Annotated in this window: 104 protein-coding genes and 1 pseudogene (2 of these 105 running past the window's edge); 57 read left to right on the top strand and 48 right to left on the bottom strand. The window is 74.6% G+C overall.

Annotation, left to right across the window (positions count from 1 at the left end):
• The 3 genes in view from ACSUPR_RS18280 to ACSUPR_RS18270 are tightly spaced (each overlapping or abutting the next) and all read left to right on the top strand, a layout consistent with a single transcriptional unit that may run on beyond the window.
• Positions 1-1,727: the 3' portion of a hypothetical protein gene (locus tag ACSUPR_RS18280; RefSeq protein WP_436885859.1), read on the top strand. Its footprint begins 154 nt before the window's first position; the window shows 1,727 of its 1,881 coding nt (coding positions 155-1,881); the start codon falls outside the window, past its left edge; the stop codon is at positions 1,725-1,727.
• Entirely contained in the window at positions 1,724-2,074 is a 351-nt protein-coding gene (locus tag ACSUPR_RS18275) for a hypothetical protein (protein WP_436885857.1), read from the top strand. The genes ACSUPR_RS18280 and ACSUPR_RS18275 overlap by 4 nt, the downstream gene beginning before the upstream one ends.
• The gene (locus tag ACSUPR_RS18270) at positions 2,071-3,816 is read left to right on the top strand and encodes a hypothetical protein (protein ID WP_436885855.1); all 1,746 of its coding nucleotides are present in this window, start codon (positions 2,071-2,073) and stop codon (positions 3,814-3,816) included. The genes ACSUPR_RS18275 and ACSUPR_RS18270 overlap by 4 nt, the downstream gene beginning before the upstream one ends.
• 70 nt (positions 3,817-3,886) lie before the next feature.
• Here the strand turns inward: ACSUPR_RS18270 and ACSUPR_RS18265 are convergent, their stop codons facing one another.
• Positions 3,887-4,090 carry a hypothetical protein gene (locus ACSUPR_RS18265; protein ID WP_436885853.1) on the bottom strand — a complete coding sequence of 68 codons (204 nt, stop codon included), beginning with the start codon at positions 4,088-4,090 and terminating at the stop codon, positions 3,887-3,889.
• 382 nt (positions 4,091-4,472) lie between these two features.
• Between ACSUPR_RS18265 and ACSUPR_RS18260 the strand changes: the two genes are divergently transcribed.
• The 3 genes from ACSUPR_RS18260 (at position 4,473) to ACSUPR_RS18250 (ending at position 8,695) form a co-directional block, all read left to right on the top strand.
• A complete protein-coding gene (locus ACSUPR_RS18260; protein WP_436885851.1) occupies positions 4,473-6,173 on the top strand; it encodes an ankyrin repeat domain-containing protein in 1,701 nt (566 codons plus the stop codon).
• 103 nt (positions 6,174-6,276) lie between these two features.
• Positions 6,277-7,467: an AAA family ATPase gene (locus ACSUPR_RS18255; RefSeq protein WP_436885849.1), complete on the top strand. Its 1,191-nt coding sequence runs from the start codon at positions 6,277-6,279 to the stop codon at positions 7,465-7,467.
• A 4-nt stretch (positions 7,468-7,471) separates the two neighbouring features.
• Positions 7,472-8,695: a vWA domain-containing protein gene (locus ACSUPR_RS18250; protein WP_436885847.1), complete on the top strand. Its 1,224-nt coding sequence runs from the start codon at positions 7,472-7,474 to the stop codon at positions 8,693-8,695.
• A gap of 354 nt (positions 8,696-9,049) precedes the next feature.
• On the opposite strand, the gene ACSUPR_RS18245 is transcribed toward ACSUPR_RS18250, so the two are convergent.
• A complete protein-coding gene (locus ACSUPR_RS18245) occupies positions 9,050-11,824 on the bottom strand; it encodes a glycoside hydrolase family 3 C-terminal domain-containing protein (protein ID WP_436885845.1) in 2,775 nt (924 codons plus the stop codon).
• 195 nt (positions 11,825-12,019) lie between these two features.
• On the opposite strand from ACSUPR_RS18245, the gene ACSUPR_RS18240 reads away from it, so the two are divergent.
• The 3 genes from ACSUPR_RS18240 to ACSUPR_RS18230 are packed head-to-tail and all read left to right on the top strand — an operon-like array spanning position 12,020 to position 15,601.
• Positions 12,020-13,678 (top strand): extracellular solute-binding protein, encoded by a 1,659-nt coding sequence (locus ACSUPR_RS18240; protein ID WP_436885843.1) that lies wholly within the window; start codon positions 12,020-12,022, stop codon positions 13,676-13,678.
• Positions 13,671-14,693, top strand: a complete 1,023-nt coding sequence (locus tag ACSUPR_RS18235) for an ABC transporter permease (protein ID WP_436885841.1) — start codon at positions 13,671-13,673, stop codon at positions 14,691-14,693. Before ACSUPR_RS18240 ends, ACSUPR_RS18235 begins: the two co-directional genes overlap by 8 nt.
• Complete coding sequence (locus tag ACSUPR_RS18230; protein ID WP_436885839.1) at positions 14,690-15,601, top strand: carbohydrate ABC transporter permease; 912 nt, start codon at positions 14,690-14,692, stop codon at positions 15,599-15,601. The genes ACSUPR_RS18235 and ACSUPR_RS18230 overlap by 4 nt, the downstream gene beginning before the upstream one ends.
• A gap of 87 nt (positions 15,602-15,688) precedes the next feature.
• On the opposite strand, the gene ACSUPR_RS18225 is transcribed toward ACSUPR_RS18230, so the two are convergent.
• The 4 genes from ACSUPR_RS18225 to ACSUPR_RS18210 form a co-directional block, all read right to left on the bottom strand.
• Positions 15,689-15,943, bottom strand: a complete 255-nt coding sequence (locus ACSUPR_RS18225; protein ID WP_436885837.1) for a type II toxin-antitoxin system RelE family toxin — start codon at positions 15,941-15,943, stop codon at positions 15,689-15,691.
• A gap of 41 nt (positions 15,944-15,984) precedes the next feature.
• Positions 15,985-16,266, bottom strand: a complete 282-nt coding sequence (locus ACSUPR_RS18220) for a type II toxin-antitoxin system Phd/YefM family antitoxin (RefSeq protein ID WP_436885835.1) — start codon at positions 16,264-16,266, stop codon at positions 15,985-15,987.
• Between the two features lie 131 nt (positions 16,267-16,397).
• Entirely contained in the window at positions 16,398-19,127 is a 2,730-nt protein-coding gene (locus tag ACSUPR_RS18215; RefSeq protein ID WP_436885834.1) for a cellulose binding domain-containing protein, read from the bottom strand.
• A 109-nt stretch (positions 19,128-19,236) separates the two neighbouring features.
• Positions 19,237-21,633 (bottom strand): glycosyl hydrolase family 95 catalytic domain-containing protein, encoded by a 2,397-nt coding sequence (locus ACSUPR_RS18210; RefSeq protein ID WP_436885832.1) that lies wholly within the window; start codon positions 21,631-21,633, stop codon positions 19,237-19,239.
• Between the two features lie 85 nt (positions 21,634-21,718).
• On the opposite strand from ACSUPR_RS18210, the gene ACSUPR_RS18205 reads away from it, so the two are divergent.
• The 3 genes from ACSUPR_RS18205 (at position 21,719) to ACSUPR_RS18195 (ending at position 25,928) form a co-directional block, all read left to right on the top strand.
• The gene (locus ACSUPR_RS18205; protein ID WP_436885830.1) at positions 21,719-23,752 is read left to right on the top strand and encodes a beta-galactosidase; all 2,034 of its coding nucleotides are present in this window, start codon (positions 21,719-21,721) and stop codon (positions 23,750-23,752) included.
• A gap of 46 nt (positions 23,753-23,798) precedes the next feature.
• A complete protein-coding gene (gene xylA / locus ACSUPR_RS18200; RefSeq protein WP_436885828.1) occupies positions 23,799-24,956 on the top strand; it encodes a xylose isomerase in 1,158 nt (385 codons plus the stop codon).
• Positions 24,957-25,340: 384 nt separating this feature from the next.
• On the top strand, positions 25,341-25,928 hold the full coding sequence (locus tag ACSUPR_RS18195) for a hypothetical protein (protein ID WP_436885826.1): 588 nt from the start codon (positions 25,341-25,343) through the stop codon (positions 25,926-25,928).
• A 273-nt stretch (positions 25,929-26,201) separates the two neighbouring features.
• Here ACSUPR_RS18195 and ACSUPR_RS18190 read toward each other — a convergent pair whose 3' ends face one another.
• Together ACSUPR_RS18190 and ACSUPR_RS18185 are read right to left on the bottom strand one after the other, a co-directional pair.
• Positions 26,202-28,193: a glycoside hydrolase family 31 protein gene (locus ACSUPR_RS18190; RefSeq protein WP_436885824.1), complete on the bottom strand. Its 1,992-nt coding sequence runs from the start codon at positions 28,191-28,193 to the stop codon at positions 26,202-26,204.
• Positions 28,194-28,324: 131 nt separating this feature from the next.
• Positions 28,325-29,311: a LacI family DNA-binding transcriptional regulator gene (locus tag ACSUPR_RS18185; RefSeq protein WP_436892049.1), complete on the bottom strand. Its 987-nt coding sequence runs from the start codon at positions 29,309-29,311 to the stop codon at positions 28,325-28,327.
• Between the two features lie 209 nt (positions 29,312-29,520).
• Between ACSUPR_RS18185 and ACSUPR_RS18180 the strand changes: the two genes are divergently transcribed.
• From ACSUPR_RS18180 to ACSUPR_RS18165, 4 genes are read left to right on the top strand one after another with little or no spacing between them, the layout of a single operon-like run.
• A complete protein-coding gene (locus ACSUPR_RS18180) occupies positions 29,521-30,036 on the top strand; it encodes a hypothetical protein (RefSeq protein ID WP_436885822.1) in 516 nt (171 codons plus the stop codon).
• A gap of 29 nt (positions 30,037-30,065) precedes the next feature.
• Positions 30,066-30,476, top strand: a complete 411-nt coding sequence (locus ACSUPR_RS18175) for a hypothetical protein (protein ID WP_436885820.1) — start codon at positions 30,066-30,068, stop codon at positions 30,474-30,476.
• Positions 30,473-30,883 (top strand): hypothetical protein, encoded by a 411-nt coding sequence (locus ACSUPR_RS18170; RefSeq protein WP_436885818.1) that lies wholly within the window; start codon positions 30,473-30,475, stop codon positions 30,881-30,883. The genes ACSUPR_RS18175 and ACSUPR_RS18170 overlap by 4 nt, the downstream gene beginning before the upstream one ends.
• A gap of 9 nt (positions 30,884-30,892) precedes the next feature.
• A complete protein-coding gene (locus ACSUPR_RS18165) occupies positions 30,893-31,540 on the top strand; it encodes a hypothetical protein (RefSeq protein WP_436885816.1) in 648 nt (215 codons plus the stop codon).
• A 259-nt stretch (positions 31,541-31,799) separates the two neighbouring features.
• Here ACSUPR_RS18165 and ACSUPR_RS18160 read toward each other — a convergent pair.
• The 5 genes and pseudogenes from ACSUPR_RS18160 to ACSUPR_RS18140 form a co-directional block, all read right to left on the bottom strand.
• Positions 31,800-34,267 (bottom strand): annotated as a pseudogene (locus ACSUPR_RS18160) (PEP/pyruvate-binding domain-containing protein).
• Between the two features lie 280 nt (positions 34,268-34,547).
• Positions 34,548-34,916, bottom strand: a complete 369-nt coding sequence (locus ACSUPR_RS18155; protein WP_436885814.1) for an STAS domain-containing protein — start codon at positions 34,914-34,916, stop codon at positions 34,548-34,550.
• A 344-nt stretch (positions 34,917-35,260) separates the two neighbouring features.
• Positions 35,261-36,292: a methylmalonyl Co-A mutase-associated GTPase MeaB gene (meaB, locus tag ACSUPR_RS18150; protein WP_436892048.1), complete on the bottom strand. Its 1,032-nt coding sequence runs from the start codon at positions 36,290-36,292 to the stop codon at positions 35,261-35,263.
• A 196-nt stretch (positions 36,293-36,488) separates the two neighbouring features.
• On the bottom strand, positions 36,489-38,699 hold the full coding sequence (scpA, locus tag ACSUPR_RS18145; protein WP_436885812.1) for a methylmalonyl-CoA mutase: 2,211 nt from the start codon (positions 38,697-38,699) through the stop codon (positions 36,489-36,491).
• On the bottom strand, positions 38,696-40,564 hold the full coding sequence (locus ACSUPR_RS18140) for a methylmalonyl-CoA mutase family protein (protein ID WP_436885810.1): 1,869 nt from the start codon (positions 40,562-40,564) through the stop codon (positions 38,696-38,698). The genes scpA and ACSUPR_RS18140 overlap by 4 nt, the downstream gene beginning before the upstream one ends.
• Before the next feature lie 236 nt (positions 40,565-40,800).
• Here ACSUPR_RS18140 and ACSUPR_RS18135 point away from each other — a divergent pair, with 236 nt between their 5' ends.
• The 3 genes from ACSUPR_RS18135 to ACSUPR_RS18125 all read left to right on the top strand — a co-directional run bounded on the left by ACSUPR_RS18135 (position 40,801) and on the right by ACSUPR_RS18125 (position 42,847).
• Complete coding sequence (locus ACSUPR_RS18135) at positions 40,801-41,481, top strand: hypothetical protein (RefSeq protein ID WP_436885809.1); 681 nt, start codon at positions 40,801-40,803, stop codon at positions 41,479-41,481.
• A gap of 239 nt (positions 41,482-41,720) precedes the next feature.
• The gene (locus ACSUPR_RS18130) at positions 41,721-42,413 is read left to right on the top strand and encodes a DUF4184 family protein (RefSeq protein WP_436885808.1); all 693 of its coding nucleotides are present in this window, start codon (positions 41,721-41,723) and stop codon (positions 42,411-42,413) included.
• Entirely contained in the window at positions 42,410-42,847 is a 438-nt protein-coding gene (locus ACSUPR_RS18125; protein WP_436885807.1) for an NUDIX hydrolase, read from the top strand. Before ACSUPR_RS18130 ends, ACSUPR_RS18125 begins: the two co-directional genes overlap by 4 nt.
• Positions 42,848-42,954: 107 nt before the next feature.
• On the opposite strand, the gene ACSUPR_RS18120 is transcribed toward ACSUPR_RS18125, so the two are convergent.
• The gene (locus ACSUPR_RS18120; RefSeq protein ID WP_436885805.1) at positions 42,955-43,263 is read right to left on the bottom strand and encodes a hypothetical protein; all 309 of its coding nucleotides are present in this window, start codon (positions 43,261-43,263) and stop codon (positions 42,955-42,957) included.
• Positions 43,264-43,446: 183 nt separating this feature from the next.
• Positions 43,447-44,259: an alpha/beta fold hydrolase gene (locus ACSUPR_RS18115; RefSeq protein WP_436885804.1), complete on the bottom strand. Its 813-nt coding sequence runs from the start codon at positions 44,257-44,259 to the stop codon at positions 43,447-43,449.
• Between the two features lie 230 nt (positions 44,260-44,489).
• Here ACSUPR_RS18115 and ACSUPR_RS18110 point away from each other — a divergent pair, with 230 nt between their 5' ends.
• Positions 44,490-45,476: an L-threonylcarbamoyladenylate synthase gene (locus ACSUPR_RS18110; protein WP_436885802.1), complete on the top strand. Its 987-nt coding sequence runs from the start codon at positions 44,490-44,492 to the stop codon at positions 45,474-45,476.
• A gap of 279 nt (positions 45,477-45,755) precedes the next feature.
• Here ACSUPR_RS18110 and ACSUPR_RS18105 read toward each other — a convergent pair whose 3' ends face one another.
• The 5 genes from ACSUPR_RS18105 to ACSUPR_RS18085 all read right to left on the bottom strand — a co-directional run bounded on the left by ACSUPR_RS18105 (position 45,756) and on the right by ACSUPR_RS18085 (position 48,145).
• Positions 45,756-46,295, bottom strand: coding sequence for a hypothetical protein (locus ACSUPR_RS18105; RefSeq protein ID WP_436885801.1), 540 nt, complete (start codon positions 46,293-46,295; stop codon positions 45,756-45,758).
• A gap of 4 nt (positions 46,296-46,299) precedes the next feature.
• Positions 46,300-46,869, bottom strand: a complete 570-nt coding sequence (locus ACSUPR_RS18100; RefSeq protein WP_436885799.1) for an AAA family ATPase — start codon at positions 46,867-46,869, stop codon at positions 46,300-46,302.
• An 88-nt stretch (positions 46,870-46,957) separates the two neighbouring features.
• Entirely contained in the window at positions 46,958-47,377 is a 420-nt protein-coding gene (locus ACSUPR_RS18095; protein ID WP_436885798.1) for a hypothetical protein, read from the bottom strand.
• A gap of 193 nt (positions 47,378-47,570) precedes the next feature.
• Complete coding sequence (locus tag ACSUPR_RS18090; protein ID WP_436885797.1) at positions 47,571-47,807, bottom strand: hypothetical protein; 237 nt, start codon at positions 47,805-47,807, stop codon at positions 47,571-47,573.
• A gap of 149 nt (positions 47,808-47,956) precedes the next feature.
• Entirely contained in the window at positions 47,957-48,145 is a 189-nt protein-coding gene (locus tag ACSUPR_RS18085; RefSeq protein ID WP_436885796.1) for a hypothetical protein, read from the bottom strand.
• A gap of 200 nt (positions 48,146-48,345) precedes the next feature.
• Between ACSUPR_RS18085 and ACSUPR_RS18080 the strand changes: the two genes are divergently transcribed.
• On the top strand, positions 48,346-49,107 hold the full coding sequence (locus ACSUPR_RS18080; RefSeq protein WP_436885795.1) for a Scr1 family TA system antitoxin-like transcriptional regulator: 762 nt from the start codon (positions 48,346-48,348) through the stop codon (positions 49,105-49,107).
• Positions 49,104-49,268 carry a DUF397 domain-containing protein gene (locus tag ACSUPR_RS18075; RefSeq protein ID WP_436885793.1) on the top strand — a complete coding sequence of 55 codons (165 nt, stop codon included), beginning with the start codon at positions 49,104-49,106 and terminating at the stop codon, positions 49,266-49,268. The genes ACSUPR_RS18080 and ACSUPR_RS18075 overlap by 4 nt, the downstream gene beginning before the upstream one ends.
• A 131-nt stretch (positions 49,269-49,399) precedes the next feature.
• Here ACSUPR_RS18075 and ACSUPR_RS18070 read toward each other — a convergent pair whose 3' ends face one another.
• Positions 49,400-50,296, bottom strand: coding sequence for a macrolide 2'-phosphotransferase (locus ACSUPR_RS18070; protein WP_436885791.1), 897 nt, complete (start codon positions 50,294-50,296; stop codon positions 49,400-49,402).
• Positions 50,297-50,719: 423 nt separating this feature from the next.
• Here ACSUPR_RS18070 and ACSUPR_RS18065 point away from each other — a divergent pair, with 423 nt between their 5' ends.
• From ACSUPR_RS18065 to ACSUPR_RS18050, 4 genes are all read left to right on the top strand, one after another.
• Positions 50,720-51,253, top strand: a complete 534-nt coding sequence (locus tag ACSUPR_RS18065) for a hypothetical protein (RefSeq protein WP_436885790.1) — start codon at positions 50,720-50,722, stop codon at positions 51,251-51,253.
• Complete coding sequence (locus ACSUPR_RS18060) at positions 51,250-51,684, top strand: ATP-binding protein (protein WP_436885789.1); 435 nt, start codon at positions 51,250-51,252, stop codon at positions 51,682-51,684. Before ACSUPR_RS18065 ends, ACSUPR_RS18060 begins: the two co-directional genes overlap by 4 nt.
• A gap of 158 nt (positions 51,685-51,842) precedes the next feature.
• A complete protein-coding gene (locus tag ACSUPR_RS18055; RefSeq protein WP_436885787.1) occupies positions 51,843-52,409 on the top strand; it encodes a TetR/AcrR family transcriptional regulator in 567 nt (188 codons plus the stop codon).
• A gap of 116 nt (positions 52,410-52,525) precedes the next feature.
• Positions 52,526-53,356, top strand: a complete 831-nt coding sequence (locus tag ACSUPR_RS18050) for a peroxiredoxin family protein (protein ID WP_436885786.1) — start codon at positions 52,526-52,528, stop codon at positions 53,354-53,356.
• Between the two features lie 834 nt (positions 53,357-54,190).
• Here the strand turns inward: ACSUPR_RS18050 and ACSUPR_RS18045 are convergent.
• Positions 54,191-55,966, bottom strand: coding sequence for a serine/threonine protein kinase (locus ACSUPR_RS18045; RefSeq protein WP_436885785.1), 1,776 nt, complete (start codon positions 55,964-55,966; stop codon positions 54,191-54,193).
• A gap of 584 nt (positions 55,967-56,550) precedes the next feature.
• On the opposite strand from ACSUPR_RS18045, the gene ACSUPR_RS18040 reads away from it, so the two are divergent.
• Positions 56,551-57,780, top strand: coding sequence for a calcium/sodium antiporter (locus ACSUPR_RS18040; protein WP_436885783.1), 1,230 nt, complete (start codon positions 56,551-56,553; stop codon positions 57,778-57,780).
• A gap of 388 nt (positions 57,781-58,168) precedes the next feature.
• Positions 58,169-58,846 (top strand): hypothetical protein, encoded by a 678-nt coding sequence (locus ACSUPR_RS18035; RefSeq protein WP_436885781.1) that lies wholly within the window; start codon positions 58,169-58,171, stop codon positions 58,844-58,846.
• Between the two features lie 183 nt (positions 58,847-59,029).
• Here the strand turns inward: ACSUPR_RS18035 and ACSUPR_RS18030 are convergent, their stop codons facing one another.
• The 3 genes from ACSUPR_RS18030 to ACSUPR_RS18020 form a co-directional block, all read right to left on the bottom strand.
• A complete protein-coding gene (locus tag ACSUPR_RS18030; protein ID WP_436885780.1) occupies positions 59,030-59,428 on the bottom strand; it encodes a spore-associated protein A in 399 nt (132 codons plus the stop codon).
• A 41-nt stretch (positions 59,429-59,469) separates the two neighbouring features.
• Positions 59,470-61,137, bottom strand: a complete 1,668-nt coding sequence (locus ACSUPR_RS18025) for a serine/threonine-protein kinase (RefSeq protein ID WP_436885779.1) — start codon at positions 61,135-61,137, stop codon at positions 59,470-59,472.
• A gap of 230 nt (positions 61,138-61,367) precedes the next feature.
• The gene (locus ACSUPR_RS18020) at positions 61,368-61,610 is read right to left on the bottom strand and encodes a hypothetical protein (RefSeq protein ID WP_436885778.1); all 243 of its coding nucleotides are present in this window, start codon (positions 61,608-61,610) and stop codon (positions 61,368-61,370) included.
• 305 nt (positions 61,611-61,915) lie between these two features.
• On the opposite strand from ACSUPR_RS18020, the gene ACSUPR_RS18015 reads away from it, so the two are divergent.
• A complete protein-coding gene (locus tag ACSUPR_RS18015) occupies positions 61,916-62,113 on the top strand; it encodes a hypothetical protein (RefSeq protein WP_436885777.1) in 198 nt (65 codons plus the stop codon).
• A 314-nt stretch (positions 62,114-62,427) separates the two neighbouring features.
• Positions 62,428-64,731, top strand: a complete 2,304-nt coding sequence (locus tag ACSUPR_RS18010) for a protein kinase domain-containing protein (protein WP_436885776.1) — start codon at positions 62,428-62,430, stop codon at positions 64,729-64,731.
• A gap of 162 nt (positions 64,732-64,893) precedes the next feature.
• Here the strand turns inward: ACSUPR_RS18010 and ACSUPR_RS18005 are convergent, their stop codons facing one another.
• Together ACSUPR_RS18005 and ACSUPR_RS18000 are read right to left on the bottom strand one after the other, a co-directional pair.
• Complete coding sequence (locus ACSUPR_RS18005; RefSeq protein WP_436885775.1) at positions 64,894-65,244, bottom strand: type II toxin-antitoxin system HicA family toxin; 351 nt, start codon at positions 65,242-65,244, stop codon at positions 64,894-64,896.
• On the bottom strand, positions 65,237-65,464 hold the full coding sequence (locus ACSUPR_RS18000) for a type II toxin-antitoxin system HicB family antitoxin (protein ID WP_436885774.1): 228 nt from the start codon (positions 65,462-65,464) through the stop codon (positions 65,237-65,239). The genes ACSUPR_RS18005 and ACSUPR_RS18000 overlap by 8 nt, the downstream gene beginning before the upstream one ends.
• 906 nt (positions 65,465-66,370) lie before the next feature.
• Between ACSUPR_RS18000 and ACSUPR_RS17995 the strand changes: the two genes are divergently transcribed.
• From ACSUPR_RS17995 to ACSUPR_RS17980, 4 genes are read left to right on the top strand one after another with little or no spacing between them, the layout of a single operon-like run.
• Positions 66,371-66,805 carry a hypothetical protein gene (locus ACSUPR_RS17995; RefSeq protein ID WP_436885773.1) on the top strand — a complete coding sequence of 145 codons (435 nt, stop codon included), beginning with the start codon at positions 66,371-66,373 and terminating at the stop codon, positions 66,803-66,805.
• A 52-nt stretch (positions 66,806-66,857) separates the two neighbouring features.
• Complete coding sequence (locus tag ACSUPR_RS17990) at positions 66,858-67,208, top strand: hypothetical protein (protein WP_436885772.1); 351 nt, start codon at positions 66,858-66,860, stop codon at positions 67,206-67,208.
• Positions 67,209-67,226: 18 nt separating this feature from the next.
• Entirely contained in the window at positions 67,227-68,099 is an 873-nt protein-coding gene (locus ACSUPR_RS17985; protein ID WP_436885771.1) for a hypothetical protein, read from the top strand.
• 17 nt (positions 68,100-68,116) lie between these two features.
• Positions 68,117-68,524 (top strand): hypothetical protein, encoded by a 408-nt coding sequence (locus ACSUPR_RS17980; RefSeq protein WP_436885770.1) that lies wholly within the window; start codon positions 68,117-68,119, stop codon positions 68,522-68,524.
• A 70-nt stretch (positions 68,525-68,594) separates the two neighbouring features.
• Here ACSUPR_RS17980 and ACSUPR_RS17975 read toward each other — a convergent pair whose 3' ends face one another.
• The 12 genes from ACSUPR_RS17975 to ACSUPR_RS17920 all read right to left on the bottom strand — a co-directional run bounded on the left by ACSUPR_RS17975 (position 68,595) and on the right by ACSUPR_RS17920 (position 81,047).
• Complete coding sequence (locus tag ACSUPR_RS17975; RefSeq protein ID WP_436885769.1) at positions 68,595-69,080, bottom strand: DUF4913 domain-containing protein; 486 nt, start codon at positions 69,078-69,080, stop codon at positions 68,595-68,597.
• Positions 69,081-69,262: 182 nt separating this feature from the next.
• Positions 69,263-70,807, bottom strand: coding sequence for a hypothetical protein (locus ACSUPR_RS17970; protein ID WP_436885768.1), 1,545 nt, complete (start codon positions 70,805-70,807; stop codon positions 69,263-69,265).
• 40 nt (positions 70,808-70,847) lie between these two features.
• Complete coding sequence (locus ACSUPR_RS17965; RefSeq protein ID WP_436885767.1) at positions 70,848-71,807, bottom strand: hypothetical protein; 960 nt, start codon at positions 71,805-71,807, stop codon at positions 70,848-70,850.
• Between the two features lie 108 nt (positions 71,808-71,915).
• Entirely contained in the window at positions 71,916-73,118 is a 1,203-nt protein-coding gene (locus tag ACSUPR_RS17960) for a hypothetical protein (RefSeq protein ID WP_436885766.1), read from the bottom strand.
• Between the two features lie 3 nt (positions 73,119-73,121).
• A complete protein-coding gene (locus tag ACSUPR_RS17955) occupies positions 73,122-74,957 on the bottom strand; it encodes a type IV secretory system conjugative DNA transfer family protein (RefSeq protein ID WP_436885765.1) in 1,836 nt (611 codons plus the stop codon).
• A 3-nt stretch (positions 74,958-74,960) separates the two neighbouring features.
• Positions 74,961-76,508: a hypothetical protein gene (locus ACSUPR_RS17950; protein WP_436885764.1), complete on the bottom strand. Its 1,548-nt coding sequence runs from the start codon at positions 76,506-76,508 to the stop codon at positions 74,961-74,963.
• A gap of 10 nt (positions 76,509-76,518) precedes the next feature.
• Positions 76,519-77,988, bottom strand: coding sequence for an SCO6880 family protein (locus ACSUPR_RS17945; RefSeq protein WP_436885763.1), 1,470 nt, complete (start codon positions 77,986-77,988; stop codon positions 76,519-76,521).
• Positions 77,989-79,608, bottom strand: coding sequence for a hypothetical protein (locus ACSUPR_RS17940; protein WP_436885762.1), 1,620 nt, complete (start codon positions 79,606-79,608; stop codon positions 77,989-77,991).
• Positions 79,609-79,721: 113 nt separating this feature from the next.
• Positions 79,722-80,144 carry a hypothetical protein gene (locus ACSUPR_RS17935; protein WP_436885761.1) on the bottom strand — a complete coding sequence of 141 codons (423 nt, stop codon included), beginning with the start codon at positions 80,142-80,144 and terminating at the stop codon, positions 79,722-79,724.
• A complete protein-coding gene (locus ACSUPR_RS17930; RefSeq protein WP_436885760.1) occupies positions 80,141-80,482 on the bottom strand; it encodes a hypothetical protein in 342 nt (113 codons plus the stop codon). The genes ACSUPR_RS17935 and ACSUPR_RS17930 overlap by 4 nt, the downstream gene beginning before the upstream one ends.
• The gene (locus ACSUPR_RS17925; protein WP_255646975.1) at positions 80,482-80,820 is read right to left on the bottom strand and encodes a hypothetical protein; all 339 of its coding nucleotides are present in this window, start codon (positions 80,818-80,820) and stop codon (positions 80,482-80,484) included. Before ACSUPR_RS17925 ends, ACSUPR_RS17930 begins: the two co-directional genes overlap by 1 nt.
• The gene (locus tag ACSUPR_RS17920) at positions 80,817-81,047 is read right to left on the bottom strand and encodes a hypothetical protein (protein ID WP_436885759.1); all 231 of its coding nucleotides are present in this window, start codon (positions 81,045-81,047) and stop codon (positions 80,817-80,819) included. Before ACSUPR_RS17920 ends, ACSUPR_RS17925 begins: the two co-directional genes overlap by 4 nt.
• A 784-nt stretch (positions 81,048-81,831) precedes the next feature.
• On the opposite strand from ACSUPR_RS17920, the gene ACSUPR_RS17915 reads away from it, so the two are divergent.
• The 7 genes from ACSUPR_RS17915 (at position 81,832) to ACSUPR_RS17885 (ending at position 91,233) form a co-directional block, all read left to right on the top strand.
• Positions 81,832-82,485, top strand: coding sequence for a hypothetical protein (locus ACSUPR_RS17915; protein WP_436885758.1), 654 nt, complete (start codon positions 81,832-81,834; stop codon positions 82,483-82,485).
• Positions 82,485-83,999, top strand: a complete 1,515-nt coding sequence (locus ACSUPR_RS17910; RefSeq protein WP_436885757.1) for an NlpC/P60 family protein — start codon at positions 82,485-82,487, stop codon at positions 83,997-83,999. Before ACSUPR_RS17915 ends, ACSUPR_RS17910 begins: the two co-directional genes overlap by 1 nt.
• Positions 84,000-84,049: 50 nt before the next feature.
• On the top strand, positions 84,050-84,472 hold the full coding sequence (locus ACSUPR_RS17905; RefSeq protein WP_436885756.1) for a hypothetical protein: 423 nt from the start codon (positions 84,050-84,052) through the stop codon (positions 84,470-84,472).
• Between the two features lie 120 nt (positions 84,473-84,592).
• Positions 84,593-85,564 (top strand): AAA family ATPase, encoded by a 972-nt coding sequence (locus ACSUPR_RS17900; protein ID WP_436892047.1) that lies wholly within the window; start codon positions 84,593-84,595, stop codon positions 85,562-85,564.
• Complete coding sequence (locus ACSUPR_RS17895) at positions 85,564-86,691, top strand: DUF58 domain-containing protein (protein WP_436885755.1); 1,128 nt, start codon at positions 85,564-85,566, stop codon at positions 86,689-86,691. Before ACSUPR_RS17900 ends, ACSUPR_RS17895 begins: the two co-directional genes overlap by 1 nt.
• Positions 86,679-88,925 carry a DUF3488 and transglutaminase-like domain-containing protein gene (locus tag ACSUPR_RS17890; protein WP_436885754.1) on the top strand — a complete coding sequence of 749 codons (2,247 nt, stop codon included), beginning with the start codon at positions 86,679-86,681 and terminating at the stop codon, positions 88,923-88,925. The genes ACSUPR_RS17895 and ACSUPR_RS17890 overlap by 13 nt, the downstream gene beginning before the upstream one ends.
• 37 nt (positions 88,926-88,962) lie before the next feature.
• Positions 88,963-91,233, top strand: a complete 2,271-nt coding sequence (locus ACSUPR_RS17885) for a hypothetical protein (RefSeq protein WP_436885753.1) — start codon at positions 88,963-88,965, stop codon at positions 91,231-91,233.
• Between the two features lie 3 nt (positions 91,234-91,236).
• On the opposite strand, the gene ACSUPR_RS17880 is transcribed toward ACSUPR_RS17885, so the two are convergent.
• The 4 genes from ACSUPR_RS17880 to ACSUPR_RS17865 form a co-directional block, all read right to left on the bottom strand.
• The gene (locus ACSUPR_RS17880) at positions 91,237-91,659 is read right to left on the bottom strand and encodes a spore-associated protein (protein ID WP_436885752.1); all 423 of its coding nucleotides are present in this window, start codon (positions 91,657-91,659) and stop codon (positions 91,237-91,239) included.
• Positions 91,659-93,953, bottom strand: a complete 2,295-nt coding sequence (locus tag ACSUPR_RS17875; RefSeq protein ID WP_436885751.1) for a fibronectin type III domain-containing protein — start codon at positions 93,951-93,953, stop codon at positions 91,659-91,661. The genes ACSUPR_RS17880 and ACSUPR_RS17875 overlap by 1 nt, the downstream gene beginning before the upstream one ends.
• Positions 93,954-94,116: 163 nt before the next feature.
• Positions 94,117-95,592: a hypothetical protein gene (locus ACSUPR_RS17870; RefSeq protein WP_436885750.1), complete on the bottom strand. Its 1,476-nt coding sequence runs from the start codon at positions 95,590-95,592 to the stop codon at positions 94,117-94,119.
• 110 nt (positions 95,593-95,702) lie between these two features.
• The gene (locus ACSUPR_RS17865) at positions 95,703-96,323 is read right to left on the bottom strand and encodes a YigZ family protein (protein WP_436885749.1); all 621 of its coding nucleotides are present in this window, start codon (positions 96,321-96,323) and stop codon (positions 95,703-95,705) included.
• Between the two features lie 94 nt (positions 96,324-96,417).
• On the opposite strand from ACSUPR_RS17865, the gene ACSUPR_RS17860 reads away from it, so the two are divergent.
• The 3 genes from ACSUPR_RS17860 (at position 96,418) to ACSUPR_RS17850 (ending at position 98,286) form a co-directional block, all read left to right on the top strand.
• A complete protein-coding gene (locus tag ACSUPR_RS17860) occupies positions 96,418-97,083 on the top strand; it encodes a helix-turn-helix transcriptional regulator (protein ID WP_436885748.1) in 666 nt (221 codons plus the stop codon).
• 33 nt (positions 97,084-97,116) lie between these two features.
• Positions 97,117-97,584: a DUF3291 domain-containing protein gene (locus ACSUPR_RS17855; RefSeq protein ID WP_436885747.1), complete on the top strand. Its 468-nt coding sequence runs from the start codon at positions 97,117-97,119 to the stop codon at positions 97,582-97,584.
• A 78-nt stretch (positions 97,585-97,662) separates the two neighbouring features.
• On the top strand, positions 97,663-98,286 hold the full coding sequence (locus ACSUPR_RS17850; protein ID WP_436885746.1) for a superoxide dismutase family protein: 624 nt from the start codon (positions 97,663-97,665) through the stop codon (positions 98,284-98,286).
• A gap of 73 nt (positions 98,287-98,359) precedes the next feature.
• Here ACSUPR_RS17850 and ACSUPR_RS17845 read toward each other — a convergent pair whose 3' ends face one another.
• Entirely contained in the window at positions 98,360-99,100 is a 741-nt protein-coding gene (locus ACSUPR_RS17845; RefSeq protein WP_436885745.1) for a YidC/Oxa1 family membrane protein insertase, read from the bottom strand.
• Positions 99,101-99,202: 102 nt separating this feature from the next.
• Positions 99,203-99,481, bottom strand: coding sequence for a DUF6412 domain-containing protein (locus ACSUPR_RS17840; protein ID WP_436885744.1), 279 nt, complete (start codon positions 99,479-99,481; stop codon positions 99,203-99,205).
• A gap of 240 nt (positions 99,482-99,721) precedes the next feature.
• On the opposite strand from ACSUPR_RS17840, the gene ACSUPR_RS17835 reads away from it, so the two are divergent.
• The gene (locus tag ACSUPR_RS17835) at positions 99,722-100,039 is read left to right on the top strand and encodes a hypothetical protein (protein WP_436885743.1); all 318 of its coding nucleotides are present in this window, start codon (positions 99,722-99,724) and stop codon (positions 100,037-100,039) included.
• On the opposite strand, the gene ACSUPR_RS17830 is transcribed toward ACSUPR_RS17835, so the two are convergent.
• Positions 100,029-100,976 (bottom strand): sugar kinase, encoded by a 948-nt coding sequence (locus ACSUPR_RS17830; RefSeq protein ID WP_436885742.1) that lies wholly within the window; start codon positions 100,974-100,976, stop codon positions 100,029-100,031. The genes ACSUPR_RS17835 and ACSUPR_RS17830 overlap by 11 nt on opposite strands.
• The gene (locus ACSUPR_RS17825; protein ID WP_436885741.1) at positions 100,973-102,595 is read right to left on the bottom strand and encodes an N-acyl-D-amino-acid deacylase family protein; all 1,623 of its coding nucleotides are present in this window, start codon (positions 102,593-102,595) and stop codon (positions 100,973-100,975) included. The genes ACSUPR_RS17830 and ACSUPR_RS17825 overlap by 4 nt, the downstream gene beginning before the upstream one ends.
• A gap of 243 nt (positions 102,596-102,838) precedes the next feature.
• Between ACSUPR_RS17825 and ACSUPR_RS17820 the strand changes: the two genes are divergently transcribed.
• The 12 genes from ACSUPR_RS17820 (at position 102,839) to ACSUPR_RS17765 (ending at position 110,049) form a co-directional block, all read left to right on the top strand.
• A complete protein-coding gene (locus tag ACSUPR_RS17820; RefSeq protein WP_436885740.1) occupies positions 102,839-103,219 on the top strand; it encodes a RidA family protein in 381 nt (126 codons plus the stop codon).
• 570 nt (positions 103,220-103,789) lie between these two features.
• Entirely contained in the window at positions 103,790-104,095 is a 306-nt protein-coding gene (locus ACSUPR_RS17815) for a gas vesicle protein (RefSeq protein WP_436885739.1), read from the top strand.
• 63 nt (positions 104,096-104,158) lie between these two features.
• On the top strand, positions 104,159-104,578 hold the full coding sequence (locus ACSUPR_RS17810) for a gas vesicle structural protein GvpA (RefSeq protein ID WP_436885738.1): 420 nt from the start codon (positions 104,159-104,161) through the stop codon (positions 104,576-104,578).
• Positions 104,575-105,306: a GvpL/GvpF family gas vesicle protein gene (locus tag ACSUPR_RS17805; protein ID WP_436885737.1), complete on the top strand. Its 732-nt coding sequence runs from the start codon at positions 104,575-104,577 to the stop codon at positions 105,304-105,306. The genes ACSUPR_RS17810 and ACSUPR_RS17805 overlap by 4 nt, the downstream gene beginning before the upstream one ends.
• Before the next feature lie 37 nt (positions 105,307-105,343).
• A complete protein-coding gene (locus ACSUPR_RS17800) occupies positions 105,344-105,601 on the top strand; it encodes a gas vesicle protein GvpG (protein WP_436885736.1) in 258 nt (85 codons plus the stop codon).
• A gap of 11 nt (positions 105,602-105,612) precedes the next feature.
• The gene (locus tag ACSUPR_RS17795; RefSeq protein WP_436885735.1) at positions 105,613-106,215 is read left to right on the top strand and encodes a hypothetical protein; all 603 of its coding nucleotides are present in this window, start codon (positions 105,613-105,615) and stop codon (positions 106,213-106,215) included.
• Positions 106,202-107,494: an SRPBCC family protein gene (locus ACSUPR_RS17790; protein WP_436885734.1), complete on the top strand. Its 1,293-nt coding sequence runs from the start codon at positions 106,202-106,204 to the stop codon at positions 107,492-107,494. The genes ACSUPR_RS17795 and ACSUPR_RS17790 overlap by 14 nt, the downstream gene beginning before the upstream one ends.
• A gap of 97 nt (positions 107,495-107,591) precedes the next feature.
• Positions 107,592-108,014 carry a gas vesicle protein GvpJ gene (gene gvpJ, locus ACSUPR_RS17785; RefSeq protein ID WP_436885733.1) on the top strand — a complete coding sequence of 141 codons (423 nt, stop codon included), beginning with the start codon at positions 107,592-107,594 and terminating at the stop codon, positions 108,012-108,014.
• Positions 108,001-108,795 (top strand): GvpL/GvpF family gas vesicle protein, encoded by a 795-nt coding sequence (locus ACSUPR_RS17780; RefSeq protein ID WP_436885732.1) that lies wholly within the window; start codon positions 108,001-108,003, stop codon positions 108,793-108,795. The genes gvpJ and ACSUPR_RS17780 overlap by 14 nt, the downstream gene beginning before the upstream one ends.
• Before the next feature lie 74 nt (positions 108,796-108,869).
• On the top strand, positions 108,870-109,094 hold the full coding sequence (locus ACSUPR_RS17775) for a gas vesicle protein (RefSeq protein WP_436892046.1): 225 nt from the start codon (positions 108,870-108,872) through the stop codon (positions 109,092-109,094).
• Positions 109,095-109,123: 29 nt separating this feature from the next.
• Entirely contained in the window at positions 109,124-109,588 is a 465-nt protein-coding gene (locus tag ACSUPR_RS17770) for a gas vesicle protein K (RefSeq protein WP_436885731.1), read from the top strand.
• Between the two features lie 272 nt (positions 109,589-109,860).
• Positions 109,861-110,049 (top strand): CsbD family protein, encoded by a 189-nt coding sequence (locus tag ACSUPR_RS17765; RefSeq protein ID WP_436885730.1) that lies wholly within the window; start codon positions 109,861-109,863, stop codon positions 110,047-110,049.
• Positions 110,050-110,200: 151 nt separating this feature from the next.
• On the opposite strand, the gene ACSUPR_RS17760 is transcribed toward ACSUPR_RS17765, so the two are convergent.
• Positions 110,201-110,602, bottom strand: partial view of a class I SAM-dependent methyltransferase gene (locus ACSUPR_RS17760; protein ID WP_436885729.1) — the 3' portion only. Its footprint extends 285 nt past the window's final position; 402 of the gene's 687 nt are visible here — the last part of the coding sequence; its start codon lies off the right edge, out of view; the stop codon is at positions 110,201-110,203.

Genomic DNA, 110,602 nt, shown 5'->3' with positions numbered 1-110,602 from the left:
ACGTGGCGGTCGACCTGGACCTGCGGGCGCTGCGGCGCGCGCACGGCGCGGAGTTCACCGGCCGGCTGCTCGACGACCTCCAGAACCTGGTTCCCGACCTGGTGCGCTGGCACTTCCCCCGGCTCTGGCACGGTGACGGCCGCCTGCTGCCCGGTCAGCGGCTGCTGCTGTCCCGCCCCGGCGGGGCGGAGGGCCCCTGGCTGGCGGCCCGCCAGGCGGACCGGCTCATCCACGGCCACCGCCGCCTGGTCCTGTCTGTGGTGGAGCACTCCTGGGAGGGCCTGCTGCTGGAGCGCTGCGAGTCGGCCATGCGGGTGAACCACTGGGAGAACGTCCCGCACATATGGGAGACCTCCCGCTACCTGTGGGACGCCCGCCGCGTCCATGAGGCCCGCGAACGGTGGGGCGGGAGCGCCGACCGCGCCCCCTTCCTGAACCCGGACGGCACCCCGCGCACCACCGCCGGGCTCCCCACCGCCGACCCCGGTCCCACTCTCACCCCCGGCCCGGGCTCCGACCTCCTCCCCGCCGCCGACCCCGGCTCCAGCGCCCCCGCCCCTGGACACACCACCCCCGGCTCCGGACACACCGTCCCCGCCCCCGGCCCCGATCCGGCCACCCGCACCGAGCGGATCGACGGCCTGCACCGCGCCGGACGGGTGGCCGAGGCCTTCGCCGCCGCCGGGATCGCGCTGGACACGGCTCCCGTGGAGCGGGAGTGGGGCGCCCCCGTCGACCCGGTCGAGGCGCTCTCCTACACGCCCCTGTCGGTGGCGCGGCTGTCCGACGAGGTGGCGCGGCTGTCGGCGGCCGGGCACGGGGACGTGTACTGGTTCCCCTACGACGCGGACGGCCGCTTCGCGGTCGAGCGCGCCCCCGACGGCTCCCTGTCGTTCCGCCTGGAGGCGTGGACGTCCTGGGAGAAGGAGGGCGGCCTGCCGGTCCTCCCGGAGGTGTGCCGCATCCCCGCGATCGACGTGGACGTGGTCCGCGACGGGCTGTCCCCCGACGAGCTCCACCCGCTGGTCCGCGAGGCGCTGGCCCCGGCCCGGCCGCCCGCCGACGGACCCGTCGGACCGCCCCCGTGGACCCCGCCCGCCGACCCGGTGCGGGTGCGCTGCAACGGCGAGTGGCACACCCTCTCCCACGCCGACGGCCGGCTCACCATCCCGCACACCGCCGAGGAGCGGGGCCGCGAGGCCGCGCTGCGCGCCCTGGGCGGAACACCGGCCGGCTGCCACGCCGTCCTCGAGGCCTGGACGACAGGCCCGGGCCGCCTGCCCCGGGCGCTGGCCCGGTCGCGCGACGACCTGTTCCAGCGTGTGAGGCACGGCGACACCGACGCCCTGGCCGCCTACCTGGACGCGGGCGGCGACCCCCGCGTCCGGGACCGGGGCGGCCGTACCCTGCTCCACCACCTGCACCTGCTGGACCACGGGGCCGTGCTGCCGCGCCTGCTGGCGGGCGGGGCGGACCTGGAGGCCCGCGACGGCGAGGACCAGACCGCCCTGTTCCGGATCGCCCGGTTGGAGGGGCCGCCGGAGCTGGGCCGGGCGCTGCTGGAGGCGGGCGCGCGGACGGCGGACATCGGCGGCGACGGCAGGCACGGGAACGACCTGGCGGAAGCGGTCGAGGGGCTCGAGTACCGCGGCGGCCCGCACGAGGAGTGGTCCGCCCTGGTCGAGGAGTTCTGCGGCGGAGAAGAAGGAGAGGAAGAGGAGTCGTGAAGGAGTCCCCCCACCGCCCGCCCCCGGCGTCCCACCCCCCGGAACGGGCCGCGGCGCTGCGCGGGGCGTACCGCTACGCCGTGCCCCGGGCGATGATCGAGCGCGCCACCGAGCGCCGCCTCGCCGGGGAGCGGCGCGGCGCCCGCGCGTCCGCGAACGCCGGCGTCCGGCCGGATCCCGAAGGGGGCCGCGGCCTGATCGCCGTCGGCACCGCCCCGGAGGGCGTCACCCAGGGCTACGACCTGTCGGAGAAGGAGCACTTCGAGGAGGCGGTGCACGCGGCCTCCGGCTCCGGCGGCGGGTGGGACGGCCTGCTGGAGGAGCTGGAAGAACCGGAGGAGGATTGAGCGCCGCACCGGGGGACATCGTGTGGAGGGCGCGGATCCGGAGGCGGACCGAACGGCTGCGGCGCGTCCGCCGCTACGCCGTGCCCCGGGCGATGATCGAGCGCGCCACCGAGCGCCGCCTGGCCGGGGACTGGCACGGAGCCTGCGCCGCCGCCGGGGTCGACGTGGCGATCGACCTGTCCGAGCTCCGCCGCCGCCACGGCGCGGAAACGGCGGACGCGGTCCGGGAGGACCTGCTCCACCTCGTTCCCGACCTGCTGCGCTGGCACTTCCCGCGGAGCCCGCAGACGCCCTCCGTGCCGGCCCCGGAGACGACCTTCGAGCTCTCCCGGCCCGGCGGCGACCGGGGCCCCTGGCTCACGGCCCGGACCCTACGGGGCCGGGCCGACTCGCCGCAGCGCATCGTCCTGGACCTGCGCTTCGTCTTCAGGCCGGGCCGCAGGGACCACGCGGACTCCATGTGGTCGGCGTCGCGGTACCTGTGGGACGCCCGGCACGTCCACGAGACCCGGGAACGCTGGGGCGGGAGCGCCGACCGCGTGCCCTTCCTGGACCCGGACGGCACCCCGCGCTCCCCGGACCTCCTCCCCACCGAGGACCCCGGACACACCGACCCCGCCGCCCGCACCGAATGGATCGACGGCCTGTACCGGTCCGGGAGGGTGGCGCAGGCCCTGGCCGCCGCGGGGATCGTGTCCGATCCCGGTGACTTCCCCGAGGGGTCCGTGCCCGCCCACCCCTTCCTGTCACCGGTGCGCCTGGCCGCCGAGTTCCCCCGGCTGACCGCGGCGGGCGGCCCGAGGCGGACCGGCATCCGCCTGGGCGAGGAGTGGAGCGCGCCCTGGCTGGAGGTGCGCGGGGACGCGGGCCGCACCCGGCTCGGGCACCTGGAGCGGACGGCCGCACCACTGCCGCTGCCCGAGGCGCTGTGGGAGAGGCCCCCGGACATCGACCTGGTGCTGGCGGGGATGTCCCCCGACCACCTGCACCCCTTGGTCCGGGAGGCCCTCGCACCCGCCCGGCCGCCCGCCGACGGACCCGTCGGACCGCCTCCGGGCCCGCCGCCCGCCCCCGTGCGGGTGCGCTGCCGCGGCGAGTGGCACACCGTGGTGCCGACCGGCGGCCGCTTCGTCGTCCCGCACGAGGACGCGGAGGTGGCCCGGGAGGCCGCGATGCACGCCCTGGGCGGATCGGTGGCCGGATGCTTCCCGGTCGTCCGCGCGTGGACGACGGGGCGCGGGCGGCTGCCCAAGGCCCTGCGCCTGCTGCGCGCCGACCTGTTCGAGCGGATCCGCAACGGGGACACCGACGCCGTCCTGGCCTACCTCGACGCGGGCGGGGACCCCGGGATCCGCAGCGGCGAGGGGAACACCCTGCTGCACCGCCTGCACCTGCTGGACCACGAGGCCCTGGTGTCCCGGCCGCGCGACGCGGGTGACCGCGACGGCTCCGCCCCACCGGCCCCGGCCCCGGCCCCGGCCCCGCGCCCCGAAGGCGGGGTCCCGCTGCTGCGGGCGCTGCTGGACGCCGGGCTCGACCTCGACGCCGTCAACCGCAACGGGTTCACCCCGCTGGGCCTGGCCGCGCACTCCAGGGGAGGGGTCCCGCTGCTGCGGGCGCTGCTGGACGCAGGTGCCCGCACCGAGGGCATCGCCCCGGGGCGGGACGGGTCCGGGCGGCGGGACCTGGCCGACCTCGTCGGGGAGCCGACGCTGAAGAGGCTGCGGGAGGAAGCGCCGTGACCGCCCCGTACCGCGCGGGGTCGGAGTCGCACCCGCCGGAACGGGCCGCCCGCATCCGGCGGATCCGCCGCTACGCGGTGCCGCGGGCGATGATCGAGCGCGCCACCGAGCGCCGCCTGGCCGGGGACCGGCGCGGATCCGGGAGGACCTGTTCGAGCGGGCCCGGTACGGGGGCACCGACGGCGTCCTGCACCGCCTCGGCCGCGGCGGTGACCCGCGGGTGCGCGCCCGCACCGGCGCGACCCTGCTGCACCACCTCCCCCGCATCGACCACGGGGTGCTGCTCTTCCGCCCGCCGGCGGGCGGGCTCGACGTCAACGCGCGCGACGCGCAGGGGCGCACCGCGCTGTTCCCGGCCGCCCACCGGGGCGGCGGAATCCGCTTGAGGACGCTGTGCGCCGCCGGGGCCGGGCGGGAGGACATCGGCGGGTCCGGGTGGCGGAGCACCGGCGGGCCCGTGCATGCCCCGCCGCCCCCGGAGTCCCTGCACGCCCCCGCCCTGAGCAGGGCCGGATCCCGCGGCGGCGCCGCGTGGGAGGCACTCGGCACGGACCTGTTCGGCCCCGGCTGGAAGAATCGGCTGTGGCCGGACCGGGGCCCGGCCGGTGGTGCAGACCGGTCGTGGATCGACCCGCCCCCGGATCCCGAAAGGACCCATGAACACCCCGTACACCGCATACCCGCCTTCGGACACCCCCGCCCGCCGGAGTGCGCTCCGGCGGATCCGCCGCTACGCGGTGCCGCGGGCGATGATCGAGCGCGCCACCGAGCGCCGCCTGGCCGGGGACTGGCGCGGCGCCTGCGCCGCCGCGAACGTCGACGTCCGCCTCGACCCCGACGCGGCCCGCCGCGAGCACGGCACGGAGTTCGCCGACGCGCTCCTGGACGACCTCCGCCACCTGGTCCCCGACCTGGTCCGCTGGCACCATCCCCGGCAGGCCGCCGACCAGACCTGGATCGACGCACCCCGGTTCCCCGTCCTGTCCCGGCCCGGCGGCGACCGGGGCCCGTGGCTGACGGTGCGCTCCCCGCACCCGCGCACGAACCGGTACGACGGGAGCGGCTGGTCGCAGCGCCTGGTGCTGGAGCTGACACCGCACGAGGAACTGGGCCTCGACGCCCCCTTCCGCGACAGGGTGTACGAGCCGCAGCTCTGGACCTCGTCCCGGTACCTGTGGGACTCCCGGCACGTCCACGAGACCCGGGAACGCTGGGGCGGCGGCCCCGACCGCGCCCCCTTCCTGAACCCCGACGGCACCCCGCGCACCAGCGCCGCACTCCCCACCGCCGATCCCGGCCACGCCGACCCGGCCGCACGCACCGAATGGCTCGACCGGCTCCACGGGGCCGAAGGGACCTCCCAGGCCCTCGCCGCCGCCGGGATCGAGGCGGCCGACGCGGGAACCGTCCACGCCCTGGCCCGGTTCCCCCTGTCCGCGGGACGGTGGCGTACGGAGCTCGACGGCCTGGCGGCCCTCGGGCACGGAGGCCTCACCTGGTTCACCGCGGAGTTCTCGCGCACGTTCGCCGTCGAGTACGGCGGACACCGGATCCGGGTGGGCCTGGAGAACCACTACACCACGCCCCCGGGCCCGACCGTGCCCCTGCCCGAGGTCTGCTGGGCCCGGCCGGTGGACATCGGCATGGTGCTGGCGGGGATGTCCCCCGACCACCTGCACCCGGTCGTCCGCGACGCCCTGGCCCCCGCCCGGCCGCCCGCCGGCGGGCCCGTCGGACCGCCCCCTTGGGAACCCCTGGAACCGGTCCGCGTCCGCTGCGGCGGGGAGTGGCACACCCTCGTTCTGCGGGACGGGCGGCTGGTCGGCCCGCACACGGAGGAGGAGCGCGCCCGGGAGCGGGCGATACGCGCCCTGGGCGGTTCCAGTTCCCCCTGCTTCCGCGCCACCGAGACCTGGCGGTCCGGCCGGGGGTGGCTGCCCAAGGGGCTGAAGGCTCGGCGCAGCGAGCTCTTCGAGCGGATCCGCCACGGCGACACCGGCACCGTCCTGGCGTACCTGGACGGGGGCGGGGATCCGCACGTCCGCGACGGCGAGCGCAACACCCTGCTCCACGAGCTGCACCACCTCGACCACACGGTGCTGCTGCCGCGCCTGCTCGCGGCCGGGCTCGACGTGGACGCCGAGAACGAGGCGGGCTGGACCCCCGTCCACCGGGCGCTCCGCTTCGGCGGGAGCCCGGCCCTGGCCCGGGCGCTGGTCGCCGCCGGGGCCCGCGTGCACCGGACCGGTACCTCCGACTTCAGGAGTGTCGACCTCGCACCGGCTCTGGAGGGGCTGCTCCGCCAGGGCAAGCTCGCCGACCCGGCCGGGTGGGAGGAACTGCTGCGGGAGCTGTGACCGCGGAGCCCGTTCCGTCACCGGCTTTTGGGAGGATTCGGTCACGAGCGCGGAAGGAACCGCGGCGCGAACTCCGAGCCCCCGACGACCATCGGAAGAAGACGTGACCATCACCGACACCCCGGCACCGCTCTCGGCCGCCGACGACCTCACCCGGCAGCTCCTCGACCGGCGGACCGAGCCCGCCGAGAACCCCCAGCTGGAGGCGCTGGCCCTGGCGGTCACCGCCAACCTGCCCGTCCTGCTGTGGGGCGAGCCCGGCATCGGCAAGTCCGCCGGGCTGGAGCGCCTCGCCCTGGAGCTGGGGCTGCCGCTGGAGACCGTGATCGCCAGCGTCCACGAGCCCTCCGACTTCTCCGGCCTGCCCGTGGTCGGCGACGACCCGGCCCGCGACGGGGTGCCCATGGCGCCCCCGGCGTGGGCGGTGCGGCTGGCCGCGCAGGGCACCGGACTGCTGTTCTTCGACGAGCTGTCCTCCGCCCCGCCCGCCGTCCAGGCCGCGCTGCTGCGGGTGGTCCTGGAACGCCGGGTCGGCAGCCTGGAGCTGCCTCCGGCGGTGCGGATCGTGGCCGCCGCCAACCCTCCCTCCAGCGCCGCCGACGGCTGGCACCTGGCCCCGCCGCTGGCCAACCGGTTCGTGCACCTGCGCTGGACCCACGACCCGCGCACCGTCGCCCGCGGCATGACGGGGGTGTGGCCCGCGGCGTCGATGCCGCTGGTCGCCCCCGACCGGGTGGCCACGGCGATCGCGCAGGCGCGCGGTGTGGTGTCCGGCTTCCTCACCGCCCGCCCCGGCCTGGCGCACAGCCTCCCCGAGGACGCGGAGGGGCGGGGCGGCCCCTGGCCCTCGCCGCGGACCTGGGAGATGGTGCTGCGGCTGCTGGCCACCGGCAACGCCGCCGGCGCCTCCCCGGAGGCGACCTCGGCGGCGGTGGTCGGCGCCATCGGCGACGGGGCCGGGCTGGAGCTGCTCACCTACATGGAGCAGCTCGACCTGCCGGACCCGAACCGGGTGCTCGCCGACCCCGGGGCGTTCGCGCTCCCCGAGCGGGGCGACCGCCAGCTGGCGTTCCTGACGGCGGTGGTGTCGGCGGTGCGCAGCGAGCCGACCCGGCGCCGCTGGGAGGCGGGCTGGCAGGTGCTGGCCAAGGCCGTGGAGGCGGGGGTCCCCGACGTGGCCGCGCGGGCCGCCACCGACCTGGCGATGATGCGCGACCCGGGCTGGCCGGTGCCCGAGGACATCGACGCGTTCGTGGACCTGCTGCGGCTGTCCGGCGCGCTCCCGGGGAACTGACGCGATGGCCACCGGGGAAGGGACCGGGGAGAAGACCGGGGGGACCGCGGAGGAGACCGTCGTCCGGCTGGACCGGACCAGACTGCTGGCGGCCCGCTACCGGGCCGCCCAGGAGCGCCCCTACCTGGCGTCCGCCCTGTACTCGCTGACCATCGTGGAGAGCCGCCTGGTGCCCACGATGGGGGTGGACCGCCGGTGGCGGTGCTACGTGTCGCCGGACTTCGTGGCCCGTACGCCCGTCCCGGAGCTGGCGGGCGTGTGGATCCACGAGGTGTCCCACCTGCTGCGCGACCACCACGGGCGCAGCGACCGGCTGCCCGCCGCCGATCAGCGCGACCACCTGCGGGTCAACGTCGCCCAGGACTGCGAGATCAACGACGACATCCTCGCCGACGGACTGGAGCTGCCCGAGGGGACGATGAGCCCCAAGAGGTTCGGGATGCCCGACGGGCTGCTGTTCGAGGCCTACCTGCGGCTGCTGCCCGAGGAGGTCAGGACGCCCGACTGCGGGTCGGGGGCGCACGGTGCGGGCCGCCCCTGGGAGGAGGCCGGACAGGGCGTCGGCGGGGTCGGCGACGTGGAGGCCGACGCACTGCGCCGGGCCACCGCCGAGGCGATGCGCTCCCACCAGCGCAGCCGGGGCAGCCTGCCGGGGGGCTGGAGGCGGTGGGCGGAGGAGATCCTCCAGCCCACCGTGGACTGGCGCCGGGTGCTGGCGGGGGCGGTGCGCGAGGCGCTGGCCTGGGCCGGGGGCGCGGTGGACTACACCTACTCCCGGCCCTCCCGGCGCAGCGGGGCGCTGCGCGGGGTGGTCCTGCCGAGCCTGCGCCGCCCGATGCCCCGGGTGGCGGTGGTGGTGGACACCTCCGGTTCCATGGGAGAGGACGACCTGGCGGCGGCGCTGGCCGAGATCTCCGGCGTGCTCAAGGAGGTGGGCGTGGGCAGGGAGCGGGTGGCGGTGCTGGCCTGCGACGCCGACGTGCAGGCTGCCCGCCGGGTGACCTCCGCCGAGCAGGTGGAGCTGCTGGGCGGCGGGGGGACGGACATGCGGGTGGGCATCGAGGCGGCGCTGCGCGCCCCGCAGCGCCCGCAGGTGGTGGTCGTGCTCACCGACGGGTACACGCCTTGGCCGTCCGAGCCCGCGTCCGCCCGGGTGGTGGCGGCGCTGATCGGGGAGGCCCCGCCGGAGCCTCCCCCGTGGATCGAGACGGTGCGCGTCACCCGCTGAGCGCCTTCCGGGCACCCGCGCTCCCGCGCTCCGGCGCTCCGGCGTCGGCCCCGGCCGGGCCGCGCCCCGCGTCTTCGCGGGTCGCGGACGCCCCCGGCCGCCCCGGAGCCGGGACCGCGCTCCGGGGCGGGAGGCCGCCGTACCGCCCGGCACACCGCCGCCCGGTCGTCCCGGGCAGGGCACCGCGTTCTCCGCCCCGCGCCGGGACCCGCGCCGGGACCCGCACCGGGCCCCGGCGCGGGGCGCCTCCCGTCCCCCGTCCTCCCCGGCCCGCCCGGCGGCGGGCCCGCCGCCGGAGTCCTTTCCCCGGTGGGGCCCGGCGGGCCGGGGCCGGGGTCCCCGGCCCCGGCCGCGTCACTCCAGGGTGACGGTGGCGACGGCGGTGCCGGGTTCGTCGCAGACCAGGTACAGGTCGCGCACCCCGGTGGCGGCGGAGGTGTCCGACCCCACGACCGTGAAGTCGTAGGGCCCCTCCCCCGCCGGGACGCGCAGCAGCGCCAGGGTCGGGCCCGCGGCGGGGTCTTCGAGCACCGCCCGCAGCTCCGCCGCGCGCCCGGCGTTGGCCAGCACCCGGATGCCGGTCACCCCGGTGAGGTCCGTGTCGCGGAACAGCAGCCGGGCGCCCGGCTCCGTGAACCGCACCGCGTCCCCGCGCTCGGGCGTGAGCGGGCACAGCGCGGTGCCGTGCGCCTCCTCGTACCCGGCGGCCGACCAGGTGCCGCGGCGGACCGCGGGCGGCTCACCGGGCACGACCAGCGGGACGGTCCCCCGGATGTCGGCGGCCGAGCGCCCCACCAGGACCTCGCGGGGCGCCTCCTCCACGGTGAAGCGTTCGCGGACGGTGTCCCAGCGGGCCAGGTCGGCCACGTCGAACGCGACCTCGGCGACGGCCTCCTCCCCGGGTTCCAGCCGCAGCCGGGCGAAGCCGCGCAGCGCCCGCACCGGGACCCGCACCCGGGAGGAGAGCTGGCGGGTGTACACCTGCACGACCTCCTCCAGCGGCCGGTCGCCGGGGTTGGCCACCGGCACCCGCACGGTCACCCGGCCGTCGCCGACCACCGCCTCCGGCTCCCCGTAGACGGGCTCGGCGTAGCCCAGCCCGTGGCCGAACGGGAACAGGGGGTCCCCCTCGAAGTACAGGTAGGTGGCCCCGGAGCCGATGACGTCGTAGTCCAGGAGGCCGGGCAGGTCGTCGCCGGACCGGTACCAGGTCTGGGTGAGCCGCCCGGCGGGCTCGGCGTCGCCGAACAGGACGTCGGCCAGGGCGTGTCCGTACTCCTGCCCGCCGTGCGCCGACCACAGCACCGCGGGCACGTTCTCGGCGGCCCAGGTCACCGCGAAGGGGCAGCCGCTGCTCACCACCAGCACCGAGGCCGGGTTGGCCGAGCGCACCATGCGGACCAGGTGCCGCTGGGCGGCGGGCAGCTCCAGGTCGGCCCGGTCCTCGGTCTCCCGCCCGTTGACCATGGGGTGGTCGCCGACGACCACCACGGCGACGTCGGCGGTGGCCGCGGCCCGGGCGGCCTCCAGGGCGCCGGAGGACACCCGGTCGAGCCAGAACGGGCAGGCGCCGCCGGGCTCCTCCACCAGGGCCAGGACTCCGTCCGCGCGCACGCCGACCCGCCTCCCGGTGTGGACCTGGACCAGGTGGTAGGGGCCCTCGGGGCCGTCCGCCCCGGTGGCCTCCTCCAGCCGCAGGGTCTGGCGGACCTCCCAGCCGCCCGGCCCGGGGGCGGTGCAGGCCAGGGAGCCGTCGGGGGCCTCGTCCAGGTGCAGCCCGGTGCGCTCCGAGCGCAGGGTGAACGCGCCGCCGCCCCAGTCCAGCAGGGCGAAGGCGTCGCCGTCGCCCTTGCCCAGTCGCAGCGGCTCCCCGGCCTCCGGTTCGACGACCGCCGTCACCAGGGAGGACAGCCGGACGCGGTCGGCGCCGTCGTGGTGGACGACCTCGACGCGCTCGGCGATGCCCTCCCGCGCGGTGACGGTGTAGGGCGGGGTCCCGCTGTACCAGTCCGTCAGGACGGTGTCGGCGAGCGGGCCGACGACCGCGACGCGGCGCACGCCGCGCAGCGGCAGCACGCCGTCCTCGTTGCGGAGCAGGACCAGGGAGCGGGTCGCCGCCTCCCGGGCCAGGGCCCGGTGGGCGGGGGTGTCCAGGGAGCCCCCGGGGGCGGGACCGGGGTCGAACTCGCCCAGGCGCAGCCGCACCGAGAGCACGTGGCGGACCGCCCGCTCCACGTCCTCGTCGGTGAGCAGCCCGCGCCGCAGCGCCTCCCGGAGGTGGTCCAGGGTGGCCTCGGGCCGGTCGTCGTCCTGGGTGAAGGAGTCCAGCCCGGCCCGCACCGCGTGGGCGTAGGCGGTGGGGCCGTCGGGGTGGAAGCCCTGGAGTCCGAAGAGGTTGCCGGGCGCCATCGCGTCGCTGACCACGAGCAGGTCGTCGGGGGCGGCCGCGCGCAGCGCCTCCCCGATGAGCGGGCTCAGGTGGGCGGGCCTGCCGTTGACCAGGTTGTAGGAGGGCATCACCGCGACGGCCGCGCCCGAGCGCAGGGCGGGCAGGTGGGCGGGCAGCTCGTACTCGTGCAGGACCCGGGGCGGCAGGTCGCTGGAGGTGGTGCACCGGTCGGTCTCGTTGTTGTAGCCGAGGAAGTGCTTGACGGTGGGCGCGGTGCGCAGCCGCGGCCCGTCCCCGGCCAGTCCGCGGGCGTAGGCGGTGGACAGCAGCCCGGTGAGCCAGGGGTCCTCCGACCAGCCCTCCTCGTTGCGGCCCCAGCGGGGGTCGCGCAGCGGGTTGACGACCGGCGCCCACACGTTGCGCCCGGCGCCGCGGTCGCGGGCGGCCAGGACCTCGTCGGCGACGGCCTCCCCGACCCGGCGCACCAGCTCCGGGTCCCAGGTCGCGGCCAGGCCCAGGGCCTGTGGGAAGACGGTGGCGGTGCCCAGCCAGGCGAGGCCGTGCAGGGCCTCGGTCCCGGTGCGGAACCCGGCCAGGCCCAGCCGGGGGACGGCCGCCTGGTACTGGTGCAGCAGCCCGAGCCGCTCCTCGGTGGTGAGCGCGGCGACCAGGGCCGCCAGGCGCTCCCCGTCCGGCCGGGACGGGTCGGTGGCGGCGGGGTCGGTGACCGGGTTGCTCATGGGGCGTCCGTCTCTCCTGGGTGCCAATGCCCACCGAAATCGAAACGCTTCGACTTCGTTCCGCGCCGAACCCTTGTGCGGCAGATCACGGTGGACTAACTTGCTTTTTCCAACGGCCGAACAATTCATAGCAAAATGGCCGCTCGTTTCCTACCCCCCGGGCCCTGAGGGGCCACCGCACGAAGGAACGACGCTATGCCCCTCCACCCCCCGTTCACCAGTCGGCGCCGCTTCCTCGGGCTCGCCGGCGCCGGCGCCCTCGCCGCCCTCTCCCCCGCCGTCCTGACCTCCTGCTCCTCCGGAGGCGGCGGCGGGACCGGCGGCGGATCCGCGGCCGAGGCCGGATCCCTCGACTCGCTGATCCCCACCCACATCCCCTTCGAGGGGGTCGTCCCCGACATCCCGGGGCAGCACGGCGCCCCCGACGGGTTCACCTCCTACCCCGCCGACTTCATCCAGGCCGTCCCCGAGCCCCCGGGCCGGGGCGGGAGCTACACGGCGATGACCCCGCTGTGGGGCCCGCTCCCGCCCGGCCTGGGGAACAACTCGTTCTTCGACCACGTCAACGAGCGCCTGGGCGCCACCGTCGAGTTCAACTTCCTGGACGGCAACACCGTCATCGACAAGATGAACGCGCTCGTCGCCGGGCGCGACGTCGCCGACATCACGATGTTCCCCGACTGGGTCATCAACCTCCTCGCCCAGTTCAACCGCGCCGTCGGCGAGCTGTTCGAGGACCTGACCCCGTACCTGGCCGGGGACGCGGCGGCCGCGTACCCGCTGCTCGCCAACCTCGACAGCGACGCCTGGCGCTGGAACGTCTTCAACGAGCGGCTCCAGGGCGTGCCCTGGCCGTCGGAGCCGTTCGGCAACTGGGTGCTGTACCGGCGCGACCTGCTGGAGGAGTACGGCCTGGAGGTGCCCACCAGCACCGACGACCTGTTCGCGATCGGGGAGGAGGTCAACGACCCCGACAACAACCGGTGGGCGTTCGGGGACTTCAACCTCAGCATGCGGCAGATCTTCGGGGCGCCCAAGCAGTGGCGCTACGAGAACGGCGAGCTCATCCACATGTTCGAGACCGAGGAGTGGCGGGCGAGCGTGGAGTTCATGCGCCGGATCTTCGACGCCGGGCTCGTGCACCCCGACATCGTGGCCAAGGGCGACAACGCCAAGGAGCTGTTCAACTCCGGCCGCATCCTCTTCACCCAGGACGGCATCGGCGCCTGGCACGAGTCGTACGGGCAGATGCTCGGCGACGACCCCGACTTCCGCGTGGACCTGATGCCGGTGTTCGGCGTGGGCGGGGCCGACCCCGTCATGCACCGCAGCGACCCCTCCGCGCAGTCGGTCTTCGTCCGCAAGGGCATGGAGCCCGAGCGGATCGAGGAGGTGCTGGGCATCCTGAACTTCTGCGCCGCGCCCTTCGGCACCCGGGAGTACATGGACTACCGGTACGGCGCCGAGGGCGTCCACCACGAGCTCGACGACAACGGCGCCCCGCAGCTCACCGACCTGGGCTCGGGCGAGGTCAACGACGGCTACTACTTCATCAGCGGCCGCCCGCCGGCGATCACCGAGAGCCAGTACCCGGACTTCGTGCAGTGGAAGACCGACTGGTACAACCACGCGGCGCAGTTCACCGAGGACGACCCGTTCGCGGGCATCCGCATCCAGCGGCCGGAGCGGTTCGCCGGAGCCGAGACCCCGCTCACCGACAAGGTCGAGGACATCATCCGCGGCCGGGAGGACCTGGGCGCGCTGGACCAGGCCGTCGCGGACTGGCGCCGCGACGGCGGCGACGAGGGGCGCGAGTTCTACCACGGCGTCCTCCAGGAGCACGGCCGTGACTGAGCGGGCCACGGCCCCCGCCCCCGCCCCGGACCGGGAGCCCGCGCCGCCGCGCCCGCGGCGCGGGCGCCCGGCGGGGCGGGGCCGCGGGCCCCGGGCCGCGGGGAGGCCGGGGCTGCGGGCGCGGTGGCTGCGCGACCGCAGCCTGCTGCTGATGACGCTGCCGGCGATCGGCCTGCTCGCGGTGTTCCACTACGTCCCCACGTTCGGGAACATCATCGCGTTCCAGCAGTACAACCCGTGGGACGGGGTGATCGGAAGCCCCTGGGTGGGCCTGTACCAGTTCGAGCGGCTGTTCACCGACCCCCGGTTCTGGAACGCGGTGGGCAACACGCTGGTCATCGCCTCCGTCCAGCTGGTGTTCTTCTTCCCGGTGCCGATCGCGCTGGCGATCCTGCTGGACAGCGTGCTGACCCGCCGGGTGCGGCTGGTGCTCCAGAGCATCGTCTACATGCCGCACTTCTTCTCGTGGGTGCTGGTGGTGACGCTGTTCCAGCAGATCCTGGGCGGGGCCGGGCTGATCTCGCAGGCGCTGCGGGGCGCCGGGTACGCGCCGCTGGACATGATGACCAACCCCGACGCGTTCCTGCTGGTCGTGACCTCCCAGATGGTCTGGAAGGACGCCGGGTGGGGGACGATCATCTTCCTGGCGGCGCTGGCCGCCATCGACCAGAACCTGTACGAGTCTGCGGCCGTGGACGGGGCGAACCGGTGGCGGCGGATGTGGCACATCACGCTGCCCGGGCTTCGGCCGGTCATCGTGCTGCTGCTGATCCTCAAGCTCGGCGACATCCTCAACGTCGGCTTCGAGCAGTTCTACCTCCAACGGGACGCCTTCGGTTCGGGCGTCTCGGAGGTCCTGGACACGTACGTCTACCACCAGACCCTGGTCACCGGGAACTTCAGCGCCGGTGCGGCGGCGGGCCTGCTCAAGGGCGTCGTCGGGCTCGTGCTGATCCTGGCGGCCAACAAGCTGGCCCACATGATGGGCGAACACGGGGTGTACCGACGGTCATGAGCACACTGTTCGAGAGCCGCCCGGTCTGGGCGGAGCGGCCGTCCCTGCCGGCCCGCGCCGCCAAGAACACCGTCCTGGTGGTCGTGGCGGTCGTCATCCTGCTGCCGATCTACGTCGTGGTCCTCACCAGCCTGTCGCCCGCCTCCGCGGTCACCGCCGCGGGCGGGCTGGTGGTGGTCCCCGGCGGGATCTCGTTCCAGGCGTACGCGGACCTGTTCTCCGGGGGCGTGGTCACCCGGGCGGTGCTGGTGAGCCTGGGGGTGACCGCGGTGGGCACCCTGGTGAGCCTGGCCGCGACGGTCCTGGCCGCCTACGGGCTGTCCCGGCCGGGGTCCCTGCTGCACCGGCCCCTGCTGTTCGCGGTGCTGCTGACGTTCCTGTTCGCCCCCGGGATGATCCCGCTGTACCTGCTGGTCAGCGACCTGGGGATGATCGACTCCTACGCGTCGCTGATCCTGCCGACGGCGGTGAACGCGTTCAACCTGGTGGTGATGCGGGCGTTCTTCATGAACCTGCCCGGGGAGATCGCCGACAGCGCCCGGATCGACGGGGCCGGGGAGTGGACGATCCTCACCCGCCTGGTGCTGCCGATGTCCAAGGGGGTCACGGCGGTGGTGGGGCTGTTCTACGCCGTGGGCTACTGGAACGCCTTCTTCAACGCGATCCTGTACCTCAACGACAACGCCAAGTGGCCGCTCCAGCTGATCCTGCGCCAGTACGTGCAGCAGGGCCAGCAGCTCAACTCGAACTCGCTGATCGGCGACGCGGTCCAGGGCACCGCCTCGGCGCCCAACCTGGCCGTGCAGATGGCGATCGTGGTGGTGGCGCTGGTGCCGGTGACGGTCATCTACCCGCTGGTGCAGAAGCACTTCACCAAGGGCGTCATCATCGGCGCCGTCAAGGGCTGAGGCGCCCGGAACCGGCGGCCGGAGCCCTCGGCCCGTGACCCGGACCGGGCCCGGCCGCCCCCACCGGTCGGCCGGGCCCGGTCCGGGTCACGGCCACTGGTCGTAGATGTCCCGGCGGTTTCCGACGGTGACGACCCAGACCCACACGATCGGTTGCCCTTCGTCGTCCTTGTCGAGTGTGTAGACGGCCCGGTAGTCGCCGACCCTCAGACGCCAGTGGCCCTGATGCCCGACCAGTGGCTTGACGTCGAAAGCACTGGTGTCACCGGCGTCCAGGGCGTCTTGGAGCTCGGACAGCCGGCGCAGGATCCTGGTCGCCTCGCTGCGGGGTATGCGGCGCATCTTGCGCCGTGCATCAGGGGCGAACCGGGTGATATGCCGCTTCACTCCTGTCCCTGGGCCACTTCGCGAGCCATCTCCTCAAGCGAGACGGAGGGTTCACGCCCCTCCTTCTCGGCTTCGGCCGCAAGGCGGCTGAGCCAGGCGTCCTCGGCCGCTTCCTCGATGGCCAGGAGGCGGTGGTACTCGTCGACGTCGAGGAGTACGGCCGTGGTACGCCCCCTCTGGGTGATGAAGGTCGGTGTGCGGTCGTGGCGTGCACGGTCGATCGCGTCGGCGAGGTGGCGCCGGACCTCGGACATCGTCTCTTTCACGGGTGTATTCATGCAACCAATGTACCGGGTGTACATCTATCGCCAAAAGAGTGTCGGATCTTCCCGGGACGCGGGCCCGGCCGCCCCCACCGGTCGGCCGGGCCCGGTCCGGGCGCGGGGGCGCTGTGCGCCCCCGCGCCGGGTCAGCCGCAGTCCTCCCCGTTCAGGGAGAGGGCGCGCGGGGTTCCGGGCTCACCGTCGACGAACCCGTTGAACCCGACCGTCAGCGACGCACCGGGGGCGATGCGGGCGTTCCAGCCGGAGTCGGAGACCACCACGGACGCGCCGTCCTGGCGGTGCGTGCCGTTCCACAGGCTGGTGATCTCCTCGCCCGCGGTGAAGTCCCAGGCCAGGTCCCAGCCGTCCACCGCCTCCGTCCCGGTGTTGGTGACGGTGACGGAGGCCTGGAACCCGCCGGGCCAGGTGTTGTTCACGGAGTAGTCCCAGGTGCAGTCGGCGGTTCCGGGGCCCTCGGTCGGCCCCCCGGTGGGCTCCTCCGTGGGCTCCCCGGTGGGCTCCTCCGTCGGCTCCTCGGAGGGGCCTCCGGTGCCCGGCCCGCCGTCGGCGAGGTCGCCGTAGACGATGCCGCGGCCGTTGGTGCCGATGTAGACCCGCCCGTAGACGTCGGGGTCGCCGGTCACGACGGCCCCGGTCCACCCCCACTGGTGGCGGTCGTCGTTGATGCGCACCCAGGTCCCACCCGCGTCGTCGGAGCGGAAGATGCCGCGCACCCCGTCGATCCGCGAGCTGGTGTACACCGCCGGGTAGTCGGCGCCGGGAGCGGGCGCGCCGAAGCCCACCGCGTCGCCCTCGTCGACCGCCTCCACGGCCTCGAAGGACGCCCCGGCGTCGGTTGTGCGCCACATCCCGTAGTGGTCGCCGGTGCCTCCCGCGACCCACACGTCGCCGGTGTGCCCCGGCACCGCGCCGAACCGGATGTTGCCCTCGGCGGGCAGCCCGTCGTACCCGGCCTCGAACGTGGCCCCGCCGTCGGTGCTCGTGTAGAAGGTGCCGCCGGAGACCGCGTAGAACACGTCCGGGTCCACCCGGTCGGCCTCCACCCGCGCCCCCGCCGGGACGCCCGAGGAGGCGCTCCAGGACGACCCCAGGGTCGTGGAGACGTGGACGCCGGTCCCGTCGGGGCTCCACACGATCCGCGAGCCGTCGGCGTTGACCGCGACGGTCCCGCCGCCGGTCACCCCGCCGGGCTCCTGGCCGGCCCACCAGGAGCCTCCGCCGCTCGTGGAGATCCCGATGGCGGCCTCCTCGCCGTCGCCGCCGACCCGGACCAGGGTGTCGGGCGCCAGCTCGGCGTGGTCGACCGAGCTGCCGTGCCCCCAGGAGGGCTGCTGGTACACCCGGTCCGGGACGGTGTCCAGGTCCTCGTGGGTGAACCCGCCCAGGTCGAGCAGGGCCGAGTGCAGCGGCGCGCCGTCCCCCGCCGGGCTGGTGAGGTCGTTGACGGCGGTCTCCTCGATGCCGTGCGCCTTCACCTCGATGGTGAACTTCGTGTCGGAGTCCCAGTTCGTCAGCTCGTCGGAGCCGTACACGGTGGCGCCGGTGCCGTACAGGAACCGGTCGGAGTCGAACGGGTCGATGGCCATGGCCTGGGTCATCCAGCCCAGTTTGGGCTGTGTCTCGGGCGGCTCGCCCGCGCTCCCCCAGTCCAGCCAGGGCGCCGTGGAGATGTCCATCTCGTAGCGGGTGGTGCGCTCCGGGTAGGAGCCCCAGTCCCACGCCCGGGTCCAGGTGTCCCCGCCGTCGGTGCTCCGGAAGATCTGGATGTCGGGCCACCAGGAGATCTGGGTGGCGACCATGAGGGTGTCCGGGTCCTGCCGGTCGACGGTCAGCCCGCCGTACCCGAAGTAGGAGTCCTCGCTCTCGAGGGGGACCGGGCTGACGTCGGTCCACTCCCCGGTGGCGGTGTCCAGCCGCAGCACCTGTCCGGCGTCCCCGTCGTAGGGGCCGGGGGTGCTGGTGGTGGCCACGTACAGCCGGTCGTTCTCGTGGTCCAGGACGCCGTGCGCGGGCAGGTAGCCGGTGGGCGTCCCGGGGACGGGCTCCCAGGTGTCGCCGCCGTCGGTGCTGCGGTAGAGGGGGTCGTCGAGGTCGGCGACGCCCGCGTAGACGTCCTGCGTGGGCTCGCCCGGGGACCCGGTGTCGGGGTCGAAGGCCACCCAGGTGACGCCGATGACGTCGTCGAGCAGGCCGTTGGGGTCGTCGGGGTCCTGCACGTAGTCGCCGGGGTTGGGGAACGCGGTCACCTCGGACCAGGTGGCGCCGAAGTCGGTGCTGCGCCACAGGCCGTGGCCGCCCCGGGCGCCGAAGTACACGACCGAGTTGTCGTTGGGGTCCACGGCCAGGCGCTCGCCCAGTCCGCGGCCGGGCATGTTGCCGCCGAGCTTGAAGGGCAGCTCGGTGGACTCCCAGGTCTCGCCGCGGTCGTCGGAGCGCAGGATCGCCCCGTTGTTCGGGTCCCAGTCGTTGGTGTAGGTGCCCACCGCGGCGTAGACGCGGTCGGGGTCCACGGGGTCGGCGGCGATGGAGACGACGCCGGTCCACCCCCACTGGTCCCATCCGACCCAGTCGAGGAGGGGGGTCCAGCGTTCGCCGCCGGGGTCCAGCCGGTAGGCGCCGCCGATGTCGGTGCGGGCGTAGGCGAGGCCCGGCTCGGCCTCGCTGAAGACGATGCCGGGGACGAACCCGCCGCCGGCGATCTGAACGTTGTCCCAGCTGTAGTCGGCCTGTGCGGCGGCCGGTGCGGGTGCGGCGGCCGCGGCGGCGCCGACCGCGGCGAGCGGTACCGCCAGGGCCAGGGCCGCGACGGCCGCGACGGGTGTCCGGTGCCGCGGTCTCGGGGGTCGGGAGGGCATGCGTGGCTCCTGAAATCGGGGGGGTCACGCCCTCCCGGGGATTCCGGGTCCCGGGAGGGCGTCAATTCCCGATCAGTGTGAATACCCTTCGGGTGCCGGGCAAGAGGGGTCAGGGCAACTTTTTCGAAGCGCTTCGACTGTGATCATGGAGGAAAGTCTGAAATCGCAGCGAAATGGCCTGCCGGGGATCGCAGTCCACCCGGCTCCGGGTCCCGTCCGGGAACGCGACCGCGAAGCCGCGGGGCTCCACCGAGCGCAGCCGGGCGTGCGCCCGCCCCCGCTCCCACTCCAGGACGTCGACGATGAGCCCGCCCCGGCCGCGCAGCCCCTCCACCCGGCCCGAGGTCCACGTTCCGGGCAGGGCGGGAAGCAGGTCGGCGCGGCCCTCGGTGGAGCCCAGCAGCATCGCGGCGACGACCGCGGGCAGCCCGCCGCCGATGTCCACGTTGAACAGCTCCCCGCGGTTGTGGGTGGGGGTGAGGGTGGGCCGCCAGTAGCGGGAGGCCAGCATCCCCAGCGCCGCGTGCGCCCGGTCGGCCAGGCCGAGCCGGGCGGCCGCCAGTCCGAGCTGGACCAGCCCGAACGCCATCTCGTCGGACTCCTCCCCCCTCCACCAGTCCAGGCGGGCGCGCACCGCGGCCGCGGCGGCCGCCCGCAGGCGGGGCGCGGCGAGGGCCGGGTCCGGCTCGTACCAGAGCGGGTACAGGTGGGAGGCGTGCCGGTGGGCGTGCCGCTCGGTCTGGGCGAGCGGACCGGCCGGGCCCGCCCACTCGGCCAGCTCCCCGCCGGGGGCGACCCGGTAGGCGGGCAGGCGGGCGGCCAGCGCCGCCCACCGGCGCCCGCCCGGCAGGCCCAGCACCCGGTGCGCGCGCATGAGGTTGCGGCACAGGTCGCGGACGGCGGCGACGTCCATGGTGGCGTTGGCGCAGGCCTGGCCGTCGGCGTCGGCGGGGGTGTTCTCCGGCGAGTACGACGGGACGAACCCGTCCCCGGTGAGGAAGTCCTCGTGGAACAGGGCCGCCTCGGTGAGGAAGGGCAGCGCCCGCTCGCGCAGGAAGCCGCGGTCGCGGGTGTGGGCGTAGTGGTCCCAGTACAGCCGCCCCGCCCAGGCGGCCCCGGCGGTCCAGCAGGTCAGGCACCACACCGGCCCGAAGTGCTGGTGGCGGCCGGAGGTGGAGGCGTGCGCGGGCACCAGGATCCCCCGGCACCCGTACAGGCGGCGGGCGTTCTCGCGCAGGTCGCCGAGCATGCCCTCCAGCAGGTCGAACACCGGGGTCATCAGCTCGGGGGTCCCGGTGGCGTGCAGGGCGGCCACGGCGGAGAACAGGTTGCCGTCGAAGGTGTACCCGGACCGCCAGGGCGGGTCGTAGGTGCCGCTCCACACCCCCTGGAGGGTGGGCGGCAGGTCCCCGGTGCTCGACACGATCGCGTACCGCCCGGCGTCCACCAGCCGGGCCAGGTGCTCCGGCGCGGTCCCCTCGGCGGCCGGGCCGCCCAGGTCGATGCGGAACCGCTCCATGAGGGCGCCGTGCAGCGGGGCGTGCCGGGCCAGGACCTCGGCGAAGGCCGGTGCCCCGGGGACCGCGGTCCCGGACGCCCCCGCCGCGGAGGCTCCGCCGACCGCTCCCGCGGTGTCCGCCCCGCACGCCGGTGCGGCCGCCGTAGCCCCCTCCGCCGTCTCCTCTCCGGCCGCGCCCGCCGCGGCGGGAGTCCCGGGCGGGGCGGCGGGGATGTCGACGGTGACGCGGGCGATGACCTCCAGGCGCCGCACCCCGCGCAGATCGAGGCCGCCGGGTGCGGGGGTGACCGTGCCCCCGTCCGCGGTCAGCGAGCACTCGACCGTGTACCCGGCGGGGGCGGCGTCCGGCGCACCCGCCGGGCGGTCGGGGAAGCGGACGCGCAGCCGCAGCAGGCCCGGGGCCGCGGCGGAGTCCGCGGCGGTCCGCACCGGCGGCGGCCCCTGCGGGAGGGCCAGGCGCAGCGTCCCGTCCAGGCCCGCCGCCCGGGTCAGCTCCACCGCCACCACCCCCGTCGCCGGCCCGTCCGCCCGGGAGGCCACCGCGCGGTGACCGGTCCCGTCCGGGAGGGTCTCGGCGACCACGCCGGTGGCGAAGTCGCAGTTCCGCAGCGGATCGCCCGGGACGGGGGCGCGGGGGGAGAAGGAGAGCACGGCCGCGGGCACCAGCGGGTCGATCCACCGGGTCCGGGCGTACCCGGGGTCCTCGGCGGCGGCGAAACCGGCGATCCGCTCGGCCGCCTCCCGGGACCGGCCCGCCAGGACCAGGGCGCGCAGCTCCGGCAGGAGGCGCGAGGTCTCCGGCGCGGGCAGGGCGTCGGCGGTCGGCAGGAAGAGCCGCTCGTGACACAGGGTGAGGGCCACGAGTCCGGCGGTGGAGTGCACCAGGGCACCGACCCGGCCGCCCCCGGTGACCAGGGCGTCCTCCCAGGAGGAGGCGGGGTGGCGGGTGCGGGCGCCGCGGACGGGGGGTGTGCGGGGGTGGGACATGTCGCTCCCGGGGGGTGAGGGGTGTCGGGCGGGCGGGGTTCCTCGCCATACTTCCTTCGTCCGCCCAACCTAAGGAGTCCCCCGTATGGCCGCCCAGACCCCGCCGCACTCCCCGCCCCGCAGGCAGCTGTGGTTCGGCGGAGACCACAACCCCGAGCAGTGGCCGGAGGAGACGGCCGCCGAGGACGTCGACCTGATGCGGAGGGCGGGCGTCAACCTGGTCACCGTCGGCGTGTTCGCGTGGTCGCGGCTGGAGCCGCGCGAGGGCGAGTACGACTTCGCGTGGCTGGACCGGGTGCTCGACCGGCTGCACTCGGCGGGCGTCCGGGTGGCGCTGGCCACCCCCACCGCGTCGCCGCCGCCGTGGTTCTCGCTGGCGCACCCCGACGCCCTGCCCGTGAACGCCGACGGGGTGCGGCTCGTCCACGGCAGCCGCGACACCTACGACGTGTGCGCCCCGGCCTACCGGCAGGCGTCGGTGCGGATCGTGCGGGCCATGGCCGAGCGCTACGCCCACCACCCGGCGCTGGCGATGTGGCACGTGCACAACGAGTACGGGACGTGGACCTACTCCGAGCACGGCGCCCGGGCGTTCCGGGACTGGCTGCGCCGCCGCCACGACACCCTGGACGCGCTGAACCGGGCGTGGACCACCGAGTTCTGGGGCCAGCGGTACGGGTCCTGGGACGAGGTGCTGCCGCCGCGGGCCACCCAGTACCTGGCCAACCCGGCGCATGTGCTGGACTTCCGCCGGTTCCTGTCCGACGAGATGCTCGACCACTTCCTGGACCAGCGAGACGTGCTGCGGGCGGCCTCCCCGGAGGTGCCGGTCACCACCAACCTGGCGTTCGGCGACTGGGTGCCGGTGGACCCGTGGCGGTGGGCCGAGCACGTCGACCTGGTGTCCGTGGACGACTACCCGGACCGGGCCGGGGAGGGCGGGGACGAGCAGACCGCGTTCGCCGGGGACCTGGCCCGCTCCTGGGCGGACCGGGTCCCCGGGGAGGGCCGCCCGTGGCTGCTCATGGAGCAGGCCGCAGGGGTGGTCTACGAGAAGGGGATCGTGCGCCCCAAGGCGCCCGGGGAGATCGCCCGGCACAGCCTTGCGCACGTCGCCCGGGGGTCGCGGGGGGCGATGTTCTTCCAGTGGCGGGCCTCCCGGGGCGGGGCGGAGCAGTGGTACTCGGGCATGGTGCCGCACGCCGGGCCGGACTCGCGGATCTTCCGGGAGGTGTGCGAGCTGGGCGACGTCCTGGGGCGCATCGCCGAGACGGCCGGGTCGGACGTGGTGGCGGACGCGGCGGTCACGTGGGACCCGGAGAGCTGGTGGGCGATGAAGGCCACCACCCTGCCCTCGGACCGGGTCGACTACCTGGCGGCGGTGCGCCAGGTGCACCGGGTGCTGTGGCGGTCGGGGCGCACGGTGGACTTCGTGCGCCCGGACCGGGAGCCGCCGCGGGTGCCGCTGCTGGTGGTGCCGTCGCTGTACCTGCTGTCCGAGCGCGACGCCGAGCGGCTGGCCCGCTACACCGAGAACGGCGGGACCCTGGTGGTCACCTACCTGAGCGGTATCGCCGACCCCACCGGGACGGTGCGCACCGGCGGCTACCCCGGGATGCTGCGCGACCTGCTGGGCGTGCGGGTGGAGGAGTTCCACCCGATGTCCGAGGGCGAGAAGGCCGGGGTGGACGTGGGGATGGTGCGCGAGGAGGTGACCCTGTGGAGCGAGCGCGTGCACCTGGAGGGCGCCGAGGCGGTGGCCCCGTACGCGGGCGGGGAGCTGGACGGACTGCCCGCCGTGACGCGGCGCCGGTACGGGGCCGGTGAGGCCTGGTACGTGTCGGCGCACCTCAACGACCGGGGGCTGGGCCGGGTGTTCACCGAGGCCGCCGGGCAGGGCCCCTTCCCCGAGGAGGGTCTGGACGTGGTGCGCCGGGTCGGGCCGGAGGGGGCGTGGGTGTTCCTCACCAACCACGGGCACCGGGCGCTGCGCATCGACCCGGCCCGGCTGGGGCTCGGCGCGGGGGCGGTGGACCTGGTGTCCAAGACCTCCGCCGACGGGCTGCTGCTGCCCGGCGGGGGCGTGGCGGTGCTGCGCGGCCACCCCGTTGACAATTAGTTGGGAGCCTAGACAAACTGAGGTCCCCGACCCCAGGAGGCATCCCATGACCGCGTACCGACCGACGCCCGAGGACAGGTTCACCTTCGGGCTGTGGACCGTGGGCTGGCGCGGCGCCAACACCTTCGGCGACGCCGTGCGCCCCCCGCTCGACCCGGTGGAGGCCGTGCACCGCCTCGCCGGCCTGGGGGCGTACGGCATCACGTTCCACGACGACGACCTGATCCCGCCCGGCAGCTCGCCCGCCGAGCGGGAGGGGATCCTCAAGCGGTTCCGGGCGGCCCTGGACGAGACCGGCCTGGCGGTGCCCATGGCCACCACCAACCTGTTCCAGCACCCGGTCTTCCGCGACGGGGGGTTCACCTCCAACAGCCGCGACGTGCGCCGCCACGCCATCCGCAAGGTCGTCCGCAACATCGACCTGGCGGTGTCGCTGGGCGCCACCACGTACGTGTGCTGGGGCGGCATGGACGGCGCCGAGACGGAGGCGGGCAAGGACGACGCCGCCGCCCTGGACCGGCTGCGCGAGGCGTTCGACATCCTCTGCGGGTACGTCCGCGAGCAGGGCTACGACCTGCGGTTCGCCATCGAGCCCAAGCCCAACGAGCCGCGCGGCGACGTCCTGCTGCCGACGGTGGGCCACGCGCTGGCGTTCATCGAGTCCCTGGAGCACTCCGAGATGGTCGGGGTCAACCCGGAGGTCGGCCACGAGCAGATGGCCGGGCTCAACTTCGCGCACGGGGTCGCCCAGGCGCTGTGGGCGGGCAAGCTGTTCCACATCGACCTCAACGGCCAGCGAGGGGTGAAGTACGACCAGGACCTGCGGTTCGGCGCGGGCGACGTGAAGGAGGCGTTCTTCCTGGTCGACCTGCTGGAGGGGGCCGGGTACACCGGTCCGCGGCACTTCGACTTCAAGCCGCCGCGCACCGAGGACATGGACGGGGTGTGGGTCTCCGCGGAGGCGTGCATGCGCAACTACCTGATCCTCAAGGAGAAGGCCGCCGCGTTCCGCGCCGACCCCGAGGTCCAGGAGGCCCTGGCGGCCTCGCGGGTGCCGGAGCTGTCGGTGCCCACGCTCGGCGAGGGCGAGAGCCTGGCCGGGCTGCTGGCCGAGGAGTTCGACGCGGACGAGGCCGGCGGGCGCGGCTACCACTTCGAGCGGCTGGACCAGCTCGCCCTGGAGCACCTGCTGGGCGTGCGCTGACCGGCGGGTCGCCCTGACGGACCGGGGCCGCGCCGGGGTGTGCGCCCCGCCGGGAGGGCACGCCCCGGCGGACGGGCACGCCCCGGCGGGCGGGGCGGCGCCCCTCCCGGGCGTACCGGGGCCCGGGAACGGCGGCGGCCCCGCCGGCGAGCGGCGGGGGGGTTTCGGTCAGGAGCGCCGACACCCGCCGGAGGACCGTTTCCCGTGCCGCCGCGGCCCGGGCCGTGGCCGGGCGCACCCGCGGTGAGCAGGCGTTCCTGCGCCCGGCCCGCCCGCGGGCGGGCCGGGCGCAGGGCCGTCGGCGGCCCGCCGGGGTGTACCGGGGGGGCCGCCGGGTAGCCGTCGCCTCGAATCGCATGACGAACCGACCCCGAGGAGGTTGTGATGCATTCGCAGGAAGGGCTCGGAAAGCCCGACGGCGGTGTCGGCGACAGGTTCGGCACGGCCCGCGCCGCGGCCCGGGAGGACGCGGCCACCGCGGAGGACCGGACGCGCCCCTTCGCCCACGGGACGCGGCCGGAGGCGGGACGCACCGCGGGAGGACGCGCCAGGCCCGGCAGCGTCACCGCCGTCCTCGTCCTCCTGGCCCTGATCACCGCCTACCAGCTCATCGCCGGAGGCCTCGCCCTCGCGGGCGGGATCGCCGCCGAGACCGTGGACACCGTCCCGCCCCCGCCGGGGATCCCCGTCTGGGCCGTGTTCGTGGCCGTCGGGATCGCCCTGGTGTACGGCGTCGCCTGCCTCTTCCTGGCGATGATGGTCGCCAGGGGCCGGCCCGACGCGCGCCCGGCCGCCCTGCGCGTCAACGCCGTCTACGGCGTGCTCATCCTGGCCCTGGTGTTCACGCCCGTCGCGGGGGTCCCCGAGATCCTCGCCTCCGCCGCCGCGTTCACCGTGGTCGCGCTGCTCTACTCCCGGAGCGCCAAGGCCTACTTCGACAGGACCCCCGCGGCTCCGGGAGCCGCGGTGTGAACGGACGGAGGGCCCCCGCCCGGCGCCCGCCGGCCGGGACGGCCCCGGAAAAGACGACGGCCCCGCCGGGCGTGATGCCCGACGGGGCCGTCCCCCGTCTGTGCGGGACGATGCGGCGGTCGCCTCACGGCGTGGTGCACAACACGGCTCCGTGACCGCCCGAAGGCGCGGTATTCCGTGAAGGCTTCGGTTGAGCCCGGGGGACACTTTCTACCGCACCGTCCCGCATGGGGTGCAACGGGTGGCCGCCCCGGGAAATTCCTGTGAGTGCGGTCACTCGGCGACCGGCACCACGGCCCCCTTCCTGACCAGCACCGGAGCCCGCTCCAGGGGGGTGTCCAGGACGATCTCGGCGCCGCCCGTGTGCGTCTCCCCCGTCCACGGGTCCGTCCAGTCCGCGCCCTCCGGCAGGTACACCCGCCGCGAGCGGGCGCCGTACTCGGTGACCGGGGCGACCAGCAGGTCCGGGCCGAACAGGAAGGCGTCGCCGTCCTCCCAGGCGCGCGGGTCGCCGGGGTGGTCCACGAACAGCGGGCGCATCGGCGGCAGCCCGCGCTCGTGGGCGACGCGCATCTGCTCCATGACGTAGGGGCGCAGCCGCTCGCGCAGGAACAGCAGCTCCCGCAACGACCCGTACACCTCCTCGCCGTAGGACCACACCTCGTTGGGCCCGCCCGTCATCTCGGGGTAGAGGGCGTGCGAGAACGGCTCCCGGTACCCGTGCAGCCGCAGCAGCGGGCAGAACACGCCGTACTGGAACCACCGCACCATCAGCTCCCGGTACTCCGGGTCGTCGTGGTCGCCGCCGTGGAATCCGCCCACGTCCGTGGTCCACCAGGGGATCCCCGACATCGCCACGTTCAACCCGGCGCGGATCTGGGCCCGCAGGGAGGCGAAGGTCGGGGCGATGTCGCCCGACCACAGGGCGGCCCCGTACCGCTGGGAGCCCGCCCACGCCGAGCGGCACAGCGTGACCACCTCCTCCTCCCCCGCGGCGAGCATCCCCTCGTAGAAGGCGCGGGCGTGCTCGCGCGGGTAGATGTTGCCGACCTCCTCCCCCGGTCCCGCGTGGTAGCGCAGGTTGCCCGGGTGACCGGGCTTGAGCTCGGGCTCGCAGGCGTCCAGCCACCACACCCGGATGCCGAGGGAGTGGTAGTTCTCCCGGATCCGCTCCCACAGGTAGGCGCGGGCCTCCGGCTTGGTGGGGTCGTAGAACGACACCTGGACGTGGGCGTCCACGCCCTTGTCGGCCCAGTCGGCGTGCACCGGCGGCCCCTGCTCGGTGGCCACCAGGTGCCCGGCCTCCAGCATCGGCTTGTAGTTCTCGCTGAGCGGGCTCACCGAGGGCCACACCGACACCATCAGCTCCACCCCCATCTCCCGCAGCTCCTCGACCATGGCCCGGGGGTCGGGCCACTCGGCCGGGTCGAACCGCCAGTCGCCGAGGTGGGTCCAGTGGAAGAAGTCCGCGACGATGACCGACAGCGGCAGCCCCCGGTCGCGGTACTCCCGGGCGACCCCCAGCAGCTCCTCCTGGGTGCGGTAGCGCAGCTTGCACTGCCAGAACCCCGAGGCGAACTCCGGCAGCATCGGCGCGTGCCCGGTGGCGTCGGCGTAGCGCTCCAGGACGGCGGCCGGGTCGGGCCCGGCGGTGATCCAGTAGTCGATCTGGCGGGCGCTGTCGGAGGTCCACCGGGTGCCGTTGGCGGCGAACTCCACCCTGCCCACGGCGGGGCTGTTCCACAGCAGCCCGTAGCCGCGCGAGGAGACCACGAAGGGGACGGTCACCTCCGCGTTGCGCTGCACCAGGTCCACCACCGCGCCCTTGTGGTCGAACAGGCCGTGGGTGTGCTGGCCCAGCCCGTACAGGCGCTCGTCGTCGTAGGCCCGGAACCGCTGCTCGATCCGGTAGTAGCCGTTGCCGGTGGAGGAGTAGACGCGCGGGCCCGGCCACCAGAAGTGGGCGCGCTCCTCGGCGAGCAGCTCCTCGCCCGGGCCGTCGCCGGCGGTGCGCAGGAAGCGGAGCATGCCGGAGGCGTCGATCTCGGCCCGGATGGAGCCGTTGACCAGCACGGCCCGGTCGCCGTCCAGGAACGTGCGGGCCCCGTCGCCGGTGGCCGGGGGGTCGTCCAGCGCCCCGGGCAGGTCCTCGCGCAGGACGGACAGCCCTGCCTGGACGCGCAGGCCGTCGGCGCCCCAGGCCCGGACGCGGACGACCTGGTGGCCGCCCCGCCACTCGATTCCGTCCTCGATCTCGTTGAACATGCCTCGTCCTTCCGGTCGGGGGGTGGGACCGCGCGGTCGACGCGGTCACGATCGGTGGGTGGGTGCGCACCCGGTCGTCGAAGCGCTTCGACGACGGATGCGGGGAACCGCCGGGCGGTCGCCCGGCGGGGTCAGTCCGCGGGCGGGGCCGTGCTGGCGCCCGGGACGATCCGCGGTTCCAGGAGGGTGACCGCGGGCCGCTCGGGGCCGTCGATCCGGTCCATGAGCAGGGACACCGCGCGGGCGCCCAGCTCCTCGGCGGGCAGCTCCACCCGGGTCAGGTCGGCGACTCCCGACGGCAGCGGTCCCAGGGCCACCACGGAGATCTCCGGCGGCACCCGGCCGTGCTCGGCGAAGGCGTCCAGCAGCGGGGCGAGCGAGGCCTCGTTGTGCACGATGAGGCCGGTGAGCCCCGGCCGCTCCCGGACCAGCGCGGACGCCAGCTCCCGGGCGCCCTCCGGGTCGCAGGGGTGGAACACGGCCCGTACCCCGCGCCGCCGGGCGGCCGCCTCGAACCCGGTCAGGGTGCGCTCGGCGAACCCGGTGCGCCGCCCGTACACCGACGCGGGCTGGCCGACGAAGGCGATCTCGCGGTGCCCCAGGTCCGCCAGGTGGTCCACGCAGGCGGCGCCCGCCGCCGCGAAGTCCAGGTCGACGCAGGTCAGTCCCTCCGTGTCGGCCGGGACGCCGATGAGCACCGAGGGCAGGTCCAGGGAGCGCAGCACGGGGACCCGGGCGTCCTCGGTCTCCACGTCCATGACGACGACCCCGTCCACCATGGCGCTGCCCGCCACCCGGTGCAGGCCCGCCGGGCCCTCCCCCTGGGTGAGCAGGAGGACGTCGTGGTCGTGGGCGCGGGCGGCGGTGACCACCGAGACCGCGAACCGCATCGCCACGGGGACGTGCACGTCCTCGCGCAGGGGGACGACCAGCGCCAGCACGTTGCTGCGGCGGCTGGCCAGGGAGCGGGCGCCGGCGTGCGGCCGGTAGCCCAGGGCGTCGATGCTGTCGAGCACCCGGCGCCGGGTGGTCTCGGAGATCGAGCGCTTCCCGCTGAGGACATAGGAGACCGTGCTGGGCGACACGCCGGCGTGCCGGGCCACATCGGAGATCCGCACGGTGCCGTCCCGTTCGTTGTCGAAGCGATTCGATGAGATGTTACGCACGACTCCACCCTGGCGCAATGCCTGCTCCGACCGCCAGAGTGGAGACCCGGCCCCATACGAAACCAGGGCGGCGGAGCGGGCGTCTACCAGGGAACGGGGACGCCGCCCCCGCTCCCCGCCCCCGCGACCGTTCCCCCCACCCCCGCTTCGGAAGGAAACCCGTGGGCGTCGATCCACTCCTCCTCATCTTCCCCGTCCTCTTCCTGCTCCTGAGCGCGGCCGCGCTGGTCATCGGCTTCACCGCCCCGTACGGGAGGCGGGCGCTGACCGTGGTCGGCGGCGCGCTGCTGCTGGCGGGTTCCGGCCTCGAACTGCTGCTGACGTTCGCGAGCTCATCGATCCACGAGGCCGTGAGCTCCCTGAACGGGGGACGGACCGCCTCCATCGCCCTGAACGTGCTCGCGGGGGTCTCCGACCTCCTCTGGGCGACCGGCCTGCTGCTGGTGGCCCTGGCGGCGGTCCGCCGCCGCCCGCGGCCCCGTGCCGCGGCCGGACCGCCCGCGGCCCACGGCGCTCCGTACGGCGGCCACCCGGGCGCGCACCCGGCGGGTCCGCAGCGGCCTGGTCCGCAGCCGGGCGGCCCCGGGCAGGGCGGGCCGGGCGGCCCGCAGGCTCCGGGACCGCGGCCGGGCGGGCCGGGGCGGCCCGGACCGCGGCCTCCGCACACCCCCAGCTGACCGCCACGAGACCGGGAGAACACACGGACATGATCAGCCTCCTCTTCACCTTCCTGTTCGCCTGTCTGACGCCCATGGTGGTCGGCGCCATCGCCCTGGTCCGCTCCTTCGGCGCGCCCTCCGGCAGGGGGGCCGCCGCCGCGGGCGGGGTGCTGCTGCTCCTGTCGGGGCTGGTCACCACCGGCTGGCACATCTACACGAGGTTCGTCCTCTCGCCGGACCCCTTCCTCGACCCCGGCTTCGTGCTCGCTCCCCCCGGCGTCCTGGAGGCGGTCTTCCTCGGGGTCGGCGCCCTCAGGACGGGCGGCCTGGTCCTGCTGCTGGTCGCGGTGCTGAGCGCCCGGAAGTTCGGGGACGGTCCGCAGGGCCCGCCCGCGGCCCCCACCGCCCAGGGCCCCTGGGCCCCGCACCCCGCTCCGACCACGGGAGGACCCCGATGAGCACGACACCCGACCTGACACCCCTGGTGTCGTTCCTGCCGGCACTGCTGTTCATCGCCGCCGAGATCGCCCTGGGCATCGCGGCGGCGGCCGCGGGCCCGCGCCTGCCGAAGGGGCGCAGGGGAGCCGCGGTGACCGGTGGCCTGATGGTCCTGGCCGCCGGACTGATCCAGATCGCGGCGCAGGTCCTCGTGTTCACCATGCCGGACCTGATGGCCGCGTTCGCACTGCCCGTGACCGCGTTCCACACGTTGTCGGCGGTCCTGCACGGCGCGGCGACCCTGCTGTTCGCCGGGGGCGGGATCGCCCTGGTCCTCGCCGCGACCAGGGCACCCGCGCGACCCGGCCCGCACACACCCGGCGGTGCGTACCCGCCCCCCGGCGCCCACCCGCACCCCGGCCGCTAGGAGACCCCCATGCCCATGAACGATCCCGGCCTGCTGGTCGGCGTCCTGTTCAACGTCCTCCTCGCCCTGGTCCCGCCGGCGGTGATCGCGGTCGTCGCCCTGGCGCGGGCGCGGCATGCGGCCGCACCGGGCCTGGTCCGCACGTCGGCCGTGCTGTTCCTGTGCTCCGGCCTGTTCAACGCCCTCTTCCAGGTGCTGTGGGTGGTGGTCCCGAGCAGCGTTCCCGACCCGATCGCCGTCCTGTCCGTGCTGGGCCTGGTCCAGGGGGTGCTGGTCGGCCTGCTGACGACCGGCGCCCTGCTCCTCCTGGTCATGGCCCTGTGGCGGGCCCGGACCGCGGTCCGCCGGGCACCCGGCGGGTACGGCGGTGGCGGCGGGTACGACCAGGGCGGCGCGGTGTACCACGCGGGCGACCCGCACCACGGGGACGACTCCTCGCACCGGTCCGCTCACGAGGGGGCTCCCGGCGCCCCGCCCGCGCACGGGCAGCCCGGCGACCCCGGCGCGGCGCCCTCCCACGGCCACCAGGGGTCGTCCGGTTCGTCGGGCGGCGGGTTCTGGAGCGGCTGGGGCGGCGGTGACTCCGGCGGCGGCTGGGGCGGGGGCGACTCCGGCGGAGGTGGCGGCGACGGCGGTGGTGGCGGAGGCGGGGACTGATCCGCCCCGGCACCTCCCGCGGCGCGGCCCTCCGGCCGCGCCGCAGCCGTGTCCGCACACGCACACCGTTCCAGCTCCACCCCACACGTCGCCCCGGGCACACCACACCCACGCCATCCCCCCGCGGCGCACACGCATCCGGCGTTCCACGCACCACTGCGGATCCACCGGGCACACCGCTCGGGGCGCGGCACACGCGCACCACCCGCCCTGGCGTGCACACACGGGCACGGCGGGGCGGGACGGCGGCGTCCGGCGGTCAGGGGGTGTCGGGGGCCCGGCGGATGACGCCGGCGGAGCCGTCGATGGTGATGACCTCCCCGTCGGCCAGCTCCTCCGTCACGCCGGGAACACAGATCACACAGGGGATCCCGTACTCCCGGGCGACCGTCGGCCCGTGGGCGATCGTCGAGCCGGTCTCCACCACCACCCCGCCCGCGGTCATGAACAGCGGCGTCCACCCGGGGTCGGTGGTCGGGGCCACGAGGATGTCCCCCGGTCCGATCGACGCCCCGGCCGGATCCCTGATCACCCGGGCGCGCCCGGTCGCCTCGCCCGGCGAGGCGGCCACCCCCGACAGGACCCCCGGGCCGCCCCGGCCCGTGCCGGGCGGCAGTGTCACCTCCACGTCGGTGCCGTCCGACAGCAGCACCGGAGGGACCCGGCGGCGCCGCTGCTCGCGGCGGTGGAACTCCCTGCGCGCGGCGACGACCCCGCGCAGGTCGGCCCCCTCCAGCAGCTCCCGCGCCTCCCGGAAGTCCACGAACATGATGTCGTCCGGGCGCTCCAGGCGCCCCTCTCCGACGAGCCCCTCCCCCAGCAGGAGCAGTTCCCGGCGGGCCGCCGCGATGGCGTACAGCCACACGAACTTGGGGTACTCGCGGACACCGCCGAGCCCGCGGGCCCGCTCGAAGAGGAAGTCGGCGACGCGGGCGCGCACCGGGTGGCGCACGCGCGTGCGCGCCACCAGCTCGGACCGCGCCCGCTCGGCCTCGCGGCGGCGCGCTCGAAGCGCCGGTCCGGGGCCTGGTCCCGGTCGGTCACCCGCAGGTACCCGGCGATCGCGGCGAAGAGCGGGGCCGGGTCCTGCGACCACCGCGGGACCCCGATGTCGATCTCCGCCGCCGCGCGGTGTCCGTACCTCTCCAGGAAGGCCCGCAGGCCGATGTCGGGCAGCTCCCCGGCCAGGTACCGCTCGGCCAGGCGCTCCGGCGGGGTGCCGGCGAAGACGTCCCCGTGCTCCGCCGCCGCCCGCGAGACCCGCCACAGCTCGAGGTCCATGGTGGTGGTGACGTTGTACGGCATGCCCCGCAGGACCGCGGCCACCTCCGCGGGGGTCGCGACGCCCCGCAGCAGGCCCTCCGGAAGCCGGCCGGCGAGGAGGCCGACGAACAGCGGGCCCAGCATGGGGGTCATGGCCTCCCGCAACAGAGGGGCCTGGACGTGCTCGGCGTACTCCAGGCGCTCGTGCGCGGTGGCGTCGGGCCCGGGCCCCCGGGCCACGGCCAGGCGGGCCGCCTCCCCCGCCAGCAGCATCCGCTCCCGGGCCGCGGCGGGGTCCCGCAGTGCCGCGACCGCCCCTGCCGCCAGCCCTGCGGCCAGGGGGAGCGCCGCACCCGCGACGCGGACCGCGACACGTGCCCGGCCCGGTCCCGGGCGGGTCCGGCGCGGCGCGAACCGGGGGTCGGCCAGCACCGACCGGATCGCCGCCCGGGTCCGCGGGCCGTACAGCTCCATGCCGTCCGGCAGGGCTCCGCGGATCCACCGGTTGCGGACGAACGGCGTCAGGTCCAGGTAGAGGCGCCCGCCGATCCCGGTGAGGAGGCCGGTGTCCGCGTACGGGTCGATCCGTATCCCCGGTGACCGGAACCAGTCGGCGGTGGCGACCTTGAGCCCGGACATTCCCATGGGCGTGCAGGGGCGCAGCAGGCCCTGCATGTGGCCGCCCTCGAAGTACACGCGCGGCCCGTCGGGATGGTCGGGGGGCAGGGGGAACAGCGTGGTGACGGCGCGGGACTGGAGCGTCCACAGGACGCCGTCGGCGTCGATCGCCCACTCCACGTCCTGCGGTGCGCCGAAGTGCTCCTGCAGGCGCAGGCCCAGCGCGCGCAGCTCCTCCACCTCGGGCACCGAGAGGCAGCCGCCGGCCGGGGCGGTGACCCCTCCGTCGGGGCGCACCGTGTAGTGGTCGGGCTCGGCGGTGCCGTCCACGACGGCGGTGCCCGGGCCCGGCACGGCGTCGACGACCGTCTCTCCGCGGGTCCCGGTGACCGGGTTCGCGGTGAACAGCACCCCGGCGGCCCGGGGGCCGACCATGCGCTGGACGACGACCGCCATGTGGACGGACCCGTCGTCGATGCCGCGGTCGCGGCGGTAGGCGACCGAGCGGTCCGTCCACAGGGAGTCCCAGCAGCGGCGGATGGCGGTGACCAGGTCGTCGACGCCCTCGACGTCGAGGTAGGTGTCCTGCTGCCCGGCGAAGGAGGCGTCGGGCAGGTCCTCGGCGGTGGCGCTGGAGCGCACCGCGACCGGCCCCGCGCCCAGCGCCTCGTAGGCGGCGGCGACCTCGTCCCGGGGAACGGTGCCGTCCCGGTGGGCGTCGGTGGTGACGCAGAACCCCGGCGGGACCCGCCCGCCCGCGGCGATCGCTCCGGCCAGCCCCGCGGCCTTGCCTCCCACCAGGGCGTGGTCTCCGGTGCCGATCCGATCGAGGGGGAGTATCCGCATGGCCCGCTTCCTCCTTCGCCGGTCCGTCCTGTCGGACCCGTGCCCGGAAGGGGGCCCGGCGAACCCGCGCCACGGGTCGCACCGGGTGGGCGCCGGTCCGGAGCCCGCGCCGGTCGGCGGCCGGCGCGGCCGCGTCCCCGGACGGGGCGGCGGAGGAGGCACGAGGAAACGGACGGGCGCGCGGGCGGGCCCGGAAGGCCGACCGCGGCCAGGGGTCACGGCCGGACGTGCGGGGCGTCCGGCCGTTCGGGTGCTCGGTGTGCGGCTGTCGGGGCGGGGCTCAGCCGGCCTGGCGCTTCTCCAGCGCCTCCATGGCGGCGACGGCGGTGGCCACCGTCTGGTGGACGGGGACCTGCCGGTGCAGGCCGACCAGGCGGACGACCTTGGTGACGCGTTCGTTGAGGGCCGCGAGCGCCAGCGCCCCGTCCCGCTCACGGACGGTGCGGTAGGCGTTGATGATGACGTTGAGGCCGCTCGAGTCCATGAAGTCGAGCCCCGACATGTCCAGGATCAGCCACGGTCCGTGGTCTTCGATCGCGGACCGGATGTGCTCCTGGAGGTCGTTGGTGGTCGCGATGTCGAGCTCGCCCTCGACCGCGACGATGACGCTGCGGCTTTCCACCTTTGTGCTCAGTCCGAGCCTGTGCACGTTCTCTCCTCCCGACCCCACTTCGAGAAGGCGAGGGGTCCCTTCGCTTGACCATACGCGAGCGCGCGGCCCGCGCCCGTCGGGTCCGTTCCCACTCCCACGGGTCCGGACCACCGAGGAGGGAAGCGCTGGCGCGTCCGCGTGTCCGGTAAGTCGTTGGACACACACGGTATAAGCCAGGAGGGCGTTCGGGAATGGCATACCGGAAGAAATTTTCGCCTCGGGGGCACGAACCCCCGACACTCCACCCGAAATCGCCCGTTGACTCTATGCCATTTCACGATATGGGACACGCCGCACCCACAGGCCCGGCCGCCCGGATCCGCCGTGGCCGGACCGGAGCCCTACCGCGGGTCCCCGGCCGGCTCCGCGCCCCCGCCGCCGTCACCCTGGGTGAACATCGTGAGAAGCTCTCCCGCCGCGAGCGTGGCCGTGGTGTCCCCCGACCGGACCTCGCGCTCCAGCTCCGGGACGCGCGCACCCACCCCCGGGTGCCGCAGGAACGCGTCCATCAGCCGGTCGCGGACCTGGTCCCACATCCAGCTGACCCGCTGCCCGCTGCGCCGCTCGGCCAGCGACCCGTCGGCGTCCAGCACCTTGCGGTGCTCCCGGACCGTCTCCCACAGCTCGTCCAGGCCCTCACCGGTGAGCCCGCTGCACGTGAGCACCGGCGGCCGCCAGTCCGGGTGCACCGGCTGGAGCAGGCGCAGCGCCCGCGACAGCTCGCGGGCCGCCTTGCGGGCGTCCTCGGCGTGCGGGCCGTCGGCCTTGTTGACGGCGACCACGTCCACCAGCTCCAGCACGCCCTTCTTGATGCCCTGGAGCTGGTCGCCGGTGCGGGCCAGGGTGAGGAACAGGAAGCAGTCGACCATCGCGGCGACCGCCACCTCGGACTGCCCCACCCCCACGGTCTCCACCAGCACCACGTCGAACCCGGCCGCCTCCATGAGCAGCATGGTCTCCCGGGTCGCCCGCGCCACCCCGCCCAGGGTCCCCGCCGTCGGCGAGGGGCGGATGAACGCGTCGGGGTCCACCGCCAGGCGGGCCATCCGGGTCTTGTCGCCCAGGATGCTGCCGCCCGAGCGGGTGGAGGACGGGTCCACGGCCAACACCGCGACCTTGTGGCCCCCACCCGTGAGCCGGGTGCCCAGGGCGTCGATGAACGTGGACTTGCCCACCCCCGGCACACCGGTGACGCCCACCCGGTGGGCGCCGCCGGTGTGCGGGAGCAGGCGCACCAGCAGGTCCTGGGCGGCCCGGGCGTGGTCGGGGCGGCGCGACTCCACCAGGGTGATCGCCCGCGCCAGGGTGGGCCGGTGCCCGGCCAGCACCCCTTCGGCCAGCGCGGCCACGTCCACCGGCCTGCGCCGTCGCATCCGGTCCACGCCCGTCTCCTCGTCCCTCGTCGTCACCGCGCCCCGCCCCCGGGGTGTCCGCGGCGCCCGGACCGCCCGGGGAGGCCGCCCCGGGACGGTCTCCGTGTCCGCGCCGCCGTCCGGCCCCCGTCGGCCCCGCGCTCTCCACCGGTTCCATGGCCCCCACGGGTCACGCGGGCGCCGCCGTCCCCCTGGGTCACGCCTGCTCCAGCCGGGCCTCCAGCTCGTCGAGCAGGCCGATGGCGGCCTCGGCGATGACCGTACCCGGTGGGAAGATCGCCGCGGCACCGGCCTCGCGCAGGGCGTCGAAGTCCTGCGGGGGGATCACGCCGCCGACCACGATCATGATGTCCCCGCGGTCCAGCTTCGCCAGCTCCTCGCGCAGCGCGGGCACCAGGGTGAGGTGCCCCGCCGCCAGCGACGACACCCCCACCACGTGCACGTCCGCCTCGACCGCCTGGACGGCGACCTCCTCCGGGGTCTGGAACAGCGGGCCCACGTCCACGTCGAAGCCCAGGTCCGCGAACGCCGTCGCGATGACCTTCTGGCCCCGGTCGTGGCCGTCCTGGCCCATCTTCGCCACCAGGATGCGGGGGCGGCGCCCCTCCTCCTCGGTGAACTCCTCCACCCGGCGGGCCACCCGCTCCATCAGCCCCGCCGCGTCCTCGCTGCCCGCCGCCTCGTCCCGGTACACACCCTGGATGGTACGGATCTGGCCGGAGTGGCGCCCGAACACCTTCTCCATCGCGTCGGAGATCTCGCCGACGGTGGCCTTGGCACGGGCCGCGTCCACGGCCGCCGCCAGCAGGTTGCCGGTGAGTTCGGCGTCGGCCCTGGACTCGCGCCCGGCCGCCGCGGTGAGGGCGTCCAGGGCGGCGCGCACGGCGTCCTCGTCGCGTTCCTCGCGCAGGCGGCGCAGCTTCTCCAGCTGGCTGGCCCGCACCTTGGAGTTGTCGACCTTGAGGACGTCGATCTCCTGCTCGCTGTCGGGCCGGTACTTGTTGACGCCGATGACGGGCTGGCGCCCGGAGTCGATGCGCGCCTGGGTGCGGGCCGCCGCCTCCTCGATGCGCATCTTGGGCAGCCCGGCGTCGATGGCGGCGGCCATGCCGCCCGCCTTCTCGACCTCCACGATGTGGTCCCACGCCCTGGCCGCCAGCTCCCGGGTGAGCCGCTCCACGTAGTAGCTGCCGCCCCACGGGTCGACCGACCGGGTGGTCCCGGACTCCTGCTGGAGGAGGAGCTGGGTGTTGCGGGCGATGCGCGCGGAGAAGTCGGTGGGCAGGGCCAGCGCCTCGTCCAGGGCGTTGGTGTGCAGCGACTGGGTGTGCCCCTGGGTGGCGGCCATCGCCTCCACGCAGGTGCGGGCCACGTTGTTGAACACGTCCTGGGCGGTCAGCGACCAGCCCGAGGTCTGGGAGTGGGTGCGCAGGCTCAGCGACTTGTCCTGGACCGCGCCCAGGTCCCTGACCAGGCGCGCCCACAGCAGGCGGGCGGCGCGCAGCTTGGCGACCTCCATGAAGAAGTTCATGCCGATCGCCCAGAAGAACGACAGCCGCGGCGCGAACACGTCCACGTCCAGGCCGGAGCGCTGCCCGGCGCGGATGTACTCCACCCCGTCGGCCAGCGTGTAGGCGAGTTCGAGGTCGGCGGTGGCCCCCGCCTCCTGCATGTGGTAGCCGGAGATGGAGATGGAGTTGAACCGCGGCATCCGCTGCGAGGTGTACGCGAAGATGTCGGAGATGATCCGCATAGACGGCCGCGGCGGGTAGATGTAGGTGTTCCGGACCATGAACTCCTTGAGGATGTCGTTCTGGATGGTCCCGGACAGCTTCTCCGGCGGAACGCCCTGCTCCTCGGCGGCGACGATGTACAGCGCCAGCACCGGCAGGACCGCGCCGTTCATGGTCATCGACACGCTCATCCGGTCCAGCGGGATCCCGTCGAACAGCTGCCGCATGTCGTAGATGGAGTCGATGGCCACGCCCGCCATGCCGACGTCGCCCGCGACCCGCGGGTGGTCGGAGTCGTAGCCGCGGTGGGTGGCGAGGTCGAAGGCGACCGACAGGCCCTTCTGCCCGGCCGCCAGGTTGCGGCGGTAGAAGGCGTTGGACTCCTCCGCGGTGGAGAAGCCCGCGTACTGGCGGATGGTCCACGGCTGGTTGACGTACATGGTCGGGTACGGGCCGCGCAGGTACGGGGGGATGCCGGGGAGGCCGTCGACGAAGCCGAGCCCGGCCCGGTCGGCCGGGGTGTAGAGCGGCTTGACGGGGATGCCCTCGGGGGTCTCCCACTCCAGGGCGTCGGGGGCCTTGCCGGTGGCCTCCTCGACGGCGGCGGCCCAGCGGGCGTCGTCGCCGGAGGGCTCCGGCTCGCCGGGGGCCACGGTGGACAGGTCGGGGATCATGCTTCCTCCCCCTTCGGGACCAGCAGGTCGACCAGTTCGGTGAGGAGGGCGACGGCGTCGCACCCCTGGTACAGGAAGGCGTCCGCACCGGTTTCCCGGGGGGCGCCCGCCAGCAGGACGCGTTCGGCGCCCGCCTCCCTCAGGGCCTCGACCGCGGCGGCGGCGTGCTCGGCGTAGACCTTGTCGGAGGAGCACACCACGGCCACCCGCAGGCCGGAGTCGGCGAACGCGCGCGCGGCCGCGGCGGGTTCGGCGGGATCCAGCGGGCCGGGCAGGCGGGCGGCGATCCCGCCCGCGGCCAGCAGGTTGGCGGCGAAGGAGGCGCGCCCGGTGTGGACGGCGACCGGGCCCAGCGTCGCCAGGAAGACCTCGGGGCGCTCGGCGGCGGCATCCGAGCGGTCGCGCAGCTCCTCGAACTCGCCCGCGTACCGGCGCCGGGGGAACCAGGAGCGGCGCTCGGGGAGGGGCTCGCGCTCCAGCGGCTCCTCGTGGGGGTTCGGGAACTCGCTGACGCCGGTCAGCGGGGAGCGGCGGTGCGCCAGGTCGGCGCGGCGGCGCTCCCAGACGTCGTCGACGCGCTCGCGCAGCCAGCCGTCCTCGACCACCTCGGCGGCGCCGCCGGACGCCTCGACCTCCTGGAGGAAGGCCCATCCGGCGAGGTAGAGGTCGCGGGTGAGCGCCTCCACGTGGAAGGAGCCGCCGGCCGGGTCGGCCACCCTGGCCAGGTGCGCCTCCTCGATGAGCAGGGCCTGGGTGTTGCGGGCGACCCGGCGGGCGAAGTCGTCGGACAGGCCCACGGCCGCGTCGTAGGGCAGGACGGTGACCGCGTCGGCCCCGCCCACCCCGGCGGCGAAGCAGGCCACCGTGGTGCGCAGCATGTTCACGTGCGGGTCGCGGCGGGTGAGCATCGCCTCGGAGGTGACCGCGTGGACCCTCATGGTGCGGCGGTCGGCGGGGACGCCGCCGACCTCCAGCACCCGGTTCCACATGGCGCGGACGGCGCGGAGCTTGGCGATGCCCGCGAACTGGTCGGCGTTGACCGCCAGGCGGAACTCGATGCGCCCGGCGGCGTCGGCGATGTCCAGCCCGGCGGCCGTGAGGGAGCGCAGCAGCGCGGTCCCGGCGGCGACCGCCCAGCCCAGCTCCTGGCCGTCGGAGCCGCCCGCGTCGTGGACCAGGGTGGCGTCGGCGGTGACCAGGCCCAGCCCGGGGCGGCCCCGCGCGCGGTCGGCGGCGAACCGGGCGGCGTCCAGGACGTCGGGGCGGGCCCCGGCGCGGGCCGCCGCGGTGAGGGGGTCGATGCCCAGGTGGGAGATGACGCGGGAGTCGGGGACGTCGGCGTCGGCGTGGGCGCGCAGCAGGGCGTCGGCGGCCTCGCGGTAGGCGGCGCCGGGTTCCAGGACCACGGGTGCCAGGTCGAGGTAGACGTCCGTGAGCGCGGTGCCCAGGCGGTCGGCGGGCAGGTGCCCGTCGCCGACCGCGATCCACAGGGAGGAGACCCCGTTCATCAGGTCGGTGTGGGCTCGGCGGCGCAGCACCTCGGGGTCGGCCTCCAGGTAGCGGGCGCGCACGTCCCAGCCGCCGGTGGCCACCGGGCGGTAGCCGCGGGTGAAGGGGGCCAGCCCGGGGTGGCCGGGGTCGGCGGCGGGCGGCTCGGCGGTGGCCAGGGGCGCGATGTCGAAGCCGTCGTAGGTGCGGGTGGCCAGCACGGCTTCGGGGCGGTCGGCGAGGCGCCCGTCGGCGACACCGCTCTTGCGCAGCACTCCGGCGACCAGTTCCCGCCACCGGTCGAGGGTGGCGACCGGGAACCCTTCGGCGGGGTCGAAGGCGCCGGATCCGGCGGCGCCGCTCTCTTGGACGTCCATACCTCGGATGGTAGAGAACCGGATTCGGTGATGGGGCGCCGGGGTGTGGCCCGGGGCACGTCCGGACGCAGAAGTGACCGTGGTTCGAGCCTCCCGTGACCGGAACTCGACGCGGGCTCGACGGCGGCTCGACGGGAGTGCGCGGAGTGACCGGGAACCGACCCGCCGTCAGCGGCATCCCACCCCACCGGAACGGCGTTCCACCACCCTGCAACGACCACGAAGGAGAGCCCACGATGTCTCCGTCCTCCCGGCGGACCCTTACCTCCCTCACGGCCGCGCTCGCCGTGGCGCTGACCGCCGCCTGCTCCGGCGGCGCCCCCGAGGACCCGGGCGAGGCCTCTCAGGAGGAGCTGGCGGCGCTGCTCGTGGAGGGCGAGGTCCCGGCCGACCCGCCAGAGGCGGACCTGTCCGCCCTGCCCCCCGAGCCCGAGGCGTCGGCGCCGGTCGCGGAGCGGGCCGCCTGGCACCTGCTGTCGGACGTCTCGGCGATCGCGGGGGAGGCCGACCCGGAGGCGACCGCGGAGTGCCCGGCCCGGATGCGGGAGGCCGCGGGCGAGAGCCACACCTGCACGCTGACCTACGGAGGCGTCGAGCTGGAGTTCCCGCTCACCTCGGAGGAGGCGGCCGGAGGGGCCGCCTTCTCGATCGAGCACCCGCGGGTGCCGGTCACCCGCGGGTTCGCCGAGGAGAACCTCCGGCACCAGAGCGGCTCCGGGGCGGTGTTCTGCGACATGGAGGACGTGGCCGTCCTGGAGCCGGGGGCCGAGGAGCCCGCGGACTTCACCTGCTACGCCCGGGACGGCGGGGTGGCGTGGGTGGACTCGGCGGAGGACACCGTCAGCCCGTACGACGTGTACATGCTCAACGGCGGGTTCCTCTCCTTCTCGCAGGGCGTGGCGGCGACGAACGGCTGACGGGTACGGGCGCCGCCCGCCCGGGGGGCGGAGTGGAACGGCACGGCGGTCGGTCCGGGGGCAGCGCCCCCGGGGCGCGTGGCCGCAGAAGCGGACCGGTGGCGAAGCGGGCGGGCCCGGCGGTGTACCGCCGGGCCCGCGGAGGCGGAGGAGTGGGCGGTGACGGCTCTCGACAGGCGACGGGCACGGGCGGTGTCCGCGACCCGGCCCCCGGTCGGCCGCGCGGGCGGGGGCGGCTGATGCCCTTCACACCCGCGCACGCGGCGGCCGTGCTGCCCCTGGCCCGCACCCGGCTGCCGACCTCGGCGCTGGTCGTGGGCTCGCTGGTCCCCGACCTGCCCTACTACCTGCCGCTGCCCGTCGGGGCGTCCACCACCCACTTCCCCCCGGGGCTGCCGGTGGTGGTGGCGCTGGGGGCGTTGGTGTGGGCCTGCTGGACGTACGCGCTGCGGGCGCCCCTGGCCGCACTGGCCGGGCGCGAGGCGGGGCCGCCGCCCGCGCCGAGCGCGCGCGGCGTCGCGTGGGGGGCGGCGGCGATCGCGGTGGGGGCGCTGACCCACATGGTGTGGGACGCGTTCACCCATCCGGGCGGCGCGGGGGTGCAGCTGCTCCCGGTGCTCCAGGCGCCCGTGGTGGAGCCGCACAAGGCCTACAACGTGCTGATGTACGCCGGTTCGGTGCTGGGGCTGGCGGCGGTCTCGTGGTGGGTCGCCCGCCGGGCCGGGGGTCCGGTGGAGCCGCGCTGGGTGCCGCTCGCCGCGATCGCCGCCTGCGCCGTGGCGGGCGGCCTGGCGGGCGGGCTGACGGAGCGCGCCGCCGTCAGCGGTTACGACTTCGTGCGGTCCGTGCTGCTGGGCGCCGCCCCGGGCGCGGCGGCGGGGGCGGCCGCCTGGAGCCTGTACTGGTGGATCGGCCGGAGGAGAAGCGCGTGAACGGCAGCCCCGTCATCGACCTGTGCGTGGTCCTCTTCCGCGGGGACGGGCGCGTGCTGCTGGGCGAGCGGCGCAACACCGGGTTCCAGGACGGGCGGTACGCCATCCCGGGCGGCGGCCTGGAGCCGGGCGAGTCCATCCCGCAGGGGGCGGCCCGCGAGCTGTACGAGGAGGTCGGCGTGACCGTCGACCCCGACACCCTGCACTGCGCGCACGTGACCCACCACCGCAACGCCGAGGGGGTGACCCGCATCGGGTTCTTCTTCACGGCCCCGCGCTGGGAGGGCACCCCGGTCAACCGGGAGCCGCACCTGTGCGCGCGGCTCACCTGGGAGGACCCCGACGACCTGCCGGAGAACACCATCCCGTTCGCCGCCGAGGTCATCGCCCGCATCCGCGCGGGCGAGCGGTTCTCCGTCCACGGCTGGGACTGACCGCGCGGGAGGGCGGCGCGAACCGCCGGCGTGGTGCGCAAGCCGGTGAAGGGCTCGCCGCCCGCCGGACCGCCCCGGCCCCCGTCGGCCGGGGCGGCACCGGGCGCCTACCGCTCGGGCCTGCGCTTGGGCCGGTACGAGGTGGTGAACCACACCCCCGCCAGCAGGGTCGCCCCCATCACGACCAGCGCGACCGCCCACACCCCCACCGGCGCCATGGCCGCCTCGCACATGTCCTGGGGCAGGAAGGGCGACCGGTCCTCATAGGGCGTGTAGGCGAACCATCCGAAGGAGGCGGTGGCGCCGAGCGGGGTCCACCAGCCCGCGCCGCACGAGCCGGCGGGGACCAGTCCCAGGGCCGCGCCTCCGGCGATCAGGGCGGCGGCCATCGTGCGGATGATCTGGACGGGGGACATGGATCTCCTCGAAGCCGGGGGGTTCATCACCCTGCACTCTCCCGCACGCCCGCGGGCCGCCGGGACAGGGGGTCGTGAAGCCGCCGGAAGGGGCGCGCCGCGTCCTGCGTCCCGTCCGGTCGCGTGCGGCGGCTCCTCCGGGCGGTCCGGTCCCGCCGGAGAGGCCACCGCGCATCCTCACCGTCAGGGAAGGTGCTCCAGCAGCAGCTCCGCCAGGCGCCCGGGGGTGCGCAGCGGCAGGTAGTGGTCGGCGTCGGGGACCAGGTGGCCGCGGGCGCCGGGGATGCCGCCGGCCAGCCGTCGCACGATCACCCCGATCTCGGCGTGGTCGCGGTCGCCGTGGACGACCAGGGTCGGCACGGCGATGTCGCCGAGGTGCGCCTCGGCGTCGGGGTTCGGCGGGGGCGCCATGTACCGCTCGCTCACGAGGCGCCGGTGCGCGTTGTCGGCGACCATCGCCTCGATCAGCTCCCCGCCGGGGGCCGTACGGCCCATGGGGGCCCAGACCGACAGTTCGAGCCGCGCCAGCGCCTCGGCGTCCCCCTCGCGGCGGGCCGTGTCGTAGGCCGTCGAACCGGCGTCCTGCGGCCAGTCGTGCCCGCCGACGGAGCTGCACACCAGGCCCAGCGCGGCGACCCGGCCGGGGTACGCGAGGGCGAAGTCCAGCGCGGTCTCCCCGCCCATGCTCAGCCCGACCAACGCGGCCCGGCGCAGGCCGAAGTGGTCGAGCACCGACCGGAGGTCCTCGACATCGCTGAACGGCCGTTCGGGGGCGAAGGAGCGGCCCAGTCCGCGCGCGTCGAAGCGGACCACCCGGTGGCGCCGGGCGAGCCCGGGGGCGACGGTGTCCCACAGGCGGGAGTCCATGCCGGCGCCGTGCAGCAGCACGACCGGGCTGCCGGAGCCGCTGCTCTCGGCCCACAGCCGCCCGCCGTCGGGGGTGGGGACGTAGGTCCCGGCCGCGGGCGGGGCGGTCGGACCGGTGTTCGGTTCCATACCGCGATCATGGCAGGCCCGCGGCGGACGCTGCCGCGTGCCCCGTCTCACCCCGGGACCGCCTCCGGACGGCCGGGTACCGGCTCCACCTGCTTGTACCCTGAGGCGGAGCGCGGCCCCTCGGGCCCGCCGCCCTCGCCCCGATCCCGCGGACCGCCCACCGGCGGGCGCACACCGCGCAGCCGTCCGCGGGGGGCCGGGGCCGCCACGGGACAAGGGGAGGTACGACAGTGACCACGTGGAGCACCGCCGACATCGAGAAGGCGGCTCACGTGCTGCGCACGGGCGGACTGGTGGCGCTGCCGACCGAGACCGTCTACGGTCTCGGCGCGAACGCCGAGGACCCGGGCGCCGTCACGCGCATCTTCGAGGTGAAGGGCCGCCCTCCCTCCCACCCGCTCATCCTGCACATCGGCTCCGCCGCGCGGCTCGGCGACTGGGTCCGGGAGGTCCCGGACACGGCCCGGGTGCTGGCCGAGCGCTTCTGGCCGGGGCCGCTCACGCTGGTCCTGCGGCGGGGTCCCCGCGTTCCCCTGGAGGTGACCGGCGGGCTGGAGACGGTGGCCGTCCGCGTGCCCGCCCACCCCGCCGCGCTCGCGCTCCTGGACGCCTTCGGCGGAGGGGTCACGGCCCCGTCCGCGAACCGCTTCGGCTCGGTCAGCCCCACCACGGCGCAGCACGTCCGCGAGGAACTGGGGGCCGACGTCGGCTTCGTGCTGGACGGGGGCCCCTGCGAGGTCGGCGTCGAGTCGACCATCGTCGACGTCACGGGCGGGACGCCGAGCGTCCTGCGGCCCGGGGGCGTCACCAGGGAGGACCTGGAGGAGGCGCTGGGCCGACCGGTGGCGGCGCCCTCGGCGAGCCCGGTCCGGGTGCCGGGGCAGCACCCCTCGCACTACGCGCCGCGTGCGCGGGTCGTCCTGGTCGCACCGGACGAGGTCGTGGGCGAGGCCGAGCGCCTGGGAGCGCGGGGCCTCGGCGTCGGCGTCCTTGTGCCCCCCGGGTCGGGGGACGCGCCCGCCGGGGCGCACGCCGTCGTCCCGGTGCCCGCCTCCCCGGCGGAGTACGCACGCGGGCTCTACGGGTTCCTGCGCGACCTCGACCGGAGCGGGTGCGACGTCATCGTGGCCTCCCTCCCGCCGGAGGAGGGTCTGGGGTTCGCGATCGCCAACCGGCTCCGCCGGGCCGCCGGGCCCCGCCCGTCCGCGGAGGGGTGACCGGAGCCCAACGGCCGGTCCGCCGACCGGGGTGGAGCAGGCCGCCGACCCCGCGCCGCCGCGGGGTCGGCGGCCTGCTCCACCCGGCCTCCCCACTCTGCGTCCTCATCAGCGCGCCGAGGGGAAGCCGTCCTCCGCTGGTCGCGCAGCCGACCGGAGGAGACGACCGATGTGCAAGCCGCATGGGGGCGGCGGTCCGGGTGCGAGGTCCGCGTGTGACCCTGCGGGGCCGTTGTCACGTGCCGGCTTGTTGCCGAAGCACCGCGGCAGGAGGCCATCTCACCGGTCGGCATGTTCTCGGCGGCTTCCGGGATTCCGCCTGACCTCCCACGGGACACCGTTCATCACGTGAGAGTCGCTGACAATGGGACGGTGCACGTTCAGCCTTTTGGTGACGCGCCTGAGCTTGTCCTTCAGCCCGGCGAGAGGGGTCGCCACCCCGATCAGCCTGCGCCCTCCGTCCGGCAGTTCCACCGCGAGGCGGACACGGGTCTCCGGGCAGGCCAACGCCGCCAGGCTGAAATCCCGTCGGCCCCCCTGGCCCCAGCGCGCGACCATGTGCAGGACGGCCGGTGAGTGGAAGAACTTGAGGCCGACCTTTTCCGCGAGATCATCCGGGACCTCGGCCCCCGGATACGTGTAGTCCTTCACCTCGATCAGCCACAGGACTCCGTCCTTCATCGCCACGAGGTCGCAGCCTTCGGAATGGAACGGGGACTGTGTCGCCCTCCGCTGTTCGGGCCACTCGTCCGGCTTCTCCAATTCCCAGCCGTCGGGAAAAGTGAAGAGGGATCCATCGATCTCGGCTTCCACCGGCATGGGGTCAGACTCCCAGGTACCGCAGACTCTGCGACGGCTCGGCCTCCAGGGCGGCGATCGCACTCAGGTCCGCGGGATCCGTGGCGGCTTCGGCCCGCACCGCTCGGGAAAGGGAGTCCTCGTCCGTCTGAGCTTCCCGGTAGAGGCCGATGTACCGGGGCTCGATCGAGCTCTCAGGCGGTTCCTCGTGGAGGAGCAGTTCGAGTTCCCGCAACAGGAACACACTGTGCGTGGCGACGAAGACCTGGGGCCCGCTGCGGGCGAGAGCGAGGATGGCCCTGGCCACGGCCCGCTGCGTTTTGGGGTTGAGGTTCGCCTCCGGCTCGTCCCAGAACAGGTAGCCCCCCTCCAGCAGCACCCCGTTGGAGACGAGCCTGATGATCATCGCCAGCTTCCGGAAGCCCTCGGACACCAGGTGCGCCTCGATCTTGCCCGACCCGGCGCTACCGATGGGAAGGCGCACGTAGAAGCGCCCGTTCTCCTCCAGGACGGTTCCCTCGATCTCCCCCAGCAGGGGGGCCAGGAGTTCGTTCGCGAAGGTACCGCGCGGACCGCGGAGGGCCGGACGGCCCAACAGGGAAGCGGTGTCGCGCCAGGTCTCGTCGAACTCGACCTCCCTCGTCTCGAACAGCGAGACCAGCCCCGGGTACAGGGAGAGGAGTTCACGCGAGGGTAAGGAAGACCGGGGTGTCGTCGAGAGGGCTGCGCGGCACGGAAGTGGTCTGCACGTCGCTCCGTGCGTTCGAGGCGAAGTTGAAAGCCAGGGGATCGCCGATCCCCCCGTACTTCAGGGCGACCGACGCACGTACCCTGCCCCGGCCCCGACGTGCGAGACGGCCGAGCTGTTCGGGACGGAAGATGCCGATGAGGGCATCGGCGATATCGGAGGAGAGCGCGCCCTTGGTGAGCGACGGCCTGCCGGACAGGGTTCGGGTACCCGCGTACAGAAGCTTGAGCAACTGGGACTTCCCGGTCGCGTTCTCCCCGGTGACGATGTTCAGCGTCGGGCTGAGCCGAATGTCGACCTCATCGAGCGGCCCGAAGCCGTCGACCTCGAGTCTGGTGATCGGGTACCTCGCCATGCCCCACACCCTAGAGCAGGTCCCGGCGGCGGAACGGGAGTCGGCCCGCGCCCCCCGCGCCGGTCGGCATTCGCCCGGACACGTGCGGACGGCCGAGCCTGGTCGGGACCGACATGCCCGGTGGCCTGGGGTGGGATCGTCGGGGGCGCGTTACCGTGCCCGTACGAGGCCTCCCCTCGGAATCAGTCCGGTGTCAGTGGCGGGCGTCGCGCCAGGGCCGGGGAAGGGCGCCGCCGCGGCTGAGGTGGCGGTGGAGGGTGTCGAAGGCCCGGTCCGCCTCGCGGACCAGCCGGGCGGGGTCGGCGCAGGGGTCGGCGGCGTCGCGCAGGAGTGAGGAGAGGCGGTCGAAGAGGGCGTCGGCCCTCTCCCGCTGGGGTTCGGTGGCGGGCCTGCCGCACCGGGCGGGGTGTTCGTCGTACTGGGCGGACATCGCGGTTCCCTTCCCGGGGTTGTCGGGCCTTCGGTTGCGTTCGCGGCGGGGCAGAGGGGGCGGTTCCGCCGACCGGGGCCGCGGGACCTGCGGGCCGCGGGGCCGGGTGAGGCGACGGAACTCGGCCCAGGTGAGCGGTTCGTCGGCGCTCACAGGCGCCCCAGGAGTTCGGTGACGAGATGACGGGCGAGCAGGTCCTCGGAGCCCCGGGGCGCGACCGGGACGGTGGAGTGCGGCTCGCCGGGAATCGTGCGCCACCAGTGCCCGTCCGCGAGCCGGACGGTGAGCCCTCGCCCCGCGTGCTCCGCCCGCACCGAACCGGGGAGGTCGCCGTCCATCGCCGCCACCCCTCGACGCCGAAGCGCGGAATGCAGCGCCAGCACCGCCGCCTCGGTCTCGTGCCCTCGGGGAATCGATTTCCGCCGTGCTACAGGTTCCATGGCACCAAGGTGGCTTCTGGTTCGCCGGTACCGCCATCAACTGAGGTTTTTCAGAGAAATCCTGATGCCATGCGGAACCCGAACGTAATCTGGTTCACATGACGGAACCCCCTTTCCCTGAATCGCTCGCCCGGTTCCTGGAACTGCGTGGCCTCTCCCAGAAACAGCTCGCCGCGCGCACGGCCTCGTCCGTGGCTTCGGTTTCCCGCTGGAAAAACGGTCATTCTCTACCAAAGTTGCCCATGGCGGAAACGCTTGATGCCGTCTTGGACGCCGATGGAAAGCTGTTGGCGTCGTGGCGGGTGGCAGCCAGTGGTGTAGCGGTTCCGGAGTGGGCACGAACGCTGTCCGCCATCGAGGAGGCCGCGCGCACTCTGCACATCGTGTCCCCCGTGCTCGTGCCCGGATACCTCCAGTGCGCCCCGTACGCCACCCGGGTTTTCCGGTCCGGATGGCCGCTGGCATCGGACGAGGAGGTCGCACGACTCACCAGGCTGCGAACGGAACGCCTGAGCAAACTCCCCCTGCTCCGTATCACTGCGGTGTTTCCTGTGTCCGCCCTGACCAGCTTCGATGAAGAAATACGGAAGGAGCAGGCCCGACACCTGCTGGCCCTGGTCGCCACCGAGCGGGTGGCGGTTCACCTGGTGCCGACAGGGTCGATCCTGCTGGACCCTGCCTCCACGCTTCTGGCCTTTCGGCTGCACTCCGGGGAACCGGCTATCAGCAGCGACCACGCAGACGGTAACGTCATCCACGACGCCGCTTCGCACGAGCGGCTGCAGGCACATATCACGGGGGCATTGGCGGTGGCCCTCCCCTCCCGGCACTCGCTCGCAGAACTGAAGGACCTCGCATGAACGACTGGCACAAGAGCAGCTACAGCTCCACAGGATCGAACTGCGTGGAGACCCGGGAGCACGCTTGCGGCGCAGATGTCCGCGACACCCAGAACCGCGAGGCGGGGCACCTGACCTTCACCTCGTCCGAATGGATCGCGGCGCTGACCGCCGAGAAGTGACCACAGCCACGCGAGGCCCCGGACTGCGACAGCCCGGGGCCTTCGTCAGGTGATCGACCCCCGGGGGTATCCGGGGAAACAGACCGGGACGGCCCGCTTCGCGCTCCCCCCACCGTGAGCCGGGAAAGGCGTCAGGCTTCGGGATCGAGCATGGCGGCGGCCGCGGCCAGGTCGGCGTCGGCGCCCGTGGTCAGCGCGTACAGGGCGTACGCGATCGGGGAGGCCTCCCACAGGTGTTTCGCCTGCGCGGCCAGGCCGGGGTGGACCCGTCCGCCCGCCTCCTCGTACGCGGCCAGGGCGGCCTGCAACATCTCCTCCCCCGCGGCACCGTACTGGGCGGACAGGTCCCGGGCCGGGTCGTCCACACGGGCCGTGGTCCAGTCCAGGACCCCGGTGATCGCTCCCCCCTCGTCGAACAGGACATGGGCGGGGTAGATCTCGCCGTGCGTCATCACCGTGGTCTCGGGCCAGCAGGAGTCCTCCTCCAACCAGGCCTGCCAGGACTCGGCCAGAGCGGGCGCGACGGTGAACTCCTCGCGCACCCGCGCCACGTCCTCGGCCCATGCCCGGCGCACCTGCGCCGGCGTGCGCACCTCCACCCCGGCGGCCCCGGCCTGCTCGGGGGTGATGGCGTGCAGGCGCGCCAGGAGGCGGCCCAGCCGCTCGGCGTAGCCGGGGTCGGCCGGGTCCATGTGCCACAGGGGCTCTCCGCCGGGCAGGGTCAGACCGGGGGAACCGGGCAGCGCCGGGTAGGCGATCAGCTCGGGCTCGCGCACCTTCCAGTCCGGCACGGCGACGCCCTCGGCCGCCAGGACCGGGGACACCAGGTCCAGGATGCGGGCCTCCGCGGCCATACCCGCCGAGACGTCCGCGCGGCGCGGCACACGTAGCACCCACCGCTTCCCACCGGTGTCCTCGGCCATCACGACCCGGTAGTCCAGGCCCGCCTCGTTCACGTCCGCGCTCTCCGGGCGCAGGTCCAGCCCGTGGGCGGCGGCCAGGGCGATGACATCGTCGATCATGCTCATGTGCACCACGCTCTCACCTGTGCACACCCCGTTTCCACAGCCCTCCCTCCACGCCACGGGCGCCCGCCCCTCCAGCCGGACCACGAGGTCCGGACGCCGTGGCCGGGGCGTGGGACCGGCCGGGCATCCCGAAGGGAACCATTCACAACCACAGAACTCTGCTTACTACGCCAAAACCAACAAATCAGACTTATGACTCCAGCACCCAGAAAAGCCACTCCCACCCAAGCCTGAAATCCATCCTGACCTGGGACGACACGTGGCCTCGGATCTTCTTCGGTGATCCGTCCGAAAAATGTGCGCACAGCCCCCGCCGTGCCTTATTCTGGCCCCACAACCGAAAAAAGCGTGACCCCGCGACGCTCTGTCAGCGCCCGGGGTCGTGGCCAGCAATTCACCCCTTTGAACACAAGGATTGCCAGCGTGAGCCAGTTTAGTGCCGCGCTCTTCCGGGCTGCCCTCGGGCTCCTGCGAGCGCTGTTCTCCTCTCCCTGCGGCCGACACCACCGCCGCCGTCGTTCGGCACGGGTGCGCCGCTACGCCCAAACTCCCGGCCCCGCCACCCGGCCCAGCCCGCCCGCCGCGCCCCGGCTGTCCGCCCCGCGCGAGACCTTTGCAGCCGACGACCTTCCGCTCGTGCGCCCCTACTACACCGCCCACGAGCAGGCCCGCATCCAGGACCAGACCGCACCCCGCGCCCCCGAGAGCCCGCGCCTTGCCGAGCCGCACAAGACCCTCCCCGACCCGTGCGCCGCCCGCGAGCAGGCACGCCTCCAGGCCCACGCCACCGCCCGCCTCCAACAGTGGGCCGCACCGCGCATCCCTGAGCCCCGCCCCGGCGAGGGCGACCTGCTCGCCCCCACCCCGCCGCCGGTCACCTTCGAGGACCTGGCCGACGCGGTGCGCCGCTGGCAGGACCAACAACACCGCAAGACCCGCGCGGGGGTGGGAGCATGAACCCGACCCGCCTGTGGCACCACCGCCTCTACCCCGGCGACCTGTCGCACCTGTCCACCGTGCGCCGCGACCTGGCCGCAGACCTGGCCGGGTTCGACCCCGACCTCGCCGACACGTTGGTCCTGTGCGGCAGCGAACTGTTCGCCAACTGCGTCAAGTACACCGCCTCGGGACAGGTCGGCGGTGGGGTGGTGCGGACGCTGTGGCTGACCGGCGACCACACGCTGACCCTCGGATTCACCGACGACGGCCTGTCCGGCGGCATCCCCGCCATCCCGAAGGCCCGCACTCCCGCCGAGTGGGAGAGCGCCGAGGGCCAGCGCGGCCTGCTCATGGTCCAGGAGTTGTCCACAGCCTGGGGATACTCGCCCGTCTGTCCGCTCGGGGACCTGGGCACCCACACCTGGGCCACCTTCACCCCCACGGAGTGAGGCCCCTGCCTTCCCACCGAGGGCTCCGGCGGACCGCCGGAGCCCTCGCCGGAATCCCGCCCCGCCCACCGTTGACCGATCGGTCAAGAGCACGTAGGTTCTTGACCGATCAGTCAAACCGAGGGGACGCCATGGCCGGGGACACGAAGGAACGTCTGGTGCGTGTGGCACGCGACCTCATCCACGGCTCCTCCTTCGCCGAGGTCAGTGTGGAGGACATCTGCAAGGAGGCCGGTGTCCACCGGGGCAGCCTCTACCACTTCTTCCCCTCCAAGGAACGCCTCGGCCTGGCCGTGCTCGACGCCAACTGGTCGATGATGACGGTTCTGCTCGACGAGGCCTTCGGCGCCGAAGCACCCCCGCTGGAGCGGATCGACCGGTTCGTGCGCGGCTTCGCCGGCATGATCGCCCTCATGCGGGAGCGGATGGGGAGCACCCCCGAGTGCCCCATCGGAAGCCTGTCCACCGAACTCGCCGCACGGGGCGACGAACCCCGCGCCCACGCGACGCGGATCCTGGACGCCTGGGCCGCCTACTTCTCCGACGCCGTCCGCGAGGCCCAGGCGCGCGGCGAGGTCGCCCGCTCGGCGGACCCCCGGGAGACCGCCCTGCGCATCCTGGCCTACCTCCAGGGGACGGCCCTGCTCGCAAAGGCCTACGACCGCCCCGAACTGGTGGAGCACGCACGCGACGGCGTCCGCGCCCTCCTTCCCGCTCCCCGCTGACCCGCACCACTCCGGCCCGGACACGGGCCGGTTCCGCCTGCCCGGTCATTTGACCGGCCGGTCAACCAGGTGCCGTCCGTCCCCCGGCGGCCGACACCGCCCACCGAGGAGTCACGATGACCCGACCGCCCACGCCCGACCCGACCGCCACCGGAGCGGGGGACGCCTACCGCTTCGAGCGCTTCCGGACCGGGCTGCTCGTCGGCGACATGTACTTCGCCTCCGACGCCCCCGGACCGGGCGACCGCGTCCCCGACTTCGACCTGCCGACCCTCGACGGCCCCCGCTTCGCCTCCGCCGACCTGGGACCGCGCCCCGTCCTGCTGGTCTTCGGCTCGCGCACCTGCCCCGTCACCGAGAGCGCCGGGCCCGTCCTGCGCGGCCTGCACGCCGAGTTCGGCGAGGCGGTCCGGTTCGTCCTGGTCAACACCAGGGAGGCGCACCCGGGCCAGCTCCTCCCCCAGCCCCGGACCTTCGAGCGCAAGTGGGAGCACGCCCGGGAGCTGCGCCGCCACCACGACCTGCCATTCGAGGTCGCGGTCGACGGCATCAACGGAGCGGCGCACCGCGCCTTCAGCCCCAAACCGAACTCCGCCTACCTCATCGGTCCGGAGGGCACGATCCTCTACCGGGCCCACTGGGCCAACGACGAACGCGGGCTGCGCGGCGCCCTCGCGGCGGTCGTACGGGGAGCGGCCCCGGAGCGCGGCCACAGCAGGGGCATGGCGGGCTCGCTCCTGCGCGCCGTCGGACACCTGCCCGGCATCGTGGAGGCCGCCGGTTCCCGGGTCGAACGCGACGTGTGGCTCGCCGCACCGCCGCTGGCCCTGCTCGGGCGCCTGTCCCGGCTCTTCGGCCGGCTGCCCGCCGACCGCCGGGGCGCCGCCGCCACCGCCCTACTGGCGGCGGTCCTCCTGGCGGCCGCCCTGGTCCCACTCCTCCTCTGACCGGCCGCCCGGTCCGTCGACCGGGTCCCCGCGCGGTCCCGCCCACCACGCCGGACCCGGTCCACGGTCCGGTCCCCGCCCGCCGGACGGCCTCCCGCCGGTTCCCCGGGACAACGGGGGTCACCGACCCGGACGGTCCGGCCCCTTCCCCGGCGGTCCGGAGCTCCACAGGTCCGGGTTCCGCCAGACGAAACGGCCCAAGAAGGCCAGGCCCAGGAAAACCATGAACCCGAAGTACACGGTGAGGGCCGCCCGCATCCGCCTGCCCGCCGGACCCCGCCAGGTCCGGGGAGGCGACCCGCCCCGGGGTCGGCGGGATCGTGGGCGACCGTGATCCGCTCCCCCTCCTCGGGCTCCGGCTGGAGCACGCCCGCCACCGCGGAGACGTGCTCCCGGCCGGTCGACCGTGTAGGCGACCTCGCCGGTGGTCCTCGGGTCGCCCATCCCCGTCCGGCCGGAGCCGGGCTCCGCCCGGACGCGCACAACCTCCGCGTCCGCCCGACCGGAGTAATCGGGGTGCCCGTCCGTGTCCGGGGTGTTCAGCCGCACCGCCACAGCGACGGCCGGCGCGGCCGCCACCATCACGGGCGCGGCCGCGAGGAACCGGTCGCGTGGGCGGAACCCTCGTTCAGGGGGTTCGGGGCATGCCCTCCGCCGCGCCCCCGAGGCACGCCCCGAAACCCGCCGCCCGCCGGTGCAGCGCTCCGGCGGGCGGTCCGGACGGTCACCCGGCCTCCTGCGGAGGCGCGCTGCCGCCCGGTGGGTGACCGCCGGTCGGGCCCGGGCCCCCGACCCGGTCGGGGCGCTCCAGGCGGACCCGGGTGCCACTCGGCCTCAGGGCATGCTCCAGAGGGTGAGGACGCCTTCGACCGAGGGCAGTTCGTGGTACCGGTCGGTGTTGGCGGTGAGGCCGGTGACCTCGTACATGGCCAGGTTTCCTTCGGAGGTCACAGTGCACAGGATCGTGCCCTCGGGAACGAACGACCCGAACTCATGCCCCTCGACGCCGTCGGGGAGGGCGTTGCCCTGGGCAGCGCGGAGACAGGCTTGCGGTGTCCTGCCATCGGCGATACCGAACGTGGTGATCAACTGCCAGCGGTCGCCGCTCGACCCTCCGCGGACGGAGACCTCGTCGGTGTCGAAGTCGACGTCCGCGGCGTCCACCTCGGGAACGTCCAGGTCGACACCGGAGGGGTCCCGCTGGTTGGGGCGTACGGACAGTTCCCGGCCCTCGACGAGCACCTCGTATCCCGCCTCCTGCTCAGGTTCCGGATCGGGGCCGTCCCCCGCGGGGGAGGCGGTGCCGTCGGCCGGGTCCCCGCCGGTGGCGGCCTCCGTCCCGGGGCCTCCCCCCGTGGCGCCGTCCCGGGCGTCGAACAGGGGGCGGACGAGGAGCAACCCGAACAGGAGGACGACGGCCGCCCCGAGGGCGGCGAGGGGGACCAGGACGCGACCGGTCCTCGGGGCCACGGGGGCTGCGGGCGGACCGAAGCGGGGATCCGGGCTCAGGGGGGTCCGGCGAGGGTCCCCGCCGCCGGCGCGGCCGGAGGCGCCGTGGGGCGGCGGCGCCCCGGATCCCGCGGACGCCCGGTCGGGCTCCGTGTACTGCCTGGTGGGTCCCGCCGCGGGCCCGGTCGGGGGTGCGGCCTCCCCCGGGGACCCGGCGGGCCCGGCCGACGGGCGGGCCGTCCGGTGACCGGTGCCGGGGTCCGGGGGCGGGGGGTTCTCCGCCTCCGCCCGCCGCTCCTCGATCTCCCGGGCCACCGGTGCGGGAAGCCACCCGGCGTGGTCGCCTGGGTCGCGGCCGGAGCGGTGCAGGCACAGCGCCATCAGCTCCTCGACCCCCGCCCGTGCGGAGGGGTCGGCGACCAGGCAGCGCCGGAGGAGGGGCAGGAGTTCCTCGGGATATCCGCCCAGGTCAGGGGGTCGCATGTCGGTGTTGGCAATACGGGCACTGACGGTCATCCCGCCGCCCTCGCCGTAGGGGTGCCTGCCGGTCGCGGCGACGGCGGCGATGAGTCCCAGGGAGAAGACGTCGCTCTCCGGGCCGACCCGCTCGCCACGGGCGTGCTCGGGCGACATGTACTGCGGGGTTCCGATGACCCCGCTGCTCAGCTGTGTGGCGTCGGCGGACTTGGCGATGCCGAAGTCGATGACCTTGGGGCCGTCCAGGGACAGCATGATGTTGCCGGGCTTGAGGTCCCGGTGGACGACCCCTGCCAGGTGGATGGCCTGGAGCGCCCGCGCGGTGCAGCCCACCAGGTGGAACACGTCCGTCAGCGGCAGGGGGCCGTGCGTTCGCAGGGTTTCGAACAGGGACGTCCCTGCGACGAACTCCGAGGCCAGCCAGGGCGTCTCCCCGGAGGTGTCGTGGTCCAGGACCGCGATGAGGTGGTAGCCGCGCACCTTGCGGGCGGCCCACACCTCCTGCTCGAACCTCCTGCGGAATTCGGGATCCCGCCCCAGGGACCGCCGGATCAGTTTGACGGCGACCGGCTGGCCGCCCCGGGTCCGGGAGAGGTAGACCGCCCCCATGCCGCCTTCGCCGAGCCGGGCGAGCAGGCGGTATTCGCTGATCTCCCGGGGGTCCTCGGGCCCCAGTGGTTCCACTTGTGCCTCCAGTCCTCTCGGAGAACAAGTGATGCCGGGCAGGAGGGAAAAGTTCCCGGCCACGGAGAATCCGCGGGAAAGCCGTGCAGAGCGCGCTCCGCGTTCGGGGAGCCGCGCACCGGCGGACGTGCGGCTGCGGACGGAGGACGGGGAGGGATCGCCGTGCCCCGGTCCCGCGCCGTTCGCAGGTGCGCGGGCCTCACCGTCGGCGGACGCGACCGGGCTGAGCGGCTTGCGGGTGCCGGGCGGGGAGTCGATCGCCGAGCTGTTCGCGGTACCGGCCGAGCTACGGCCCCAGGGGAGGATCCGGCGCCCGGATGCCGGCGGCGCCGACCCCGCCCGGCCCGCCGGGGCCCGGGAGGCCGCGCCGGTCGCGGGGCCTGTCCGGGCCGCGTCGGGACCGCAGCCCGGGTGGGCCGCGGACAATCCGGGAACGGGTCGCGCGAGGGCCCCGGCGCCCGAAAGAATGGGCTCCCCGGCCACGGGGCGGCGCTGCGTCCCGGAAACCGGGTGGCCTGCAAGGGCGAAGCGCCCCGGGTGCGGGTATGCCGTGCGTGACCTGGTGGAGCGATCGGAAGGCCCAAGTGAACGTGTTGGTGGTTCTCGCCCTGCTGGCGGGGTTCGTACTCCTGATCGCCGGAGGGGAGTCCCTGGTCCGGGGTGCCGGTTCGCTGGCCCGGACGGTGGGGATGTCCTCGCTGGTCGTGGGTCTGACGGTGGTGTCGTTCACGACCTCGGCACCGGAGCTGGCGGTCAGCACCGACGCCGCGATCTCCGGGTTCCCGGGACTGGCCGTGGGCAACGTCGTGGGCAGCAACATCGCCAACATCCTGTTCGTCCTCGGAGCGTCGGCGCTGTTCGTCCCCCTGGCGGTGAACTCCCAGGTCGTGCGCGCCGACATCCCCGTGATGGTGCTGCTGTCGCTGGTGGCCCTGCTGATGGCGCTGGACGGGACCCTGGGCACCCTGGACGGCGGCCTGCTGTTCCTGGCGCTGGTGGTCTACGTCGCCGTCACGGTGGTCGCCTCCCGCAGGAGGGCCGCCGGGGACCCCGAACCGGTACGGGCGGACGCCGGTCCGGGAGCGGACGGCCCGGATGGGAACAAAGGCCCGGGCGGGAAGGGCCCGGGCGCGGACGGCCCGGTCCGCACCACCTCGCGGACCAAGTCGGTCCTGTGGGACCTGCTGCTGGTGCTCGTGGGCACGGTGCTGCTGGTGGCCGGGGCCCGCCTGCTGGTCTACGGGGCGAGCGCGATCGCCGCGGCGCTCGGGGTGAGCGACCTGCTGATCGGGCTCACCGTGGTGGCCGTGGGCACGTCGCTGCCCGAACTGGTGACCTGCGTGGTCGCGGTCATGCGCGGGGAACGCGACATGGCCGTGGGCAACATCGTGGGCAGCAACGTGTTCAACCTCGGCGCGGTGCTCGGCCTGACCGCCGTCATCGCGCCCGGGGGGATCGAGATCGCGCCGTCGGCGCTGCGGTTCGACCTTCCGATCATGGTGGCGGTGGCGCTGGTGCTGCTGCCGATCGCCCTGACCGGCCTGGACGTGTCCCGCTGGGAGGGTGCGCTGCTCGTCGGCTTCTACGTCGCCTACATCGCCTACCTGGTCCTGGAGGCCACCGGGAACGCCGTGCTGGGCACCTACAGCGCAGCGATGCTGTGGTTCGTCATCCCGCTCACCGCGCTGTGGCTGACGGTGGTGACGGTCGGCGAACTGAAGAGGCGGCGCCACGGGAGGACGCCCCCGGCCCCGACCCCGGCCCCGGGGACTGTCGCGGAGAGCCCGGGGACGGCGGAGCGGGAGCCGCGCTGAGACCCCGTGTGCGGGATGGCGTGAAAGCACCCCGCGCCCCGGCCTCCGACGGTGCGCCCCGGCTGTCGGCGGCGGGCGCGGAAATGGCGGTGCCGCTTCAGGAGCGGCCGCCCCGGATTCCCGAACCGATACCTGAGAGCTCCGACCACCGCCGTGCTTCGGTTCCGGCGGACCGGGCTCCACCATTCCGGCGAGGAGGAGCCGCGGTCACTCGTCGATCGGCATCGGCAGGATGCGAAGACCGCGGCAGAAGACCACGACGACACGAAGTGACCTAGGCCACTTTTTCTCGAGCGGAGAACCGAGACCCCACCCGCGGACACTAATCACATGGACCCCTTCTCTCACAAGAGGGCCCTATCCCCTATCAACACAGCCCGAGGTATCCATGTTGAACTCCTCACGAGCCCATCGCACCGCCCTCGGCCTGGTCGCCGCCGGATCGGCGCTGGCCCTGGCGGCCTGCGGAGGCCCTGCCCCCGCGGAGGAGCCCGAGCCCAGGACGGGCACCGCCGAGACGGATGTGGAGGAAGAACCCGTAGAAGTCGACACCGAGGACTTCAACCAGGGCCCCGTTCCGAGCGAGAAGCCCGAGCTCAATGAGGACGACCTGCCGCCCGAACCGGACAACTCGGCCCCCCTGAGCGAGCGGATCGCTTGGGAGGCCCTGGAGCAGGTCTCCATCTTCGCCTCCATGACCGACCCGGACGCCACCTACCAGTGCCCGGACATCGCCGGCGAGGAAGGCGAGTCCGTGACCTGCACGGTGAACTTCCTGGGTGAGGAATTCGAGTACAAGATCGACATCCAGTCCTCTGGCATCCTCATCTCCTATGAGCCGGAACTGCCGGAGGGCCCGCTGGTACGCGAGATGGTCGAGGACACCCTCCGCTGGGACGCCGAGACCGAGTACGTGCTCTGTGACATGGAGTCGGACCTGGTCCGCGGCCGGACCAGTGAGGACGCGCCGTTCACCTGCCGCTCCCTGGACGCGGAGACGGGTGACGTGCGGGAGCACACCCTGAGCATCTCCAGGTACGGGGCCTACACCTTCTACCCGGCCTGAACAACCCGAACGGCCCCGCTCCGGCGGGGCCGTTCCCGTTGTGGCGGCCGAACGCCGGCCGGCCGCCGTGTCCGCCGGTCCGGCGGCAGGAGCGCGGCCGGAACGGACGGCAGATCCTCCCCGCCCGACGTTCCGGCAGGGAGGCGGTCGCCGCCCACTCCCCCGCCGACGGAACGCGCGCGGTCAGCCGCAGTTGGTGCCGTTGCGGACGACCCAGTCATCGCCGATCCTCCCGCCCCAGTCCACACACCGCCCAGCCGCGGAGAGGTATACCGGTCCCGCGTACTCGGTCCAGTCGCCCGGGTCGGTCTGCCAGGAGGTGCCGCCGCTCTGCTTGAGGGCGGCGTCCATGGGGACGCGCGCCCCCGGGTCGGAGCGGACCACGACCACGCAGTTCTTGCCGTTGGAGTTGTTGTAGGTCAGGAAGACCGTCCCGCCCGGGATCGCCGCCTCGTTGACCCTGCCGTACCCGCTGCCGCACTGGCCGCCGTAGGCGGCCGCGCCGACCGGCGCCGGGTTGGCGACCGTGACGACCAGGGCCAGCCCCAGGGCCGCCGCGACACGGCCGGTGATCCTCTTCATCGTTCCTCGCTCGCGGTCGTCCGCCTGTTCCCGGTCCGCCGTCACCACGGCGGGGTCCCGGTGCCGCTGGTGCGGTGGTATTCGACCAGGTGTGTGATGGTGACGGTGCCGTCGGCCGCCGTCGTGTAGGTGACCTCCGCCTTCACCGTGCGGCTGCCCTGGTTCGCGTAGCCCGTGAGCGCCGACGGGCTGGAGGAGACCGACCCCGCGCTGCCGTTGCCGACGCCACCGCCCTGGCTCTGGCAGAAGCTCCAGGCGCACAGTACGACGGCACCCTCGAGGCTCGCGTACACGCTCGAGCCGCCGTCCGGGCGAAACGCGATGACGTGGTCGCCCGGGGGCTTGGGGCCCGAAGCACCCACACCCGCACCGACCAGACCGATGGACGTGGTCGTCGTGCCCTCGGAACCGATCGCCTCCTCGGAACCGATCCGTTCCTCGGTCCCGTCCTCTTCTTCCTCCTCCGACGGGTCTTCGGAGGGGTCGTCCGACGCTCCGGCCCCCTCCGAGCCCTTCGCACCCTCGGTGGAGCCGTTCCCGTCGTCCTGAGCAGTGCTCTCCGCCGGGGACGCGGCGCGGTCCCCGGCGGACCGGCCCCCGATCAGCGACGCGTCGAGGCGGCCGGAGAGCACGGCGCCACCCAGACCGGCGACCGCGAACAACAGCAGGGCGGCCGCCGCCGCGAGCGCCGTCCAGAGTCTCGGACGCACCCGCTCCGCGCCGCCCCGGGCGGACGGGGGTACCGCATCGAAGTGGCGCTCCTCCGGCAGGCGCACACCGGCCCAGGTGTCCTGGAGGCTCCCCCCGACGATCCGCCCCACCCCCTCGGTTCCGGTGAACGACGCGACCGCCGTTCCCGGCGGGCCGGACGCCCGAAGTACGCCGGCCACCAGCTCCAGGGCGGTGGGCCGCGGCCCGGCCTCCTTGGCCAGGGCTCGGCGCACGAGGTCGGCGAGTGGTCCGTCGAAACCGTCCAGATCGGGGTCGCCGCTCAGCACCCGGTGGGCGACCCCCGCCGGGTCGCCCGTTCCGAAGGGGGGACGGCCTGTGGCCGCGTAGGCCACCACCGCCCCCCAGGCGAAGACGTCGTCCGCGGTGCTGACCGCCTCGCCCCGGTAGTGGGCGGGGCTGATCCAGCCGGGAGAACCCAGAAGGGAGCCCGTACGGGTCAGCGCGGTCTGGTCCAGGGCCCGGGCGATCCCGAAGTCGAGGACCCGCGGCCCCTCCGGGGAGACCACGATGTTGGCCGGTTTGAGGTCGCGGTGGACCACTCCGGCCGCGTGGATCTGGGCGAGCGCTTCGGCGACACCGAGGGCGAGCCCGTGGAGGAGGTGAGCGGGCAGGGGACCCCCGTTCTGACGGACGTAAGCCCCCAGGTTGAAACCGCGGACGAGGGGCATGGCCAGCCACGGCCGGTCCGCTCCGGTGTCGGCCGCGAGCAGGGAGACGGCGCAGGCGCCGCCCACGCGGGACAGCATCTCGACCTCACGGGCGAAGCGGCTGCGGAACTCGGCGTCGGCGGCGTACTCGGCATGGACCACCTTGACGGCGACCAGAGATCCCCGGGGGTCCACGGCGGCGTAGACCACGCCCATACCGCCCGCGCCCAAGCGTTTGAGAGGCCGGTAGGGGCCGATCGCCGACGGGTCGGCGGGGGCCAGGTCCGTCGCGGTCGCGGGCAGGGAGGCGAGGGTCTGTGGGGGGCGCATGGAATCCACGGGGGGAGGGGCAGGGGGCGGGTCCGCCACGGACACGGGGAGCAGAGGCCCGCCGAAGGACGTACGGACACCGCATCATAGCGACCGCTTCCAACTCGAACGGCAACGGAACCGCATGAAACGGACGCGGAGAACCGCCGGGACCGGTGCCGGCCCCGGCGGAGCGGAAGCGAAGGCGCAGTGCCCCGCGTCTCAGGCCGTAGGGGGAAGCGGCCTCCCCCTCAGGAAGGGCTGTTCCCCCTGCGCGGCTCCGTCGCCCGGAAGGGCCGGGAGCGCTCGGCGTTCCTCCGGGCGTTCGGATCGACCCCGGCGTTCGCGTGCGGGGTGAACTCGCGCAGCGGGAAGTCCTGGCTCACCACCTGGCGGCCGGACGCGGGACAGGTGACGGTCGTCGGAGCATCACCGATGTCCTCGGCTCCCTTGGCGTCCTTCTTCTTCCCGCCACCGCTCTTGCCCGATGCCATCCCCGTACTTCCTTCCTCTACGTCCCCTCAGGGCCCGGCCTGGACACGACTCGGTCCTCCGCCGGGCCCCGAAGGGGGAACACGACCGTTCCCGACATATGAAGAACGGACCTCGGATTTCAGGACCGGCGAGGCTTACCGGCCTTTTCCCCACCGTTCCACGGTGCTAGCATCCGAGCCTCGCGCACGCCACCGCGCCCCGCACTACGTCGGTGGCGCCCGGAGCACTCGGCCGCCCTGCACCCGTCGGGCCGGAAATGCTCGGAGAGAACTCCGAGCTTCCAGAAAACGAAGGTGAGTGAAGCATGGCCGGAAAAAAGTTGAAGGCGATCATGGAAGAGCTCAAAAAGAACCAGAAATCACAGCAGCCGACCAGTCTGGGCGAGGCGATGAAGAAGTCGCGTGAGAGCACCCGGTCGACCAGTCTGCTCCGGTCCTCCCTCAAAGCGCGGCAAACTCAGCAGGAGGGGCAGCTGTTCCGCCGCAAGGGAAAGAGCGCCTGACCGTCCCGACCGGTTCGGGGTTCCGGCGTTCCCCCGGTACGAAGGCGTGTACTAGGCTCGCCGCAGCGTTGCCGGGCCCCGTGCCCCGCCCCGGCAGCGGCCCCGGAACCACCTCCCCTCCCGCGGAGCGGTCGTCCCCCAAGCCGCCGAACCGGCCCGTGCCGACGCGTTCCGGCCGACCAGACGGCCCCTCCGCGCGCCGACGAGCCGTCCGTGCCGTCGGCCGACCGGATGCAGGGGACCGCTGTGCCAGAAGGGACCCCATGATCCGCAAGGGTCGTCGCCGTACTTCGTCCCAGCCCGAGATCCCGGGCATGAGCTCTCTGACGACTCTGCGCCTCGGAAACGCGTCGCTCCTGTACCGGGCCGAGCCCGAGTCGGGCGAGGACCCCTTCGCGGTGAAGCTGCTGCGTCCGCCGGCGGGCGCGGGGCGGCCGGACGAGGTGGGTCTGTGGGAGGAGTTCTCCGCCACCGGGGGCGTGCAGCCCCTCCTGTTCTCCGGCGTCACCGACGAGGGCCGCCCCTACGCGGTGACCGAGTACCGGCCCGGCGGCGACTACGGCGAGGCCCTGGCCCACGGCGAGCACCTTCCCGTGGACGAGGTGCTCGCCGTGGGCGCGGCGGTGGCCGGGGCCCTGGCGGCGATCCACGGAGCGGGCTTCCTGCACCACGCGGTGCGTCCGGAGAACATCCTGCGCGGGGACCCCGGCCCGACCCTGATCGACTTCGGTTCGGCGCTGCCGCTGGACCACCCGTTCCCGCCGGTCTACTACACGCGGCGGGACCTGGACCACGCCCCGCCCGAGGAGCTGCGCGGGGAGGCGCCCTCCCCGGCCTCCGACGTGTACCGCCTCGCCTCCACCATGTGGGCGCTGCTGGCGGGGCACGCCCCGTTCGACGGGGAGCGGGAGGAGTCCGCCCCGCTGGCGCACTACCGCGCCCGCATCCTCGGCTCGCAGGTGCCCGCCCTCCCCCGCGAGGACGTGCCGGGGTGGCTGGAGGCGGTTCTGCGCCGTGCTCTGGCGGCCGATCCCCAACGGCGGACGGCCACCGCGGAGGAGTTCGCCGCGGCGCTGGCAGCCCGGGAGGAGCCGTCCGGAGAGACCGGAGAGGCCGGCACGGACCGGGCGTTCGCGGTGCCCGCCGAGGAGACGGGTGAAGCGGAGGCCGACGACGGGTACACGGACGGCCCCGAAGAGGCCGCGGATGCCGTGGCCCTCCCCACCGGCGGGCCCCTGCCTCCGGAGGCGGAGCAAGCGCAGGAGCCGCACTCGGCACCGGAGGACGACGGATACCCGGACGATCCGGCCGGGGAGGCGGAGACCGCGCTCCTCCCCGCAGAGGAGACCACTCGCGAGGAGGCGGCCGGGACGCGGGCGGCCCACTCGGATCCGGCGGCCGTCACCGGCGCGACGGAGGAGGTACCGGAACCGCCCGCACCGGCCGCCGGAGCCGGGCCGGAGCCCGGCAGCGGCTCCGACGACGGGTACCCGGACGACGGATACACCGATGACGGCCGCCCCGACGACGATGCCGATACCCGGGCCGACACGGACCTCTCCGGCGACGGCCCCTCCGGGGAGTTCGACCTCTCCGCGGTGGGACCGCCCCGCGCCCTCGGCACGCCCCGGACGGCCCACCGGGGCGACGACAACGCCGACCCCGCCCCCGAGGACGGCCACGGGCGGGCCCACGCCCCGGAGCCCGGAACCGCCCCGACGCCCTCCGGCGCCGCCGTGGGCACCCCCCGGCCGCCCCGTCCCGCTCCGCTCCCCCAACCGGTGACCCAGGCGACGGCCCCCGTGCCACCGGCACCCGCGCCCACGGCCCAGGCGGCCCCCGCCCAGGGGCCCCGGGCATCCGGCGTCCGACCGGGCGAGGCGGCGGGTCCGGGCGTCCGCGCACCGGTGCCCGCGCCCGCGCCCCGGGATCCGGAACGGAGCACCTCGGGCACTCCCGCGACCCCGGCCCCGCTCCCGGCTCCGTCGATGGCGGCGCCGCCCCGGCCCGTGTCCGCTCCCGCGCCCCCCTTCGACACCGCCGACCGGGACCGCCTCCCACGGCAGCACCCGGCCTGGGGCGACCCTCCGGCCCGCGAGCGCGGGATCGGCGCCCTCGTCGGCCCGGCCCTCCTCGGCCTGCTGGTCGTCGTGGTGGTGGTCGCGGGCGTCGCCGTGCTGCTGCGGGGGTTCGGCGGGCCCGACTCCCCGTCCGCGCCGCCGCAGGCCGACGGGACCACGGACACCTCCGACAGAACCGGCACCGGGCCCGGGTCCGGGTCCGGGACCGGGACCGAAGCCGCGGAGCCCCCGGCCGCCGCCGACCCGGCGGCGGAGCTGGCCCCCACCGACATCGGGCTCACCGACGACCTCGTGGCCGTGTCGCTGGCCTGGACCGACAACACCGGCGGCGAGAGCCGCCACGTCGTGGTCGGCGGTCCCGCCGACGCTCGGGGGACGTCGATGGCCCGCACCGAGGCGGGCGAGTCCTCGGTGGAGATCTCCGGCCTCAACCCCGAAGTGGAGTACTGCTTCCAGGTGGTCGCCGTCCACTCGACCGAGGTGCTGGCCCCCTCCGAGGAGGTCTGCACCGACCGAGCCGCGGGGGACGGGGGCTGACGGTCCCGACGGGGTAGAGGGCGCGTCACGGGCCTCGGCTCCGCCCCGGACTCTCGTGGCACCGGGCCGATCCTGATCCGTTCTCGGGAAGGAGAACGGCCGCCCGCACCTTCCCGCAGATACGCGCGTGGCCCGGAACCCGCGGTTCCGGACCACGCGCCGTCATCTCCCTCGGCCCTTCTTCCTACCGAAGAGCCCCCTGCTCTGGTTGGAGGACTCGGACGACTTCGCCTGCTTCCCCGACGCGGCCTTCTTCACCGCGTTCCCCAGGTTGGTGGGGGTGTCGTTCTGGGGGGTCTGCTTCTTGCGGGCGTCCTCGATCTGCTTCTCGACACTCCGCTGCGTACCCGCGGGCAGGCTTCCGCTGCCGTGGAGCGGGATGGTGACGCGCCCCTGCCCGTTGGGGCCGGTGTAGGTGGCGTGGCTCCCGCTCTGGCGGCTCTTCTTGAAGCCCTGTCTTTCGAGCTCCTTGGCGATCTCCTTGCCGGACTTCGCCTTCTTGTCCCTAGCCATTGCCCACGTTCACCTCCACCTCGTGGACACGCGGCTCGGCCACCGGGATCAGCTCGTCCCGCCCCACCTGGTCCTCCAGGTGCAGCTCCAGGGCCTCGGCGATCATCGCCTCGGCCTCCTCCCGGGTGGCTCCGAAGCTGGAGACCTCCACGTCGAGGCACCGGGCGACGTACTGGTCGCCCTCCCGGTAGATGACGACCGACAGCGTCTGTCGTGCCATGGCGAACACCGACCTTTCTCAGAAAGCGCACGCGGGCCGACCGGTCGCGGAAACAGCCGTAACAGCTGCACCTCCGCACGTTCGGCCATCGAATGGAAACAAGATACCTTCACCTATTCACGAATTCCGGCCCATGGGATTTCACGTTCCGACCGAGCGGAAGGCGCCGGGAAAGGGAAGGATCAGAGCGACTCTACGGCCTCGCCGACCGACCCCCAGCCCTCGTCCCACCCCCGGTCCCCTGCCACCCGCCTCCGGCCACCCGTCCCCGGACACAGGCCACAGGAGAACATCCACGCCCGCGACCATCCGCGACGCCGCGTTCCCGCCGCTCCCGCGACAAAAGCACCGCCCCCGCCCGCCCCCGACCCCCGCTCCCGGCCCCGGACCCACCCAAGGTCCCCGCTCCGGCCCCGCCCTCGACAACGAGCACCCCCGACACCCGGGGGAACCGATCGGAAGTCCACCGATCCGGAACCGTACAGCGAGAAAAGACTCCGGCCCCTCACTTTTCGGGATTCCTTTCGCCTTCACGAAAAGGGCGGCACCTCCGAAGGACGGACCACCCGCGAGATCTCCGCCCCGCATACCGCCGCGGCGGCGGCACCGGGACGCCAGCACGTCCCACAACAGGGGGCGAAAACGCTCCGACCAGGCCGAACCTTCCACCCGGACATTGAACAGCCCACCATGTGACACGCATCACTTCCTGGCCACAGTGCCGCGGCCCTAGGCTGTCCCGGTGTACAGCGGCGATCGGATCCGGAGAGCGAGGAGGCCATGGGCGCACTGATCGGCTCACTGCCGGGCTGGCTGCAAATGCTCTACCTTTCCTACGGCATCATTTCCGGGATGTCGCTCATGATCGTTTTCACGATTCGGTCATCGGTCGACGCGAAAACGGACATGAGCAAGAAACTCCTGGTCAACGGCCCCCGGGAGAAGGACAAGAAGAAGAACTTCCCCGGGACCAAGACCAGGATCGGGGACATGGACATCGTCCCCAAAAAGGATCTGGACGAGCTCAAGCGCCGGAAGCAAGAGATGGTGAGCGCCCTGCGCCCCCTGGAAGAGGAGCAGCGGCAGGTCCAGCGCCACGCAACGGACGCCAAGAACGAGGCCACGAACGTGGAGGGCGTCCTGAAGCGCTACCAGGGCGCCCAGGAGGACGGCAAGGCCCTGGAGAAGGAGCTGGGACTGGACGCCCCCGCCGCGACATCCGACGGCCCCGGCCTCGTCGTCGTCCGCGGCAACAACCAGGCGAGCGCCCTGCGGGCGGCACGGCAGGGCCCCCTCCCCGAGGCCCCCGGGAGGAACCGCGGCGCGAGGCCCTCCCCGTGACGGGCCCGGAGACCGGCCTCCTCCACCGCTCCGAGGACAAGGAGTGACACCCATGCTCGACGAACGCGTCCTGGCCTTGGCCGGTGCCGCCGTCCTCGTCCTGGCCCTCCAGGGCCTCCTGCACGTCTTCATGGCCGGACGCCGGGTCCACCTCCCCGAGGGGAGGCGCCTCCAGGACCTCCCGGAGTCATCCGATGACCGGGAGATCCTCGATGCCTACGCAACGGACCTGCTGGAGAGGCGACGCGCCCTCTCGGAGGGCGCCGTCCCGGTTCCCGGTCCCAAGGCGTCCCTGAGCGTCCGCGCACGTCCGTCCGCCCCTCTTCCCCGCGCCTGGTCGGGCGCCTGGGCCTGGGCGGGCCTCATCCTGCTGATCGGTGTCTGCGCCCTCGCCGGGTGGTAAGAGGAGAAGATCGGAACATTGGGCACCCTGTTCACCGCACTCATGACGGTGGCCTTCACCGTCCTCATGGGAAGCATTTCCACCCAGCTCCGCAACACACTGAAGATGGCGGTGACGAGGCGCCAGGAGAACTACCTCGCGGCGCTCAACAGCCCCACCGAGAAGACGCAGATCGAGCAACAGATCGAGGACCTGGAGCGCAAGCCCAAGGAGATCGCCGCCGACATCAGGGCCAAGCTGGACGAGCAGGCGGCCTCCACCAACAAGCTCTTCCAGGCGGGAAACGAGATCGAGCGGGTGCGGGAGGCCCACCACGAGAGGATCGCGAAGCTGGAGGGCAAGGGCGTCGCCAGGGTCGTCTTCGACCTCACCGACGCGGGCGCCCGGGTGGACTCGGCCTCCGGGACCATACGGAGCGCCATCGACGACCGGAACCGCCGGGCGGAGGCGGGCGGGGACACCTCGCAGATCGACCTCGAACTGCGTGCGCAGGCCGCCATCGGCCTGGTGTCGGAAAGGTACGAGCTGCGGCCGGACGCTCCCCTCTCCCCCCAGGGGAAGGTCCGGGCCGAACGGTACCTGCGGGAGCTGAACAACCTGAACCCCGTCACCGACGACCTGCTCCGCGACGCCCTGGAGGTGCGGCCGGAACGCGTCGCCCGGGCGCTGGCCCGGCACGGGCTCACCGACCCGGCCAGCCGGAGCGTGACGACGTCCCCGCAGCTGGGCACCCGCTCCCGGCTCGGTCCGGCACGCGGTGTCGTGGCGGCACTCCAGCAGAACTCCGGCGCCTCGACCGACCCCGCCGCCATCCCCCGGCTGCCCTCGTCCACCACGGCCGGGCGGACCCCCGGGCAGGGCCCCGCCTCCGGGCGGACCGCGGCCCCCTAGAGAAACGAACACACGACATGGCTCTACTTCTCTGCATCCTCGCGGGCGCCTTCATCTTCACCCGGTCGGTGCGGCGGATCCTGGACCACGGACTGGACGTCCCCGAGGCCCTCACCCGGCTGGAGGCCGAACAGGCGCGGACGGAGGCGTCCCTGGCCGCGCTGGGCCGGGCCGAGGCACTGCTGGACGAGACGGCCACCCGTCCCGTGGACGACGCCGCGGCCGGGGAGGCACTGGAACGCGCCGACCGGGAGATCGCCGCCTACCCGGCCGAGGGGGACCGGGCGGCCGAGGCCGTGATGGCGCGCCTGCCGGGCAGGCGCGCAACCGCGCGGTTCGCCCGGGTGGCGGACTTCGCCCTGGCCGCCTCGGGGGCGGCCCTGGTGGTCGCCGGCGGGGTCCTGGGCCTCGCCCTCGTCCCCTAGATCCCCCGTCCGCCGCGCCCGGGACGGACGCCGTCCGCGCGCGGCGGGCGGCGTCCGCGGACACCCGGGTCTACCACTCGTCCTCGAACCAGCCCTCGGGGGCCGGGTCGGCGGGCAGCGGGCGCGGCTCCTGGTGGCGGCGCGAGGTGCACTCGCGGAACGGCCCGTTGTCGCCGAGCAGGATGCCCATCTGGAAGTCCAGGTGGTCCCGGTACCAGATGGCCATGCCGGTGCCCGCCTCCCAGCGCAGCACCTCCCACGCGTGCCACAACGCCTGGAAGCGCGACACCGCCTCGGCGTGGCGCCACCACTCCTTGCACCACCGGAACTGCCCGCCCTCGGGGCGGACGTAGACCGGCAGGAAGCGCAGCCGTACGAACTCCTCGACGTTCCGGAACACCGGTTCCGGGGCCGGGTCGCCCTCCTCCCCGTCCTCGTCCCCGGGTATGTCCACCCCGTCGAGGGCGGCGGAGACGTCGGGGGTCTCGTCCTTCAGCCGCTCCCCGGACCCGGGGAGCGGGCCCCCGCCCGCCCGCTCTTCCTGTTCGATGTCCATCGGTGTCCTGTTCTCCTTGTCGTGGTCGTGACCCGGCCCGCGTCCCCGGCCCGCGCCCCCGGGCCGGGCCGCGGAGGCGTCCGCGTTCGTCAGGCCCCCGGAGGCGGCGCCCGCGCCGGGGTCCGGCCGCGCCCCGGCGCGGGCGCCGGCCCGGCGGGGCGTTCCGCGGAGGCCGCCGCCCGTCAGCGGCCGGCGGCCGACCGCCGGGTCAGGGTGCTCAGCTCGTTGCGCTGGCGCCGGTGGATGACCGCCGCCCTGCGCACCGCCGCGCGTGCCTGTACCCGGGTGCGGGGCAGGCCGACGCTGTCGCGGCGGACCGCGTCGGTCCGGCCCGCCCGGTAGGCGGACCGCTGCTCACGGGCCTGCCGGACCTGTCGCCGGGTCCGTTCGCGGCGCTCGCCGAGGTCGCCCTGCTGAGCACGGTCCAGCCGGGTGGCCGGAGTCCGGGCGACCGCGCGGCCGTTGGCCTCCACCGCGCGCTCCGCCTGTCCCCGGTTCTTCGGCAGGCGCGAGTCGGCGAGCTCCGGGCGCCGGCCGGGGGTGTCGGGCCCGGTCCCGGCCCGCAGACGGGCGGCGTCCGCGTTCGCGGTCCTCACCACCGCCTCGCGGCCCCGGCGCGCCTCGTTGACCGGGAAGCCCCGTTCCCTGTCCAGCGCGTAGAGGACGGCGTCCCCCTGGGGGAAGCCGCTGCCGGTCCCCGTGCGGGCGCGCTCCTCGGCGAGCGCCAGCCCCTCGCGGTAGCGGGCGTCGAACCCGGGCAGGTTCCGCCTGGCGTTGTCGATGAGCGCGGCCACGGAGCCCGCGGGGGCCCTGCCGTCGAGGGCGGCGGTGATGACCGATTCGGCGGCGTCGCGCCGCCAGTTCGGGTCGGTGCGGGCGTCCTTGAACCGGGGGACGGCCCTGACCAGCCACTCCTCCATCGGTGCGGGGCGTTCGTTCGCCGACCACACCGCACCCGCCACGGCCGAGTGCTTGTCGATCCGGGAGGAGAGCGGGTCGCCCGCGAAGGCCCGGTCCTGGACGAGGCCGCGTTCGACGGACTCCGCCAGCTGGGGATGCCGTTCGGCCAGGGCCTCCAGGACCCGGGACTCGGCCTGCCGCGCCTGCGGCCCGGTGGCGTCGGCGGCACTCGCGTAGAGCGCGACCAGGTCGCGCGGGCGCAGCCTGTCCAGGTCGGATCCGTCCAGGGCGCGCCGCCAGGACTGCTCGGGCGGCGTACCGGGGTCGATCCCCCTCTCCTGGAGGGCGGTGTGCGCGGTCCTCTCCAGGTTCCCGCTGACCAGGTCCCTCTCCAGGGCCTTGGCCATCGTCGCGGCGTCGAGCCTGTCACGGGCCTCGCGGACCTCCCGGGCGCTCGTCCCGGGCAGGAGGGCGGCCGCGGCGGCGGGGTCGGCGCCGCGGGCCAGGTGCAGGGCCGCGTGGACCAGGGCCGGGGAGCCCGCCACGTGGGTCTCGGCGAAGAACGCCGCGCCGCTGCTCTGGAGCCGCCGCCTGCGCAGGTGGCCGTGGAGGGACGCCATGGCGAGCCAGCCGGAGTTGGTCATGCCGCCGCGCCCGATCGGGGCCCGCATGGCGGCCGCCAGGAGGGCGTCGGCGGTGTCGAGCCGCCCACCTCCGGAATCCGACCCCGTCGTCTCCCGCGGTCCGGTCGGCCGGCCCCTGGTGCGGCGCCTGGACTCGGCCTCCTCGTCCTTGAGGCGGCCCGCGCCGCCGGTCCGCCCGCTCATCCCCGGCCTCCCGGTTGCCGTCGTCCCCGCTGCGGAACCGTCACAGGCCACGCCCCCTGCGGTCGGACCTCTGATCGCCTTCCCGCGACGCGGAACGGCGCGGCTGCGGGACCTTCCCGCCGGAGGCGCGCGCGACCGCCCCGCGGAGCCCCGCCGCGGCGCCCGGATGACGTTGTCCGGGTGCCAGGGCCTCCGGAGCCGACGCGGGAACGTGGGCGGTGACGTCCGCCGACAGGAGACCCGCCCGCAGTTCCGCCCTGGCGAGCCGGTTCCTGAACCCGCTGAGGCTCGTCCGCTCGCGCTCGCGGTCCTTCCGGAGCAGCGAGCGCAGTTCACCACGGGGCCTGCCGGTGCCCAACAGGCCCTCCAGCTCCTTCCTCCGCTGATCGAGTTCCTTCAGGCGGTCCGTTCGCGCAGCCTTGATCTCCGGTCGGGCGGCCCGCGCGTCCGCTTCGGCCCTCTCGGAGTCCTCGGCGCACAGGGCCTCGACCCGCCCCACCCTGGCGGCGCTGTCTGCGCGGATCTCGTCGACGAGGGCCCTCCCCTCCGCCGAGGCGATGCCGACGAGCCGCTCCCGTTCCCGCTCGGCGGCTTTCAGACGCCCGGACGCCTCGGTGGGGGCGAGGGTGAGTCCTCTGCTCCTCGCACCGCGGATCAGCTCCCTACCGGTGGCGTCCGCGCGCTCCACGAGATCGTCGGCCTCGGAGCGCGCGGCCCGGACCGCGGTCGCCCCTCGCTCTCTCTCGGCACGGACCAGGGCCTCACCGCCCCGGCGGACCCGGTCCACGTGCCCGTCGATCCTTATGCTGCTCTCCACGCCGGCCATGTACGACCGGGTCCGTGCCTCCGCGATTTCCCTGAGCCGTCTTCTGATCCGCATGTCCTGCATCGTGCGACCCTTGGCGTTGTCGTCACCGGCGTCCGGCGGGGGTCCGTGCGGGGCCCGCGCTCGCTCCGCGGCAGTCCTTTCCGGGAGTGGTCGTGCTTCACCGTCGGCCATGGCCTGGTCCTTCCGTGGGGGGTGGGTTCCGGTGGGCACCGCCGCGCTCCGGCCCCCTCCGCGACGCGAGCAGTCGTCGGTGCGGCTGTCGCCGATGCGCAGAGGTGGTCATGAGGCGCCCCTCCCCCTCCTGGGAGCGGGAACCCGCGCCGGGGTGCGGCGCGGCGCGGGGACCGCCCTCCCGCGGTTGCGTCCGAACGCTCCGCCGAGCCGCAATCCGGGGTTGTGCCCGGCCGCCCCGCCGAGCCGCAGCCCGGGGCTGCGCAGTCGGGGCCGGGTAACCGTCGCGGCAGGTCCGGCCGGTGCGGTGCGCACGGGCGCCGGGGCGGGGCCCAGGCTCCGCTCCGCCGCCGAGACCCGGCCCCGGAACCTCCGGGTGGCCTCCCGACCCTGCCGGTGGTCCGCGCGCAGGCGCGCGTGCAGGGCGCGCGGCGTCAGGCGCTGACCGCGCAGGTCCCGCACCTCGGAGGCCCTGCGGTCGAGGTCCGCCAGGCGCTCCGTGCGCGCCGCGCCGACCTCCCGCAGGGCCGCGCCCGCCCGTGCCACGGCCTGCCGGTTGTCACGGTCGCGGTCGGTCCGGGCCCGGGCCACCTCGGCGTCGGCGGACGCGCGGACCCGGTCGACGAGGGCGTTCGCGCGCTGCTCGGCCCGGGCGACCCGGCGGTCCCGGGCCTCCCTGGCATCGCTTACGCGCTCCTCGAGCTGCTCCTGGGGGAGGTTGCGTGCCTCCCAGCGGGCGCGCCGGACACCGGCCTCGCCGGTCCGGCGCGCCTGGTCGGTGAGCCGGTCGGCCCGCTCCCGGACCGCCCCGACCCGGGCGGCACGGCGCTGCATGGCCTCCCGGACCCGGGCGTCGCCGTTCTCGCGAACGGCGGCCACGTGGGACTCAATCCGGCCCAGGGCCTTCTCCGCCTGCCTGTCGGTCCTCTTCTTCGCGCGTTCGATGGACCTGAGCCGCGACCTGATCCGCAGGCGCTCCATCGGGCGGCCCCGCCTGAGCGACCAGCGCAGCGCCAGGAAGGAGAGCCGGAAGGCGAACCGCGAGAGCCGGAACAGCGCCTCGGACAGGGCCCTGAGCACCGCCCCCAGCAGCTGGAGCACCCAGCCCGTGAGCCTGTTCAGGTCCTTGAGCGCGGCGACGGTCTCCGGGGCGACCTGTCCGCCGCCGTCCGTGGACGACGGGGTGGCCGGGGCACCTCCGGAAGAGCGGGGGGCCAGCCCCTTGGCCTCCCCCGCCAGGGAGGAACCGCTGCGCTCCCGGTCCCGGGAGGGTACGCGCTCCGGCGGCTGCGCCGCGTCGGCCTCGGACATGTCCTACTCCCTCTCCGCGGCGGCCGCGGCACTGCGGCGGCCGCCGTAGCGCTTGCGGGCCCCGCTGGTGATGAGCGCTTCCGCGGCCTTGATCTCGGCGGAGATCAGGGGGGCGCGGCGGTCCCGGTACCACGGGAGCATCCGCAGGATGGTGGGCTTGGCGGCGGTGGCGAAGAGCAGGCAGTCGCCCTTGTCGATGCGGCGGATGTCCGAGCCCTGGAGGATCTCCTGCCGCCGCAGCTGCACCGAGTGGTTGCCCTTGCCCTCGCCGTAGCTGAACGACGTGGTGGACACGTCGTGCTGGCCGACGAGCTTGGACAGGGCGTCGACGATCTTGTGGTCGTCGAGTCCTGCGCCGAACACCTTGACCGTGGCGGCGGACCACATCGCCTCCATGCCGTTCTCCGTCCACACCCGCACGCCCTGGCGGTGGCTCTGGAGGATGGTGACCGGCACGATGCCCCGCGACCCCAGGTGGGAGTACATGTCGGGTAGGTCGGCGATCTTGCAGATGTTCGCGGCCTCGTCCAGGACCGCGACCAGCGGCGGGTCCAGGCGCCCGCCCTGCGCCTCGGAGGCCTGCTCCCCGGCGAGGAAGATCGCGTCCGTGAGCGCCGCGATGAGCGGGGCGGAGGCCGCCCGGGACTTGCTGAGCAGGTGCAGGGTCTGCCGGGTGGTGACGAAGGTACGCGGCTCGAACCGCGGGAAGGGGTCGCCCTCCTGGGGCGTCACCCACCGCATGATCTCGGGGTCGTCCAGGCAGCGGGCGGCGGTGCGCGCGGTGGTGTAGATGCCGTCGCGGGTCTCGGCGACGATGTTCTGCGTCTCGCGCAGGGCCTCGGCGTAGGCGGTGAACCCGTGGTCGAACAGGACGTCCACCGGCTGCGGGAGCTTGGTGTCGTGCAGCCACTCGCCGACCTCGCGCAGCGACCGGCCGTCCAGCGCGGCGGCCAGGATGAGCTGGGAGAGCAGGGCGCGGGCGGCGGGCCCCCACATGTCCTTCTTGGAGTCGTCGTCGATGGTGAGGACGAAGTGCCCGGCGAGCCGGTAGGCGTCCTCCACCCCGCGCACCTCCGCCAACGGGTCCCACCAGAACTCCTGCTCCTGGTGGGTGATGTGCTGGGGGTCGAACAGCCACACGCGCTCGCCCGTGGTCCGCTGCCGGATCGCCGCCGTCGCCGACCAGACGTCGGCCTTGTTGCTGGTGGCCAGGGCGGCCCCGGGCGCGTCCAGGACGTAGGGGATGGCCATCGCGGTGGTCTTGCCCGCCCGGGGGGCCATGAAGGCGAGGACGGTGTCCTCCCACGAGGCGAACAGGCGCTTGCCCACCCGGTCCCCTCCCATGCGGACGTCCCCGAGGGCCAGGCCCACGTCGGCGTCCCGGAGCGACCGCCCCCGGGACCCGCCGAGGGAGCGCCGCCGCAGGCGGACGGCCTTGTCGGCGGCCTCGGGGCGGGCCAGCTCCGAGACGGTGTCGTTGTCCTTGTTCAGGGCGCCGACCGCGTCCGGCTGCCCGTACAGGGCGTCGCGCAGGCGGGCCAGGACCCACCACACGGCGGCGGCGGACGCGGTGGCCAGGAGGGTGAACACCAGCAGGACCGGGACCGTGGGCACGCCCGGCCACACCGCCGTGGTGTCCCGCATCAGGAGGGAGTAGGCCCACAGGGGGCCGAAGGGGGTCACCGTCCCGCCCAGCACCGCCGCCACGACGCGGGCGGCCAGCCAGAACAGGAAGAACAGCCCGACCACGCCCCAGAGCGCGAGCAGGACCAGCAGGGGCGGCGCGCCCGCCGCCGCCACCCCGCCCTTCACCTGGTACCTCGGACGTTCACGGGCCACGGTTCACTCCCTCCGGATCGCCTGGTCGGTGTCGTACAGGGTGAGCTCGTCGCGGGTGAGCGTCATCTGCACCGGGATGCCCAGGCGCTCCGCACCGGTCTTGATCAGGTACTTGCCGCGTCCCGGGTGGCGGGCTCCGGGCTGCCAGGAGTCGGGGGAGGACCAGGAGGAGACCAGGCCCTGCTCGGGGGCGGTCATCGGGGTGATGCGGTTGACGGCCGCGAGCTCGCGCGGCGGCAGGCCCGCCAGGACGGTGATGGCGGAGCGGTCCACGAACCCGCGCGCCTTGGCCCGGTCCTCCTCGGTGGCCAGGGCCTCCAGGTCGTTGAGGGAGTGCGTCACCATGACGGAGGCCATGCCCTTGGAGCGGTTGAGCCGGGTCAGCGAGTCGGCGAACTCGACCAGGCCGGGGGCTCCCCGCAGGGCCCGCCACAGCTCGTCCATGACCCCGATGTAGGAGCGGCGCCGGATGACGCCGTGCTCGGAGAGGACCGCGGCCGCGTCCACCATGCCGAAGCCGTAGCTCCACGTGCACAGCATGGCGGCGGTGAGGAGCTTGTCCCCGGCAGCCCCCACGCGGGAGATGTCGACGCTGATCCCCGGCGCCTCCAGGTCGAGCGGGGTGGTGGTCTCGCCGTCGAAGACCCCGGCCAGGGAGCCCGTGCACAGCAGGCGGAGGGTGAAGACGAGGTCGTCGACGCGCTTGTCGTACTGGTCCCGGGTGTCGGCGCGGGCGAACGACCGCAGCGAGTCGGGCCCCTCCTCCACGACGTTGAGCACGTCGATGACGGTGGGCTGGCGCCGCCCGGCGAGCCGCTCGTCCAGCAGGTCGATCGCCGCGCCGAGCACGACCTCCTCGGAGTTGGCGATCCGCCCCTCGCGGACCAGGGTGCACAGCGCCATGAGCAGGGAGATCCGGCGGGAGCGCACCTCCCAGCGCAGCTTCTCCCGCTCCAGGTCGGTGAGCCGCCCCATGACCTGGCCCAGGGGGCCGGCGTCGAGCGGGTTGATCCGGTCCAGGCCCCGCCCGATGCGCACGACCTGGCCGCCGAGGTGGGCGATGAGGTCGCTGTAGTCGGGCTTGGTGTCGCCCAGGATGATCGCCTGGGAGCCGAACGCGACGGCGCCGGTGACCAGCCGCTTGACGAACGTCGACTTGCCCGTGCCGGGCTGGCCCAGGACGAAGCACCCGGGGTTGGTGATCAGCCCCGCGCGCAGCCACGCCATCGGGTCCAGGCAGACGACCTCGCCCGAGAGCAGGTCGCGGCCGATGGGGGTGCCGATGGCGGGCGGCTTGCTGCTCGTGACGAAGGGGAACAGCCCGCACGCCTGGGCGGTGGTCGCCTGGTACTCGACGACGTTGGGGATGTTGGGCGAGGCCCCGCCGCCCCGGTGCCGCCAGCCGAGCAGGGGGGCGATGACCTCGCGCTCCCGCTCCGCCGAGCGGTCGGGGGCGGCCGCCTCCTGCTGCCGCCTGCGCTTGACCCTCCTGCGCTCCTCGCGCTGCTGGCGGCGCTCCTGCGCCCCGCTCTGCCGGTCCACGATCGACATCGGTCGCCTCCTAACCCATACCGCGCTGGACGAGGAACGGCGGGCACACGCCCAGGGGCAGCGTCGTGGCGAAAGCGACGTCCTGGCTGCCCCAGGCCCGGCGCAGCCGGATCCGGGAGGTCTCGGCCGCCGACTCCGTGTGCGCGATCGCCTGCTGCATCCTCTGCTCGTCGTCGACGGTGGCCGTCGTGTACAGGCTCACCTGCACCAGCCCGGCACCGCGCGTCTCCTCCTGGGCCGCCTGCCGGGCGTAGGCCAGGTCCTGCCGGTCGCGGGCGCTCACCCGGTGGCGCACCCGGTAGGACAGCTCGCTCTTGTACTGTGCGGCGGCGTTCTGCGCCTCCAGGGCGCGCGCAGCCGCGGCCGCCGGCCAGGGGCGGAACAGCAGGGTGGTGCGCTTGACCCAGCGGGTCGGCGCGAGCAGTTCGGCGAGCACCGTGCTGGTGACGTGGGTGCGCGGTGCCTCCTGCCAGATCCAGGAGACGCTCGTGCCGCTGTCGTGGGTGTAGCGGTCGTGGTGGGCCTCGGCCTCGACCGGGGTGGCGTCCGTCCAGTCGACGCTGCCGATGTCCCCGGGGGTCTTCTGGAGCAGGGAGCTGAGGTCGTTGAGCGCCGTGGGGTCGTAGGCCGAGCGCACCATGGCGACGAGCTGCTCCGGGGTGGCCCGGCCCAGGACCGAGACGCCCGACCCGGCCAGGGAGGTCTCGATCTGGTTCAGGTACCCGTTGATCTCCACCGCGGCCTGCATGCGGTCCTTGGGGGCGGTGGGGAACTTCCGGGGGTCGTAGGTGATGCTGACCCGGGTCTCCACCTGGGCGCTGACGGTGGGCGCGTTGACGACGAGGTCGTGCATGATCTTGCGGGCGGCCTCGGGGGAGGCCGGGTCGATCTCCGCCTCGACCCGGTGGCGCAGCGCGCTGCCCGGGTCGGGCCGGGACTCGACCGTCACCGTCACCCACTGGACCCACGGCATGTATCCGAGGGAGGCCAGCCACTGGTGCCAGCCCGCCACCCAGGTGTCGACGTCGGAGGGCTCGGCGAGCCACACCGAGTTGGACGACACCAGGACCGTCGCGGTCATGTGGCCCAGCCGCCGGTTCCACGCCAGCCCGAACCGGCCGCCGCGGCCGTCCTCGCAGGAGAGCAGGGTGACGGGGGCCAGGACACCGGGGAGCTGGAAGGCGCGCGGGTGCTCGACCATGACTCCGGCGCGGTAGCGGGTGTGGCCGAGCACCTTGGCCCACCACCAGCGCAGCCGGGTGAGCAGGAAGGCGAGCAGGGACTCGCCCTGCACGGGCACCGCGGCCAGCACGAACGCCACCACCATGACCGGCAGCAGGTACAGCGCCAGGCCCGGCGCGAACAGGCCGGACAGCATCAGCAGGATGAGCCCCGCGAAGAGGAAGAGGGTGGCGGTGAGGCCGAGACCGAAGAGCCCGATGCTGCGGCGCTTGCGCCATCCCCCGTACGTGCGAACCACTCAGCCCACCCCTCCCCCGACTCCGTCGGGCATCTCTGCGCCCCCGGCTCCTCCGGGTCCGCCCGGATCCCCGTTTCCTCCTGCTCCCCCGGTCCCGCCGGAGGTCCCCCCGGTCTCCGGGACCGCCCCGTCGGAGGTGCTCCCCCCGTAGGAGCCGTCGCCCCCGTAGGAGCCGCCCCCTGACGAGGATCCGTCGGCGGCCCCGGGTGCGGACCCGCCGCCGTCGCCGCCGTCCGCGGCACCGGTCGCCGAGGTATGGCTCTGCTCCGAACCGGTGACCGTGGAGTCGACCGTCCCGGAAGCCCCGGAGGCGGTCGTCCCCGCCGTGTCGGAGCCCGGGGAGCCGGACGGGTCCGAGGCCCCGGCGGCGGTCGGGTCCCCGTCGGCCGTCGCGGCTCCCGGGTCCCCGGTCCCGCCGAGGGTTCCGCCGTCCAGGGCCCCGGTGCCGCCGGAGCCGCCGCCCGCCGAGCCCTGGGTGCCGAGGGCGTCCCGGTCCGCGGCGCCGCTCGGCGGTCCCCCCTGGGTACCGCCGCCGTCCCCCTCGCCGAGGTTCCGCGACAGGCTGGCGGCGCGCTCGTTGGCGCCGGCCGCCGCCTGGGGGGAGGGGGAGGGAGGGCCGCCCATGGTGCCGCCGCCGACGCCCTCGGGAGCACCGTTGCCGGCCGAGGAACCGCTGCCCTCGCCGCCGCCACCGCCGCTCCCGCCGCCGCCACCGCCGCCCAGGAGGGATCCGGCACCGCCGGTGGCGAGTGCCATCATCCACAGGGCGGGGGAGCTCATCAGCTTCATCAGCACGGGCAGCGCGCCCGTCGCGAGGAGCATGACGCCCGCGGCGAGGAGGTAGCGGGACAGGTCGTCGCCGGAGGAGCCGTCGGTTCCGAGGATGACCAGGCCCGCCAGGTAGATCACCAGCAGGAAGGGCTTGTAGAGCAGGCAGGCGAAGAGCCAGCCGATGACCTTCGAGAAGATCTGCACGCCGGGGATCAGGGTGCTGGCCGCGGCCAGCGGGAGCAGGCAGGCGATCAGGTAGACGACGGCCTCGAGCAGGGAGAGGACGATCATCTGCGCGTTGAGGCCGATCATCACGGCCAGGCCGACGAGGAGGGTGACAGCCTGGCGGGCGGGCTCGTTGTCCGTGAAACCGAGGTCGCCGAGCTCGGAGCCCACCCGGATGATGCTGGGGTAGACCTCGATCGCCGTGTACATGAAGTTGCGCTCCATGCCGTCGTGCCGGAAGGTCACGCTGTCGGTGATCATCCAGGTCAGGCCGTTGCCGAAGTTGACGAAGGCGTACACCAGGGCGAGGCCGCCGAAGGTGGCGACGATGACGGTGAGCAGGCCGCGGACGAGGTCCATCATCGGGTCGATCCGACGGGTCCAGAGCAGGCGTACCGCCGCCAGCAGGATGCCCAGCGTCGCCAGGAAGAGGACGAGGGGGCTGAAGATGTTCTGCAGGTGCAGGACGCCCTGGTCCACGGTGGCCACGGGGCTGGTGGGCGAGCCCGCGTACTCGCCGCGCACCGGCAGGGGCCCTCCGCTGTGGATGATCAGGGCGAACAGGCGCTCGATGACGCCCTGCAGGCCTTCGGAGACCCACTTCTCCAGCGCGCTTCTCTCCATGCCCTCACCTCCTCGAAAGTCGTGGGACGGAACGGCTCGGGCACCGCCCCGGCCGGCTTCTCACTGCTCCGGGCCCACCGCCGGTCCGGCCGCCGCCGTGTCCTGTGCGGACATCAGCACGTCTCGACCTTCTCCTCGGCACTGGGGTCGGCGCTGGGGTCGGCGTCGTGTTCCCGCGCGCTCTGCGCGTCGACCATGCAGGCGAAGACCTCGCCGAGGTCCCGCTGCGTCTGGTGCCTGGATCCCTGGAGCAGGGCCGCGGCCACCGCGGCGCCCGCGACGAGCAGGACGATCCCGAGGACGACCCAGGGGAGTTCGGCCATGCCCCGGGCCGCGATCCAGGGGTCGCCGGTGAAGTTCGCGTGGATCATGCGGCCGGCGATGATGACGAGGGCGAGCACGCCGATGAGCGCCCCGAGGCCGACCAGGTAGCCGAGGACCTCGTTGCCGGAGCGCTCGAAGGACTGCATGGCGAACACGGCCGGTTCCGCCTGGGCGGCCGCCGCCGGGACCGGGCCGCCGGTCGGTCCGCTCATACGCCGACCAGCGTGGTCACGACGGGGACGGCGACCAGCATCAGGGAGACGCCCATGATGGTCCAGACGACACCGCCGACGCCCTCGGCCGCAGCCTCGGAGCGGCCGAGCCTGCCGGCCACCATCTTCCCGGCCGAGTAGAGGATGCCGAAGACGCCGATGACGACGACGACACCCTGGGCCAGGTTGAGGAAGCGCCCGATGGGGTCGCCGTCGGGGCTCTGGCCGCCCATGCCTCCCCAGCCGGGCACCCTCGGCTCGGGGTCCCAGGTGACCTCGGCGGGAAGGGAGGCGGCCAGGTGGGCGGCGTCCGCGATGACCGCGAGCGCACCCGCCATCAGCCGCCGCCCACGTTGGCGACGGCCCGGATCACGGGCACGGCGACGAGCATCAGGGAGATGCCCATGATGGTCCAGACGAGGCCGCCGACACCGTCGGCGGCCAGGTCGGAGCGGCCGAACTTGCCGATGGCCATCTTCCCGGCGGCGAAGAGCACACCGATGATCCCGATGACGACGATGATGCCCTGGCCCCAGTTGATGGCGGTGCCGATGGGGTCGTCGCCCTCGTCGAAGTCGGGCAGCTTCGGGTCGGTGGTCCACCCGAAGTCCATGGGGACCATGGCCAGGTGGTGGGTCAGGTCGGCCGCGACCTGCAGGTATCCGTCCATGCTCATCCGTTCTCGTCAGCCTGCGGGGTGGGGGCGGGGGTCCCGGCCGCCGCCGTGATCCGCGCCAGGGCCCGGGACGCCTTCCTCGGCAGCGCCACCCTCGCCGCCTCGGCCGCGTCGACGTAGCGCAGCCCCGGGACGAAGGGGAAGCGGATCGGGCGCCCGGTGCGCTCGCCCACCAGGCGCAGCCGCGCCGAGGACTCGGGGGGTTCGGGGCCGGAGCCGTCGGCCACGACCACCAGGGCCGCGGGCCGCAGCCCGTTGTGCTCCAGGACGTTGACGACCTCCGCGAGCCGCGCCGTCGCGGTGATGCCGTCCCGGGAGACGAGGACCAGGGGTCGGCCGAAGACGGTGACCAGATCTCGGTCGGGCGTGTAGGACCCTAGGTCCCAGGGGGTACCGAGCAGCGCGGCCAGGGTGGTCGTCCCCGCGCCCCCGTGGCAGCCCAGGACGGCCGCCTCACCGGGGCCTCCGACGGAGGACGCAGTGGAGGCGCCGCGAACGTCATCGGCGTCGATGGTCGCCTCCTCAGGTGCTCTCCCCGGATCGCTCGGTCCGTGTCGGAGGAGGGGCGGAACCCGACGGAGTCGGAGAACGTCCCGTCACTCGGAACTTCGCGATTCACGACGTCCGAAAACCGGAGTTCTCGGACGGGGGTAACGGACGGTGATGCCGCTGGGCCGGGGCGGGGGTCGAACAGCAGGCCATATATACCGCAAGGGCATAAAACGCCTCAAGTGACCAGTGTCACATTTGTCACTCTGCGCAATGATGCCCGCCGACACCTCGCGGACAATGCGAAAAAGAAGGCCCGCCCCTCGGCCACCAAGAGGAATAGTTCGACTTCGAAGCGTGATCGCACTTGGTCGTCCCCCGCCCTTTGACGGGTGTCGCATTCGGGACCTCTTGCCCGCGAACAATGGAACACTCAAGGGTTTATGCAAAAGTTACTCATGTTCACACTGGGTCACCGCATCCGGACGCCGAAATCCATTGCCGTACCGGGAGGCCGTCTGTATGGATGTACCGGATATCCAGGAGCGGAACGGCGGGTCCGGCATGAGCGACTTCACCAGCGGTTCACGCGAGAAGGTGATCGTGATCGGGATCCTCGCGGCCCTGGTCATCGCCCTCGTCCTGCTGTTCCGGCAGCTCATGGGCGGTTCCGAAGCGGAGGGGCCCGACCCCGGGACCGCTCCGCAGGCCCCGGCGGCACAGGGCTCGGGGGAGCCCGTGGGCGACGTCCTGGCGCTCATGCCCCACTCCGAGGACGAGCTCACGGCGGGCGCCGAGACCGCCCGGGACTTCGTCACCGCCTACAGCGAGGTGCGGCCCGAGGAGACCGACGAGGAACGCCTCGCCCGGCTCTCCCCCCTGATCGCCGAGGACTTCTTCGGCACCGTGGAGGACCTCGTCCTGGGCGCCCCCCACAGCGCCGCCGTGCGCGGGACCCCCCCGGAACTGCGGGTGTCGGCGACGGTGACCGCGATCCGCCACATCGGCCCGGACTCGGTGATCTTCGAGGTGGACGCACGCTTCCTGAGCGAGACCGGCGACGACGGCGGCAACGACCCCGTGGCGTACGCGGTCACCGTGGTCCCCGGAGAGGGCGGCTGGAAGGTCTACGCCTTCCAGGGCGCCGAGGTCGGCAACGAGGGGGAGGCACTCTGATGGCGGACATCCGGGGGATCGCCGGGCGCCTGTGGACGCGGGCCCGCAGCCTCCTGCTGCCCGGCGCAGGGCGCGACGGGGACCGGGGATCGGCCTCCCTCCCGCAGGGCGGCGCCGCACGGGTGGGCGGGGGCGTCACCGCACTCGCCGTCATGGGGGGCATCGCCTACGCCGCGACCATGTGCGGCCCCGTCGGAGGTGTCTCGGCGAGCGGCTTCGACGGAGCGGGCTCCACGGGCGGCGTGGTCCAGGCCTCCGCCGTGTCACCGTCCTCGGGCGACACGATCGAGATCAGCACGTACAAGAGGGGCGGAGGGACCCTGGGCGTCACGGTCGCCGTCCCCGAGAACATCCTGCGCATCCACCGCGCGGCCGCCGACGCCTACGGCCTCCCCTGGGAGCTGATGGCCGCGATCGGCGCGATCGAGACGCACAACGGCCAGTACATCTCCCGCGACCCCACCTGGCACTCCGGCCTCATCGAAGGGCAGCGCAATCCCTACGGAGCCGCCGGGATCGTCCAGTTCGGGGTCCAGGACCCGGTCACCGGACAGGTCGGCGGGCGGCTCGGCAGCGCCGGCAACGCGTGGGGCGGCAAGCCCAAGGAACCGGTCGCGGACCGCCGCTGGCACTACGAGGTCGGTGAGATGCCGGCGAACCCCCGGTACTTCGGCATCGACGGCAACGACGACGGGATCGTCAACGTCTGGGACCCGTGGGACAACATCACCTCGGGGGCCTTCCGGATCGCCTACTACGCACGCCAGGCCGAGGACCGCGGATCGGGTGCGGTCTGCGGGCGGAGCGACCTGAGTCCCATGGAGTGCACGGTCTTCAAGCACAACCCCGCCAAGTGGTACGTCGACCAGGTGATGGCGGTGGCCCGGTACTACCAGAACTCCGGTATCGCCCCGACCTCGCCCTCGCTGAACATCGTCAACGCCTCCGCGGCCTCCTCGGCCTCGGCCCGGGACTGCGAGGAGCAGGCGGGCGTGTCGCAGTCCGCGTTCCTGGGCAGCGCGGGTCCCGCGCACCGGGCCGCCGTGGAGTTCGCACGGAGCAAGATCGGCACCCCCTACGTGCTGGGTGCGACCGGGCCCGGCGCGTACGACTGCTCCAGCCTGGTACAGGCGGCCTGGCGGGCGGCGGGGGTGACCATCCCGAGGACCACCTGGCCGCAGTGGCTACCGGACGACCCCGGCCATGTGTACACGGGTGCGACGACCGAGCGGATGCAGGCGTCCGCCCTGCTGGGGGGCGCCACCGGAGCGGCCGCGATGGAGCGGTTGGAGGACCGGCTGCAACCCGGCGACCTGCTCTTCTTCCACACCATCTCCTCCCAGCGGAGCCCGTCCCACGTCGGCATGTACGCCGGCGGGGGGATGATGATCCACGCGCCCGGAACAGGCCGCTTCGTCGAGGAGGTGCCCCTCTCCGGCCGCCTGGGCAACTTCGTCGGCGCCCTGCGGATCAACCCGACCTCCGCCGGAAGCCCCGACACCTTCGACGCCTGACAGCAGCACCCCACCGGAACACCGGGCTCCACGGAAAGGGATGATCAACCATGGTCGCTTTTCTCGCACCGCTCGCCTGGGCGGCGGGCGGCACCGCCCTCCGCTGGGTCGGCCAGCGGGTCGTCATGGCGGGCGGAAGCCGGGCCGTGTCCTTCCTGGGTTCCCGCGGCGCGACCTGGCTCGCCGCCCGGGGCGGCTGGAAGGGCCTGGCCAAGGGCATCGGCAGCGGCGTGCTCGGCTTCGGCCTGGGCGCCCTCAAGCTCGGTGCCGCCGCCGTGCCCGCCCTGGCGGGCCTGGCCGCGAGCGCCGGGGCCGGTGTGCTGGGCGCGGCCGGTGCCGCGCTCAGCGGCGCCACCGGCCTGCTCGGCATGCTGGCGGGCGCCTTCGAGGGCGCGGCGTCGGGGCAGTCGTACGGCATGTCCGGACCGGCACTGCGGGGCAGGGGCAGGGGCGCCAAACCGCTGCACGCTTGACCCCGGCCCCGGCGCGCCCGCACCCGCGCCGGGGCCGACCCCGCCTCCCCTTCCCCACCAGCCCTCGGAAACCGCACTGTGAACACGTACGCCGCCTCGGCCCCCGTCCTCCCGTTGACCATGGACGACGCGGTCATCCGCGCCGACCGGTTCGACGGCATCGCCGCCTCCGTCGAGACCGCCCTGCTGGGCAAGTCCGAGGTCGTGCGCCTGGCCCTGGTCGCCATGCTGTGCCAGGGGCACGTCCTCCTGGAGGACGTGCCCGGCACCGGCAAGACCACGCTGGCCCGCGCCGTCGCGGCCGTCGCGGGCGGTGACTGGCGGCGCGTCCAGTTCACCCCGGACCTGCTGCCCTCCGACGTCACCGGGGTCACGATCTTCAACCAGGCCACCCGGGAGTTCGAGTTCCGGCCGGGCCCGGTGTTCGCCAACGTCGTCATCGCCGACGAGATCAACCGGGCCTCGCCCAAGACGCAGTCGGCCCTGCTGGAGGTCATGGAGGAGCAGGCCGTCACGGTGGACGGAGTGCGGTACGCGGTGCCCTCCCCGTTCCTGGTCGTGGCCACCCAGAACCCCGTGGAGATGTCGGGCACCTACCGGCTGCCCGAGGCCCAGCTGGACCGGTTCCTCATGCGCCTCTCCCTGGGCTACGCCGACGCGGCCGCGGAGATCGCCATCATGCGCGGGGACGCCCTCACCTCCCCCGAGGACCTGAAGCCGGTCCTGGACGAGGAGGACACGCGCCGGCTCCGCGAGGACGCGCGCCGGGTGTTCGTCCACGACTCCGTCTACGAGTACATCCTGCGCATCGCCCACGCCACCCGCGGCCGGGCGGAGCTGAGCGTGGGCCTGTCGACCCGCTCCACGGTGGCGATGGCGCGGACGGCGCGGATGTTCGCGCTCGTCTCCGGGCGCCCCTACGTGGAGCCCGAGGACGTCAAGTACCTGGCCCGGGCGGTCTGGGCGCACCGGCTGGTCCCCTCCCCCGAGGCGTCCATCGGCGGACGGGGCGGGGCCGACGTGCTGGAGGAGATCCTCCGGGACACCCCCGCGCCGCCGCCGGGCCGCCCGGCGAGCCCGGCGGCCGGCTGATGCCGACCGCACGGGGCCTGGTCGTCGCCGCGACCGGGGTCCTGCTGCTGGTGCTCGGTGTCCTGTCCGAGTACCAGGAGCTGGCCCTGCTCGGGGGCGTGGCCGTGGCGGCGGTCGTCCTGGCCGTGGTCGCGGTGGGGCGGCCCGCGGCCGTGGCCGTGGAGCGCTCCCCCTCCGCGGTCCGCACGTCCCCCGGTACAGCCGTGGACGTGCGGCTCTCCCTGCGCAACACCGGGCGGCGCGCCGTCCGCGCGGCCGACCGCGTGAGCGGCCACCGGGGCGAGCAGCCCGTCCGGCCGCGGCGGCTGGCGGGCCGGGCCACCGCCGAGGTCCACTACCGGTTCCGGCCCGGCCGGCGCGGGCTCGTCCGGCTGGGCCCGCTGCGCGCGGGCCGCTCCGACCCGCTGGGGCTGGCCGCCGCGCACCGCGACCACGGGGACACCGACCTGGTCTGGGTCCACCCCCGGTGGGAGCCGCTCGGCTCGGTGCCGGTCGGCCGGCGGGCCGACCCCGACGGGGAGGCCGACGGCGCGCCCTCCGGGGCGCTGACCTTCCACACCCTGCGCGACTACGTCTTCGGCGACGACCTGCGGCACGTCCACTGGCGCAGTTCGGCCCGGCTGGACCGGCTCGTGGTGCGGGAGTACGTCGACGTCTCCCAGCCCCGCCTGCACGTCCTCGTCGACGACCGCCCCACCCCGGGCGGCGAGGACCGGCTCGACGAGGTGGCGAGTGTGGCCGCGTCCCTGGCGGGGACCGGTGTGGGCGCGTCGATGCACTGCGAGCTGTGGCTGGTGAGCGGCCGGGGGCGGGACTCCGCGGGCGGGCTGCCGCCCCTGCTCGACCTGTTGGCCGAGGCGGTCCCGACACCGGACGCCGACCTGACCGGGGCGCTGCGGCTGGCCCGGTCCCGGCCCGCCGGGGACACCGCGATCCTGGTCTCGGGCGCGCTGGACACCGCCGACCTGCGGTCGTTCGCACGGCTGGAGCACCACTACTCCTCCCTGGTCGCGATCGTCGTCGGTGCGCGGGAGCGGCCGGTCGCCCCGCCGGCGGTGACCCTGCTCACCGCCGGGGACGCCCGGGGTTTCGCGGAGCACTGGAACGGGGCGCCATGGTCACGCTGACACGCGAACGCGCGGGTGCCCCCGCCGGCGGGGGCCGCCCGGCGACGCGGCGGCTCCTCGCCGGCGGGGGCCTGACCCTGGCCGCCTCCGCCGGAGGCGTCGCGCTCGCCCCCGGCTACGCGACACCGGTGCCGGTGCAGGTGGTTCTGCCGCTGTGCGCGCTGCTCGCCGTGGCGGTGACGCTGGCGGCGCGGGCGCGGCTGCGCCCGTCCCTGGTGGTCCCGGTCGGGCTTCCGCTGCCGCTGGCGGCCGTGGTGGTCTGCGCGGCCGTGCTCCCCGGCCAGGGGACGGGGGTGGTCGACTCGACGGTGGAGGCGCTGCTGCACTCCGGCGCCCGCATCCTGACGAGCGCCGCACCCACACCGCTCAGCGTGGACACGCTCACCGCGCCGCTGCTGGCGACCTGGCTGGCCGGGGTCGGCTCGGTGCTGCTCTGGCACGGGCGGCGACCGGTGCTGGCGATCCTTCCGGGCCTGCTGTGGCTGGTGGGCGCGGTGGTGCTCAACGGCCCGGTGGCGCCGCCGGGGTTCCCCTCGATCGGGCTGGTGGCGGTCGCCTCGGTCCTGCTGATGTCGGCCGCCTCCGACGGGCGCCCCCCGGCCGGGGCGGCGCCCGCCGACCTGGAGGTCGAGGACGGCGGCCCCGGAACGGCGACGGGCGGGCGCGCGGGCCGGGTCGTGACGACCGGGCTCGTGACCGTGCTGGCGGCCGCCGTCACGGTGTTCGGCGGGCCGGTGCTGCTCGCGGGCTGGGAGACCCGGCCGCACGACCCGCGCGAGGCCCTCACCCCGCCGATGGCTCCCGAGGCGGCGCTCAACCCGCTCGGCCACCTCTCCGAATGGGCGGCCGCGCCGGACGGGACGCTGCTCACGGTCCGCTCCGAGGAGCCCGTCGAGCTGCGCTGGGTGGCCCTGGCGGACTTCACCGGGACGACGTGGCTGCCGGAGGGGGGCTACCGGGCCGCGGGCGAGGTGCTCCCCGCGCCGGAGCCCGCGCCGCCGCACGCCGTCCGGGTGGGCGCGGAGGTGGCCGTCGGCGAGGGCCTGCCCGGCGGATGGGTCCCGGTCGTCGGGGCCCCGCGCACGGTGGGCCTGCCCGCCGTGGGCCACGACGCCCGGTCGGGGGTCGTGGTGCTCAGGGAGGGGCCCGTCGCGGGCGCGGAGTACTCGGTCGCCGGCGACGTGGGGGACTGGCGCCCGGCGGAGCTGGCCACCGCGCACGTCCCGGCGGACGAGGAGTTCGACCGGTACCGGGAACTGCCCGCGGGGGCCCCGCCGGTCCTGAACGACGTGGTCGCGGCGGTCGCCGGGCAGGGGCCGCCCTACGAGCGGGCCAGGCTCATCGCCGAGTACCTGCGGGAGTCCCACCACTTCTCCGCGGAGAGCCCGGGCGGCCACGGGTACGCCCACATCGCGCAGGTCCTGGCCCCGCCCGGGGGCCGGGGCGGCGGGGGCACGTCGGAGCAGTTCGCCAGCGCCTTCGCCGTGCTGGCCCGGGCCGCGGGGCTGCCGAGCCGGGTCGTCGTCGGCTTCGGCCCCGGGGACGAGGCGGGGGACGGCACCCGCACGGTGCGCACCGGCGACGCCGTGGCGTGGGGCGAGGTGTACTTCGAGGGCTTCGGCTGGGTGCCCTTCTCGGTGACCCCCGGGGAGGAGGGGCGCAACGCCCCGGAGGAGACCTCCGCCGGCACGGCCGGGGACGAGGACGGCGAGGAGGCCGAGCACCAGGGGGCGCTGGGCGGCGGGGCCGAGGGGTCGCAGGAGCGCCCGCCGGAGCGGGAGGACTCCTGGACCCGGCCGGCGCTGTTCGCGGGCGGGGCCCTGCTGTCGATCGCGCTGGCGGTCCCCGCGGCGCGGCTGCTGCGGCGGTGGCGGCGGCTGCGGGCCGGCCCGCCCGAGCGCCGGGTGCTGGGCGCCTGGTGGGAGCTGCGGGACGCCCTGCGCCAGTGCGGGGTGCCGCTCCCGGCGGGCGGGACGGTGGGCGAGACCCTCTCCGCGGCCGGGGACCTGCTGCCCGGGGCGGAGCGGTCCGGGAGCCGGGACGAACTGCTTCGGCTGGGCCGGGCGGTGAACTGGATCGGGTTCGCCGAGAACGCCCGGGTGAGCCGGGAGGCGGCGGTGCAGGCCGCCGGTACGGTGCGGCGGTGCTCGTCCGGCCTGCGCCGGACCCGCTCCCGGACGCGGCGGGCGCTGTGGTGGTTCGACCCCCGGCCGCTGTTCTGGCGGGCCGGGTGAGCACAGCCGTGGCACGGAATGCGAGGAGGGGCGGGGGATGAACGGGTCGAGGTCCGGCGCGAGCCTGGTCGAGGGGTTCCACTCCCTGGAGGTGCTGCGACGGAGCGCGAACGCCACCGTCTACCGGGCCGTCCCGGACGGCGGCGGCGACCCGGTCGTGCTGAAGGTGGTGCGCGCGGTCGGCGGCGGCCCGGCACGGCCGGAGGTGCCGGACGGCGTCCCCGGCCTGGTGCCCGTGCTCGCCCGGGGGAGCACCCGGTCGGGTCGGCCCTTCGCCGCCATGCCCCTGTACGCGGAGGGCGACTACGCCGGTCTCCTGGACCGGCGCCACCCGCTCCCGCTGCCGGAGGTGGCCCGGGTCGGGGCGGTCGCGGCCGGGGCGCTGGGGGTGCTCCACGCGGCGGGGCTGGCACACCACGGTGTGGAGCCCGCGCACCTGTTGTCGGGCGGCGGGGAGGTCGCGCTCGCCGGCCTGGACCGGGTGCGGCCGCTGGGGGACCCCGGTCCGGCACCGGACGTCGCGACGCTGCCCTACACCCCGCCCGAGGTGGTCGGGGGCGGGGCGGCGGCCCCCGCCTCGGACGTGTACCGCCTGGCCGCCGCGCTGTGGGCGCTGCTGGCGGGGCGCGCGCCGTTCGGCGACGGCCCCGGGGACCTGTTCGCACTCCGGGAGCGGGTGCTGGGATCCGTGCTCCCGCCGCCCCGGGAGGACCTGCCCGGGGCGTGGCGGGCGGTGCTGTCGCGGGCCCTGGAGAAGGACCCCGCCCTGCGCCACCCCGACGCGGCCGCGTTCGCCGCCGACCTGGCGTCGGCGCAGGCCGGGACCCCGGCGGAGCGGGCGTCGGCGGGCACGGCGCCCGCGGGGCGCGCGTGGCCCGCCGCTCCCGTGCCGGGCCCGGAGGCGGAGGCGGAGACGTCGGTGGACGCAGCGGCGCCCCCGGCGCCCGCGGGCCCGGCCGTCACGCCCGGACCGCCGCTCCCGGAATCCGCAGGGCACCCGTGGGACACCGGGTCCACGCCGGAGACGCGTGCGCCGGCGCGGACACCCGCGGGCTCCCCGGCCCCGCCGCCGGACGCACCGGCGGCGGACTCCGTGGGGGAGGCATCGGCGGCGGACGCCGTGGGGGAGGCATCGGAGGGCACGGCGCCCACCCCGCCGGCGGTGGACGAGGAGGCGCCCGGCGAGCCGCCGGCCCCGCGGCCGGCGAGCCGGGAACCCGCGGCTCACCCCACCGCCTCCCGGCCGCCGGTCCCGGGAGCCGCGGGGCGAGCACAGGGCACCGGAACCGCGTCGGCCGAGGCGCAGGACGGCCTTCCGGCTCCGCAGCCCCGGACACCGACGCGCCCGGCGCCCGCGACGCCGCCCACCGCGCCGGCGGAGGGCGCCCACGCGGAAGCCGTCGGAGCCCCCCGGCCGCCGGCCCCAGCGACCCCTGACCTCCCGCAGGCCGCCGGAGCCGCGTCGGCGGAGACCGCCGGGACACCGGCGGGTCCCGGCACGGCGGAACCGCCCGCCACGGCCCGGGCACCGCTCACGGTCCCGGGCGGGTCCGCCCCCACCGACCCCTGGCACGGCATCGCCGACCGCGCCGCCCCGAGCGCGCACGCCATCCCCGGGAGGGCGGCACCGCCGCCCTCCGCGCCGCGGCGGGACGGCGGTGGCCCCGGGGACCCGTGGCACGGCATCGCCGGCGCGGCGCCCCCTTCCCCGAAGGCGAACACGGCACCGCGCACCCGACCGGAACCGGACGACACCACCGGCGACGCCTGGCACGGTCCGGTGGACCGGCGGACGCCGGGCGGCCCGCACGACCGGGAGGACGGGTCCGCGCCGCGCTGGGGCGCCGTCCGGACCGCCGTGGTGGCGGCGGCGGTCCTCGTCACCGTCCTGGGCGTGGCCACGTTCCTCAACCCCGGCCCGGTGGCGTCCGTGCTGGGCGCGGTGGGGCTCATGTCCCGCGAGGAGCCGCCCGCGCCGGAGGGCGGCCTGCCGGAGGTGTCGGACGTCCCGACCGCCGCCGTCGCCCCGGAGGCCGCTCCCGGAGGGGTCGCCCTGGAGGACTCCGGGGACGCGGTGGTCCTGACCTGGACCGCGGCGGAGGGCGCCGGGTCGGCCCCCCACCACGTCGTGGGCGGACCGGTGGGCGACACCCCGGCCTCGCTCGCCGACGCGCCGGCGGGCACGTCCGAGGTCCGGGTGGAGGGCCTCGACCCGGGGACGGAGTACTGCTTCATCGTGATCGCCCTCCTGGGAGGGGACACGATCGCCCACTCCGAGGAGGTCTGCACCGACCGGGGCGCGGGCTGAGGCTCAGCTCCCGCAGTTGGTCCGGAAGACCGTCGCGGAACGCCCGTTGGAGGCGCCGGTGACGTCGACGCACGCACCCGGCGCCTGGACGTACACCGGACCCGTGGCCCCGGTGCCGGTGCTCCACTGCGCCCCGCCCGCGCCGTCCGATCGGCGCAGGCCGATGTCGACGGCGCCGCTGCCGATGGTCACGGCGCAGTTCTGGCCCAGATTCCTCTCGTAGAAGAGGTACATCTGGCCGCCACCCGGGATGGGCTTGGGCCACCCGCTGGCGTTCTGCGTGTACCTCTGCGCCCCCGACGCGCTCTGCGAGTTGCAGATGGCGACGGGGTCGGCGGCCTGCACAGCCGAGGTCGGGGACAGCAGCGCCACCGCGACGGCGGTCGCCAGGACACCGGCCCACGAGGCCCGGATCTTGCGACGCATCACCGGAACTCCCTTTCGCATCTGGAGGGACTGCTGGTGGAGGACTGCGCGGCAGTGCCGTCCGCGGCCAGCGCGACCACGGTGAACCCGTAGCAGCGCCCGGACCCCCCGCGCCCCATGGTGTGGGAGAGCGAGCCCCCTCCGGCGGCGTTGCCGGTCACGGTCACCGCCCCGAGCCCGCCGTCGCCGCTCGGCGTGATCCGGTACTGCGCCGCGCCCTCCACCCGGGTCCAGGTGATGGTCACGTTGGCGCCGGACACGCTGTGGCCGACGCTCGCCGGGGCGCCCAGCACGGGTTCGGGCATGGTGAGCGGCCGACTGCTCGTCGGCCCGCCGCTCACCCCGCCCTCGGTCCGCGCGGTGACGGTGAAGGTGTAGGTCTCGCCCGGGGTCAGCCCGGAGACGTCCGCGGACGTCCCGGTGGCGGTGCGGTCGCTGGGGTCGGTGCCCGAGGCCGCGTCGATGGTCAGGAGGTAGTCGTGGGCCCCGTCCACCGCCGACCAGGAGACGGTGGCGTTCTCGCTCCCGTTGGCCTGGGCCGTCACGGAGGCGGGGGCGCCCGGCGCCCGTTCGCCGGGGGTGACCTCCATGCTCTGCGCCGCCGGACCGATGCCGTGGGCGTTGACGGCCCGGACCCGGAACCGGTAGGCGGTGCCGTTGTCCAGACCGGTGATCTCGGCCGACAGCTCGTCGCCGCCGACGGTCAGCTCACCGTTGTTCCAGGTGATCTGGTACTCGTCCACCGGGGCGTCCGGGGAGTAGGCCTCCGGCCAGCTCAGGGAGGCGGAGCCGTCGCCCGCGGTGGCGGACACCGGTGTGGGGGCACCCGGCGGTGCGCCCTCCGGCTCGTCGCCGCCGGGATCGGGGGTGGGAACGGGCGGGAGCGGCTCGCCGGGGTCGGCCCCCTCGCCGGCGCCGTCGCCCTCGCCCCGGCCGCCCCGGCCCTCACCGGGCAGGTCTCCGGGTCCCGGGGCGTCCGGAACGTCCGCGGGTCCGCTGTCGCCGGGGTCGGCGGCACCCGGGCCGGGGCCCGGGTCCGTGCCCGGCTGCGGGTCGGGCTCGCCGCTGTCGCCGGGCTCGGGTGCCCCGGGTGCGGGCGCGCCCTCCTCCTGGCCCCCGAGGCCGGGCGGCGGGTCGGACTTGTCGACGATGGTGGCCCGGCCGTCGGGGTCGACCACCGCGGCGACCCCGGTGCGGGGCGAGTTGATGAACAGGCGCCCCTCCCGGACCTCCATCTCCAGGGGCCCCTCCGCGTCGGGCAGGGTGACCGGGGTGAGCTCGCCGCCCCCGGCTTCGAAGACCCTCACCATGCCCTCGTCCGCGAAGGGCACGTAGACCCGGCCCCCGTAGGCGACGGCGGTCCCGGCGCCCTCGCCGACCGAGAAGTGCGCGGTGCGGGCCGCGCCGTGCGGGTCGGCCACCGTGAGGACCTCGCCGGCCCCGGGGAGGGTGACGGCGACCAGGCCGCCCCGGGTACGGGCGGGCAGATCGGCGTCCTCCAGCGGCAGCGGGGATTCGACGGCCCGGGTGTCGCCGTCCGCCGCCACGGTGACGAGGCGGTCGCCGGTCCGGTCGACCGCGAACGCCCCCTCGTCCAGGACCGTGAGGGCGAGGTCGGCACCGGGTTCGGCGGCGGCGGCCGTCCGCTCGACGACCGCGTCCTCCCCGGAGATCTCCACGCCCACGACGGTGCCCTGGGTGGGCACACCCAGCCAGAGCGTGCCCTCGTCGTCGAAGGCGCCGCCGACCAGCGGGGCCGGGATCCGGAGCGTCTCCCCGGTGGGCTGGAGGGTGGCGGGGTCGACCGCCTTGACCTCGCCGGAGGCGCGGTCGATCACCGCGGCCCCGTCCTCGCCGAGAACGAGGTCGAAGTCGCCCGCGCCGAGTTCGAGCACCCCGGAGAAGCCCATCCGGCGCAGGTCCACCGAGGTGACCTTGCCGGTGACGGGGTCGTAGAGGAGGAGGAAGTCGTCGTTCTGGACGACGCGGATGTCGGTGCCCGCGGACTCGGGCAGCCCCGCGACCAGGTCGACCTCACCGCTGTTGCCGTTGATCCGGGCGGCCTCGCCCAGGGGGCTGGTCCACAGCCACACGGCGCCGTCGGACATCTCGTCGGCGCGTCCGAGGGCGCCGGTGCCGAGGACGGTGCTGAGCAGTGCGGCGGTGAGGACGACGACCGTCAGTCCCGAGGCGTGGGCGCGGGCCCGGTTCCGGAGGGAGCCGAGCAGGCGGCCGGCGGAGGCCGCGCGGGAGGGGCGATCCGGGACCGCGGGGGATTCGGTGGAGGGGGCCACGGTGCTGCTCTCCCTCTGACGGGGTGGCGCGTGCGGGCGGCGGGCACCGAACGGCGCCGGAGGTGCGGGGGTCGGCGCGGGGCACGGGCCGAGCAGAGGACAGGGAATTGTCTACCAGCCCCCAGGAAACCCGTCAATGCGGATTTTCATTGACGAATCGTACTCAGCTCGCCTCGTCGGAGGGGGGCGCGGAGGGGCTCTCGGAGGCCCCCTCCCCCGGTCCGTCCTGCGGGGGCGGGCCGTAGACGAAGCGCTGGCGGCCCTGGACGAGGATGGCGTGGCCGCCCTCGGTGACCGCCTCGACGTGGGCGGACAGGTCGTCGGCGACCACGTCCATGTCGCGGGCGTCCAGCACCACCTGGGAGTCGGACTCCCCGCCCCGGTCGGTGCCGTATATGAACCCGCCGTGGGCGAACGCCGGGGAGAACGAGCCGCCCTCCTCCTCCAGCCCCCACAGCGGCTCCCCGGCGACCAGGTCGATGGCGACGGCGGTGGCCGCCCCGCTGGCCTGGGGCAGCAGGAAGGTGCCGGTGACCGCGTCGTAGAGGCCGCCGGCGGGCCCGGCCGGGTCGTAGGCGCCGCCCACGGGGTTGGGGCCGGGCTCCTCCAGGGTCCACAGCAGGCCGCCGTCGCCGGGGTCGTGGGCGGAGAGCACGGAGGGGGACTCGGCACTGCTCCAGCGCACCAGCAGGACGTCCTCCCCGGTGTCCCCGTCGCCGTCGCCGGGCTCCCGGGTGTCCTCGTCCGCGGTCGCCTCCTCCTCCGGGGCTGGGAGCGGGAACAGGCCGAGCACGTGCGGTGTGGGCAGCGGGGCGAGGCCGGCCAGGCCCAGGTCCCCGTCGGTGGCACCGTCCAGGGTCCACAGCTCCTCGCCGGGCCCCTCGGGGTCGAGGGAGCGGGCGTGCAGGGCTCCGTCGCCGGAGGCGAGCAGAACGGCCCCGTCCCAGGCGGTGACCGGGACGCCGAGCCCCCGGGGCCCCTCCCCGTCCTCCCGGGCCTCCTCCGGAGCCTCCCCGTCCTCCTCCTCGGAGGGCTCCCCGGACGGCTCCGGCGGCGGGGCGGCGAACTCGTACGACCACAGCTCCCCGCCGTCGGCGGCCAGCACGGTGTACTCCCCGTACGGCTCCTCCGCGGACCACTCCCCGGGCCGGCGCACCCCGACCCCGTCCAGGTAGAGGTCGCCGGCCTCGGCGGGCTCCCACAGGGTGCCGCCCGCGGGGTCCAGGACGAAGGGGTCCCCCTCGGGACCGGACATCAGCAGTACCGGCGCACCGCCCAGGTCGGTGTCGAAACCGCGGAAGCGCGCCTCGCCCTCCCACAGGTCCGCGCCGGTGGCGGCGTCCTGGAGCAGGTGGCGGTCCTCTCCCCCGGAGCTGACCAGGAAGGAGTCGCCGACGGGGCTGATCCGTACGCCCAGCGGGTCGGCGAAGATGGTGTGGACGTCGGCGTCGTCACCGTGCAGGACCCGCAGCACCTCGCCCTCGATCCCGGGCGGGGCCTGGCCCTCGAACTCGGTGGAGACCGGCGCGGGTTCGGCCTCGGGCCCGACCGGGGCGGGCCCGGGGCCGCCGCTGCACGCGGCGGCCAGCAGCGCCGCGAGGCCGCAGGTGAGGGCCCGGGCCACCCGTGAGCTGCGCATGAACCGTTTCTCCCCACGAACGATGACGTTTACGGCAAATCCTAAGCCGGGCGTCGGCGTCCCGATACATACGGCCACCGGTCGTTACGGCGCCGTGAACCGCAGCCGGATCAGGGCTCCACGTCGACGACGGTGGTGCCGCGCACCTCCAGCCCGGCCCTCCCGCCGGTGAGCTCGGCGATGAGGAGCTCGAAGTCGGACAGCTCGGCCTCGGGCAGGGCCACCTCGACCCTGACCCGCCCCCCGTAGTCCACGCCGCGGACGTGGAAGCGGGAGTCGCGCAGGTCGCTCTCCAGGCGCCCGCCGATCACGTAGTCGGCGAACACGTCCACGACGAGCAGGCGGCGGCGCTCCAGCACCCCGAGCGCGTCGACGGCGGCGGACACGGCGCTGCCGTAGGCGCGGATGAGGCCGCCCGCACCCAGCTTGACCCCCCCGTAGTAGCGGGTGACGACGGCGGCGGTGTCGGTCATCCCGCGGTGGCGCAGTACTTCGAGCATGGGCACGCCGGCGGTCCCGGCGGGCTCGCCGTCGTCGCTGGAGCGCTGGATCCCGCCGTCCTCGCCGAGGATGTACGCGGTGCAGTTGTGGGTGGCGCTCCAGTGCTCCCTGCGCCGCCGGGCGATGAACTCCCGGGCGGCCTCCTCGTCGGCCACCCGGGCCAGGGCGCAGAGGAAGCGGGAGCGCTTGATCTCCAGCTCGTGCTCGCCGTCGCGTCTGATCGTTCGCATGTCGCCTGTTCGGACGGGGTCTGGTGTGGGCCCGTCCAGTCTCCCATCCGGCTCCGCGCCCGCCGCACCCGCCGCGGGCGCGGACAATGGGGGCATGGACGACTCCTCGATCGACGCCGCCGGGGCCCTGGCCGATCCGCTGCGGCGCAGGCTGTACGAGTTCGTGGTGGAGTCGGGCGGCGAGGTGGGCCGCGCCGAGGCCGCGGAGGCGCTGGGCATCCAGCGGACGCTGGCCGCGCACCACCTGGACCGGCTGGCCGAGGCCGGGCTGCTGGAGACCGCGCGGCGGCGGCTGACCGGCCGGGAGGGGCCGGGGGCGGGGCGCCCGGCCAAGCTGTACCGGCGGGCCGACCGGGAGCTGTCGGTGAACCTGCCGCCGCGCGACTACGGGCTGGCGGCGCGCGTGCTGGCGGAGGCGGTGGAGCGGCACGGCGCCGAGGAGGCGCTGCACGCGGCCGCCCGCGAGGAGGGGCGGCGCATCGCCCGGGAGTCGGCGGCCGGCTCCCTGCCGGGGCTGCTGCGCGAGCGCGGCTACGAACCGGAGGAGATCGGGGACGCCGAGCCCGGCGGGGGCGGCCTGCGCCTGCGCAACTGCCCGTTCCACGCCCTGGCCCGGGAGTTCCCGCCGCTGGCCTGCGGCCTGAACCTGGAGCTGCTGCGGGGGGTGCTGGAGGAGTGCGGGCAGGACGGCGACCGGGCCCGGCTGGACCCGGCGGCGGGGCGGTGCTGCGTGGTCATTTCTAAAAACAAAAAATATTGACATAGAGACCGGGGCCGTGGTGCGATACTCCGCATGAGCGACCCCCGCCCCGGCCACCAGCTGGCCCAGTTCAACGTCGGCCGTCTCCGGGCACCCCTCTCCGACCCCTCCATGGAGGGGTTCACGTCACAGATCGAGCCGGTCAACCTCCTGGCCGAGAAGGCGCCCGGCTTCGTGTGGCGGCTGGTCGAGGAGGGCAAGGAGGACGCCACCGGCCTGCGCCCCTTCGGTGACTCCCACCTGGTCAACTACTCGGTGTGGGAGGACGTGCAGGCCCTGTGGGACTTCACCTACCGCACCGACCACCTTGAGCTGCTGCGCGGACGGCGGCGGTGGTTCGACCGGTCGGAGGCCCCGCACCTGGTCCTGTGGTGGATTCCGAGCGGTACGATCCCGAGTGTCGAGGAGGCCGGGAGGCGTCTCGACCTGTTGCGCGAACGCGGCCCCTCCCCCGAGGCCTTCACTCTCAGGACGCACTTCCCTCCCCCTTCGACACCCTGACTCCGCACTCGCAGCGATGAGTGAATCGCTTTGGGTAACCTTGCGGACGACCGTCGAGAAACCACCGGGAGTTCCGTCATGCGCACGCCACCGCTCGCCGTAGGCGCCCTGGCCCTGACCGCGTTGCTCGCCACCGGGTGCTCCGGGGACGCGGGCGAGGGCGGGGACGGCTCGGCCTCCCCGCAGAGCCCGGCCGGCGTCCAGCCGACCGCCTCCCCCAGCGTCACCGCCGGGATCTTCATGCCCCCGGGGGAGAGCCAGGCCGCCATCACCTACGACGAGACCGCCGTGCCCGAGGGCGCCACCTCCGACGTCCAGGTGCGCGTCCAGGAGGGCTCGACGTCCGTGCAGTTCACCGGGACCGGGCTGGAGGCCGACCGCGACTTCGGCGCCCACGTGCACACGCAGCCCTGCGGCGACGCGCCCGAGGACGCCGGCCCGCACTACCAGAACGACCCGGACCCGGCCGCCGACGCGGAGAACCCCTCCACCGACCCGGCCTACGCCAACCCCGAGAACGAGGTCTGGCTGGACTTCACCACCGACGAGTCCGGCGCCGCCACGGTCAGCGCCACGATGCCCTGGGAGTTCCGCGAGGGCGAGGCCAACTCCCTGGTCCTGCACGAGAAGCACACCGCGACCGAGCACGGCGAGGCGGGCACCGCGGGCGACCGCCTCGCCTGTGTCAGCGTCGCATTCTGACGCCCCGCCCCCGGGGCCTCCGGAACCCCGGCGGGCGCCCCCGCCCGGGCCTCCCGGAGCCCCCGCGCCGGGGTCACCGCCCGGCGGGCCGGGCGGGCTCGGCGGGCTCGGGGAGGACCCGGCGCAGCAGCAGCCGCTCCCCGAGGGCCCAGGCCCCCGAGACCAGCAGGTACAGGCCCGCGGCCAGCGGCACGAACACCGCGATGGCCACGGTCGTGAACGGCAGGTAGGAGAGCGGGCCGCGGGCCATGCGCTCGGCCTCGGGGGTGACGGCGGGCATCGGCAGGTAGCGGCGCGAGGCCCACGCCACCAGCGCCAGCAGGACGAGCAGCAGCCCGAACACGAGCGCACCCGCCCACCCGTCGCCGGCCAGGGCCGCCGTCGGGGTGGCGCCCAGCGCCACCCCGGCCAGCGTGTGCTCCAGCAGCGCGCCGCCGCCGGGGCCCTGGCCGATGAACACCCCGTACAGGGCGATGACGACGGGCAGCTGCGCGAGCGAGGGCAGGCAGCCCGCCAGCGGCGAGGTGCCCGCCTCGGCGTACGCCTTCTGCTGGGCGGCGACCAGCTTCTGCGGGTCCTCGCGGTAGCGGGCCGTGATCTCGGCCAGCCGGGGCGCGATGCGCAGGCGTGCCTTCTCGGCGCGCACCTGCGCCACCCCCACGGGCACGAGCAGCAGGCGGACGGCGACGGTCAGGGCCACCACGGCCAGGGCCGCGGCCGGTTCTCCCGCCAGGGGGGCGAAGAACGCGGTGAGCGCGGTCAGGACCGCGGTGAGCAGGGACATGACGGCCGAGATCGGCCACACGGAGTACACGGTGGAACGGACCCTTCGTCCAGGAGGAAAAGAACGGACGTCGGGCCGCCCGGGACGCCGAAGGGGCGTTCGGGAACGACGGGCTCGGATGCCGGGCGGCCGCTACCGGGCCGCGCCGGGCGCCCTGGGACGCGGTCGGCCCGCCGCGTCGGGGTCGCACAGGGCCGGGACCGGGGACCGCTCCGAGCGGCGGCGCATCGCGCCCGCCCGCCCGGCCGTGGTGTCGCAGACGGGGACCGTGGAGAAGCCGTACGCCAGGTACCCGGCGAGGGCGGCGCCCACCACGACGAACAGCAGCGCCATGGGGGCGGAGGGCAGGAGGTCGGGGCCCGGTCCCACGAGAAGGAGCTCGGCGAGGAACAGCAGCAGCGCGTTGGCCATGTCGCCCTCCCCGCCTCATGTCGTGAGTGTCACGGACCGCATTCCGGCAAATCCTATCCGGACCCCCCATGTCCGTCGACATTCCGGTCCCCGCCTGGAGAAATCCGCCGACACTCCGGCGGCGCTCCCCTCGTTTCCGCCGCGCGTGTAGCTAAATGACCCCTGTAGCCACGTGACAGAGCGTGATCAGGAACTCGCCGGGCGGCACGCCGGGCGAGACCGGCCGTGAAGGGGAACCCCGTGCCGATTCGCCCCGCGAACCTCGCCACCATGTCCGCGACCATCGCCGGAGCGATCGCCGGGATGTCCAGCCGGGAGGACCAGGCCCCTCCGGTGAGGATCACCTTCGAGTCCGGCTACCAGCAGACCGTGGAGCAGGGCGGCTGCCGCGCCCTCAAGACCGGCCAGGGCGGGGTCACCGCCATCGCCACCGAGGCCAAGGTCAAGTTCGCGCTGTTCGCCGGGACCAGCTGCCAGGGCAGCCGGGCGCTCGCCTCCGGACACGGCAGCGTCAGCTTCGGAGACCCGGTCCTGGCAGGCGCCATCGTCATCGGCTGACCGGGCCGCCCGACCGGATCTCCGCCACGTCCCCGGGCGGGGTCTCCAGGGTGTCGCCGCGCGAGCGCAGCACCGCGCCGGCCACCGCGTGGCCCAGGCGCAGCCGCCGACGCACCGGCAGGCCGTCCAGCAGCCCCGACAGGAACCCGGCCGCGAACGCGTCACCCGCCCCCACCGCCTCGACCACCTCCACCGCGGGGGAGGGCTCGAAGACGGCGTCCTCCCCGGAGAAGCAGGTCGCCCCGTGCTCGGCGTCCTTGACCACCAGGGCCGGGACCTCCGGCAGGACCGCGCGCACGTCCTCGGCGGTGGGCGTGCCCCACAGGCGCTCGGCCTCGTCCCTGCCGACGAACACGATGTCGGCGCGCCGGGCCAGGTCCAGCAGTACCGGGGCGGCGACCCGGGCGGGCCACAGCGCGGGCCGGTGGTTGACGTCGAAGGAGCGCAGGGTGTCGCCCTCGGCCCGACCGGTCAGCAGGTGCTCGACCAGGGCGGCGGCCCGGGCGGACAGCGCCGGGGTGATCCCGGACAGGTGGACCAGCCGGGCCCCGCGCGACCACACCCGGTCGGCGTCGGCGGCGGACAGCGCCGAGGCGGCCGATCCGGAGCGGTAGTAGAGGACCCCGGCGCCGCCGGGCCCGGTGTCCTTGACGTACACGCCGGTGGGGCGGTCGGGGTCCACGGCCACGCCGCGCACGTCCACGCCCCACCGGGCGACCGCGTCGGTGACGATCCGCCCGAAGGGGTCGTCGCCGACCCGGCTGACCCAGGCGGCGGTGTGCCCCAGGCGGGCCAGGGCGACGGCGACGTTGGACTCGGCTCCGCCGGTGCCCAGGGTGAGGCTCGCGCCCGCCGTGAGCGGTTCGGTGCTGTGCAGCACCGCCATGGTCTCGCCGACGCAGACCGCGTCGGGCCGGGTCTGGGGGGGTGTGCTCATCGCCGTTCCCTTCGGACGGAGCGGCCGGGCAGGAGGTCGGTTCGGCGCCCGTCGCGGACGGTGAACTCCCCGGCGACGAGGACGTGCTCGATACCGACCGGGGGGAGGCGGGGATCGTCGTAGGTGGCGCGGGCGTCGACGGTGTCGGGGTCGAACACCACCAGGTCCGCGACCGCGCCGAGGTGGACCGCGCCGCGGTCGCTCAGGCCGAGGCGGCGGGCGGGGCGCGAGGTGAGGTGGCGGACGCACTCCTCGAGGCTGAGCACCCCGAGTTCGCGCACGTAGTGGCCGAGGTAGCGGGGGAAGGTGCCCCAGCCGCGGGGGTGGGGCCTGGCGCCCACGAGGATGCCGTCGCTCCCGGCGGTGTGGGAGCTGTGGCGCATGATGGTGCGGATGTTCTCCTCGTTGCCGACCTGGAGCAGGCAGCCGCTGCGCAGCTCGTCCCGGACGAGGAGCTCCATGTACAGGTCGCCCGCCTCGCGGCCGCGCCGGGCGGCGAGCTCGGCGACGGACGCGCCGACCGCCCAGGACAGGGAGGGGTCGGCGGTGCCGGTGACGACGATCGCGGTCCAGTCCATGGGGATGCCGTGGTTGCCGTCGGTGCCCTCCACCTCGATCTCGTGGAGGATGCGGGCGCGGGTGGCGGGGTCGCGCAGGCGCTCCAGGGTGGCGGCGGTACCGCCGGCCTGCGCCCAGCCGGGCAGGGGCGCGCCCAGGTAGGTGGCGCTGGCCCGGTAGGGGTAGGAGTCGAGGGTGACGTCGAGGCCGTGGCGGACGGTGGCCTCGTCGATGGCGTCCAGGACCTCGGGGGCCCGGCCCCGGTTCTGCGGGAAGTTGACGTGGCAGTGCGCCAGGTGCAGGGCGACCTGGGCGCGCCGGGCGACGTCCAGGCACTCCTGGTAGGACTCGACGACCCGGGAGCCGTAGTTGCGGTGGTGGGGGCAGTAGTAGCCGCCCGCCTCGCGGACGGGGGCCAGCAGGGCGACGATCTCGTCGTCGGTGGCGTACATGCCGGGGGTGTAGGTGAGCCCGCTGGACATCCCGTGGGCGCCCTCGGCCATGCCGCGGGCGACGATGGCGCGCATGCGGTCGAGTTCCGCCGCGGTGGGCGCGCGGTCCTCGCCGCCCAGGACGGCCATCCGGACGTTGCCCTGCGGGACCAGGTGGGCGACGTTGACGGGCGCTCCGGCGTCGACCCGGTCGAGGTACTCGCCGATGCCGCGCCAGGCGTGGTCCAGGTCGGGGGTGCCGTTCCAGCCCGCGAGCCGGGCGCGCAGCTCCTCGACGGTGTCGTCGGTGACGGGGGCGTAGCCCAGGCCGTCCTGCCCGACGACCTCCAGGGTGACCCCCTGGAGGACCTTGGCCTCGTGCCCGGGGTCGGCCAGGACGGCCAGGTCCGAGTGGGAGTGCATGTCGATGAAGCCGGGGGCCAGGACGCGTCCGGAGATGTCGACGACCTCGGCGGGCCCGCCGCCGCCGGTGCCGGTCATCCGGCGGCCGGAGCCGGGCGGGACGATGTGGACGATGCGGTCGCCGCGCAGGACGACGTCGGCCGGTCTGGAGGGCCCGCCGGTACCGTCGACCACCCGGCCCCCGGCCAATACGGTCTCGGACTGCACTGTTCCTCCGTTCAGGGGGCCGACCGGTCGGGGTGTGTCGTCGACCGGATGCCGGTGGGGCCAAGATACGCTGCCGGGAACAAAATTGGTAACTTTGTTTCTAATAGGCGTGATCCGGGCCACCCCGCTGGTCGGCATGTGCACCGGTGTGCGCATACGCATGTGCATTCGTAAGAACGCCGGTAAAGGCATTATCGACCAGGCGGGCCCCGCACGCGAGACCCGACCACAAGGAGATCAAGGATGTCCAAGAAGGCGGTCCGCACGGACCACGCCCCCGCCCCCGCCGGTGCCTACAGCCAGGGGATCGTGGCGGGAGGGTTCCTGTTCACCGCGGGCTTCGGCCCGCAGGACCCGGAGACCGGCGAGGTGGCCGCCACCGTCGGGGAGCAGACCCGCCAGGTGCTGGCCAACATCTCCGCGGTCCTGGCCGAGCACGGCCTGACCCTCGACGACGTCGTCAAGACCACGGTGCACCTGGAGCACCTCAAGCGCGACTTCGCCGAGTACAACGCGGTGTACGAGCAGCACTTCACCGCCCCCTACCCGGTGCGCACCACCGTGGGCTCCGACCTGGCCGACATCCTGGTGGAGATCGACGTCGTCGCCAAGCTGCGCGACTAGTGCCCGTGCGGGGCGGCGTCTCCGGTGGGGGCGCCGCCCCGGTGCGTTCCCGGGCACGCGCCGGAGGCCACCAGGCCCCCGGGCGCTCCCGGCCCGTCCGTCGGCCCCCGCCCCGCTCCCCCGCCCCTCCGCGAGAACATGACCCGGCCCCGCCCCTCCGCGGGCGCACGACCCGGCACCCGCCCGGGCCGCCTCCGTGCCGCGGGCGCCGTGCCGACGCCTCCCCGCGCCGCGGGCGCACACGACCGACGGGGTCCGGACGGCCCGACCCCCACCGCGGTCCACAGCCGCAGCCGCGGTCCGCAGGCGTCCGAACCCGCGGCGGGTCCGCCCGCGCCGCCGCACGGCCGGGCCCGCGCGTTCCCGGCCGGCCCGCGCCGCCGCCCCGGATCCGCCCCTCCCCCCGGCCCGGACCGGCCCGCGCCGCCTCCGGCGCCCGGGAAAAACGAATCCGCCGCACCGGTGACCCGCCCTTGACCTGGAACATGTTTGGCTTGAGTCCTTGGGGCTAGTCGTCGGAAAAGACATGCCATGGCAAGGAAAAGTCGGTAATGGACCGCCGGGAGATCCATGAGTCAGGACGACAGGGACCAGAAGTCGTCCTCGCGCGCAGAAGGGCGGAAGTCGATGATGCGTCGCCTGCGCGAGGCCCAGGAACAGTTCGAGGAACTCACCGGGCTGGAGGTCGAAGGCGTCTCCGGCTTCGAGTCGTCGGACGACGGCTGGGACCTGACCCTCGAGGTCATAGAGCTGCGCCGCATCCCCGACACGGTGAGTCTCCTGGCCACGTACTCCGTCCAGATCGACTCGGACGGAGAGCTTCAGGGCTACCGGCGCACCAAGCGCTACACCCGGGGCCGGGCCGACGGCCAATGAGGCGAGGAAACAGGAAGAGCGTGTCCGACCACAGGAAAGACCATACGAGAAAGGGAGATTCCGATGACGGTGATGCAGCAGTCATCCGGGGGCGGCCGAAGCTCGGGCAACCTTTATGAGGTCCTGGACCTCATTCTGGACAAGGGGCTGGTGATCGACGTGTTCGCCCGGGTCTCGCTCGTGGGCATCGAACTGCTCACGGTCGACGTGCGGATCGTGGTGGCCAGCGTCGACACCTACCTGCGCTTCGCGGAGGCGTGCAACCGCCTGGACCTCACCAGCAGCGGCGGCGCGGGCCTCCCCGACCTGGTCAACGGAGGCATGGAGAAGGGCGCCCGCAGCAAGTCCAAGGGCGCGCTCAGCGGCGCGGCCGAGGCCATCTCCGACACCTTCTCCAGCGGGAAGTCGGAGGAGAAGGAGAAGCAGCCCGCCCGCTCCTCCCGCCGCCGCACCTCGAGCAAGAAGGAGGAGGAAGAGGAGTGAGCACCTACGTCTACGGGATCGTCCGTGACAGGAAGGCCCTCGACGGGATGAAGCTGAGCGGCGTGGGCGAGGAGGGGGCCCCGGTCCGCTTCGTCCGCAGCCACGGTGTGGCCGCCGCCGTCAGCGACGCCCCCGAGGGGCTCCGGGCGAAGCGGCGGGACCTCACCGCCCACCAGAACGTGCTCCAGGACCTGGCCGAGGCGGGCTCCGTCCTGCCCCTGCGCTTCGGTTCCCTGAGCGAGGACGACGAGGCCGTGGCCGCTGAGCTCGCCCGGTCGGCGGACCACTACTCCGAACTGCTCGACCGGCTCCAGGACCGTGTGGAGTTCAACGTCAAGGCCGAGCACGTCGAGGAGGCCGTGCTGGCCGAGGCGCTGCGCGGCGACGAGGGCCTGCGGGCCGAGAACGAGGCCCTGCGCAAGGCCGGGGGCGGGACCCCCGGTGAGCGCATGGCCTTCGGCGAACGGGTCCACCACGCGGTGGAGGAGCTGCGCCGGAGGGACGCCGACGCCGTCCTGCGGCCGCTGAAGGCCTTCGCCGACAGCGTCAGCGAGAACGACCCGGTGGGGGCGTCCTTCACGAACTCCTCCTTCCTCGTTCCCCGGGACCGCGTCGAGGACTTCCTGAAGGAGGCGGCGCGGCTCCAGCAGGAGGCGGGCTCCTACATGGAGGTCCGGGTCAACGGCCCCCTGCCCCCGTACAGCTTCGTGACCCCTCCTCCGAACTGACCGTCCGGACCGGGACCGGCCCGGACCGAGGAGCGACATGGGAATTCTCAGTTCCATCCTCAGCGCCCCCCTGGCGCCCGTCCGCTTCGTCGACTGGACGATGAACCAGGTGGTGAGCGCGGCGGAGCGGGAGGTGTACGACCCGGCCCGCATCCGCTCCGAGCTCGCGGAACTGTCCGACCGCCTCGACCGCGGCGAGATCTCCGAGAGCGATTTCGACCTAGCCGAGGACGAACTGCTGGACCGGCTGGAAGAGGCCGAGGAGTTCCAGCGGGAGTCCGCGCGAGACCAGTGAGGTGAGACCAGGTGGGGGACACAGCCAAAATCGTGGCCGCGGTGGCGGGCGGTTACGTCCTGGGACGACGGAAGAAGCTGAAGCTCGCCATCGGGCTCGGCCTCTACCTGGGGGCGAAGAAGCTCGACATCGATCCCCGCAAGCTCGGACGGGAGCTGCTCAAGGAGGTCTCCTCCCTGCCCGCGGTCGGTGAGCTGAAGCTCCAGTCCCGCGAGCAGCTGGTCGAGGCCGGCAGGACGGCGGTGGGCAACCTCGCCGACAAGTGGGCCGGCGACCTGGCCGGGGCCCTCGAAGGCCGGACCTCGCGCCTGCGTGAGGGCCTCGCGCCCGAGAAGGGCGGCTCCGAGGAGGCCGAGGACGACGCACCGGACTCCGAGTCCGGGTCGGCCCCGGAGGACGGGGGCTCCCCGGAGGACGGGGGCTCGTCGAAGGAGGAGGGCTCGTCGAAGGACGGAGCCGCCGGAGGGAAGGGGACCCGCAAGCGCGGGCGGGCCCGGTCCGGGGCCGAACGGGCCGGAAGCGCCGCCAAGCGCACCGCGGGCACCGCACGCAAGACCGCCTCCCGGCGCAAGCGCGCCGCCGATGACGGGGGAGAGGACCGTGACGAAGACTGAGGACGGCCCGCTGGCGCGTCTGCGGGCCGCGGCCGACGACCACGAGGGGACGTCCCGGCTCGCCGACGCCCTCCAGGACTACCTCTCGGTCAAGGCGAGCACCCTGGTCCACGGGGCCGCGCGCAGGCTCGGCGCCGCCGTGGAACGCCTCGGCTCCGGGGAGGCCTCCGCCTCCCCGGTCGCCGCCGAGGTGGGGAGCAGGCTCGCGGAGGGGAAGAACCCCGCGAGCGCCCTCGTCTCCGGCGGGGCCAAGGGGCTCGGCCGCAAGGTCGGCCGGGCCTTCCGCGGGAAGGACTCCGGGTCGGACGGGAAACCGCCGGTGGTCATCACCGAGGACCTCGACGTGGGCGTTCCCGTCCGGGTGGCCTACGACCAGTGGACCCGCCTCTCGGAGTTCGGCACGTTCACCAGGGGCGTGCGGAACGTGGAGCGGACCGGCGACGCCTCCTCCCACTGGGAGGGCAAGATCTTCTGGTCCAGCCGCAGCTGGGACGCCGTGGTCACCGAGCAGGTCCAGGACGAGCGGATCGCGTGGTCCACGGAGAGCGACAAGGGCACGATGCGGGGGGTCGTCACCTTCCACCCCCTGGGACCGTCCCTGACCCGGGTCCTGCTGCTCATCGAATACCGGCCCAAGGGCTTCATGGAGCACACCGGCAACCTGTGGCGGGCCCAGGGCAGGCGCGTGCGCGCGGACTTCAAGAACTACCGGCGCCGGGTGATGATGCTCGGCCGCGAAGGGGAGCACGAGGTCGAGGGCTGGCGCGGCGAGATCCGCGGAGGCGAGGTGGTCCTCTCGCACGAGGACGCCCTCGACCTGGAGGAGGCGGGCCTCACCGCGCAGGAGTGGGCCGAACTCGAGGACCTGTCCCCCGAGGAGCGTGAGGAGCTCGCCGGCCTCGACGCCGAGGAGCGGGACGCGCTCGCCGCACTGTCCGCCGAGCGCGGGGAGGACGGCTCCGCGGACGCGGAGGCCGGGACCGACGGGGAGTTCGAGGACGAGGCGGACGAGTCCGAGGAGGACGGGCCCGCCGGGGACGAGGACCTCGAGGAGGAGGAAGAGCCCGCCGGGGACGAGGACCTCGAGGAGGAGGAAGAGCCCGCCGGGGACGAGGACCTCGAGGAGGAAGAGCCCGTCGAGGACGAGGACCTCGAGGAAGAAGAGCCCGTCGAGGACGAGGACGCCGAGGAAGAAGAGCCCGTCGAGGAGGAGGACGCGGATGACCTGGAGGACGAGGAGGAGTTCGACGATGACGAGGAGGAGCCCGAGCCTCGCTGAGAGGGGGCGTCCGGCGCAGCGGGCCTCGGCTCCGCCGCCGGGCGTGCGCACGTGACACCGGACCCGCGGAGGCAGCGCGGACGAAGGACCGATACCCATGAGTGAACCCACACCCTGGCGGGGCGGTCCCAGCGAGATCCGCCCCTCGGGAAGGGCGTCGTCCGCCAATCTGGCCGACGTCCTGGAACGCGTTCTCGACAAGGGCGTCGTGATCGCGGGCGACATCAAGATCAACCTGCTGGACATCGAACTCCTCACGGTCAAGCTCAGGCTTCTCGTCGCCTCGGTCGACAAGGCCAAGGAGATGGGCATCGACTGGTGGGAGCACGACCCGGCGCTGTCCTCCGGCGCCTCCCGGCGCCGCAACGACGAGCTGGCCGCGGAGAACGAGCAGCTGCGCGAGCGCCTCGCGGCCCTGGAGGAGCACCGGACGGAACAGGTGGAGGCGCCCGGAGCGGCCGCCTCCGAAGAGGACGCGGAGACGAGACGGCTGGAGGAGGACGGCCATGGACCGGCCTGAGCAGGCGAGTTACGCCTACGCCGTGTGTCGGCCCTTCGACCCCCGGGAGATCGACGGGCTCACCGGTGTGGGCGGCCATCCCGTCCACCTCGTCACCCGGGGCGGGCTCGCCGCTGTGGTCAGCACCGTCCCCGCCGACGAGTTCGACGAACAGGCCCTGCGCACCAGGCTGGAGGACCTCCGGTGGCTGGAGGAGGTCGCGCGGGCGCACCACGGTGTCGTTGACGGGGTGGCCGCGCGGTCGGTGACCGCCCCCCTGAGGCTGGCCACCGTCTACCGGAGCGACGACCGGGTGCGGGAGGTGCTCGACGAGAACGCCGCGGCCTTCGCGGAGACCCTGGACTCCCTGGCGGGCAGGGTCGAGTTCGGGGTGAAGGTCTACGCCGAGGCGGCCCGCCCGGCGCGCACCCCCGAACCCGCGGCCCCCCTCCCGGGGGAGAGCCCGGGCAAGGCTTATCTGCGCAGGCGCAGGGAGCAGCGCGACCGGCGCGACGACACCTGGGAGAAGGCGTCCGACCTGTGCGAGCGCGTCGCCCGGACCCTGGAGGGGCACTCCCTCGCCCAGGTACGGCACCAGCCGCAGAACGCGGCCCTGTCGGAGGCCTCCGGCGAGAACGTCATGAACAACGCCTACCTCGTGGACCGGGGGCGGGCGGCGGAGTTCGTCGGGACCGTGGAGGCGCTGGCGGCCGGGGCGCCGGAGGGCACCAGGGTGGAGGCCTCCGGGCCGTGGACCCCCTATTCGTTCGCGTCCCTGCGTACGGACGGGGAGGGAACGTGAGCCCGGAGCCCCGGGAGGGGGAAGTGCGGCCGACGAACGGCTCCCCCTTCGGAGAGGCCCACTCCCTGACCACGATGCTCGACGAGGACCACCCCCTGGCCAACCGCGAGATCTCCCTGGTCGACCTCCTCGACAGGGTCCTGGCCAAGGGAGTGATGATCACCGGGGACGTGACCGTGTCCATCGCGGACGTGGACCTCGTCAGGATCTCCCTGCGCGCGCTGGTCTCGTCGATCAACGAGGACGTGCCCTCGCCCTGGGAGCACGGCCACCCCCTGAGCGGGTGGATACGGCCATGACGGGAACCCGTCCGGGAAGAGGTGAAGCGATGTCGGAAACGAACGGACGCCCTCCTCGGGCCGCGGCCCCCGCGGGCGCGGACGAGGCGGAGGAGGACCGCGCGAACGCTGTGGACGGCGTCCTCGCTCCGCTCCAGGACGTTCTGGACGCGACGGCGGAGCGGCGGGAGGACGGCCCGGGGGCGTACTCCGGTTCGGCCCGGCAGCGGCTCCGGCACCGCATCGAGACCGAGCCCGACACGGTCGAGCGCGACCTGATCAAGCTCGTGCTCACCGTGGTCGAGCTCGTGCGGCAGCTCATGGAGAGGCAGGCCCTGAGGCGCGTGGACCAGGGTGACCTCACCGAGGACCAGGAGGAGCGGATCGGCATGACCCTCATGCTGCTGGAGGAGCGCATGACCGAGCTGCGCGACCGCTACGGCCTCACCGCCGCCGACCTCAACCTGGACCTGGGGCCGCTGGGCTCCCTGCTGCCGCGGGGCCCCGAGGAGTAGGGGCCGCGGGCGACGGCGGACCGGGCCGGGCGGCCCGGTCCCTCCGGCGTGCGCCCCGCCCGGGAGGGCCCTTCCGGGCGCCTCCGTGCACGTCCGGCCTCCGTGCGGCCCGCACCGGACCGCGCTCCCGGTTCCGGTCGGACGTCCGGGCCCCTGACCGGCGAATCCACGGGATTCGTTCCGCTTTTCATGAAATTCTTCCCGGTTTCCCGCATGAAAGCCCCGGAAAGGGTCAGGGGAATACACAGTCGAGCAAAAAGGAGGTTAACGAGATGTCCGAGACCAACAAGGCCAAGGCCAAGGCTTACGAGACCAAGGGAACCGCCAAGGAGGGCCTGGGCAAGGCCACCGGTAACCGCAGGATGGAAACCGAGGGCAAGGCCGAGAAAAAGGCCGGGAAGGCCGCGCAGGCCGGCGAGAAGGCGCGCGAGGCCGTGACGCCCGACCGCAAGCGCCTCTGAGGCCGGGCCGGAGCGGAGCCCCCGGCACGCACTCCGCCGCGGTGGGGCCGCCTCCCCGGCCCCCGGCGTAGAGAAGCGGACCCGGGCGCGGCTCCGCCCGGTCCGAAAGCCCGCCCGCCGTTCGTGCGCGAACGGCGGGCGGGCCGTGTCGTCAGCCGTTCCGGCGGGCGCGCAGGACGATGTCGTGGATGGTGTACTCGGTCCCGCCGTAGACGGCCGGGCGCGGCCGCTCCTCCAGCGTCACCGTCTCCCAGCGGTCGCCGGGCACCAGGTCCGCCATCTCCTCCAGGGTCGGGAACATCTCCGGCCACGGCGGGCGCGGCACCCCGTCCTCCAGGTCGCGCAGCGCGTGGGAGACCAGCAGCAGGGTCCCGCCCGGGGCGACGGCGGCGGCCATACCGGCGAAGACCCGGTTGCGCTGCTCCGGGCGCAGCGGAAGGTAGTGGGAGGCCACCAGGTCGTAGGCGCCCCGCGGGGGCTCCCACCCCGAGATGTCGGTCCGCCGCCAGGTGATCCGCGCGGCGGCGTCGGGCGCCTGTTCGGCGACCCGGGC

The sequence above is a fragment of the Nocardiopsis dassonvillei genome (assembly GCF_964273065.1).
GTDB classification, from domain to species: domain Bacteria; phylum Actinomycetota; class Actinomycetes; order Streptosporangiales; family Streptosporangiaceae; genus Nocardiopsis; species Nocardiopsis dassonvillei_B.
The sequence above is the reverse complement of the archived record's forward strand: the minus strand, read 5'-3'. Positions and strand labels throughout refer to the sequence as shown.

Excerpts from the sequence above, each read along its gene's own strand:
- ACSUPR_RS17770 (WP_436885731.1), top strand. The coding sequence starts at position 109,124 with ATGTCGGAAACGAACGGACGCCCTCCTCGGGCCGCGGCCCCCGCGGGC.
- ACSUPR_RS17905 (WP_436885756.1), top strand. The coding sequence starts at position 84,050 with ATGGTCGCTTTTCTCGCACCGCTCGCCTGGGCGGCGGGCGGCACCGCC.
- ACSUPR_RS17915 (WP_436885758.1), top strand. The coding sequence starts at position 81,832 with ATGGATGTACCGGATATCCAGGAGCGGAACGGCGGGTCCGGCATGAGC.
- ACSUPR_RS18120 (WP_436885805.1), bottom strand. The coding sequence starts at position 43,263 with ATGTCCCCCGTCCAGATCATCCGCACGATGGCCGCCGCCCTGATCGCC.
- ACSUPR_RS18135 (WP_436885809.1), top strand. The coding sequence starts at position 40,801 with ATGTCTCCGTCCTCCCGGCGGACCCTTACCTCCCTCACGGCCGCGCTC.
- ACSUPR_RS18140 (WP_436885810.1), bottom strand. The coding sequence starts at position 40,564 with ATGGACGTCCAAGAGAGCGGCGCCGCCGGATCCGGCGCCTTCGACCCC.
- ACSUPR_RS18050 (WP_436885786.1), top strand. The coding sequence starts at position 52,526 with ATGACCCGACCGCCCACGCCCGACCCGACCGCCACCGGAGCGGGGGAC.
- ACSUPR_RS17850 (WP_436885746.1), top strand. The coding sequence starts at position 97,663 with ATGCGCACGCCACCGCTCGCCGTAGGCGCCCTGGCCCTGACCGCGTTG.
- ACSUPR_RS18210 (WP_436885832.1), bottom strand. The coding sequence starts at position 21,633 with ATGTCCCACCCCCGCACACCCCCCGTCCGCGGCGCCCGCACCCGCCAC.
- ACSUPR_RS17810 (WP_436885738.1), top strand. The coding sequence starts at position 104,159 with ATGACGGTGATGCAGCAGTCATCCGGGGGCGGCCGAAGCTCGGGCAAC.
- ACSUPR_RS18030 (WP_436885780.1), bottom strand. The coding sequence starts at position 59,428 with ATGAAGAGGATCACCGGCCGTGTCGCGGCGGCCCTGGGGCTGGCCCTG.
- gvpJ (WP_436885733.1), top strand. The coding sequence starts at position 107,592 with ATGAGTGAACCCACACCCTGGCGGGGCGGTCCCAGCGAGATCCGCCCC.
- ACSUPR_RS18195 (WP_436885826.1), top strand. The coding sequence starts at position 25,341 with ATGCATTCGCAGGAAGGGCTCGGAAAGCCCGACGGCGGTGTCGGCGAC.
- ACSUPR_RS18115 (WP_436885804.1), bottom strand. The coding sequence starts at position 44,259 with ATGGAACCGAACACCGGTCCGACCGCCCCGCCCGCGGCCGGGACCTAC.
- ACSUPR_RS18085 (WP_436885796.1), bottom strand. The coding sequence starts at position 48,145 with ATGGACGGCGACCTCCCCGGTTCGGTGCGGGCGGAGCACGCGGGGCGA.
- ACSUPR_RS17860 (WP_436885748.1), top strand. The coding sequence starts at position 96,418 with ATGGACGACTCCTCGATCGACGCCGCCGGGGCCCTGGCCGATCCGCTG.
- ACSUPR_RS18035 (WP_436885781.1), top strand. The coding sequence starts at position 58,169 with ATGTTGAACTCCTCACGAGCCCATCGCACCGCCCTCGGCCTGGTCGCC.
- ACSUPR_RS17890 (WP_436885754.1), top strand. The coding sequence starts at position 86,679 with ATGGTCACGCTGACACGCGAACGCGCGGGTGCCCCCGCCGGCGGGGGC.
- ACSUPR_RS18090 (WP_436885797.1), bottom strand. The coding sequence starts at position 47,807 with ATGTCCGCCCAGTACGACGAACACCCCGCCCGGTGCGGCAGGCCCGCC.
- ACSUPR_RS17895 (WP_436885755.1), top strand. The coding sequence starts at position 85,564 with ATGCCGACCGCACGGGGCCTGGTCGTCGCCGCGACCGGGGTCCTGCTG.
- ACSUPR_RS17820 (WP_436885740.1), top strand. The coding sequence starts at position 102,839 with ATGTCCAAGAAGGCGGTCCGCACGGACCACGCCCCCGCCCCCGCCGGT.
- ACSUPR_RS17970 (WP_436885768.1), bottom strand. The coding sequence starts at position 70,807 with ATGAGCGGGCGGACCGGCGGCGCGGGCCGCCTCAAGGACGAGGAGGCC.
- ACSUPR_RS18095 (WP_436885798.1), bottom strand. The coding sequence starts at position 47,377 with ATGGCGAGGTACCCGATCACCAGACTCGAGGTCGACGGCTTCGGGCCG.
- ACSUPR_RS18240 (WP_436885843.1), top strand. The coding sequence starts at position 12,020 with ATGCCCCTCCACCCCCCGTTCACCAGTCGGCGCCGCTTCCTCGGGCTC.
- ACSUPR_RS17855 (WP_436885747.1), top strand. The coding sequence starts at position 97,117 with ATGAGCGACCCCCGCCCCGGCCACCAGCTGGCCCAGTTCAACGTCGGC.
- ACSUPR_RS17960 (WP_436885766.1), bottom strand. The coding sequence starts at position 73,118 with ATGTCCGAGGCCGACGCGGCGCAGCCGCCGGAGCGCGTACCCTCCCGG.
- ACSUPR_RS17950 (WP_436885764.1), bottom strand. The coding sequence starts at position 76,508 with ATGTCGATCGTGGACCGGCAGAGCGGGGCGCAGGAGCGCCGCCAGCAG.
- ACSUPR_RS17830 (WP_436885742.1), bottom strand. The coding sequence starts at position 100,976 with ATGAGCACACCCCCCCAGACCCGGCCCGACGCGGTCTGCGTCGGCGAG.
- ACSUPR_RS18165 (WP_436885816.1), top strand. The coding sequence starts at position 30,893 with ATGCCCATGAACGATCCCGGCCTGCTGGTCGGCGTCCTGTTCAACGTC.
- ACSUPR_RS17925 (WP_255646975.1), bottom strand. The coding sequence starts at position 80,820 with ATGAGCATGGACGGATACCTGCAGGTCGCGGCCGACCTGACCCACCAC.
- ACSUPR_RS18010 (WP_436885776.1), top strand. The coding sequence starts at position 62,428 with ATGAGCTCTCTGACGACTCTGCGCCTCGGAAACGCGTCGCTCCTGTAC.
- ACSUPR_RS17900 (WP_436892047.1), top strand. The coding sequence starts at position 84,593 with ATGGACGACGCGGTCATCCGCGCCGACCGGTTCGACGGCATCGCCGCC.
- xylA (WP_436885828.1), top strand. The coding sequence starts at position 23,799 with ATGACCGCGTACCGACCGACGCCCGAGGACAGGTTCACCTTCGGGCTG.
- ACSUPR_RS18105 (WP_436885801.1), bottom strand. The coding sequence starts at position 46,295 with ATGCCGGTGGAAGCCGAGATCGATGGATCCCTCTTCACTTTTCCCGAC.
- ACSUPR_RS17780 (WP_436885732.1), top strand. The coding sequence starts at position 108,001 with ATGGACCGGCCTGAGCAGGCGAGTTACGCCTACGCCGTGTGTCGGCCC.
- ACSUPR_RS17815 (WP_436885739.1), top strand. The coding sequence starts at position 103,790 with ATGAGTCAGGACGACAGGGACCAGAAGTCGTCCTCGCGCGCAGAAGGG.
- ACSUPR_RS17880 (WP_436885752.1), bottom strand. The coding sequence starts at position 91,659 with ATGCGTCGCAAGATCCGGGCCTCGTGGGCCGGTGTCCTGGCGACCGCC.
- ACSUPR_RS17990 (WP_436885772.1), top strand. The coding sequence starts at position 66,858 with ATGCTCGACGAACGCGTCCTGGCCTTGGCCGGTGCCGCCGTCCTCGTC.
- ACSUPR_RS17870 (WP_436885750.1), bottom strand. The coding sequence starts at position 95,592 with ATGCGCAGCTCACGGGTGGCCCGGGCCCTCACCTGCGGCCTCGCGGCG.
- ACSUPR_RS17975 (WP_436885769.1), bottom strand. The coding sequence starts at position 69,080 with ATGGACATCGAACAGGAAGAGCGGGCGGGCGGGGGCCCGCTCCCCGGG.
- ACSUPR_RS18015 (WP_436885777.1), top strand. The coding sequence starts at position 61,916 with ATGGCCGGAAAAAAGTTGAAGGCGATCATGGAAGAGCTCAAAAAGAAC.
- ACSUPR_RS18230 (WP_436885839.1), top strand. The coding sequence starts at position 14,690 with ATGAGCACACTGTTCGAGAGCCGCCCGGTCTGGGCGGAGCGGCCGTCC.
- ACSUPR_RS17930 (WP_436885760.1), bottom strand. The coding sequence starts at position 80,482 with ATGGCGGGTGCGCTCGCGGTCATCGCGGACGCCGCCCACCTGGCCGCC.
- ACSUPR_RS17765 (WP_436885730.1), top strand. The coding sequence starts at position 109,861 with ATGTCCGAGACCAACAAGGCCAAGGCCAAGGCTTACGAGACCAAGGGA.
- ACSUPR_RS18245 (WP_436885845.1), bottom strand. The coding sequence starts at position 11,824 with ATGAGCAACCCGGTCACCGACCCCGCCGCCACCGACCCGTCCCGGCCG.
- ACSUPR_RS17935 (WP_436885761.1), bottom strand. The coding sequence starts at position 80,144 with ATGAGCGGACCGACCGGCGGCCCGGTCCCGGCGGCGGCCGCCCAGGCG.
- ACSUPR_RS18020 (WP_436885778.1), bottom strand. The coding sequence starts at position 61,610 with ATGGCATCGGGCAAGAGCGGTGGCGGGAAGAAGAAGGACGCCAAGGGA.
- ACSUPR_RS18170 (WP_436885818.1), top strand. The coding sequence starts at position 30,473 with ATGAGCACGACACCCGACCTGACACCCCTGGTGTCGTTCCTGCCGGCA.
- ACSUPR_RS17885 (WP_436885753.1), top strand. The coding sequence starts at position 88,963 with ATGAACGGGTCGAGGTCCGGCGCGAGCCTGGTCGAGGGGTTCCACTCC.
- ACSUPR_RS17800 (WP_436885736.1), top strand. The coding sequence starts at position 105,344 with ATGGGAATTCTCAGTTCCATCCTCAGCGCCCCCCTGGCGCCCGTCCGC.
- ACSUPR_RS18190 (WP_436885824.1), bottom strand. The coding sequence starts at position 28,193 with ATGTTCAACGAGATCGAGGACGGAATCGAGTGGCGGGGCGGCCACCAG.
- ACSUPR_RS18250 (WP_436885847.1), top strand. The coding sequence starts at position 7,472 with ATGGCCACCGGGGAAGGGACCGGGGAGAAGACCGGGGGGACCGCGGAG.
- ACSUPR_RS18075 (WP_436885793.1), top strand. The coding sequence starts at position 49,104 with ATGAACGACTGGCACAAGAGCAGCTACAGCTCCACAGGATCGAACTGC.
- ACSUPR_RS17775 (WP_436892046.1), top strand. The coding sequence starts at position 108,870 with ATGCTCGACGAGGACCACCCCCTGGCCAACCGCGAGATCTCCCTGGTC.
- ACSUPR_RS17840 (WP_436885744.1), bottom strand. The coding sequence starts at position 99,481 with ATGGCCAACGCGCTGCTGCTGTTCCTCGCCGAGCTCCTTCTCGTGGGA.
- ACSUPR_RS17980 (WP_436885770.1), top strand. The coding sequence starts at position 68,117 with ATGGCTCTACTTCTCTGCATCCTCGCGGGCGCCTTCATCTTCACCCGG.
- ACSUPR_RS18000 (WP_436885774.1), bottom strand. The coding sequence starts at position 65,464 with ATGGCACGACAGACGCTGTCGGTCGTCATCTACCGGGAGGGCGACCAG.
- ACSUPR_RS18205 (WP_436885830.1), top strand. The coding sequence starts at position 21,719 with ATGGCCGCCCAGACCCCGCCGCACTCCCCGCCCCGCAGGCAGCTGTGG.
- ACSUPR_RS18260 (WP_436885851.1), top strand. The coding sequence starts at position 4,473 with ATGAACACCCCGTACACCGCATACCCGCCTTCGGACACCCCCGCCCGC.
- ACSUPR_RS18005 (WP_436885775.1), bottom strand. The coding sequence starts at position 65,244 with ATGGCTAGGGACAAGAAGGCGAAGTCCGGCAAGGAGATCGCCAAGGAG.
- ACSUPR_RS17965 (WP_436885767.1), bottom strand. The coding sequence starts at position 71,807 with ATGGCCGACGGTGAAGCACGACCACTCCCGGAAAGGACTGCCGCGGAG.
- ACSUPR_RS18130 (WP_436885808.1), top strand. The coding sequence starts at position 41,721 with ATGCCCTTCACACCCGCGCACGCGGCGGCCGTGCTGCCCCTGGCCCGC.
- ACSUPR_RS18070 (WP_436885791.1), bottom strand. The coding sequence starts at position 50,296 with ATGAGCATGATCGACGATGTCATCGCCCTGGCCGCCGCCCACGGGCTG.
- ACSUPR_RS17910 (WP_436885757.1), top strand. The coding sequence starts at position 82,485 with ATGGCGGACATCCGGGGGATCGCCGGGCGCCTGTGGACGCGGGCCCGC.
- ACSUPR_RS18080 (WP_436885795.1), top strand. The coding sequence starts at position 48,346 with ATGACGGAACCCCCTTTCCCTGAATCGCTCGCCCGGTTCCTGGAACTG.
- ACSUPR_RS18060 (WP_436885789.1), top strand. The coding sequence starts at position 51,250 with ATGAACCCGACCCGCCTGTGGCACCACCGCCTCTACCCCGGCGACCTG.
- ACSUPR_RS17995 (WP_436885773.1), top strand. The coding sequence starts at position 66,371 with ATGAGCAAGAAACTCCTGGTCAACGGCCCCCGGGAGAAGGACAAGAAG.
- ACSUPR_RS18025 (WP_436885779.1), bottom strand. The coding sequence starts at position 61,137 with ATGCGCCCCCCACAGACCCTCGCCTCCCTGCCCGCGACCGCGACGGAC.
- ACSUPR_RS18225 (WP_436885837.1), bottom strand. The coding sequence starts at position 15,943 with ATGCGCCGCATACCCCGCAGCGAGGCGACCAGGATCCTGCGCCGGCTG.
- ACSUPR_RS18175 (WP_436885820.1), top strand. The coding sequence starts at position 30,066 with ATGATCAGCCTCCTCTTCACCTTCCTGTTCGCCTGTCTGACGCCCATG.
- ACSUPR_RS18215 (WP_436885834.1), bottom strand. The coding sequence starts at position 19,127 with ATGCCCTCCCGACCCCCGAGACCGCGGCACCGGACACCCGTCGCGGCC.
- scpA (WP_436885812.1), bottom strand. The coding sequence starts at position 38,699 with ATGATCCCCGACCTGTCCACCGTGGCCCCCGGCGAGCCGGAGCCCTCC.
- meaB (WP_436892048.1), bottom strand. The coding sequence starts at position 36,292 with ATGCGACGGCGCAGGCCGGTGGACGTGGCCGCGCTGGCCGAAGGGGTG.
- ACSUPR_RS18220 (WP_436885835.1), bottom strand. The coding sequence starts at position 16,266 with ATGAATACACCCGTGAAAGAGACGATGTCCGAGGTCCGGCGCCACCTC.
- ACSUPR_RS17940 (WP_436885762.1), bottom strand. The coding sequence starts at position 79,608 with ATGGAGAGAAGCGCGCTGGAGAAGTGGGTCTCCGAAGGCCTGCAGGGC.
- ACSUPR_RS17865 (WP_436885749.1), bottom strand. The coding sequence starts at position 96,323 with ATGCGAACGATCAGACGCGACGGCGAGCACGAGCTGGAGATCAAGCGC.